Source organism: Chryseobacterium sp. (assembly GCF_022869225.1).
Taxonomy (GTDB): domain Bacteria; phylum Bacteroidota; class Bacteroidia; order Flavobacteriales; family Weeksellaceae; genus Chryseobacterium.
This window is the reverse complement of sequence record NZ_JALIHL010000001.1, coordinates 57,672-173,014: the sequence shown is the minus strand read 5'-3', so window position 1 is coordinate 173,014 and position 115,343 is coordinate 57,672. Positions and strand designations below refer to the sequence as shown.

At 37.4% G+C, this 115,343-nt stretch carries 108 protein-coding genes, 5 pseudogenes and 1 riboswitch (2 of these 114 cut by a window edge); of the genes and pseudogenes, 64 read left to right on the top strand and 49 right to left on the bottom strand.

The genetic code is table 11. The annotated features are described in order from the left end of the window. Window positions 1-407, bottom strand: partial view of a hypothetical protein gene (locus tag MUW56_RS00830; RefSeq protein WP_292011399.1) — the 5' portion only. The gene continues 154 nt to the left of window position 1, outside the view; the window shows 407 of its 561 coding nt (coding positions 1-407); the start codon lies at window positions 405-407; its stop codon lies beyond the left edge, outside the window. A gap of 189 nt (window positions 408-596) precedes the next feature. Here MUW56_RS00830 and pepE point away from each other — a divergent pair, with 189 nt between their 5' ends. The 3 genes from pepE to MUW56_RS00815 all read left to right on the top strand — a co-directional run bounded on the left by pepE (window position 597) and on the right by MUW56_RS00815 (window position 4,238). Then, entirely contained in the window at window positions 597-1,289 is a 693-nt protein-coding gene (gene pepE / locus MUW56_RS00825; RefSeq protein WP_292011398.1) for a dipeptidase PepE, read from the top strand. Between the two features lie 401 nt (window positions 1,290-1,690). Then, window positions 1,691-3,064, top strand: a complete 1,374-nt coding sequence (gene dacB, locus MUW56_RS00820; protein ID WP_292011397.1) for a D-alanyl-D-alanine carboxypeptidase/D-alanyl-D-alanine-endopeptidase — start codon at window positions 1,691-1,693, stop codon at window positions 3,062-3,064. A 7-nt stretch (window positions 3,065-3,071) separates the two neighbouring features. Then, complete coding sequence (locus tag MUW56_RS00815; RefSeq protein WP_292011396.1) at window positions 3,072-4,238, top strand: HAMP domain-containing sensor histidine kinase; 1,167 nt, start codon at window positions 3,072-3,074, stop codon at window positions 4,236-4,238. Window positions 4,239-4,290: 52 nt separating this feature from the next. On the opposite strand, the gene MUW56_RS00810 is transcribed toward MUW56_RS00815, so the two are convergent. The 5 genes and pseudogenes from MUW56_RS00810 to MUW56_RS00795 form a co-directional block, all read right to left on the bottom strand. Continuing rightward, a complete protein-coding gene (locus MUW56_RS00810) occupies window positions 4,291-6,147 on the bottom strand; it encodes a PDZ domain-containing protein (protein ID WP_292011395.1) in 1,857 nt (618 codons plus the stop codon). 164 nt (window positions 6,148-6,311) lie between these two features. Then, window positions 6,312-7,682 (bottom strand): M1 family metallopeptidase, encoded by a 1,371-nt coding sequence (locus MUW56_RS00805; RefSeq protein ID WP_367118474.1) that lies wholly within the window; start codon window positions 7,680-7,682, stop codon window positions 6,312-6,314. After that, entirely contained in the window at window positions 7,679-7,945 is a 267-nt protein-coding gene (locus tag MUW56_RS22760) for a hypothetical protein (protein ID WP_367118473.1), read from the bottom strand. Before MUW56_RS22760 ends, MUW56_RS00805 begins: the two co-directional genes overlap by 4 nt. 155 nt (window positions 7,946-8,100) lie before the next feature. Further along, a pseudogene (locus tag MUW56_RS00800) lies at window positions 8,101-8,909 on the bottom strand (twin-arginine translocase subunit TatC). Window positions 8,910-9,163: 254 nt separating this feature from the next. Continuing rightward, on the bottom strand, window positions 9,164-10,123 hold the full coding sequence (locus MUW56_RS00795; RefSeq protein ID WP_292011394.1) for a KpsF/GutQ family sugar-phosphate isomerase: 960 nt from the start codon (window positions 10,121-10,123) through the stop codon (window positions 9,164-9,166). A 158-nt stretch (window positions 10,124-10,281) separates the two neighbouring features. On the opposite strand from MUW56_RS00795, the gene recQ reads away from it, so the two are divergent. The 6 genes from recQ (at window position 10,282) to MUW56_RS00765 (ending at window position 17,295) form a co-directional block, all read left to right on the top strand. After that, a complete protein-coding gene (gene recQ / locus MUW56_RS00790; RefSeq protein WP_292011393.1) occupies window positions 10,282-12,486 on the top strand; it encodes a DNA helicase RecQ in 2,205 nt (734 codons plus the stop codon). 335 nt (window positions 12,487-12,821) lie between these two features. Beyond that, window positions 12,822-13,904, top strand: coding sequence for a glycosyltransferase (locus MUW56_RS00785; protein ID WP_292011392.1), 1,083 nt, complete (start codon window positions 12,822-12,824; stop codon window positions 13,902-13,904). Between the two features lie 77 nt (window positions 13,905-13,981). Next, window positions 13,982-14,326 (top strand): hypothetical protein, encoded by a 345-nt coding sequence (locus MUW56_RS00780; RefSeq protein WP_292011391.1) that lies wholly within the window; start codon window positions 13,982-13,984, stop codon window positions 14,324-14,326. Window positions 14,327-14,363: 37 nt separating this feature from the next. After that, window positions 14,364-14,750 (top strand): cupin domain-containing protein, encoded by a 387-nt coding sequence (locus MUW56_RS00775; protein ID WP_292011390.1) that lies wholly within the window; start codon window positions 14,364-14,366, stop codon window positions 14,748-14,750. A 130-nt stretch (window positions 14,751-14,880) separates the two neighbouring features. Continuing rightward, on the top strand, window positions 14,881-16,284 hold the full coding sequence (gene lpdA / locus MUW56_RS00770; RefSeq protein WP_292011389.1) for a dihydrolipoyl dehydrogenase: 1,404 nt from the start codon (window positions 14,881-14,883) through the stop codon (window positions 16,282-16,284). Between the two features lie 165 nt (window positions 16,285-16,449). Next, a complete protein-coding gene (locus MUW56_RS00765) occupies window positions 16,450-17,295 on the top strand; it encodes a DUF4476 domain-containing protein (RefSeq protein WP_292011388.1) in 846 nt (281 codons plus the stop codon). A 79-nt stretch (window positions 17,296-17,374) separates the two neighbouring features. Here the strand turns inward: MUW56_RS00765 and MUW56_RS00760 are convergent, their stop codons facing one another. After that, window positions 17,375-17,821 carry a hypothetical protein gene (locus MUW56_RS00760; RefSeq protein WP_292011387.1) on the bottom strand — a complete coding sequence of 149 codons (447 nt, stop codon included), beginning with the start codon at window positions 17,819-17,821 and terminating at the stop codon, window positions 17,375-17,377. Window positions 17,822-17,950: 129 nt separating this feature from the next. On the opposite strand from MUW56_RS00760, the gene MUW56_RS00755 reads away from it, so the two are divergent. After that, window positions 17,951-18,775, top strand: a complete 825-nt coding sequence (locus MUW56_RS00755; protein ID WP_292011386.1) for a S1-like domain-containing RNA-binding protein — start codon at window positions 17,951-17,953, stop codon at window positions 18,773-18,775. A 36-nt stretch (window positions 18,776-18,811) separates the two neighbouring features. Here MUW56_RS00755 and MUW56_RS00750 read toward each other — a convergent pair whose 3' ends face one another. After that, a complete protein-coding gene (locus MUW56_RS00750; RefSeq protein ID WP_292011385.1) occupies window positions 18,812-22,135 on the bottom strand; it encodes a T9SS type B sorting domain-containing protein in 3,324 nt (1,107 codons plus the stop codon). A gap of 183 nt (window positions 22,136-22,318) precedes the next feature. Between MUW56_RS00750 and MUW56_RS00745 the strand changes: the two genes are divergently transcribed. From MUW56_RS00745 to MUW56_RS00720, 6 genes are all read left to right on the top strand, one after another. Continuing rightward, window positions 22,319-22,912, top strand: a complete 594-nt coding sequence (locus MUW56_RS00745; protein WP_292011384.1) for a TetR/AcrR family transcriptional regulator — start codon at window positions 22,319-22,321, stop codon at window positions 22,910-22,912. 89 nt (window positions 22,913-23,001) lie between these two features. Further along, complete coding sequence (locus MUW56_RS00740; RefSeq protein WP_292011383.1) at window positions 23,002-24,354, top strand: TolC family protein; 1,353 nt, start codon at window positions 23,002-23,004, stop codon at window positions 24,352-24,354. A gap of 9 nt (window positions 24,355-24,363) precedes the next feature. Continuing rightward, the gene (locus MUW56_RS00735; RefSeq protein WP_292011382.1) at window positions 24,364-25,425 is read left to right on the top strand and encodes an efflux RND transporter periplasmic adaptor subunit; all 1,062 of its coding nucleotides are present in this window, start codon (window positions 24,364-24,366) and stop codon (window positions 25,423-25,425) included. A gap of 7 nt (window positions 25,426-25,432) precedes the next feature. Next, window positions 25,433-28,618, top strand: a complete 3,186-nt coding sequence (locus MUW56_RS00730) for an efflux RND transporter permease subunit (protein ID WP_292011381.1) — start codon at window positions 25,433-25,435, stop codon at window positions 28,616-28,618. A 272-nt stretch (window positions 28,619-28,890) separates the two neighbouring features. Then, window positions 28,891-29,100 (top strand): hypothetical protein, encoded by a 210-nt coding sequence (locus MUW56_RS00725; protein WP_292011380.1) that lies wholly within the window; start codon window positions 28,891-28,893, stop codon window positions 29,098-29,100. Window positions 29,101-29,168: 68 nt separating this feature from the next. Next, window positions 29,169-29,954 (top strand): GLPGLI family protein, encoded by a 786-nt coding sequence (locus MUW56_RS00720; protein ID WP_292011379.1) that lies wholly within the window; start codon window positions 29,169-29,171, stop codon window positions 29,952-29,954. Between the two features lie 23 nt (window positions 29,955-29,977). On the opposite strand, the pseudogene MUW56_RS00715 reads toward MUW56_RS00720, so the two are convergent. Further along, window positions 29,978-30,127 (bottom strand): annotated as a pseudogene (locus MUW56_RS00715) (KTSC domain-containing protein); the annotation flags it as partial. 257 nt (window positions 30,128-30,384) lie between these two features. On the opposite strand from MUW56_RS00715, the gene MUW56_RS00710 reads away from it, so the two are divergent. Further along, complete coding sequence (locus tag MUW56_RS00710) at window positions 30,385-30,597, top strand: hypothetical protein (protein WP_292011378.1); 213 nt, start codon at window positions 30,385-30,387, stop codon at window positions 30,595-30,597. Window positions 30,598-30,658: 61 nt separating this feature from the next. Beyond that, on the top strand, window positions 30,659-31,438 hold the full coding sequence (locus MUW56_RS00705) for a GLPGLI family protein (RefSeq protein WP_292011377.1): 780 nt from the start codon (window positions 30,659-30,661) through the stop codon (window positions 31,436-31,438). A 42-nt stretch (window positions 31,439-31,480) separates the two neighbouring features. Here the strand turns inward: MUW56_RS00705 and MUW56_RS00700 are convergent. Then, a pseudogene (locus MUW56_RS00700) lies at window positions 31,481-31,630 on the bottom strand (KTSC domain-containing protein); the annotation flags it as partial. Between the two features lie 510 nt (window positions 31,631-32,140). Between MUW56_RS00700 and MUW56_RS00695 the strand changes: the two are divergent. Further along, window positions 32,141-32,929: a GLPGLI family protein gene (locus MUW56_RS00695; RefSeq protein ID WP_367118472.1), complete on the top strand. Its 789-nt coding sequence runs from the start codon at window positions 32,141-32,143 to the stop codon at window positions 32,927-32,929. A 42-nt stretch (window positions 32,930-32,971) separates the two neighbouring features. Here the strand turns inward: MUW56_RS00695 and MUW56_RS00690 are convergent, their stop codons facing one another. Both MUW56_RS00690 and metE read right to left on the bottom strand, forming a co-directional pair. Continuing rightward, on the bottom strand, window positions 32,972-33,418 hold the full coding sequence (locus MUW56_RS00690; protein WP_292011375.1) for a KTSC domain-containing protein: 447 nt from the start codon (window positions 33,416-33,418) through the stop codon (window positions 32,972-32,974). Between the two features lie 328 nt (window positions 33,419-33,746). Then, complete coding sequence (gene metE, locus MUW56_RS00685; RefSeq protein WP_292011374.1) at window positions 33,747-36,083, bottom strand: 5-methyltetrahydropteroyltriglutamate--homocysteine S-methyltransferase; 2,337 nt, start codon at window positions 36,081-36,083, stop codon at window positions 33,747-33,749. Window positions 36,084-36,260: 177 nt separating this feature from the next. After that, a riboswitch (cobalamin riboswitch) is annotated at window positions 36,261-36,448 on the bottom strand. 154 nt (window positions 36,449-36,602) lie between these two features. Between metE and MUW56_RS00680 the strand changes: the two genes are divergently transcribed. After that, complete coding sequence (locus MUW56_RS00680) at window positions 36,603-37,064, top strand: Lrp/AsnC family transcriptional regulator (protein ID WP_292011373.1); 462 nt, start codon at window positions 36,603-36,605, stop codon at window positions 37,062-37,064. 116 nt (window positions 37,065-37,180) lie between these two features. Here the strand turns inward: MUW56_RS00680 and MUW56_RS00675 are convergent, their stop codons facing one another. Next, window positions 37,181-37,945 carry a hypothetical protein gene (locus MUW56_RS00675; RefSeq protein ID WP_292011372.1) on the bottom strand — a complete coding sequence of 255 codons (765 nt, stop codon included), beginning with the start codon at window positions 37,943-37,945 and terminating at the stop codon, window positions 37,181-37,183. A gap of 463 nt (window positions 37,946-38,408) precedes the next feature. Between MUW56_RS00675 and MUW56_RS00670 the strand changes: the two genes are divergently transcribed. After that, on the top strand, window positions 38,409-40,712 hold the full coding sequence (locus MUW56_RS00670) for a hypothetical protein (protein WP_292011371.1): 2,304 nt from the start codon (window positions 38,409-38,411) through the stop codon (window positions 40,710-40,712). 337 nt (window positions 40,713-41,049) lie between these two features. Here MUW56_RS00670 and MUW56_RS00665 read toward each other — a convergent pair whose 3' ends face one another. From MUW56_RS00665 to MUW56_RS00635, 7 genes are all read right to left on the bottom strand, one after another. Next, complete coding sequence (locus tag MUW56_RS00665; protein WP_292011370.1) at window positions 41,050-41,430, bottom strand: VOC family protein; 381 nt, start codon at window positions 41,428-41,430, stop codon at window positions 41,050-41,052. 67 nt (window positions 41,431-41,497) lie between these two features. Further along, window positions 41,498-42,079 carry a GDP-mannose pyrophosphatase NudK gene (nudK, locus tag MUW56_RS00660; RefSeq protein ID WP_292011369.1) on the bottom strand — a complete coding sequence of 194 codons (582 nt, stop codon included), beginning with the start codon at window positions 42,077-42,079 and terminating at the stop codon, window positions 41,498-41,500. Between the two features lie 94 nt (window positions 42,080-42,173). Beyond that, window positions 42,174-42,800, bottom strand: a complete 627-nt coding sequence (locus MUW56_RS00655; RefSeq protein ID WP_292011368.1) for a TIGR01777 family oxidoreductase — start codon at window positions 42,798-42,800, stop codon at window positions 42,174-42,176. A gap of 36 nt (window positions 42,801-42,836) precedes the next feature. After that, window positions 42,837-43,082 carry an NAD-dependent epimerase/dehydratase family protein gene (locus MUW56_RS00650; RefSeq protein WP_292011367.1) on the bottom strand — a complete coding sequence of 82 codons (246 nt, stop codon included), beginning with the start codon at window positions 43,080-43,082 and terminating at the stop codon, window positions 42,837-42,839. A gap of 29 nt (window positions 43,083-43,111) precedes the next feature. Further along, window positions 43,112-43,456 (bottom strand): hypothetical protein, encoded by a 345-nt coding sequence (locus MUW56_RS00645; RefSeq protein WP_292011366.1) that lies wholly within the window; start codon window positions 43,454-43,456, stop codon window positions 43,112-43,114. Between the two features lie 6 nt (window positions 43,457-43,462). Next, a complete protein-coding gene (locus MUW56_RS00640) occupies window positions 43,463-44,056 on the bottom strand; it encodes an HPP family protein (protein WP_292011365.1) in 594 nt (197 codons plus the stop codon). Further along, window positions 44,057-44,962 (bottom strand): arginase family protein, encoded by a 906-nt coding sequence (locus MUW56_RS00635; RefSeq protein ID WP_292011364.1) that lies wholly within the window; start codon window positions 44,960-44,962, stop codon window positions 44,057-44,059. A gap of 437 nt (window positions 44,963-45,399) precedes the next feature. On the opposite strand from MUW56_RS00635, the gene MUW56_RS00630 reads away from it, so the two are divergent. From MUW56_RS00630 to MUW56_RS00590, 9 genes are all read left to right on the top strand, one after another. After that, on the top strand, window positions 45,400-45,732 hold the full coding sequence (locus MUW56_RS00630) for a single-stranded DNA-binding protein (RefSeq protein WP_292011363.1): 333 nt from the start codon (window positions 45,400-45,402) through the stop codon (window positions 45,730-45,732). A gap of 14 nt (window positions 45,733-45,746) precedes the next feature. Continuing rightward, window positions 45,747-46,202: an HRDC domain-containing protein gene (locus tag MUW56_RS00625; protein WP_292011362.1), complete on the top strand. Its 456-nt coding sequence runs from the start codon at window positions 45,747-45,749 to the stop codon at window positions 46,200-46,202. Window positions 46,203-46,328: 126 nt separating this feature from the next. Continuing rightward, entirely contained in the window at window positions 46,329-47,678 is a 1,350-nt protein-coding gene (gene hisS / locus MUW56_RS00620; RefSeq protein ID WP_292011361.1) for a histidine--tRNA ligase, read from the top strand. 475 nt (window positions 47,679-48,153) lie between these two features. Next, window positions 48,154-48,777 (top strand): PH domain-containing protein, encoded by a 624-nt coding sequence (locus MUW56_RS00615; protein WP_292011360.1) that lies wholly within the window; start codon window positions 48,154-48,156, stop codon window positions 48,775-48,777. Then, window positions 48,758-49,000 carry an SHOCT domain-containing protein gene (locus MUW56_RS00610; protein ID WP_292011359.1) on the top strand — a complete coding sequence of 81 codons (243 nt, stop codon included), beginning with the start codon at window positions 48,758-48,760 and terminating at the stop codon, window positions 48,998-49,000. The genes MUW56_RS00615 and MUW56_RS00610 overlap by 20 nt, the downstream gene beginning before the upstream one ends. After that, on the top strand, window positions 48,993-49,832 hold the full coding sequence (locus MUW56_RS00605; RefSeq protein WP_292011358.1) for a PH domain-containing protein: 840 nt from the start codon (window positions 48,993-48,995) through the stop codon (window positions 49,830-49,832). Before MUW56_RS00610 ends, MUW56_RS00605 begins: the two co-directional genes overlap by 8 nt. 11 nt (window positions 49,833-49,843) lie before the next feature. After that, entirely contained in the window at window positions 49,844-50,491 is a 648-nt protein-coding gene (locus MUW56_RS00600; RefSeq protein ID WP_292011357.1) for a GNAT family N-acetyltransferase, read from the top strand. A 45-nt stretch (window positions 50,492-50,536) separates the two neighbouring features. Continuing rightward, window positions 50,537-50,698, top strand: a complete 162-nt coding sequence (locus tag MUW56_RS00595) for a hypothetical protein (RefSeq protein WP_292011356.1) — start codon at window positions 50,537-50,539, stop codon at window positions 50,696-50,698. Between the two features lie 25 nt (window positions 50,699-50,723). Next, complete coding sequence (locus MUW56_RS00590) at window positions 50,724-51,515, top strand: class I SAM-dependent methyltransferase (RefSeq protein WP_292011355.1); 792 nt, start codon at window positions 50,724-50,726, stop codon at window positions 51,513-51,515. Window positions 51,516-51,609: 94 nt separating this feature from the next. On the opposite strand, the gene MUW56_RS00585 is transcribed toward MUW56_RS00590, so the two are convergent. From MUW56_RS00585 to MUW56_RS00575, 3 genes are all read right to left on the bottom strand, one after another. Further along, window positions 51,610-51,846, bottom strand: a complete 237-nt coding sequence (locus MUW56_RS00585; protein ID WP_110010931.1) for a YtxH domain-containing protein — start codon at window positions 51,844-51,846, stop codon at window positions 51,610-51,612. A gap of 100 nt (window positions 51,847-51,946) precedes the next feature. Then, entirely contained in the window at window positions 51,947-52,789 is an 843-nt protein-coding gene (locus MUW56_RS00580; RefSeq protein ID WP_292011354.1) for an isoaspartyl peptidase/L-asparaginase, read from the bottom strand. 189 nt (window positions 52,790-52,978) lie between these two features. Continuing rightward, a complete protein-coding gene (locus MUW56_RS00575) occupies window positions 52,979-53,869 on the bottom strand; it encodes a cyanophycinase (RefSeq protein WP_292011353.1) in 891 nt (296 codons plus the stop codon). Window positions 53,870-54,069: 200 nt separating this feature from the next. Here MUW56_RS00575 and cphA point away from each other — a divergent pair, with 200 nt between their 5' ends. Further along, entirely contained in the window at window positions 54,070-56,697 is a 2,628-nt protein-coding gene (cphA, locus tag MUW56_RS00570) for a cyanophycin synthetase (RefSeq protein ID WP_292011352.1), read from the top strand. A gap of 137 nt (window positions 56,698-56,834) precedes the next feature. Here the strand turns inward: cphA and MUW56_RS00565 are convergent, their stop codons facing one another. The 8 genes from MUW56_RS00565 to MUW56_RS00530 all read right to left on the bottom strand — a co-directional run bounded on the left by MUW56_RS00565 (window position 56,835) and on the right by MUW56_RS00530 (window position 65,971). Then, window positions 56,835-58,019 (bottom strand): hypothetical protein, encoded by a 1,185-nt coding sequence (locus MUW56_RS00565; protein ID WP_292011351.1) that lies wholly within the window; start codon window positions 58,017-58,019, stop codon window positions 56,835-56,837. Between the two features lie 178 nt (window positions 58,020-58,197). Next, window positions 58,198-59,031, bottom strand: coding sequence for a GMP synthase (locus MUW56_RS00560; RefSeq protein WP_292011350.1), 834 nt, complete (start codon window positions 59,029-59,031; stop codon window positions 58,198-58,200). A gap of 33 nt (window positions 59,032-59,064) precedes the next feature. After that, window positions 59,065-60,183 (bottom strand): carboxylate-amine ligase, encoded by a 1,119-nt coding sequence (locus MUW56_RS00555; RefSeq protein WP_292011349.1) that lies wholly within the window; start codon window positions 60,181-60,183, stop codon window positions 59,065-59,067. Between the two features lie 31 nt (window positions 60,184-60,214). Next, window positions 60,215-61,168: a hypothetical protein gene (locus MUW56_RS00550; protein WP_292011348.1), complete on the bottom strand. Its 954-nt coding sequence runs from the start codon at window positions 61,166-61,168 to the stop codon at window positions 60,215-60,217. Between the two features lie 161 nt (window positions 61,169-61,329). Then, the gene (locus tag MUW56_RS00545) at window positions 61,330-62,043 is read right to left on the bottom strand and encodes an alpha/beta hydrolase-fold protein (RefSeq protein ID WP_292011347.1); all 714 of its coding nucleotides are present in this window, start codon (window positions 62,041-62,043) and stop codon (window positions 61,330-61,332) included. 27 nt (window positions 62,044-62,070) lie between these two features. Beyond that, window positions 62,071-63,285, bottom strand: coding sequence for an ATP-grasp domain-containing protein (locus MUW56_RS00540; protein ID WP_292011346.1), 1,215 nt, complete (start codon window positions 63,283-63,285; stop codon window positions 62,071-62,073). 141 nt (window positions 63,286-63,426) lie between these two features. Beyond that, on the bottom strand, window positions 63,427-64,842 hold the full coding sequence (locus MUW56_RS00535) for a M17 family metallopeptidase (protein ID WP_292011345.1): 1,416 nt from the start codon (window positions 64,840-64,842) through the stop codon (window positions 63,427-63,429). A gap of 4 nt (window positions 64,843-64,846) precedes the next feature. After that, the gene (locus MUW56_RS00530; protein ID WP_292011344.1) at window positions 64,847-65,971 is read right to left on the bottom strand and encodes an alpha/beta hydrolase-fold protein; all 1,125 of its coding nucleotides are present in this window, start codon (window positions 65,969-65,971) and stop codon (window positions 64,847-64,849) included. Window positions 65,972-66,169: 198 nt separating this feature from the next. Here MUW56_RS00530 and glgB point away from each other — a divergent pair, with 198 nt between their 5' ends. The 4 genes from glgB (at window position 66,170) to MUW56_RS00510 (ending at window position 70,950) form a co-directional block, all read left to right on the top strand. Then, window positions 66,170-68,116, top strand: a complete 1,947-nt coding sequence (glgB, locus tag MUW56_RS00525; RefSeq protein WP_292011343.1) for a 1,4-alpha-glucan branching protein GlgB — start codon at window positions 66,170-66,172, stop codon at window positions 68,114-68,116. Window position 68,117: 1 nt separating this feature from the next. After that, the gene (locus MUW56_RS00520) at window positions 68,118-68,972 is read left to right on the top strand and encodes a glycogen synthase (RefSeq protein WP_292011342.1); all 855 of its coding nucleotides are present in this window, start codon (window positions 68,118-68,120) and stop codon (window positions 68,970-68,972) included. A 14-nt stretch (window positions 68,973-68,986) separates the two neighbouring features. After that, window positions 68,987-69,523 carry a glycogen synthase gene (locus MUW56_RS00515; protein ID WP_367118551.1) on the top strand — a complete coding sequence of 179 codons (537 nt, stop codon included), beginning with the start codon at window positions 68,987-68,989 and terminating at the stop codon, window positions 69,521-69,523. Window positions 69,524-69,681: 158 nt separating this feature from the next. After that, entirely contained in the window at window positions 69,682-70,950 is a 1,269-nt protein-coding gene (locus MUW56_RS00510) for a glucose-1-phosphate adenylyltransferase (protein WP_292011341.1), read from the top strand. 135 nt (window positions 70,951-71,085) lie between these two features. Here MUW56_RS00510 and MUW56_RS00505 read toward each other — a convergent pair whose 3' ends face one another. Continuing rightward, a complete protein-coding gene (locus MUW56_RS00505; RefSeq protein ID WP_292011340.1) occupies window positions 71,086-72,546 on the bottom strand; it encodes a S41 family peptidase in 1,461 nt (486 codons plus the stop codon). Between the two features lie 164 nt (window positions 72,547-72,710). On the opposite strand from MUW56_RS00505, the gene MUW56_RS00500 reads away from it, so the two are divergent. From MUW56_RS00500 to apaG, 4 genes are all read left to right on the top strand, one after another. Beyond that, window positions 72,711-73,751, top strand: coding sequence for an SRPBCC domain-containing protein (locus MUW56_RS00500; protein ID WP_292011339.1), 1,041 nt, complete (start codon window positions 72,711-72,713; stop codon window positions 73,749-73,751). A 114-nt stretch (window positions 73,752-73,865) separates the two neighbouring features. Next, entirely contained in the window at window positions 73,866-76,679 is a 2,814-nt protein-coding gene (locus MUW56_RS00495; RefSeq protein ID WP_292011338.1) for a 2-oxoglutarate dehydrogenase E1 component, read from the top strand. A gap of 38 nt (window positions 76,680-76,717) precedes the next feature. Then, window positions 76,718-77,971 carry a 2-oxoglutarate dehydrogenase complex dihydrolipoyllysine-residue succinyltransferase gene (gene odhB / locus MUW56_RS00490; RefSeq protein ID WP_292011337.1) on the top strand — a complete coding sequence of 418 codons (1,254 nt, stop codon included), beginning with the start codon at window positions 76,718-76,720 and terminating at the stop codon, window positions 77,969-77,971. A gap of 81 nt (window positions 77,972-78,052) precedes the next feature. Then, window positions 78,053-78,442 carry a Co2+/Mg2+ efflux protein ApaG gene (gene apaG, locus MUW56_RS00485; RefSeq protein ID WP_292011336.1) on the top strand — a complete coding sequence of 130 codons (390 nt, stop codon included), beginning with the start codon at window positions 78,053-78,055 and terminating at the stop codon, window positions 78,440-78,442. 119 nt (window positions 78,443-78,561) lie between these two features. Here apaG and MUW56_RS00480 read toward each other — a convergent pair whose 3' ends face one another. From MUW56_RS00480 to MUW56_RS00470, 3 genes are all read right to left on the bottom strand, one after another. Further along, window positions 78,562-79,116 carry a 3'-5' exonuclease gene (locus MUW56_RS00480; protein WP_292011335.1) on the bottom strand — a complete coding sequence of 185 codons (555 nt, stop codon included), beginning with the start codon at window positions 79,114-79,116 and terminating at the stop codon, window positions 78,562-78,564. Window positions 79,117-79,281: 165 nt separating this feature from the next. Further along, entirely contained in the window at window positions 79,282-80,268 is a 987-nt protein-coding gene (locus MUW56_RS00475) for a glycosyltransferase family 2 protein (protein WP_292011334.1), read from the bottom strand. Between the two features lie 12 nt (window positions 80,269-80,280). Further along, window positions 80,281-81,159 carry a lysophospholipid acyltransferase family protein gene (locus MUW56_RS00470; RefSeq protein WP_292011333.1) on the bottom strand — a complete coding sequence of 293 codons (879 nt, stop codon included), beginning with the start codon at window positions 81,157-81,159 and terminating at the stop codon, window positions 80,281-80,283. A gap of 80 nt (window positions 81,160-81,239) precedes the next feature. Between MUW56_RS00470 and MUW56_RS00465 the strand changes: the two genes are divergently transcribed. After that, the gene (locus MUW56_RS00465) at window positions 81,240-81,809 is read left to right on the top strand and encodes a thioredoxin family protein (RefSeq protein WP_292011332.1); all 570 of its coding nucleotides are present in this window, start codon (window positions 81,240-81,242) and stop codon (window positions 81,807-81,809) included. 44 nt (window positions 81,810-81,853) lie between these two features. Here the strand turns inward: MUW56_RS00465 and MUW56_RS00460 are convergent, their stop codons facing one another. Further along, window positions 81,854-82,051: a hypothetical protein gene (locus tag MUW56_RS00460; RefSeq protein WP_292011331.1), complete on the bottom strand. Its 198-nt coding sequence runs from the start codon at window positions 82,049-82,051 to the stop codon at window positions 81,854-81,856. A gap of 72 nt (window positions 82,052-82,123) precedes the next feature. Continuing rightward, complete coding sequence (locus tag MUW56_RS00455; protein ID WP_292011330.1) at window positions 82,124-83,485, bottom strand: aldehyde dehydrogenase; 1,362 nt, start codon at window positions 83,483-83,485, stop codon at window positions 82,124-82,126. Window positions 83,486-83,496: 11 nt separating this feature from the next. Here MUW56_RS00455 and MUW56_RS00450 point away from each other — a divergent pair, with 11 nt between their 5' ends. After that, window positions 83,497-83,661 (top strand): hypothetical protein, encoded by a 165-nt coding sequence (locus tag MUW56_RS00450; RefSeq protein WP_292011329.1) that lies wholly within the window; start codon window positions 83,497-83,499, stop codon window positions 83,659-83,661. Window positions 83,662-83,802: 141 nt separating this feature from the next. On the opposite strand, the gene MUW56_RS00445 is transcribed toward MUW56_RS00450, so the two are convergent. From MUW56_RS00445 to MUW56_RS00435, 3 genes are all read right to left on the bottom strand, one after another. Beyond that, window positions 83,803-85,365, bottom strand: coding sequence for an MFS transporter (locus MUW56_RS00445; RefSeq protein ID WP_292011328.1), 1,563 nt, complete (start codon window positions 85,363-85,365; stop codon window positions 83,803-83,805). A gap of 316 nt (window positions 85,366-85,681) precedes the next feature. Further along, the gene (locus MUW56_RS00440) at window positions 85,682-86,728 is read right to left on the bottom strand and encodes an HlyD family secretion protein (protein ID WP_292011327.1); all 1,047 of its coding nucleotides are present in this window, start codon (window positions 86,726-86,728) and stop codon (window positions 85,682-85,684) included. Window positions 86,729-86,733: 5 nt separating this feature from the next. Then, on the bottom strand, window positions 86,734-88,071 hold the full coding sequence (locus tag MUW56_RS00435) for a TolC family protein (protein ID WP_292011326.1): 1,338 nt from the start codon (window positions 88,069-88,071) through the stop codon (window positions 86,734-86,736). A gap of 136 nt (window positions 88,072-88,207) precedes the next feature. Here MUW56_RS00435 and MUW56_RS00430 point away from each other — a divergent pair, with 136 nt between their 5' ends. After that, the gene (locus MUW56_RS00430; RefSeq protein ID WP_292011325.1) at window positions 88,208-89,011 is read left to right on the top strand and encodes an AraC family transcriptional regulator; all 804 of its coding nucleotides are present in this window, start codon (window positions 88,208-88,210) and stop codon (window positions 89,009-89,011) included. A gap of 205 nt (window positions 89,012-89,216) precedes the next feature. Here the strand turns inward: MUW56_RS00430 and rplI are convergent, their stop codons facing one another. The 8 genes and pseudogenes from rplI to MUW56_RS00390 form a co-directional block, all read right to left on the bottom strand. Beyond that, window positions 89,217-89,717, bottom strand: coding sequence for a 50S ribosomal protein L9 (gene rplI, locus MUW56_RS00425; RefSeq protein WP_292011324.1), 501 nt, complete (start codon window positions 89,715-89,717; stop codon window positions 89,217-89,219). 110 nt (window positions 89,718-89,827) lie between these two features. Next, window positions 89,828-90,130, bottom strand: coding sequence for a 30S ribosomal protein S18 (rpsR, locus tag MUW56_RS00420; protein ID WP_002979091.1), 303 nt, complete (start codon window positions 90,128-90,130; stop codon window positions 89,828-89,830). 32 nt (window positions 90,131-90,162) lie between these two features. Continuing rightward, window positions 90,163-90,504, bottom strand: a complete 342-nt coding sequence (gene rpsF, locus MUW56_RS00415; RefSeq protein WP_047429790.1) for a 30S ribosomal protein S6 — start codon at window positions 90,502-90,504, stop codon at window positions 90,163-90,165. 232 nt (window positions 90,505-90,736) lie between these two features. After that, a pseudogene (locus MUW56_RS00410) lies at window positions 90,737-92,088 on the bottom strand (chloride channel protein). A 42-nt stretch (window positions 92,089-92,130) separates the two neighbouring features. Further along, on the bottom strand, window positions 92,131-92,319 hold the full coding sequence (locus tag MUW56_RS00405; RefSeq protein ID WP_292011323.1) for a hypothetical protein: 189 nt from the start codon (window positions 92,317-92,319) through the stop codon (window positions 92,131-92,133). Window positions 92,320-92,516: 197 nt separating this feature from the next. After that, on the bottom strand, window positions 92,517-93,950 hold the full coding sequence (locus MUW56_RS00400; RefSeq protein WP_292011322.1) for a serine hydrolase: 1,434 nt from the start codon (window positions 93,948-93,950) through the stop codon (window positions 92,517-92,519). 202 nt (window positions 93,951-94,152) lie between these two features. Then, window positions 94,153-95,463, bottom strand: a complete 1,311-nt coding sequence (locus MUW56_RS00395) for a dihydrolipoamide acetyltransferase family protein (protein WP_292011321.1) — start codon at window positions 95,461-95,463, stop codon at window positions 94,153-94,155. Window positions 95,464-95,526: 63 nt separating this feature from the next. Then, a complete protein-coding gene (locus tag MUW56_RS00390) occupies window positions 95,527-96,354 on the bottom strand; it encodes an SAM-dependent chlorinase/fluorinase (RefSeq protein WP_292011320.1) in 828 nt (275 codons plus the stop codon). A gap of 132 nt (window positions 96,355-96,486) precedes the next feature. On the opposite strand from MUW56_RS00390, the gene MUW56_RS00385 reads away from it, so the two are divergent. From MUW56_RS00385 to MUW56_RS00360, 6 genes are all read left to right on the top strand, one after another. Beyond that, window positions 96,487-97,446: a PhoH family protein gene (locus MUW56_RS00385; RefSeq protein WP_292011319.1), complete on the top strand. Its 960-nt coding sequence runs from the start codon at window positions 96,487-96,489 to the stop codon at window positions 97,444-97,446. 104 nt (window positions 97,447-97,550) lie between these two features. Beyond that, complete coding sequence (locus MUW56_RS00380) at window positions 97,551-98,222, top strand: porin family protein (RefSeq protein WP_292011318.1); 672 nt, start codon at window positions 97,551-97,553, stop codon at window positions 98,220-98,222. A 143-nt stretch (window positions 98,223-98,365) separates the two neighbouring features. Further along, window positions 98,366-98,863 (top strand): hypothetical protein, encoded by a 498-nt coding sequence (locus MUW56_RS00375; RefSeq protein WP_292011317.1) that lies wholly within the window; start codon window positions 98,366-98,368, stop codon window positions 98,861-98,863. A gap of 538 nt (window positions 98,864-99,401) precedes the next feature. Continuing rightward, window positions 99,402-100,064, top strand: a complete 663-nt coding sequence (locus MUW56_RS00370) for an outer membrane beta-barrel protein (protein ID WP_292011316.1) — start codon at window positions 99,402-99,404, stop codon at window positions 100,062-100,064. A gap of 78 nt (window positions 100,065-100,142) precedes the next feature. Continuing rightward, window positions 100,143-100,805, top strand: coding sequence for a porin family protein (locus tag MUW56_RS00365; protein ID WP_292011315.1), 663 nt, complete (start codon window positions 100,143-100,145; stop codon window positions 100,803-100,805). Window positions 100,806-100,882: 77 nt separating this feature from the next. After that, window positions 100,883-101,533, top strand: coding sequence for a porin family protein (locus tag MUW56_RS00360; RefSeq protein WP_292011314.1), 651 nt, complete (start codon window positions 100,883-100,885; stop codon window positions 101,531-101,533). 73 nt (window positions 101,534-101,606) lie between these two features. Here MUW56_RS00360 and ffh read toward each other — a convergent pair whose 3' ends face one another. Beyond that, window positions 101,607-102,968 (bottom strand): signal recognition particle protein, encoded by a 1,362-nt coding sequence (ffh, locus tag MUW56_RS00355; protein WP_292011313.1) that lies wholly within the window; start codon window positions 102,966-102,968, stop codon window positions 101,607-101,609. A gap of 193 nt (window positions 102,969-103,161) precedes the next feature. On the opposite strand from ffh, the gene MUW56_RS00350 reads away from it, so the two are divergent. From MUW56_RS00350 to MUW56_RS00275, 16 genes and pseudogenes are all read left to right on the top strand, one after another. Continuing rightward, window positions 103,162-103,533: a hypothetical protein gene (locus MUW56_RS00350; protein WP_292011312.1), complete on the top strand. Its 372-nt coding sequence runs from the start codon at window positions 103,162-103,164 to the stop codon at window positions 103,531-103,533. Between the two features lie 59 nt (window positions 103,534-103,592). Continuing rightward, window positions 103,593-104,690: a F0F1 ATP synthase subunit A gene (gene atpB, locus MUW56_RS00345; RefSeq protein ID WP_292011311.1), complete on the top strand. Its 1,098-nt coding sequence runs from the start codon at window positions 103,593-103,595 to the stop codon at window positions 104,688-104,690. Between the two features lie 47 nt (window positions 104,691-104,737). Continuing rightward, window positions 104,738-104,932: an ATP synthase F0 subunit C gene (gene atpE, locus MUW56_RS00340; protein ID WP_002979108.1), complete on the top strand. Its 195-nt coding sequence runs from the start codon at window positions 104,738-104,740 to the stop codon at window positions 104,930-104,932. 83 nt (window positions 104,933-105,015) lie between these two features. Then, entirely contained in the window at window positions 105,016-105,513 is a 498-nt protein-coding gene (locus MUW56_RS00335; protein WP_292011310.1) for a F0F1 ATP synthase subunit B, read from the top strand. A 2-nt stretch (window positions 105,514-105,515) separates the two neighbouring features. Further along, a complete protein-coding gene (gene atpH / locus MUW56_RS00330) occupies window positions 105,516-106,055 on the top strand; it encodes an ATP synthase F1 subunit delta (RefSeq protein WP_292011309.1) in 540 nt (179 codons plus the stop codon). A gap of 16 nt (window positions 106,056-106,071) precedes the next feature. Further along, window positions 106,072-107,649, top strand: coding sequence for a F0F1 ATP synthase subunit alpha (atpA, locus tag MUW56_RS00325; protein WP_292011308.1), 1,578 nt, complete (start codon window positions 106,072-106,074; stop codon window positions 107,647-107,649). Window positions 107,650-107,726: 77 nt separating this feature from the next. Further along, on the top strand, window positions 107,727-108,590 hold the full coding sequence (gene atpG / locus MUW56_RS00320; RefSeq protein ID WP_292011307.1) for an ATP synthase F1 subunit gamma: 864 nt from the start codon (window positions 107,727-107,729) through the stop codon (window positions 108,588-108,590). A 105-nt stretch (window positions 108,591-108,695) separates the two neighbouring features. Beyond that, window positions 108,696-110,054 carry a hemolysin family protein gene (locus MUW56_RS00315; RefSeq protein WP_292011306.1) on the top strand — a complete coding sequence of 453 codons (1,359 nt, stop codon included), beginning with the start codon at window positions 108,696-108,698 and terminating at the stop codon, window positions 110,052-110,054. A gap of 10 nt (window positions 110,055-110,064) precedes the next feature. Continuing rightward, window positions 110,065-110,370, top strand: a complete 306-nt coding sequence (locus MUW56_RS00310) for an ATP-dependent Clp protease adaptor ClpS (protein WP_292011305.1) — start codon at window positions 110,065-110,067, stop codon at window positions 110,368-110,370. Window positions 110,371-110,578: 208 nt separating this feature from the next. Then, complete coding sequence (gene udk, locus MUW56_RS00305) at window positions 110,579-111,193, top strand: uridine kinase (RefSeq protein ID WP_292011304.1); 615 nt, start codon at window positions 110,579-110,581, stop codon at window positions 111,191-111,193. A 2-nt stretch (window positions 111,194-111,195) separates the two neighbouring features. Further along, complete coding sequence (locus tag MUW56_RS00300) at window positions 111,196-111,552, top strand: septum formation initiator family protein (protein WP_292011303.1); 357 nt, start codon at window positions 111,196-111,198, stop codon at window positions 111,550-111,552. A gap of 124 nt (window positions 111,553-111,676) precedes the next feature. Continuing rightward, window positions 111,677-112,753: a methylmalonyl-CoA mutase family protein gene (locus MUW56_RS00295; protein WP_292011302.1), complete on the top strand. Its 1,077-nt coding sequence runs from the start codon at window positions 111,677-111,679 to the stop codon at window positions 112,751-112,753. Between the two features lie 213 nt (window positions 112,754-112,966). After that, the gene (locus tag MUW56_RS00290) at window positions 112,967-113,293 is read left to right on the top strand and encodes a GxxExxY protein (protein ID WP_367118469.1); all 327 of its coding nucleotides are present in this window, start codon (window positions 112,967-112,969) and stop codon (window positions 113,291-113,293) included. 33 nt (window positions 113,294-113,326) lie between these two features. Further along, the gene (locus MUW56_RS00285) at window positions 113,327-114,475 is read left to right on the top strand and encodes a class I SAM-dependent methyltransferase (protein WP_292011301.1); all 1,149 of its coding nucleotides are present in this window, start codon (window positions 113,327-113,329) and stop codon (window positions 114,473-114,475) included. Between the two features lie 55 nt (window positions 114,476-114,530). Then, window positions 114,531-114,818, top strand: a complete 288-nt coding sequence (locus MUW56_RS00280; RefSeq protein WP_292011300.1) for a hypothetical protein — start codon at window positions 114,531-114,533, stop codon at window positions 114,816-114,818. 167 nt (window positions 114,819-114,985) lie between these two features. Further along, window positions 114,986-115,343, top strand: a pseudogene (locus MUW56_RS00275) (dipeptidase) (it continues 1,021 nt past the right edge of the window).

Genomic DNA, 115,343 nt, shown 5'->3' with positions numbered 1-115,343 from the left:
TGCTCCACTTCTTCAGGTTTTACAGTGGCAATATACTTTTCATAAGCAATTTTTGCATTGGCATCATCCTTAGCAGACTGATAGGCATATGCCTGGCTGTAATAAGATGGCGCCCAATCCGGTAGCAACACCGATATTTTTTTCCAGGTATCAATTGCATTGGTCCAATCTGAAGCCTCCTGATAGGCTGCAGCCAGTTTTGCCAATGATTCGGTATCCTTTGGATTAGCCTCGATTTGTTTTTTAAGACCTTCAATAGTTGAATTACCTGATTGATTTACAGCTGCTGTGTTAGCCGTATTAGTGGTGCTATCCGTCTGAGTTGTTTGCGCATTTACAAAACTTGCACTTCCTATAAGCATCAGACCTACGAATAGATTTTTAATATTAACTTTAGCCATTTTCATAATTCTTATATTTAAAATTCTAGGTTTTAAAATTCAATAATAATTCCAGAAAAGCTTAAATTTTAGAAGCTTTAAGTTTTTTTAGAAAATATTAACGGGTTAAATGTTTTTTTTAATTTAATTTTTGATTCGTTGGTGTTTGAGTTTATCTTTGTAATTCAAGTATTTTTTAATCAATATAATTTCTATATGAATATCATATTAGCTTCAACATCCACCATTTTCGGTGGAGAATATCTGGAATATTTAAGAGAAGAATTAATCCAATTATATAAAGGAATTGATGAAATTGTCTTTATCCCATTTGCCAGACCCGGCGGTATTTCTCATGATGAATACACAGCGAAAGCAAGATCCTTCTTTGAAACCATGACTATTAAGGTAAAAGGCCTTCATGAATTTGAAAATAAAGCTGAGGCACTGAACCAGGCTAAAGGATATTTTACAGGAGGCGGAAATACATTTTTATTGGTGAAAACACTCCATGAAGAGGGGCTGATGTCTGTTTTAAAAGAGAATGTAACCGCCGGCAAATCTTATCTGGGTTGCAGCGCCGGAAGTAATATCGGAGGCCAGAATATGAAAACCACGAACGATATGCCGATTGTTTACCCGCCAAGCTTCGACTGTATGGGGCTGGTTCCGTTCAATATCAATCCGCATTATCTTGATCCGAATCCTGACTTGAAACACAATGGAGAAACCAGAGAAACCAGGATCAAAGAATTTCTTACCCAGAATGATATCAAAGTAGTAGGGCTCAGAGAAGGAAACTGGATCAGAAGAATTGGAGATACCATAACCGTTGAGGGAAGCGAACTGACAAGGATTTTTGAAAAGGATAAAGAACCTTATGAGATAGAATCCGGAAGCAGACTTTAATCCTTTCATAAGTGTATGATGAGGCCTGTTAATTATTTTATTTTTTTCTTCATCCTTTTTATTCATAAGCTGGCATACTCAAGAATAATCCATCAAGATGAATTGCTACGGTATTAAGCTGAAAAATGGGAGATCCATTCTATTTGGATTGAATTCACAAAAGATCCGGAAAAGCGGTTTTTAATGTTTGTAGGTAAACCAATATTACTATTGATAAAAACTGGAGCTATTGTGAATTATGGATGTTCTTGTGAATCACCTTGTGGGAAAGGTGCAATATTATTTTAAAAAGTAAATGATCATTGGGCTTTAGAACAGGTTTTATCCGCTTTTATAATATCATACACGTGAATTTGAATGAAGGCAAAATCTTTTTTTATATTTGAATAAACAACAATGCAATGAAAAAAACACTTGCAGTTCTCACCTTTTCTGTACAGATTATTTCTGCTCAGAATATGGCTCAGAAACTAGATAAGGCAACCACAGACCTGATGGATTCTTCAGGGGCAGCAGCTTCTAGTTTATCATTTTATGTCTCCGATGAAAATGGCAATTTTATATACGAATATCAGGGAAATAAAGGACTTTCCACTGCTTCTACCCAAAAAATTTTCACTGCCGGAGCAGCCCTGGAAACGTTAGGCAAAAACTATACTTATACAACAATATCAAGCTATTCCGGAAGTATATCCGGCGGTATGCTGAACGGAAACCTTTTCATCAGTTCAAACGGAGATCCTACCTTGGGAAGCTGGCGGTATGATGCGTATAAACCGGAAAATTTTAAAAAGAAATTGATAGAGGCCGTTAAAAGTTCCGGGATCACCAAAATATCAGGAGACCTGGTGATTGATGACACCTATTTTGATCATCAGACCATTCCGGGAGGATGGCCCTGGGATGACCTGGGAAACTATTATGGAGCAGGAGTATGGGGGATCAACTGGAGAGAAAACCAATTCGATATTACGATTAATGGAACCGATCTTAAAAGTTTTTCCTATCCGTTACAGGACGTAAAATGGCTCAATGACCTTAAACCAGGAGGAAGTTCAGACCAAAGTCTGATCTTTACAGCCCCTCATTCCAATGTCGCTTTAATCAACGGCATGCTTCCGGCAGGAAAAACGGTTACAGTTTCCGGTTCCACCCCTAATCCTCCTTTGCAACTGGGTGCAGAAGTAAAACAATGGCTGAAAGAATCCGGAATTGAGTTTTCCGGTAATCTAGTGACTAATTCACAACTGGAAATAGAAGGAAAACAGATATTGAAAGCGCCTAAAAATAATATTATCCTGACGTACCAGTCTCCGACCCTCGATAAAATTGTTTACTGGTTTTTAAGAAAGAGCATCAATCTTTATGGGGAAACTTTAATTAAAACTCTGGGAAAAGAGAAAAAAGGCAATCCCAGTTTTAAAAGCGGTGTCGCTTATCTGAAAGATTTCTGGACGTCAAAAGGAATCAGCCCGAATATGATCAACTTTGCAGACGGTAGCGGGCTTTCTCCCCAGAATTATGTCGCGGCGAAAGCTGAGGTACAGGCATTGTTATATGCCAAAAAACAGTCATGGTTTGAAGCTTATTATGATGGATTCCCGGTTCAGGAGAATGGCATGAAAATGAAAAGCGGGACCATGAGAGATACTAAATCTTTTGCAGGATATCATACCGCAAAAGATGGTAAGAAATATGTGTTTTCAATTATTATCAACAATTATCAGGGAAGTGGAAATACAGAGCTGCAGAAAATTCTGAACGTTTTAAAATAAAAATACTTTGAGAAAATCCATAGTAACCAGACTGAATAACTGGATCATTTTTGTTATGATGACTGCTTTAGTGGTAGGCATTGTAGTCGCTTCCACCACACTGATCAATTTTCTCAGAAAAGAAGAGATCAAAAGGATCAATCTTCTTTCTAAAGCGATAAGGATTCAGCAAGAGGTAAAGTCTCCCGATACGGATGTCCTGGATCTTTTGCCGGAAATTCTTAATATTAATAATACCATTCCGTTCATTGTAACAGATAAAGACAGAAAGCCTATCCTTGATCTTGGATATTACAGAAATATTCCGGAAAGCAGCATAAAGGACCCAGAAAAATTGCATGATCTGATGATAAGCATGGAAAAGAACTATGATCCTATTGAGATTAAGGTGCCTGACGGAAATAATCAGTTTGTTTATTATGACAATTCACGTTTATTAAATAACCTGCGGTATTCACCTTATATTTTAGGATTGTTTATTCTGCTTTATTTTGGATTTTCTTTCTGGTTTTTCAGGACAATCAAAAAGACTGATGAAGGATATCTTTGGGCAGGTCTGGCCAAGGAGACCGCTCACCAGATCGGGACTCCATTATCTTCAATGATCGGCTGGATGGAAATCATGAAGCTTGATACTCCGGATTCGGAAGGGGTGCATGAAATTGAAAAAGATATCGAGAGACTGCGAACAATCTCTGAAAGATTTTCAAAAATAGGTTCTGTTCCTGAGTTGAATGATATGGATCTTAATGAGACCATTCGGGAGAATTATGATTATTTAAAAACCAGAATTTCCAGGAAAGTTAATTTTACTTTACAGCTTCCTGCCTACACCCTGCTGGTCCCCCACAATAAAATTCTGATGAGCTGGGTCATTGAAAACCTGGTAAAAAATGCTGTTGACGCCATGAAGGGAGAAGGAGACATTACGATGTCGGTTTTTGAGAGAAATAAAAATATTCTGGTTGAAGTTAAAGATACGGGAAGCGGAATGACCAAACAGCAGGCCCGAAATGCTTTTAAACCGGGATATTCCACAAAAAAAAGAGGCTGGGGATTAGGTCTTTCACTGGCGAAAAGAGTGGTGCATGAATATCATAATGGAGATATTAAAATATCACAGACTGAGGTAGGAAAGGGAAGCACCTTTAGAATTACAATTAAGAAAAGTTAAAATTTTATGATATGATAAAACAAAAGCGGGGAAAATATCCCCGCTTTTATATTTATTTCTTCCCAGTCAGCCACTGATTCTGCAGTTTCAGTTCTGCCGGGCTTGGATTGGCTTTATAGGTAAGCATTTCCATCGTCAGCTTATCCAGGATCGCTTTTCCTGTGAGATTGATTTTCTCTTTCTTATCTCCGTTATTCCTTAGCACCGTTACTGTAACATTCTGTCCTTCCTTAATGGTTTTGGTATAACTGATAAAAGACTGTACCTCTTTAATATTGACGGTCTTACCGTCCAGAGCAAGAACTTTATCGGTGATTTTGAATCCAATGCTCTTAGCAAAAGGAGATAATGCTGAATTTTCATCAAAAACAAAAGCGTTATCCTTATCGTCAAAACCGGTTTGGTTCGGGTCCTTGATAAACCAGAAAATAGGAGGAGTTTCCTGTTTCCGTACTTCTACACCCGCCATATTCAGATATTCCGCATAAGGGGTAGGCTGATTTCCTGCAATATATTTGTTGTAAAAATCTTTTACCTGGGGGTATCCGGTTACCGTTACCAGTTCATCAATTAATTTATCATCTTTGAAAGGCTTGTTTTCACCAAATCTCTGAGATAATTTTCTGATCATATCACGATAGCCCATTTCGCCGTTCGAAAGCTTTCTCAGTTCAATATCCAGGCACATGGCCAGAAGAGCTCCTTTTTCATAAACATTTCTGTACTGATCTTTATAAGGCTCTTTCAGGACATTTTTACTCATCACCGTGAACGGCATGGTATCATTATAATTTTTTGAGTTGGTGATCTTCTCGTTGATTCTCTGTAAAAACTCGTCTTTATTGATCAGTCCTTCCTGAATTTGGAACAAATTGGCAAAATATTCTGTTCCCCCTTCATACATCCATAAATGCTGTGACATTTTAGGATCCGCATAATTGAAATAATGGATCTCTTCAGAATGGGTTTTCAGAGGATTTACTGTGTGGAAGAACTCGTGGGAAACGACATCCGTAATGGTTTTGTCAATGGCGTCTTTAGGCATCATTTCAGGAAGTACTACACTTGTTGATTCATGATGCTCCAACGCTCCAAAACCTTTGATCTGCGGGCTGTCACCACCTGAAAGATATAGCATGATCGCATACTTTTTATTGGTGTTCATATCTCCTAAGAATTTCTTTTGAGCGACCACCATCTTTTCAAGATTATCTTTGAAATCTGCAGCTTTGTATTTTCCGGTTGGAGAGTAAACACCTAATACAAGCTCCATTCCACCTGCATTAAAGGTAATATAGTCCGGTTTGGTATACATTAATGGTGAATCGGTCACCTTGGCATAATTGGCTAACGTAAAAGTATCTGTTGCTTCGGATTGATCCTGGTCTACCAGAGCAGTTGTTCCATAAAAATCGGTTGGTTTTTGAATAACCAGCTGATAAGGTACATCCTGCATATTTTCGATATACCCAATAAATCCGTGGGTATTCACCATATACACTTTTCCCTGTTCGATATCTGTTCCTGACGGGGAGAATACAGCTTTATGCTTCGAGGTATCCATTTCTTCATCAAAGCTGTCATTCACCAGATAGGTAATTTTATTCAGGTTTTGTGCATTCTTTAATGAGTAAGTATTGTCATTCACCTTTGTATAGGTCAGTTCTTTACCTTTATTATCATAAAATTTGATTCCTTCTATAAATCTTCCGTAATCATCTTCAGAATAAGTACCGGGAACCGTCTTTGGAAAGTGAAACTTGACATCACCGGACTTCATTTTCGGAAACTCCATCGTAACGGCTACTTTATCATCTTTTACATTGACAAGGTCAATGGTGGTTTTAATGGATTGGGCATTCGCTAAAAAAGCGGCAAAAAAGCCTAAGCTAAGTGCTGTTTTTCTCATTAGGTTTATTTTTTATAGTTAAATAGTTGCTTTTTTTTTCACTTTGTTACGAAACAGAATATTAAACTTTTCTTAAAATTTTAAGATCAATTCATCAGTGAAAAAGCAAAAAGCAAAAACCAAAAAGACAAATTTGCTGACTCGCGAATTTGCCTTTTATAGTATTACTGAACGTTTTTATAATTGATATAATAGTTCTTATTCAATGCAACGGGGCCGCTTTTATTAAGCTTTACGGTCTGCCAGTTTTCCGTAGGGTTTATGGTTTGATCACCATTGATCCTGACAGGCAGTTTCAGGTTTTTAACGATATCTGTATAACGGAATTTCAAGGTTTCTCCACTTTGAGAATACTCTAGCGTTGGAATTTTTGTCGTTCTTAAATATTGATCAAAGACGCTTGAAAAATCAATTCCGGATTTTGACGAAAGATAATTTTCAATCTGCTGGGTAGTAACCGTCTGATGATAGAATTCTTTATTTAATCCTCTTAGGATCTGTCTGAACTTTTCATCGTCATTGATGACCTGTCTCATGGTATGAATCATGCTGGCTCCTTTAGGGTACATGTCACCGCTGCCTTCATTTCTTACCCCGTATTGTCCGATAATAGGAACATCATTCTGAATTTTATCTCTTAATCCTATAGCATAGATATCCGCAGACTTTTTATCCATATATTTTTCTGTGAAAAGAATTTCGGAATACATGGTAAAACTTTCATGAATCCACATATCCGCCTGGTCTTTTGCAGTGATATTGTTGGCAAACCATTCGTGTCCGCTTTCATGAATAATGATATAGTCCCAGTTAAGACCAATTCCTGTTCCTGAAAGATCATTTCCAAGATAGCCGTTCTGATACTTGTTCCCATAAGCCACATTGCTTTGGTGTTCCATTCCCAGGTAAGGAGAATCAACCAATTTGTAAGAGTCTTCATAAAATGGGTAAGGGCCAAACCAGTATTCAAAGGCAGAAAGCATTGGCTTTACCTGCTGGAACTGTTTTTTTGCTTTATCTAAATTGTAGTCAAGCACCCAATAGTCCAGATCCAGCTTCCCTTTTTCCCCATTAAAAGTATCTTTAAAATTCACATATTTACCGATATTGGGGATGATAGAGTAGGCATTGATAGGATTTTTCACTTCCCAGGTATAAGCCGTTTTACTTCCGGTTGTTTTTTTATCGATCAATCTTCCGTTACCCACTCCTACAAGGTCTTTAGGGGTAATGATTTTCATGATAATCCCGTTATCAGGCTCATCGCTCCAGATATCTTTGGTAGGAAGCCATATGGAAGCCCCGATGCCCTCATCAGCCACACTCATCCAGGGATGCCCTTTTTCATCTTTGGTAAATACCCAGCCTCCGTCCCAGGGAGCCCTTTTGGCAATGACCGGATTTCCGGAATAGATAATATTAAGGGTATATTTTTCTCCTTTTTTAAATTTTTTATTGGCTGTAACAAAAATGAAGTCCCCATCCTGCTTATAATTGGCGATCGGGAAGTTTCCTTCGATTTTATCAGCTTTCATAGGCTGCTGTAGATCGATCTGAAACACCGGATTGGTAACATCCTTAATGATCTCAAAGCTGATCTTATTATTCCCTTTGATGCTTTTCTGTTCAAAATCAGGCTCTCTACAGAAAGATCATATTTTTTGACATCCCAGAAATTACGGAACGGTGTATTTGAACCTTTTAAAGTATCCTGTTTGGTGTATACCTTGTCTTTTTCAAAGAACTGTCCGAAAACAAGTCCTGATGCAAATAAAAGCGTATATGATAACTTTCTCATTTTGAAACTTAATTAATAATATTTTCAAAAATAAAAAATTTAATTCACAGCAGGATTGCGAAAAGGTAAAAATGTAAATATATAGAATAGGAATACTTCTTTTCCGTCTATAAAAAAAGCCCGGGACAGCCGGGCTTTATATTTTAATATATTTTCTAGTTCTGGACAGCCGGTAAGTTCCCGTTGTTTTTCTGTACCTTCTTATAAGTGAAATTACACATCATGATACTGAATTCATATAGGATTACCAGCGGGAAAGCAGCCATAAGCATACTTAAAACATCTGCCGGAGTAATGATTGCAGCAACCACCATAATTAAAACAATCGCATGACGACGATAGGTTTTCATAAATATCGGAGTCAGGATTCCAATGCTTGTCAGGAAATAGATCAGAATCGGGAAAAGAAAAATCACACCCATTCCTAAAATAACCTGTAAAAATAAGGTTGTATAATCACTCAGGTCATACAGCGGGACAATAATATCCGAAATTTTAAAAATGACTCCAAAATTGACTGCGAAAGGAAGAATTAAAAAATAACCACATAAAACCCCTGTCATAAAAAGAATCCATACCGCATTAATAATATAAATGGAATTTTTCTCTCTCTGGGATGTAAAGCAGGCCCGATAAAACGCCATAATTCCCAAACAATATAAGGAAATGCCGCCACCATTCCTCCAAAAATAGAAACGGCCATCATCACGTTAAACTGCTGATAAAGCCTTTGTACACGTACAGGGAAGTCTTTTGGAAGGTGAATGCTGTCTTCTCCTAAAAGCATTCTTGAAAAGTGATTAACGACTCTAAAAGTAGGAAAGTCATTCCTCGTTGGTCCAAAAAAGATATGGTCCATAATCCAGTTGATATTGAACCCTACTACAAAGGCAGCAATTACAATAGCAATAATCGAGCGGATGAGATGACCTCTTAATTCTCCTATATGCCCAAGGAAGGACATTTCTTTACCATCACTCACAGAATAAAATTTTTAAAGGGACAAATTTATGAAATATTTGATTAAATGTCCGATGTTTGAAATTTAAAATTACTGAGGTCTGCACAAACTAAAGTCATATTCTCTTTCTTTGATGATCATTTCTGTCAGCAATTCATCTGCGGCCATGTTTATTGGGCTCCGCCATTCGTCATAAGCCTCATCTCCCGATTCAGAAAGTCATTTCTTTTCTAATTTTATCGGGACATTTTAAAATGCTAGTTAATTCCTTCGTCCAGCAGCTTATGCAGATCGATAATCCCGAAATACTTTCCGTTTTCAGTTACGATAAGCTGGCCGATATTATTTTCTTTTAAGACTTTCATGGCTTGCTTTGCAAGAGCTTCTTTTTCAATGGTTTTCGGGTGGGCGGACATGATGTCTTTAGCTAAAACTTTACTGATGTCTTCACCTTTCATCAGCATTCTTCTTAAATCCCCGTCTGTAATGACCCCGATGATTTGATCTTCATTCGTTACAACAGTGATCCCATGACTGGATGCACTGATAGAGATGATGACATCCCTTATGGTGGCCTCTTCTGCAACCTGAGGTTTCTGAGAAGAAAGAAACTGCCCGACTCTGGAAGTCAGGTTTTTTCCTAAGCTTCCTCCCGGGTGGAATTTGGCGAAATCATTGGCCTTAAAATCATTGAGTTCCATTAAAGCTACTGCCAGGGCGTCTCCCAGCGCCATCTGAATAGTGGTAGAACTTGTAGGAGCCAGTTTATTAGGGCAGGCTTCCACATCCACATGGGTGTCCAGGATAATTTCAGAGAATTCAGCAAGTTTACTGTTTTTATTCCCTGTCATTCCGATCAGTGCAGAAGAATAATCCTTTAAATAAGGAACGAGGTTTGTAATCTCAGGCGAATTGCCGGAATTGGAGATACATAAAACCACATCCTGTTTCTGAATAACCCCGAGATCTCCATGGATGGCTTCTGAGGCATGAAGAAATTGTGACGGTGTACCTGTAGAATTTAAGGTGGCCACAATTTTATTCCCCACATGGGCTGATTTCCCTATTCCTACCACGATAAGCTTGCCTTTTGCCGAGTGAATAATTTCCACGGCTTCTGCAAATTGGTCGTCAATTCTGTTTTTTAATTTTTCGAGTTCAGAAATCTCTATTTCTAAAGTGCTTTTAGCAATTGATATAATGTTGGTTCTGTCCATTTTAATACAATAAGGTATACAAAAAAGTTATTAAAAAACGTTATATTTTAAAAAGAATATTTAATATAAGTTTTATTTTTTATAAATTCGTTCGCTTTTATTTTAAGCAGAATTTTTGTAACTTTGGGTTAGATGCAAATTTAGCAATAGAAAATTAGATGAGCGCAAAAAAAGCCAATTTATCAGGCGAATTGAAAAAGTATTTTGGGTTTTCTACATTTAAAGGTCAGCAGGAACAAATCATAGAAAACCTTTTAAATGGGAAGGATATATTTGTTTTGATGCCTACAGGTGGTGGAAAATCATTATGTTACCAGCTTCCGGCACTTATTTCCGAAGGTACGGCAATAGTCGTTTCGCCCTTAATAGCGTTAATGAAGAATCAGGTAGATGCAGTGAATGGCCTTTCCTCTGATGATGGGGTAGCACATGTATTAAATTCATCATTAAACAAGACACAGACAAAGCAGGTTTTTGACGATATCAAAAGCGGAAAGACCAAACTTTTGTATGTAGCTCCTGAATCATTGATCAAAGATGATTATCTGGACTTTTTGAAAGAAGTTAAAATTTCTTTCTTTGCTATCGACGAAGCACACTGTATTTCAGAGTGGGGCCATGATTTCAGGCCGGAATACAGAAACCTGAAACAAATCATTGATAAGATTGCCAACGTACCGGTAATCGCTTTGACAGCTACGGCCACTCCAAAAGTTCAGGATGATATCCAGAAAACATTGGGAATGACCAATGCACTGGTTTTTAAGGAAAGTTTCAACCGTCCTAATCTGTATTATGAGGTATGTCCGAAAATCAATGTCGATAAGGAGATCGTTAAATTTATCAATCAGCATAAAGGAAAATCAGGAATTGTATATTGCCTGAGCAGAAGAAAAGTTGAAGAATTTGCCCAGCTTTTGCAGGTCAATGGTATCAATGCTCTTCCTTATCATGCCGGTCTTGACCAAAAAGTAAGGGTAGCCAATCAGGACAAGTTTCTGATGGAAGAAGTGGATGTCATTGTGGCAACAATTGCTTTCGGGATGGGAATTGATAAGCCTGATGTACGTTTTGTGATCCATTATGATTTCCCGAAATCACTGGAAAGTTATTATCAGGAAACCGGAAGAGCGGGCAGAGATGGCGGCGAAGGCCACTGTATTGCGTTCTACGATCCTAAAGATATTGAGAAGCTAGAGAAATTTCTGGCACAAAAGCCTGTATCCGAAAGAGAGATTGGATTGCAGCTTTTGAATGAAGTGGTAGGTTATGCCGAAACTTCAATGAGCAGAAGACAGTATATCTTATATTATTTTGGGGAAAGTTTTGATCCGGTAAAAGGAGATGGGGCCCATATGTGTGACAACTCTTCCAATCCTCCAAAACTGAAAGATGCAACTGCTGATTTGGACAAAGTTTTGGAACTGATCAATGACACCGGAGAAAAATTCAAAGCTAAAGATCTGATCTCTGTAATCGTAGGAAAAGAAACGGCAGTTACAAAGTCCTATAAATTAGAGCAGAGTTCCCACTTTGGTTTTGGAAAAGAAGAAAAAGACAACTACTGGAAAACGATTTTAAGACAGGCTACTGTTCAGAATTTTTTACAGAAAGATATTGAAACCTATGGGGTTTTAAAAATTGCTGAAAAGGGCAGAAATGTTCTGAATGGTAAAGCTAAAGATGTGTTTTTAATCGCAGAAGACAGAGAATTCGATCTTACTCAGGCAAAAGCAGAGAGCGATCAGGTTCAGCAGCAGGCCAGCGGAGGTCTGGATCAGAATCTGTTTAATCAATTAAAAGAGCTGAGGAAAAAAGTGGCTAAAAAGCACGGAATTCCACCCTATACTGTATTTATGGATCCAAGTTTGGAAGATATGACGGTACAGTATCCGATCACAGTAGAAGAAATTGCCAAAATCTATGGCGTAGGCGAAGGGAAAGCTAAAAAATACGGTAAAGAATTTGCCGATTTTATAAAAACTTATGTAGAGGATCATCATATTGAACGTACCCAGGATATGGTATTGAAACAGGTCGCTAATAAATCCAGCCATAAAGTTTTCATTATCCAGAGTACAGACAAAAAAATAGACCTTGAAGATATTGCAAGAGCGAAAAACCTTTCCATGAATGAACTTCTGAAAGAAATGGAAAGTATCGTTTATCAGGGAACAAAACTGAATATCGATTATTATATTGAAGATAATTTTGACGAAGATATCGTGGATGGCTTTATGGAATTTATGAACGAATCCGAAAGCGACAGCATGAAAGTATTGCTTGATGAATTTGGAGATGAACTTTCTGACGAAGAAGTAAGAATGTTGAGGATTAAATTCATCAGTGATGTAGCGAACTAAGGAATGAAATTTGAAAAAATTAAAAAAGGACCTTTTCATAAAAGGTTCTTTTTTTTCTTTTGATTTTTAGTACAATATGCTGTTTTTGTAAGGGTTAGGGATAGCGGAATAGGTACATTTATATTCTTTCCTTGTAAAAAACGGACATTTTGTGTTACCCGTACAGCATCTATCAAGAGCAAACAGACAAAAACCTTTGCGTTCTTACATGATTTCAGCTCATCAGGGATTCATTTCCAATAGTCTTATCCGAATGGCAAAAAAGAAGCTGAATCACAAAAATCTTCATCATCCCAATATTGACACGTAATGAAACTTTTTAGTAACTTTAACTGATGAAAAAAATATCTGTCATATTTATTCTGCCGGACTTAGAAACCGGAGGCGCAGAAAGGATTGTCACCACTATAGCAAATCATCTTTCCAGGGATCGGTTTGAGCCCAAGATTTTGCTATTGCGTAAACAGGGCGGATATCTTAATTTTCTGAAAGATGATGTAGAAATTATCGATATCAATACCGAGAGGATCAGGCATTCTTTAAAACCTATTTTAGGCGAAATATACAGAAGGAAACCCGATATTGTATTTTCAGGATTCGGGGAAGTGAATGCATACCTTGCCTTATTTATCAAACTTTTCCCGAGGACAAAATTCATTGCCAGAGAAACGAATGTGGTTACACAGCACGTGACCCGGAAAGAAATAAAATTCTTCTACAACTTTTATAATAATTACCAGAAAATCATTGCGCAAAGTGACGATATGATGAATGATCTTGTTGATAATTTTAATATTAAAAAGAAAAAAATTGTCAAGATCAATAATCCTGTTGACTTTGATTTTATTGATGATAAAATGGCTGTTTCCATTAAACCTGAATGTTTTAAATACAATTTTAAAAATGTTGTAGCAATAGGCAACTTGTCTGCGAGAAAGGGCTTTGATAACCTGCTGAAGGTTTTTTCAAGGCTGAAAAATGAAAACATCATGCTTCATATTTTAGGAGACGGAAAAGATAAAGACCTGCTGCTTCAGGCCAAGGAACTCTTAGGATTAAAAAAAGTAATTTTCCATGGCAGACAGGAAAATCCCTACCAGTATCTGAAATATGCGGACTTATTTGTCCTTTCTTCCCGATACGAAGGTTTTCCCAATGTTCTCCTGGAAGCTGGTGCCTGCGGAACTTATTCTTTAGCCAACAACTGTCCCGGAGGAATTAACGAGATTATTCAGCATAATGTAAACGGAGAAATTGCAGATATTGAGAACCATGACAGATTTGCCCAGGAGATTGTAAGAATACTTCATAGCAATTATAATCGGGATGCTATAAAAAACTCTATTAAATCAAGGTTCTCGAAAAATATTATTCTCGATAAATATGAAAAGGTCTTATTGGATTTGATCAAACCTTGATGACTCCATTTGCTTTATAGGTTGTTAATTTCTTACTTTTGGGCTTATAAATTTTATCTGAAAACCAATTTTCATTTATGAATAAAATCCAAAAATTGGGATGTGCTTGTGAGAAACCTGACTTCCATTATACAGAATTCAGAAGTTCAGAATTAGGCATAGATCATACGAACGGAAGATATGGAGAAGTAACAATTCAACAGTGCAAGTTGTGTCAAAGAATATGGATTCATTATCTTGTGGAATATGAAAGCTTTTCCAAATCAGGAAGATGGTATAAAGGAATTGTTTCGAAAAAAGATCGTCCTCAAATCACTCCGGAAAATGCAGTGGAATATCTGGAAAGCCTCGAATGGTATGTGTATGGAGGCTCATTTTTTGAAAGTACGGGAACTATTGGACAAGGAAAGTTAAATGTGTAATCTTCTATGCTGATTTCTTAAAATTAAATACCAAATCATGAAGCCATTTATAATTGCTGTTTTAATGCTGAATTCTGTTGTTATGATTGCCCAGCAGAAAACAATTTCCAGAAAAGAGTTATTAAAAACGGCTCTTGATCAGAAAGTAACATCCACAGAGATTCAGGAAATAACAATGGCTGCAGGACAAGGTGCTCCCAAGCATCTGCATCCCTGTCCGGTTTTAGGAATAATCAATTCCGGCGAAGCTTTTTTTCAGATAGAAGGACAGGAGAAAGTGGTACTTCATACAGGAGAGGCTTTTTACGAACCTAAAAATGTGAAAATCCTTCATTTTGATAATGCATCAACTGAAAAACCTCTTGTATTTACCGCAATTTATCTGAAGGAAGGCAATGAAGAAAATATAAAATTCATAAAATAATACTTTTCATAAAACTAGAGCATATAATTATCATTTTTAAAATTGATAAAACTCACTTTGGTGCTTGGTAATTTATATGTAAATTTGTGAGAATTAAGATAGATAATAATAAACAAATTCACACAATAACATGAGTCAATTCGATGTTACCGTAATAGGTTCTGGTCCTGGAGGTTATGTAGCTGCGATCCGTGCAGCACAGTTAGGTTTCAAAACAGCAATTATTGAAAAATATTCAACTTTAGGCGGAACTTGTCTTAACGTTGGATGTATTCCGTCAAAAGCGCTTCTTGACAGCTCTGAGCATTTCGAAAATGCAAAACACAATTTTGCAGGCCACGGAATCATCATCAATGAGCCTCAGGCGGATATCGCAAGAATGATCGAGCGTAAAAATGAAGTGGTAAAACAGAATACAGATGGAATCAACTACCTGATGAACAAAAATAAAATTACTGTTTTTGAAGGATTAGGAAGCTTTGAATCTGCTACTCAGATCAAAATCACAAAAAACGACGGTTCTTCTGAAACGATCGAATCAAAATATACCATCATTGCAACAGGTTCTAAGCCGTCTACTTTACCTTTCATCTCTTTGGATAAGGAAAGGGTAATTACTTCTACAGAAGCTTTAAACCTTAAAGAGATTCCTAAACATTTAGTAGTAATCGGAGGTGGAGTAATCGGTCTTGAATTAGGATCTGTATACTTAAGATTAGGAGCTCAGGTTACTGTGGTTGAGTTTATGGATAAAATTATTCCTGGAATGGATGGAGCTTTAAGCAAAGAATTGACTAAAGTTCTTAAGAAACAAGGAATGAAGTTTATGCTTTCTACAGCGGTTTCTGCCGTGGAAAGAAACGGAGATACTGTTAAGATCACTGCCAAAGATAAAAAAGGAGAAGAAGTAGTGGTAGAAGGAGATTACTGTTTGGTTTCTGTAGGAAGAAGACCTTATACAGAGGGGCTTGCTCTTGAAAAAGCGGGAGTAGAACTTGATGAAAGAGGAAGAGTAAAAGTAAACGACCACTTACAGACTAACGTAGCCAACATTTACGCGATCGGTGACGTTATCAAAGGGGCAATGCTTGCCCACAAAGCTGAAGAAGAAGGCGTTTTAGTTGCTGAAATATTAGCAGGACAGAAACCTCACATCAATTACAACTTGATTCCTGGTGTGGTTTATACTTGGCCGGAAGTAGCTGGAGTAGGTAAAACTGAAGAGCAGTTAAAAGAAGAAGGAGTAGCTTACAAAGTAGGATCTTTCCCAATGAGAGCCTTAGGTAGAAGCCGTGCAAGTGGTGATATTGATGGCCTTGTGAAGATTATTGCTGACGAAAAAACGGATGAGGTTTTAGGAATGCATATCATAGGAGCAAGAGCTGCTGACCTTATTGCGGAAGGAGTTATTGCTATGGAATTCCGTGCAAGTGCTGAAGATATCGCAAGAAGTTCTCACGCTCACCCGACGTATGCTGAAGCTATTAAAGAAGCAGCATTGGATGCTACAGCAAAAAGACCGATCCATATGTAATAACTGATTACAAGATTTAATCATTTAAATAATAACATTGAAGGCTGTTTCATTTTGAAACAGCTTTTTTGTGTTTTTTATCAAGGACCCAATAAAAAGGATTCGTACTTTCGTAGCTGTGCCATTTTTGGCATAAAAATGGAGTTTGATTTTGAAAATTGATGTATGAAAAAAAATTTTATCAGTGTACTGATTTTGGCAGGAATCAGTTCCTTTGCCCAGGAAGCCGGAAAGACAGGAGAATTATTGAAAAATGAAGCTTCTGATAGGGAAATGCAGATACAAGCTCCCAACAATTTCAATAAAGGCAATAAGGCTTTTGAGCGGAATACAGATAGCCGGAATAATACTATAAGAAAACCAACTTATCAGTGGAATAAAAATTACGGGTATGGAGAAGTGTTTCTACGGATTCCTCAACCAGGCTTTTTTACTGTTGAGATCGGAGATCAGATGATGGCCAACGGTTCCGGGAAATACCGATTTTTCGATCTGCAGTCCGGCAGAATGCCCATCTCGATCTACGAAAATGGGTTTTTAATTTACAGAACCACGGTAATGCTTCGGAATAATAACCGGATGGTGCTGGACTTTTTTACTGATGAAGGCCTGTATCTGCTGGATTCATATCCGGTTCAGGGGCAGTATGGTTTTAATGATTGGAATGAGGTGTGGAATAATCCTTACGGAAACTCACCCGGGAATTGGAATAATCCCGGAAATGTGATGGATAATGCCGCTTTCCGTCAGTTTTTTGAAATGCTGCAGAGGAATGAGAAATTTGATGACGGGAAAATTGCGATGATCAACCAGCAGACGCGCAGTTCAATGTTTACTGCTGTACAGATCAGGGATTTGGTAAAATCAATGAGTTTTGATAAAAATAAATTGGCACTGGCTAAGTCTATGTACCCTAATTGTGCTGATAAAAATAGATATTTTCTGGTATATGATGCCTTCGATTTTGAAAGCAGCAAGCGGGACTTAATGGAATATATTTCTAATTTATAAATATTATTTCAATAGAAACAGGTTTTGCCCGGTTTAACTTTTATACTGATTTTATTGGTTTTAGCTAAAACTTAGTTATTTACATCATTTTCATTTGATCATAGAACTTTGAGTTCTTTGGTGACATATTAAATTGTATCCCGAAAGTGACTCCTTTAAAATATTTTTCTTTATTGATTGGAAAAGAATATCCGGTGTTGAGAAAGAAAATGTTAAATAATGAAATGCCAATTCTGGGCTCTATTGAATATTGATTAGCCGATATTCCAAATAACTGCCCGTTATTGGAGACATAAATATTGGCTTCCGGAAGAAATTTGTCCGTATTATTGATGCGCGTATAAAGTAGAGAAGGTCCAATGATCAGAGATTTATAATGGGTATCACCCAATCTAAACTCCAAACCTGCCTGTAATACATTTCTTCCGGTATAACGATAGGCAACATTAAAAGCTGCTTTTTCCAGTACCTGTGCACTGGAAAGTATTGCGAGAAGAAGAAACGACAGGGTCAAATATTTTTTCATATTTTAATATTTGTTTGGATCAAATGTACAGGTTTTAAAGGCTCTCTGAAAGATAAAATGATTCTTAAAAGTATTCAATAGGTGAAAATCTTCAAATTTCCGTACCTTTGTCAGCTAATTTTATCATCAATGCAACTCGGAAAAACTCAGACTTTAAAAATTTCAGATAAAAATAATTCAGGATGGATCTTATCAGATGAATTCGGTGAAAAGGCTTTTCTGCCTAAAATATTCATTCGTGAAGATCAGGAAATAGACGAAGAAGTGGAGGTTTTTGTTTATCAGGATGATGATAAATTAAAAGCAACCACTGAGATCCCATTAGCTGAAGTAGGGGAGTTTGCGGTAATGAGCTGCGTTCAGAGTCTTCCAAGTGGAGCATTTATGGATTGGGGAATCATCAAAGACCTGTTTATTCCTTATAAACAGCAGAAAACCAAAATTATCGAAGGAAAAAGATATCTGGTATACATTTATGTGGAAGAAGATATGGAGCTGATCACAGGGACCACTAAGTTTAAAAGAAATCCTCAATATCAGGACTTACCATTCAAAAAAGGAGATAAGGTAGATCTGATCATGATGAATGAAAGTGAACTGGGATGGAATGTGGTGATCAACAAAAAATATATCGGCTTGATCTATGCTTCGGATGTTTTCAAAAAATTATATCCTTTATCGGAAGAAACAGGCTATATCAAAGCCATTCGAGAAGACGGTAAAATTGATGTTTCCCTGCAGCCGGAAGGTTTTGAAAATATTGACGAATTCAAGCAGAAAATTCTGAATAAGCTGGAAGAAAATTATGGACTTCTCTATGTTTCTGATCAATCTTCTCCTGAAGAGATCAAAGATGAACTTCAGATGAGCAAAAAGAATTTCAAGAAAGCAATCGGAGGACTTTATAAAGATAAAATTATTGATATCCTGGACGATAAAATAAAATTATTATAACAAAAAAGAGCAGAAATTTCTGCTCTTTTTTTGTGATTATCTGTTCTTGATCAACAGCCATCCGCTATAGGTTCTTCCGTCTGAAACTTTTATAGTATACCAATAGTTTCCTGTGGAAATGGGTTGTGAACCATATCTTCCGTCCCACTGAAATGGCTTTTTACCGATCGTTTCCCTAAAGACCATAAATCCTTTTCTGTCATATAAATAGATTTCTGTTCCCGGATAGTTTTCCAACCCTGCGATTCTCCAGGTGTCATTGGTTCCGTCACCATTAGGCGTAATAGCATTCGGGATATTGAAAATAGAGAAGTTTTTCTGCCCGATAATACATCCGGATTTTGTTCTTACATATACGGTGTATTCTCCCATACTTAAATTGGTGAATACATTAGAATCCTGCCATGTAAAATTATTTAAAGAGTATTCATAGTTCCCGGTTTGGGAAAGAATAACGGTCGCAGTAGTATTGACAATGTCTACGGATACAATCTGAGCTAACACGGAATAAGTCACCTGCACTGAATCTGTATTCTCACATCCAAAACTGTTCGTTATTTTTACAGAGTAGGTTCCGGGAGTGGATACGGTAATCGTTTGTGTCGTAGCACCGGTATTCCATATATATTTGAAGCCGGGTCCGGCATCCAGTACAGCAGATTTTCCTTCACAGAAATCCAGTTTTTCAGGAAGGTTAATGGATGGCTTGGGATTTACTGCCAGATTTAATCTCACCACTGTAAAGCATCCGTCAGCTGTGGCTACTTTTACATGGATCAGTGTAGATCCTAAATTTAATACATAGGCTGAAGGATTGGTTATCACATTTCCTGCCATATCTGTATAAGTGAAAATGTAGCCGTTAGGAGTGTTGATAATATTTCCTTCAAAAGAATGCAGATTGACGGTCATTGTATTTCCGGTCGTATCATTACACATGGCTTGCGAATAGTCTTTAGCAGGTATGTTATTGATAGAGAGGGTAACCGAAATGGCCAGTTTTTCAGATTCACAGCTGTTTACTGTTTGAGAGACATAATAAGTCTGGCCATGTACAAGGGGTGTTGTGAGTGGCAGTACATTGCCTGAAGCATTATAAAATAGCAGTGATGTTCCCGTTACAGCCAGGTTAGCAAGAGTCGGATGGGCCGAAGCGCAGAAGTCCTGATCGATATTGGCTGCCGGTTTAGGAGTTGTGTTTACAGTGACCTGAACAGCCGTTTTATTACTCTCACAACCGTTAATGGTTTGTGATGCGTAATAAGTTTGTCCGTTGATAAGAGGAGTTGTAGCCGGTAAAATTGTTCCTGCTGCATCATACCATTGTATATGCTGCCCTGTGATCTGGAGGTCTGATATTTTAGGATTATGGATTGCGCAGAAAGTTTGCTGGATATTGGCTACAGGAGTAATGCCCTGTATTGAAAATACTTTAAAAGGTGCCTTTTCACTCTCGCATTCAATATTATATTGAGTAACATAATACTGAGCTCCTTCAATAATGTAGGCCGTATTATTGATCAGGTTGCCTACAGCGTCATAAAACCGGATATTTTGGTTATTATTAATGTTTAACTGGGCAAAAGTCATTTGATTAACATTCGTGCAGAGGTAAAAGTCACTTACCGTTAATTTTTGGGGAGCATTTTTGATAATCACTTTTACAGCTAACCTTTTAGTGTTGAGTGGACAAGACTCATCTTGAACAGAAGCATAATAGGTAACATTGTTCTGTAATGGAGTAGTACCAGCCAAAGGAGCTGTAGAAGTTAAAGAATCATACCAAGTTGTGTAAGATGTATTAGGATATAGATCATGCACTGTTGGATTGATAGACGAACAAAACGTTTGTATTTTATCTCCATCGGGAGTTCCATTATAACATTTTCCAAATTTTTGGATAAAAGAACTTATATTGTTATTAGTGTATTTTATTTCTTTAATATCCTGATCTGGATTAAAGTCCTGGTATTCATCATAATATCCAGCTAGGATAATATTTCCTTCATAGTCTATGTTTTGGCTAAAAGCATAAGATGAAAAATCACTTTTGTTGAAAATTAATTTACCATCATTTCTGAATTTTAAGTAGTACGTTTTGGAACTATTAGATAAGTAGTTGTAATTGAGCCCCAGGTCTATTCTTTTTACAATTTCTTCTGTATTATTGTTTCCGTTGACAACCTTAATCATATTATCGGTATAGCGCACAAAGAAATTTATAGTATTGTCAGAATTACGTTTAATGGAGAGGAAATCATAGCTCCCATCTCCTTTGATCAGAGAATTCCAAACCAGATGACCATTGCTGTTTATCTTATAGATTATGGTTCTTCCATCACCGGGAGCATGTATTGTAGTGTTTGGAAAGGTAATATTCTGTGCTTCATAGTAAGTGCTGGCAGTATAAATATTATTGGTATTATCAAGTTCGATCTTAGCGTTTGAAGTTCCTGCATAAGCACTGTAATACGTTAAGGGCTGATACCAGATGAAATTTCCATTCGTATTGAATTTTGCTAAAAAGCTCCGGTTATAATTATAATTATTGGAAGAAAAAGTAGTATTGTCTATTTTCAAATAGGCTTCGAATTTTCCAAGAATAATGATATCATTATTGTGGTCGGTTTTTACCGTATGTATTAATGGAATATTATGGGCATGGAGCGGACGGGCCCATGAAAACGCTCCATTAGGTGTATTTTTCATAACAAATAAACCGTTAGGAGGCGGCAGGGTAAATACTGAGCTGGGATCCGGGTCCAGATCCGTAAGAAATGATGGCGGATAATTAACGTAATTTCCTGTAGAGATTATAGTGTTATTTGAATCAACAGTACAGGTCATATTGGATACATAATTATAAATATTTCCGAAGACAAAATTTCCGTTGGAGTCTAATTTTACCATAAATGAACTGCCCTCGTTGATTCCTGTATCATAAATAGTTTCAGAGTTAGGATCAAGCTTCAGATCTACACCATCCGAATAACCGGTAATGATAAGGTTGTCCTGCTTATCGACAATTAAAGAATTTAATGATGAGGTATATTGAGACCTGATTTCTTTTACCCAGATCACATTTTTATGCTTGTCAAACTTTGCAACAACAGCCCTTGACAATTCATCAGCATTTGTTGTTTTTGTAATGTTGTCGAATGTTATACTATTAATACTGGGAAAAGCTGTCCGTCCATATGCTCCCCCAACATAGATGTTTCCCTGTGAATCTGTATCACTGAAAGTAATGAAATGCTGAGACTCTATGATAGGACTTTTAGTCTGGAAATGCCAAAGTAGGTTTTGTGAAAATAGAAGTATCCCGCTCAAAATTGAGAACAGCAATAAAATTTTTCGCATCAGTTATTAATTTTTGCGGCAAAGATATAAAAATGCTCTTTTCATCAAAGGCTAAATACCATTTCACCGGGAATAATATAAAAAATATGATGTAAATCATAACAATTATGTTTAATTTTTTTGTTTAACAATTTTGTCAAAAATAATTTTTACTATAAATTTGCACAAATTTGTTTAACAAAAATGTCAAATCAAGCAAAAAAAGACCAAACACAGGAATTGATTAAGGAGACAGCGAAGAATTTATTCTTTGTGAAAGGAAAATTTGATGCTACTACGCAGGAAATTGCTGATGCAGCCGGCGTCAATAGAACGCTTATTAATTATTATTTCCGATCAAGAGATAAACTGATTCAGATCATTTTCGATGAAGCCCAGAAAGTGGAGCAGGAAAAATCAAAAATTATTCAGACGGCAGACCTTCCTTTTAAAGAGAAGATCAGCAAATTTATAGAAAGCAGTCTTGCCACAAGCCTCCAATATCCGTATCTGGAAACTTATATCGTTTCACAGATCAATAAAGGAACCTGTCATCAGAGAGAAATTGAAGAAGATATTCTGGAAACTCTGTATAAGGATATTGAAAAAGAAATGGAGCTGGGGAATATTGAAAAAATGGCTCCCGTTCAGTTTATACTGAATATGGTTTCATTGTTGGTTTTTCCAAGTGCCATCAGACCTCTGTTTATGGAAAATCTGATGATCAGTGATGAAGAATATGATCAGATTATTTCAGAGCGAAGAGAGATCATTATCAATATGTTGTTTAAAAATTAAACAGAACTAAAGTATTTCTGAAAGTGATTCGTCATTGAGAAAGAAAATAAGGAAAACAACTTAAAAAAAATAAACGAAGTATAAGAATTATGAAAAGAAAACGTATAACTGCTCAAAAGCTAAAAATCGGGATAGCTGCAGCATTTATGATTTTCGGCTTTTCATCAGTGTCTGCCCAGCAGCAGGTTTCTCTGCAGGAGGCAATCAAACAGGCACTCCAAAATAAGGCAGAAGCAAAAAAAGCGGCCTTACAGGTTAAAAAAGCTGAATACAAGATTGACGAAGCTAAAGCCGGAGCTCTTCCACAGATCAGTGTAGCTGGAAACTTAGCTTATAATCCGATCATTCAGGAAACGGTAGTGGAGATTATGGGCCAGAGAAACATTTTCAAAATGGGCCAGCCCTGGAACTCAAGTATTTCTGCATCATTGAGCCAGGCATTATTTGATCAGAGGGTCTTTATCGGGTTGAAAGCGGCTAAATCTACCAGAGAGTTTTATGTCCTGAATTCTCAGCTAACCAATGAACAGATCATTGTAAATGTAGCAACTGCTTATTACAATGTATTTGTACAGGAAGAAAATTTGAAAACCCTGGAAACAAGCTATGCCAATACTGAAAAAGTAAGAAATGTTATCAAAAGCTTGGTAGATAACGGGCTGGCAAAACCAATTGATCTTGACAGAACGAATGTTCAGCTGACCAATATCGCTTCCAATAAACAAAAGCTGATTAATGGAGTGGAACTGGCTAAAAATTCACTGAAATTCTATATGGGAGTTCCGATAGATTCACCTATTGAACTTGAGGAAAAAAGTATAGAACCGAAGCCTGAACTTATCGCCGGGCAGATCAACCTGGACAACAGATCTGAAGTTAAGGTTCTTAGAAAGCAGATGGAACTTTTACAGTTCAATAAAAAGGCCACTGAGGCATATCTTTATCCTACGGTAAGTCTTCAGGCCAACTATGGATGGTACGGAATGGGAACAAGATTTCCCTGGTTTAACGGGATTAGTAATGGTGTAAACTGGAGTGATGCTGCCTCAGTAGGATTAAATGTAAACATTCCGATTTTCACCGGCGGTGCTACAAAATCTAAAATTCAGCAGGCTGAAATTGATATCCAGGATTTAAATCAGGATATCGAAAATACACAGTTGACCTTGAATTTAGACTATAAAAATGCGGTGACCAATATTGAAAACGCCCTGATCAACATCCAAAGCATGAAAGATAATGTGGCGCTGGCAGAAAAGGTACAGGCCAATACACAATCTAATTATCAATATGGTCTGGCAACCCTTACAGATCTGCTTGACACAGACAATTCTTTAACTGAAGCAAAACAAAATTATGCCAATGCTTTATTGGATTACAAACAGGCTGAAATTCAGTTGATGAAAGCAAAAGGAGAGTTGAACACATTACAAAACCCATAATAAACTAAAATGAAAAAAACTTTAATATATATCATCGTAGCGGCCGTACTGGTAGGGTTGGCAGCTTACAAGATTGCAGGTAACAAAGAAAAGCAGACTCAGGAAGTAAAAGAGGTTGCCAAGCAGGTAGATAAAATCAATGTGAATGTAGTTACTGTAGCCAGAGAGAATATCGATACAGATTATGCCGCTAATGGTACTTTTCTTCCAAAGCAGGAAATGAACCAGTCTTCGGAAATTTCAGGACGTATTGTAAGCGTTTTGGTTAAAGAAGGTTCAAGAGTATCTGCCGGACAGGTTTTAGCAACCATCAAGAGAGACGCAATCGAAGTGGATGTGACACAGGCTCAGAATAATTTACAGAACGCTATTATTGATAACCAGCGTTATGAAAATGCTTATAAAACAGGAGGGGTTACCAAACAACAGCTTGATAACTCAAGACTGCAGCTGAAAAATATGCAGGCCGCTGTAAGAGCTCAGGGAGTTAAAGTAAATGATACAAGCATCCGTGCCGGAATCAGCGGGATGATCAACAAGAAAATGGTAGAGCCGGGAACCGTAGTTTCTCCGGGAACCTCTATGTTTGAGATCGTTAATATCAACAGCTTAAAGCTTTCCGTTTTAGTGGATGAAAGCCAGATCGGGAAAATCCAGTTAGGACAGGAAGTTCCGATCAAAGTTAATGTTTTACCGGAAGATTCTTTCGTAGGCAGAATTACATTTATCGCTCCTAAAAGTGATGCTTCATTGAATTTCCCTGTTGAAATCGAGGTTCAGAATAAAGGAAACTTAAAAGCAGGGATGTATGCAACAGCTACCTTTAAAACAAATTATGGAGCAGAAACTCAGAATATGATGACAGTTCCTGCGGAAGCGTTTGTGAATGGGGTAAGTTCAGGCCAGTTATTCGTTGTTCAGAATGGTGTTGCCAAACTCATTAAAGTAACTGTTGGAAAAGTCTATGGAGATAAAGTACAGGTGTTAAGCGGATTGAATGGCGGAGAGCAGGTGGTAACAAGTGGACAGATCAACCTTGACAACGGGTCTAAAGTGAATATTGTAAAGTAGAAGGTTTATGAAGTTAGCAGAAATATCGATTAAAAGACCATCGTTGGTTATTGTATTATTTACAATTCTGACGCTGGGGGGTATCCTGAGTTATACGCTCATGGGATACGAATTGATTCCGAAGTTTGAAACCAATATGGTAACCATTTCCACGGTTTATCCGGGAGCTTCGCCGGCTGAGGTGGAAACTTCCGTGACCCGAAAGATTGAGGATGCCGTGGGTTCTTTGGAAAATGTGAAAAAAGTAGAATCTTCTTCTTACGAAAGTTTATCCGTGATCATGGTTCAGCTGAATAACGGAGCGGATGTTGATTATGCTTTGAATGATGCTCAAAGAAAGGTAAATGCAATCCTGGCAGACCTTCCGGATGATGTGGATGCACCGTCTCTGAATAAATTCTCCTTAGATGATTTACCGATTATCACAATGAGTGTTTCATCTGATAAACTGAACAGTAAAGATCTTTATGACTTATTAGATAAAAAGATTGAACCTATTTTCTCCCGTGTAAACGGGGTAGCGCAGGTGGATCTTGTAGGTGGGCAGGAAAGAGAAATCCAGGTGAATCTGGATGAGAAAAAGCTGCAGGGATATGGACTTTCAATAGGAGATGTTCAGCAGGCGATTCTTTCATCCAACCTAGATTTCCCGACAGGGAGTCTGAAGACCAGAACCACAAAATCTACGATCAGGCTATCAGGAAAATATAAGTCGATTGCGGAAATGAACAGCCTTGTTGTTTCCAATAAAAACGGAGCGCAGGTTCGTTTGTCTGATATTGCAACTGTGTTCGACTCTCAGAAAGATGTTGAAAAAGTAGCACGATTCAATCAGTTCCCGACGATCTTAATGCAGGTTAAAAAACAATCTGATGCGAACGCCGTGGCAGTATCTGAAAGTGTTCAGAAAACAATTGCAACAGTAGAAGCAGCATATAAAGTTCAGGGAGTAAAAGTAAAAGTGGTAAATGATACGACAGACTTTACCCTTGAATCAGCAAACCACGTTATTTTCGACTTATTCTTAGCGATTATTCTCGTGGCGATTGTAATGTTATTATTCCTGCACAGTATCAGAAACGCATTTATTGTAATGATTTCTATCCCGGCTTCATTGGTGGCCACATTCATTGGAATGAACTTAATGGGATATACACTGAACTTAATGAGTTTACTGGGACTATCACTCGTGGTAGGTATCCTTGTGGATGATGCGATTGTAGTACTTGAAAACATTTACCGCCACATGGAGATGGGGAAAAGTAAGATCAGGGCAGCCTATGACGGAGCTTCCGAAATCGGATTTACAGTAGCTGCGATTACATTGGTAATTGTGGTGGTATTCTTACCGATTGCGATGAGTTCAGGTCTTGTGGCCAATATCCTGGCCCAGTTCTGCGTCACGGTGGTTATTGCAACTTTATTATCCTTGCTGGCTTCATTTACCATTATTCCTTGGTTATCATCAAGATTCGGTAAACTAGAGCATTTAACAGGCAAAAACTGGTTTGAAAAATTCATCCTTTGGTTTGAAGGGTTAATTGACAAATTCACACACTGGATTACCGGGATTCTTGAATGGTGCTTAAAAACAACATTGAGAAGAGTGTCAACCGTGATCATTACCTTTATTGTTTTGATTAGCTCATTCATGTTGGTGGCATTCGGGTTCATTGGAGGTGAATTCTTCCCGCCGATAGACCGTGGCCAGTTCCTGGTTCAAATGGAATTGTCAAAAGATGCTACCGTTGAAAAAACAAACCAGCTGACATTGGATGTTGAGAAGTTTTTAAGAAATGATAAAGATGTTGTGGACTTGATCACAACGGTAGGACAGCAGTCAACAGGTTTTGGCGGAGCTCAGGCAACTACTTACCAGTCTGAAGTTCAGGTCAACCTAACGGATAAATCTGAACGTTCTGAAAGTACCAACATCAAAGCAGCGAAGATCAAAAGAGCACTGGAAGAGAAATTCACAGGAGTTGAATTTAAAACAGCTCCAATCGGTATCATGGGGGCTGAAAATGCTCCGATCGAAATGGTTGTCACAGCTCCGGATAACGCAACAGCAGTAAAAGAAGCGACAAGAATTTTAGAATTACTGAAAAAAGTTCCGGGAGCAGTAGATGCTGAATTGTCAACCGATACAGGTAATCCTGAAGTTCAGGTGAATATCGACAGGGATAAAATGGCTTCTTTAGGCTTAAACCTTTCAAGTGTAGGTCAAACGATGCAGACTGCATTTAACGGAAATACAGATGGGAAATTCAGAGCCGGCGAATATGAATATGATATCAATATCCGTTTTGGAGATGCCAACAGACAATCCATTGATGATGTTAAAAACCTGATGTTTACAAACCCGCAGGGGCAGCAGGTTCGTCTGAGCCAGTTCGCTGATGTAAAAATGGGTTCAGGACCAAGTTTGCTTGAACGTAGAGATAAATCTCCTTCCGTAAAAGTAAGAGCTAAGGCAGTAGGTAGACCGGTAGGTGACGTAGCGAATGAGTGGGCCAACCAATTCATGAACAGCGATAAAAAGCCTATTGGGGTAGATTACATCTGGAGCGGTGATATGGAAAACCAGCAGGAAGGTTTCGGTACTTTAGGAATTGCTTTATTGGCTGCTATTGTATTGGTATATCTTGTAATGGTTTCATTATATGACAGTTTTGTATATCCGTTCGTGGTATTGTTCTCCATTCCATTGGCGATGATCGGGGTAATGGTGATCCTTGCCTTAACGGCGAACTCATTGAATATCTTTACGATGCTGGGGATGATCATGCTGATTGGTCTTGTAGCAAAGAATGCAATCCTTATTGTTGACTTTACCAATGCGAGAAAAGCAACAGGAGCGACCACTCACGATGCTTTGATCCAGGCGAATCATGCCCGTCTTCGTCCGATCCTGATGACCACTATTGCGATGATCTTCGGTATGTTGCCGATCGCATTGGCAACCGGAGCAGGAGCAGAGATGAATAAAGGTCTTGCATGGGTAGTTATCGGGGGTTTGACATCGTCCCTATTCCTTACCTTGATCATTGTACCGGTAGTATACTCATTGTTTGACTCTATATTGAGAAGAATGGGTAAGCATGAAAAACCAGACTATGAAGCTGAAATGAAAGCGGATTATGTACACAGGGAACTAAGTGAAGACGGATATACTCCTAAGCACTTAGATTAATATAACAACCTTTTAATTAACCGAAAACCGTATCATTTTTGATGCGGTTTTTTGTTTTTTACAGCTTAATTACCCCGCTTGTACATTATAATTTATTCCCTTATTTACTTCTTTTGTAAATTGTATTTCATAAGTAATAAATGTAATGTTTGTTTTTTTAACAAATGCTTTGTTTGTATTTAAATTGCTGTTTTATAGTTATTTAACATAATAAAATAATTCCCCGTTAGGTTGATTTATTTTATATTTTTGAGAACCAACCATAAAAAACAATGATGAAAAAAACAATTTTGTTAGGTGCTCTATTAGCAGCAGGGGTAGTATGCGCATTTCCTTTCAGAACTTCTTGCGGGATAGTATTGCAAATTAATGAAGAAGGAATTAAAGAGATGTCTTATGGACAAGTAGTAAATACCTTAAAATTAATGAATGGTGTTACTTGCGGTACAACAAATGTTGGTATTGTTGTTTACAATCACTAATTAAAAAAATTAACAAAAGTTTTTGGCAAAATGCAGAGTATCCATTTTGTTTTTTAAAGATGCATACAATGAAGTTATATTATATATTGGTTTTATTTTTTTTTGTAACACTCCTAAAAGCACAAATCGGATTTGACGTCGCTTATGAAGCTGATTACAAACTAACCTATAAAGATCAAACTATTAATGCAGTCATACAAGAAGACGCTTTTGCACTTCTTATGAATGAAAAAGAATCTTATTATAAAAACATGAAAAAATATATTGAAGATTCTTTAAAGCTTGAAAAAAAGCTAACTGATAAATCTGATTTTAGACTTGGAATGAAGTATGCAACAGATTTTTCTGAATATATTGGTACAACAAGCGGAAAACTGTACATAACCGTTCCGGTATCAAATAAAGCCTTTAAATATGAAGAAGTAAACAATATTAATTGGAAGCTTTCAAACGAATGTAAAACTATTGGAAAATATAAATGTCAAAAAGCGATCTGCCAAAAATATGGCAGAACTTGGATTGCTTGGTTTACAGAAGAAATTCCTCTACCATTTGGTCCCTATAAATTCAATAAATTGCCCGGACTTATTTTGGAAGTCTATGACGAAAAAAAAGAGTATATTTTTTCAATGTATAGTTTCAGAAAAAGAAAATATGTTGCTAAGTCCGCAAATATGGAAGCTAAAGCCACTTCAGTTACTAAATCAAAAATTTTTGACTACCAAAGGAGAGAAATAGCAGACCCAAATACTTATAATGCATTAATCACTGATCCTGAAACACTTCGTTTTTTAATAAAGAAAGCCCAAGAAAGGGCGAAAAATTATAATCCTATCGAATTAAGTATATACTAAAAAGCATCTTGTAATCTGAAAAATTAATCTGCCATCACCTCACCGGACTTTCTGCAGATGAAATTTCCATAAATATGTCTTCTTGCAAAACGGCTTGGCAAATCTGCATTTACCATTTTGATATAGGTATTTCCTGGTACTCCAATATATTGATACCCATTGCTGCCCTGTAACAAGCTTATTTACCCGAAAACCGTATCATTTTTGATACGGTTTTTTGTTTTTGACCCCCACTTGTACATTATAATTTATTCTCTTATTTACTTCTTTTGTAAATTGTATTTCATAAGTAATAAATGTAATGTTTGCTTTTTTAACAAATGCTTTTGTTTGTGTTTAAATTGCTGTTTTATAGTTATTTAACATAATAAAATAATTCCCTGTTATGTTGATTTATTTTATATTTTTGAGAACTAACCATAAAAAAACAATGATGAAAAAAACAATTTTATTAGGTGCTTTATTAACAGCAGGGGTAGTATGCGCATTTCCTTTCAGAACTTCTTGCGGGATAGTTCTCCAAATCAGCCAAACAATAGCTGATAATATGTCATTGGATCAGCTGGGAAACTATCTGGGAGCGGTGAATACTCAAACATGTCCGGGCTCCGGTGCTGTTGCTATTCACATCTACTATCACTAACATAAAAAGGTATGGCCGCCATAAAACGTGGCGGTTTATAGTGTATGAAGAAAAGATTAAAATGAAAAAAGTAATATTTCTCTTTTGCGTATTAATTGCAGTCACCATTTTTTCTCAAAAAAAATTTGATGTAATGTATGAAGCGGATTATATATTAAACTATAAAATGTCCAATGCTTCCCATTATAAAAAAGAAACAACTTTTGCTTTGCTTATCAATGAAAAATCTTCTTTCTTTAAAGATTTACACCGATATATTTCAGACTCTCTAATGGTAGAAAAAAAACTGAATTCGCTTGAGGAAGCGATGAAATATAATACAGATTTTAGAGGATATATTGGTACAACAGCTGCCAAATTTTATGTTACTGATGAAATTAATTACTCCTATTTTGAATATGAAGAGCGTAATGACATTAATTGGAAGATAAAAAATGAATTTAAAACAGTGGCTGGCTATACATGTCAAAAAGCAGAAACAACAAAGTACGGCAGAACTTGGATTGCATGGTTTGCTCCTGAGATTCCATTTCAATTTGGCCCCTATAAATTTAATGGTTTGCCTGGCTTAATTGCTGAAGTATATGATACTAAAGATGATTATCATTATATTCTTTATAGCTTTAGAAAACGAAAATATATTTGTAAATCAGCTAATATTGTGACTAATGTAAAAAAGCTTACAAAAGAAAAAGTGTCTGAGGTTTTAAAAAACAGATTAGCTGGAATGATGCAATTACATGAAAAATATATTGAAAATAAAGAAGATTTGGAAATGATTAGAAGAAATGCTGTTGAAGCTGAAAAAAATTATAATCCTATCGAATTAAGTATATACTAAAAAAGCATCTTTTAAAAGATGCTTTGTATGGAATCTGAAAAATTAATCTGCCATTGCCTCACCGGACTTTCTGCAGATGAAATTTCCATAAATATGTCTTCTTGCAAAACGGTTTGGCGAATCTGCATTTACCATTTTGATATACGTATTTCCTGGTACTCCAATATATTGATACCCATTGCTGCCCTGTAACAACCTTATTTACCCGAAAACCGTATCATTTTTGATGCGGTTTTTTGTTTTTTACAGCTTAATTACCCCGCTTGTACATTATAATTTATTCCCTTATTTACTTCTTTTGTAAATTGGATTTCATAAGTAATAAATGTAATGTTTGCTTTTTTAACAAATGCTTTTGTTTGTATTTAAATTGCTGTTTTATGGTTGTTTAACATAATAAAATAATTCCCTGTTAGGTTGATTTATTTTATATTTTTGAGAACCAACCATAAAAAACAATGATGAAAAAAACAATTTTGTTAGGTGCTTTATTAGCAGCAGGGGTAGTATGCGCATTTCCTTTCAGAACTTCTTGCGGGAAGGTTCTTCAAGTCAGCTAGGCTATGGCTGATAATATGACACAGAATTATCTTACAGACTTGAATGGTGAAACATGTCCTGAGCACGCAAATTCGACAGTAGTAACAGTGATCTATAGCCACTGATAATAAAGCCGTCATAAGTTTGGCGGTTTTTTTAATAATGAAAAAGATGAAAAAAATTATAGGGTTGCTCCATGTATTAATGGTAACATTTGTTTTCTGTCAGAAAAAATTTGATGTGGTTTTTGAAGCTGACTATAAACTCAACTACAAACTGAGTAAAGCCAGTAATTATAAAAAGACGACAACTTTTGCACTGCTAATAAATCAGGAAGCTTCTTTTTTTAAAAACATGAATAAATATATAGGAGATTCTTTAGAGGTGGAAAAAGTGGATATTCCTTTGAACGAATCAATGAAGTATGTTACAGATTTTAGGGAAACAATTGGGACTACATCTGCAAAACTATATGTCACAACAGAAATTAATTATGCTGATTATTCTTATGAAGAAATAAACAGTATTAGCTGGAAGATGAAAAATGAATTCAAGACCATTTTAGGATTTAAATGCCAAAAAGCAGAAACAACAAAATACGGAAGAACTTGGACTGCATGGTTTACTCCTGAGATTCCATTTCAGTATGGTCCTTATAAATTTAATGGGCTTCCAGGCTTGATTACAGAATTGTATGACAGTAGAGATGATTATCGTTATACCTTATATTCTTTCAGAAAAAGAAAATACACTTGTAAATCTGCCAATACCGCTATGAGGGCAAAGGCAACAACGAAAGAACAGATCTGGGAACTTTTAAAAAATAAAATTGCTGGCAGAATGAAGGTTCACGAACAGTTTATTGAAAATAAAGAAGATTTGGAAATGATTAGAAGAAATGCTGTTGAAGCTGAAAAAAATTATAATCCTATCGAATTAAGTATATACTAAAAAAGCATCTTTTAAAAGATGCTTTGTATGGAATCTGAAAAATTAATCTGCCATTGCCTCACCGGACTTTCTGTAGATGAAATTTCCATAAATATGTCTTCTTGCAAAACGGCTTGGTGAATCTGCATTTACCATTTTGATATACGTATTTTTTGGCACTCCAATATATTCATACATTTTTCCGTTCAAATGCTGAACCGTCAGAATTGACTTCTCAAGATAAAAATCCTGAATATTGGATTTTGTAATTGTTTCCGTATATTCTTCTTTATATTTTTCCTGCGTTTCCGGGTTGATGCTCACCAAAAAGTGGTAAGCTTCAATCACAGATTTGCTTTTTTCTTCTGCTTCCAGTTTCCCTGCTTCATCATTCACAAATTTATCAGGATGCGCATCTTTCATCGTATTTCTATAAATTGTTTTCAATTCTTTTAAAGTGACGTTCTGATCCACTCCAAGAAGCTTTCTGTGCTCACCAATTTTTTTCATATATAAACATTATTGATTGTTAAGGCCATATGCAACCGCTGTCTTCATCAGCATTTGTTTGTATAATACTTTAGCAGCGATTATATAATTTTAATCCTTATTTTCGGGGTGCAAAATTAAGCATTTTAATTTGAAAAATCGTAAGTTATTCATTATTAATTTATTTGATTTCCGTTTTTGCCGTAATATTATAAAATTGATGGTGATTACGATATTAAAATATGAGTATAAGTGGGATCAAACGCTGTTGAATGCCAGATAATGTGAAATCTCTTGAACCGGGTCTTTCTTTATAAAAAAAACAGAAGCCTAAGCTCCTGCTTTTAATTTATAACCAATGATTTTTCAGCTTCTCCTGAGTGATATACGCAGCACTGGCCTCCTTAGATGCTTCCACCATTGCTTTTAATGCCTTCTCGGTTTCATCCCAATGACGGGTTTTTAAACCACAGTCAGGATTCACCCAAAGCTGGTGTGCCGGAATTACAGCCTGTGCTTTTTTGAGCAGTTCTACCATTTCCTCTTTGGAAGGAACCCTTGGTGAATGGATGTCATAGACTCCGGGACCAATCTCATTCGGATATTTGAAATCGGCAAAAGCATTTAGCAGTTCCATCTGGCTTCTGGAGCATTCTATGGTAATAACATCAGCATCCATATCTGCAATGTTCTGGATAATATCGTTAAATTCGGAATAGCACATATGGGTATGGATCTGGGTAGCATCTTCCACACCGCTTGCTGAAATTCTGAAGGCTTCCACAGCCCATTTCAGGTAGTTTTGCCATTCGGATTTTCTTAACGGAAGTCCTTCTCTGATAGCAGGCTCATCAATCTGGATAATCCTGATTCCTGCTTTTTCCAGATCAGTTACCTCATCACGGATCGCTAATGCAATCTGTTTGCAGGTCAGGGAACGGGGTTGATCGTCACGTACAAAAGACCATTGCAGAATAGTAACAGGCCCTGTAAGCATTCCTTTTACCCATTTTTTTGTTAATGACTGGGCATATTCTGACCAATACACGGTCATTGGGTGAGGACGGTATACATCTCCGTAAATAATAGGAGGTTTCACACAGCGGCTTCCATAGCTCTGCACCCATCCGTTCTGGGTAAAGGTAAATCCTGAAAGCTGTTCCCCGAAATATTCAACCATATCATTACGTTCAAATTCACCGTGCACCAGTACATCAATTCCTATTTCTTCCTGCCAATGGATGGTTCTTGCCGTTTCTTTTTTCAACAGATCATTGTAGTGGCTGGCTGTAAGTTCTCCCTTTTTGAATTGGGCTCTCCAGTTCCTCACTTCTTTGGTCTGCGGGAATGAACCGATGGTGGTTGTAGGAAATAAAGGCAGCTGTAATACTTTTTGCTGAGTTTCTTTTCTTACATTAAATGGGCTCTTTCTCCGGGCATCATCATCCGTCGTTACGACAACACGGTTTTTGACTTCCTGATTATGGATTAATGCTGAAATATTCCTGTTTTCAATAGCTTTTTTATTTTCTGCCAGCTCCTGTAAAGTAGGATAATCCGGATTTCCGGCAAGTTTCTGTAACGTTACAATCTCATTCACCTTTTGTTTGGCAAAAGCCAGCCACTGTTTGATTTCGGGAGTCAAAACTTCTTCGTTCTTTTCTAAATCAAGGTCGAAAGGAGAGTGGAGTAAGGAACAGGATGGCGCAATAAAGATTCTGTCCGGTCCAATCTCATTAACAGCCTTTTTTATAAATCGTAAAGACTTCTCAAAATCATTTTTCCAGATATTTCTTCCATCCACCACTCCCAGAGAAAGACTCAGGGTTTCAGGAAGCACAGGTAAGATCTCATCCAGCTGTTCAGGCAAGCGTACCAGATCGATATGCAAAACATCTACAGGAAGAGAAACGGCCAGGGAAAGATTGTCTTTTAATCCTTCAAAATAAGTAGCTACAATAAACTTCAGGCCGGGGAACTGTTCTCTGATCGCATTGTAAATGGACTGGTAGGTTTCTTTTGCCTTTTCATTTAAATCCAAAGCTAAAAAAGGTTCATCAAACTGAATATATTCTGCTCCTTGATTTTCCAGTTCTTTTAGGATCTCGGTATAGACCGGTAATAGATTTTGAGCCAGATCCAGCTTGTCAAAACCGCTTTCTTTTTCTTTCCCTAATAGAAGATAGGTTAACAATCCGATAATGACAGGTTTTGCATTAATTCCTGCTTGTTTTGCACTGATAAATTCACTGATGATTTTATCGGAAAGCAACCTGAATTGCTGGTCTTTTTGAAACTCAGGAACGATATAGTGATAATTGGTATCAAACCATTTGGTCATTTCCATGGCTGTGATATCCAATCCGTTTTTCTGATAGCCTCTTGCCATAGCAAAGTAAAGATCAAGATCAGAATTGGATTCCCGGGAAGCAATGGCCTCATAGCGCTCCGGAATAGCACCTACGGTAAGGGTCATATCCAATACCTGGTCATAATAGGAAAAATCATTGGCCGGAATAAGGTCAATGCCTGCCTCCTGCTGTAATTTCCAGTTTTGCTGCCTGATTATTTTTCCAGCCTCCAATAGCTCGTTGAGAGCGATTTTACCTGACCAGTACTGTTCGCAGGCTTTTTTAAGTTCTCTGTTGCTACCAATACGCGGATAGCCAAGAATGTGTGTTTGCATTTTCTTTTAAACTTTTAATTAAACTTTTTTTAAAAGCTCTTTTGAATGCTTCGTAATACTGACGGAGAAAGAATAGAAAGGAAATATAGGGATACCATAAGAACGTAATTTCCCTCTTAACGGTGGTATACGTTCAAAAGTATCATCTGTATGACCCGAAGCTTCAAACCGCGAAAGCATTGTCAATTCAGAACAGGCAGGTCTCCTGGCTTGCAGCGGTGTCTGTCATCCTTCCCGCTTTTTGGCAGTGGATATACAAGGACAGAAACCTTTGGTGTGCTGCTTACAGTTGCGCGACAGCTCGTGATTTTCACACGATTCCCTATTAATCTACGTTAAGTAGAACCTCTTCCGTTTGATGAAGTATTTTAAAGAACAAAATAGGGTGTAAAGATATAGAATTAAGAGAATTGATTGGTGGTAGTTTAAAAATTCAGCATAAAATTTGGTTTTGATCTTATTTTAAGGCTAAATATTCTTTAAATTTGAAAAATATATCGGTAAAAAGAATATTATCCTGTGGAAAGACTTGACGAAAAGGATCTTCAGTTATTAAGAATCCTGCAAAAGAATGCTAAATTGACGGTGAAAGAGCTGGCTAAAGAAATTAACCTGTCTCCTTCACCGGTGTTTGAACGGGTTAAAAGATTGGAGCAGGAAGGCTATATCAAACATTATGCTGCGGTGTTGGAAGCGGAAAAGCTGAATAGAGGTTTTACTGTTTTCTGCCAGGTTAAGTTAAAAATTCATGACCGTTCTGTAGGAAACCAATTCGTTACAGATATTCTGCAAATTGAAGAAGTGGCAGAATGTTATAATATTTCCGGTGATTTTGATTTCCTTCTTAAGGTCCAGGTAAGGGATATGAAACACTACCAGGATTTTGTATTTAATAAGCTGGGCTCTGTAGATTCCATAGGAAGTACCCACAGTACTTTTGTAATGGCTGAAGTGAAGAATACCCATGGCGTTTCGATATAAAAAATACCCATCAGGTAAATAATTTTTTCAGTAAACAGAACTGATTTGTCACAGAGGATAAAAAAAACAGTACTCCATGGAGCACTGTCATTATCATCTTGTATTTCTAACAATCATTAAAGGTCTTCACAATTCTTCTTCAGGTTGGTAAACAGTTTATCAAAATCTTTGTAAACTTTTCCTTCATCATCCCGTTTCTGTCTGAAGCTGCTGTTGGCACAGTTGTGAAAATTAAGACCGATCAGATCAATCAGGGCATAATCTTCCTTTTGAGGATCATTCATTTTGGCATCGAATCTGGCCATTACAGCTTTGGGATCAGCATTGTTTTTGCTTTTAAGTTCGGTATAGTTTTTCCAAGCTGCAAACATTTTTTCTCGGTCAGGAGAAGAGATGGCATCAATGGGTTCTTTGCAGGTTGTATAGAACTTACTGTTTTTGAGTGTTGAGGGATCAGAAAAAGCAATGATTTCTTCCTTGTTCAGCTGATACTCATTTTCAAAGGTATGAATGGTCTCCTCATAAAGCTTATTCCACACCGGAAGATCAATCACTTTAAGGCTGTACAATTCTTTTTTCTTTTCTTCATATTGTTTATCCAGATCCTCCAGGTGGGCCTCTTTATTCTTACGGACTTCTTCCAGGCTCGACAGTTTAAAGATGGGGTTGGTGTCAAAATGAACCCCGTTGAATTTATATAACAGTTTATTAACTCCGTCTATTTGTTCTTTTTCATATTTTGTGGCATCAAAATATCCTTTGTTATCACAAGAGAATGTCTGATAGCTGTAAGGGATAAGATGAGTTGTTTTTGAAGGTTTTTTTTGCCCCCAAACAATAACAGATAGAGCTGAACAAAGCCCGATCATCATTTTTTTCATGCGCATAGTTGTTGAAGAATCTGAATTTTCTGAATTTCGCTGCAAAATTAAGGCTTTAAATTTGAAAATTAAAGAATTAGAGCAACTTTATGCTATCAATTTCTTTATTTTGTAGGAATTTAATTTATCCTTTGTTTTTTTTGATAAAAACCGGTTTGCTTTATTACAGTTTTAGTCTTGCCCACCATCATCATTCTCTTCACTTCTATAAAAACCACCGGATTTTTTCGATGTAAAGTCTTATGATTCTCTTTTTTGAGATACCCTTTTTTTGATACCGGATTGGTATAAAGCGCTGAGGTGGTTCATTATACGGATTTCAGTAACATATTTTCCTTTATTTAATAGGGGTTTGGGTATGTTTTTAAGTTTTTTATATTTGCAGACCAAATACCAAATCCTGGGGCGGCATATGCATGCAGCAGGAAAATGCACGATAGAATTACAGAACAAAATATTAATAATGTACGACAATTTAGAACAACTGTTTTACAGCGGTGAACTGGAACAGTGTATTGAAGAGGGTGAAAACTATTTATTATCTCACCCGGACGATGAAGAAGTTTTATTTTTAATGGCAGTAGCCAGTCATGATCAGGTATATGAAGACGGGCATGAAGCGGTTTACGATGCTATCCGGGAGAAAGTAATTCCTTATTTGCGCCGGATTTTAAAACTGAATCCTGATCACCAGAAAGCTCTTTACAATATCCTGAGCTATCCTTTAGAGAATGAATCCACCTTAATACAGATCGCCAGACCAAAAAAACATATCACAGAACAGAATAAGCAGGAATTTATCACCTATGCGGAAAGATTGCTGGAAGACTCAGAAAATGCAGTATATGGTTACGATTTCCTGGTTAAAATTTATGAATCGATAGGAGATTCCAGAGCTCTTTTGAACAGTCTGGAAGCCGGAATATATTATTTTGAGAAACACTTTGCAGATCACCGGGAGCTGAGAGATAAGAACATTTCTATGTTCTGGATTAAAAAAGTTTATCTGCTGGATCGTGAAAAGAAAGTTTCCGGAGCAGCGCTTGTCAGTCTTATAGAAAAGAATTGTACCACTTTTGTAAGCAGGAATGAATATGATTTTATTAATCTTGCAGATATTGCTTATGAAAATGAGGCCCCAGATCTTTCGCTGAAGATCATGCTTAAAGTGGTGAAAGGAGTAAATTCCGCTTTACATATCCAGGAAAAACTGGCGGAATGGCATCAGCGTTTTGATGCTTTGATACAAAACGGATACCAGCATCCCGGGGTGTTCTATTATCAGCTGATTATTGAAAGAAATTATTCCGGTATACTGAATATTGCTGAAGATTTCTACTACCATCATGCTCTTGAAATTATACACACTTATCCGGAACTCTTTTCAGGGTATCATTTTGCCGGAACCTATCTGTATGAAGAAGGGCGTTATTCCGAAGCCGTCCCTTTATTGGAAAAAGCGGAAATATTATCTTCCAATGCAACAGCCTGGAGACGAAAAACAGTATCTGAATATCATTTATATAAGACCATACCATCTCAGGTTCCTGTGTTCAATGATTATCCTGCAGACCTCTATAATGAGGGCGTTCATCTGGATGAATTTATTGAAGAGATCAACGATGAAAATGATAAAATCAGATTTCAGGAAGTCAGCCAAATGATTTATCAGCAGGCTCATGCAGCATTCCGCAGATATTACGAGGATGGAGCGTTTGAAAGTGATTATTACAATGATCTGCATACCAGGGCAATGTGCTGTAATAATCTTGCGATAAAATATTCTTTATCAGGAGATCATTATTCCGCCATAGAAGTGGCTTCTGAAGGGTTGGGCTATTCGGAATTCAGAGAACTTCATCTTGTATTGATCGATGCTTTATTGCATGATGAAAATTATGAAAAGGCAGAGAAAGCTCTGGGGAATTATTTCGCGCTTTATGACGAGAGAGACCCGGATTATTTTTATAAGAATTTATATTACATAGCCCGCCAGATAGAGGTCCATAGTATACTGGGCTTTTTAGAAGCCGATACGGAGGTCAGGGAAACCCTTATCTATTTTTATCAGCATACGAAGGAACATACTGGAATCAGTGATGATGATTATGCAGACCTGGAAGCTGCGAAAAATGTTCTGGAAGGGATGATTTATCAGCATTTGAGCCATGAAGAAAATCATACGATACGCTCTTATTATGAAAATATAGCGAAGCGTTTCCCGCAGGAGCCCAATCCACAGTATGTACTGATGCAGATCTATAATGAACAGGAGAATTATGAAAAAGTAGCCCTAACTGCCAAAAGCTATCTGAGAAATAAAAAAGATTTTCTACTGAATGATTTTGATAAGGCCAAAACACTTTACATGATTGTTAAAAGCAGCTATCTTCAGGGGGAATATGCAGATGCCGCCTCTGTCTTCAGCCAATTTGATGCTTCCAATGAGGACATAATGGATGCTGAAGATTATGTGCTTTGGCTAAGCTATGGGATCAGGGCTTACGGAAAACTAAATAATAAAGATCAGACCTTACTGCTTTCTGACAGATTCTCTACGCTCTTTAATCATGAAAACTGGGAATATGATACTTTGATGGAAGGTGTTGAACTAGCAAGAGCATTGGTTCTGTATCATTCAGGTAATTTGAAAGAAGCCCATGCGATATTGGATCATGTACGTTCATTTTCAGACTATGATGCCATTGCGGATGAATATAAAGGATCATGGAAAAAACCGGGACTGCTTTCTAAGTTTGGACTGTAACCCATAAAATTAAAGAGAATAGGGGGCACCGTTTATGTATATAATATTGACTAAGACAAACGGCCAATATCCTCATTGCTTAGGGGAATAGAACGATGTGATTCCCTAATTATTCTTCCCTTTATTTGCCGGTATATAAGTATTGGAAAAGGTTTGGTGAAGAAAATGATATGGGAATATAAGACAGGATGATTTAAACCATTAAGATTTTTAAGAATAAGGATCGTGAAGAAAAAATATTAAGATTTTTATAAGCTGACCTTCGTAAAGTGAAGCTATTCTTAACATCCCTAAAACCTTATTGAATCTTAATGGTTTAATTGATCATCTATTTATCTCAATGATAATTACTTACTTCGATAAGATTTTGATCCGGATCCCTGAAATAAACGGATCTTATTTTTCCCAATGCTCCCGTCCTGTCTACAATGCCTTCAATAATTTCAATGTTCTTCTGTTTCAGCTCCTCAAGAACATCATGAATATCTGTCTGGGCAATAAAACAAAGATCAGCTGAGCCGCAGGTAGGCTGTTTTGCTTTAGGTTCAAATTCATGTCCTTTTTGATGGAGATTGATTTTTTGATTTCCAAAGATCAGAGCTTTTCTGTTATCGTCGAAAGTAACCGCTTTAAACCCCATGATCTGAGTGTAAAACTCAATCGTCTTATTAAGATCAGCCACCGTGAGGACAATATGATCTATACTTTTGATTTTCATAATTCCTTTTTTATATCAATTGAATGAATCTGATATTCAAATAACTGTTCATGAATGGTTGCTTCCATCATAAAATATTTTTCAATCTCAAATGCTGAAGCAGCATTATCGTTTTGGCATCATTGATTTCTCCGGAATCAACCATTTGAAGCGCATTGCCAAAAGGAAGCTCCAGGACTTCAATATGTTCTCCCTCTTCTTCAAGACCGCCGCCATCAGCAATTTTCATTTCAATGGAATATTCAGCAATGAAAAAATGGAGGATTTCCGTCACAGAACCGGGAGACATATAAGCCTGAAATACTTTTTCAACTTTGGAAATTTTATATCCCGTTTCTTCCTCCGTTTCTCTTTTGATACATTCTTCAGGATTATCATTATCCAACAGCCCTGCACATGCTTCAATTAGCATTCCCGTAGCATTCCCGTTGATATAGGTAGGTAAGCGGAATTGTCTTGTTAGAATCACAGTATTGGAAGTCGTATTATAAAGAAGGATAACAGCTCCGTTTCCGCGGTCATAAGCTTCCCTGCTTTGAGTTTCCGTGGTTCCGTCTTTCTTTACAATAGTATAGGTGACTTTATTTAATGTATACCAGTTGTCTGATAGAGTTTCTGTTTTTAAAATGGTAATATTAGGATTTTGCATAGGGTATATTTTCTATGTTATAATAAATGGTAAGTTCGCTTTACTTTAGAGCTTTACTTTGTTAATGTAAATTGCTGATGGTTCAGAATGGGTATTATATTTCCTTTTTTAGCAGGTTATCCAGCGCTTTGTTAAGATCTGCAAATTCAAACTGAAAACCGGTCTTCCGGATTTTCTCTGAAGAGGCTCTGGAACCCTCCAGTATGGCATTTGCCAGCTCACCAAAGATAAGCTTTAGCATAAAAGCGGGCACATTTGGCATAAATAAAGGCTTTTTCAATACCTTGGCGATCTGTCTGGTTAATTCCCTGTTTGTCACATGCTGAGGTGAAACAGCATTATAAGAACCGTGAATGGAAGAGTTTTTCAAAGCCAATTCATAAATGGAGCAAATGTCGTTGATGTGGATCCAGGGCATGTACTGTTTTCCGCTTCCCAATGGAGATCCGATATAATACTGAATAGGGGGAATCATTTTCTTGAGGGCCCCTTCTTTTTCGGAAAGAACTACAGCAGTTCTTATTTTAACCACTCTTTCAGTAAGGTTCTGCTCCAGAAAAGAATCAGCGGCTTTTTCCCATAGAATGACCACTTCACTTAAGAAATCATTTCCGGGAAGATCGTTTTCCGTATAAATCTTTTCTGTGGTTTGGGTTCCGTAAAAATTAATCCCTGAAGCCGAAACGAAAGATTTGAGCTTACTATTTTTTCTGTAAAGCATTTTGTAATAAAGCTGCTGAATCGACTCTGCTGGAGATTAATTCTTTTTTCTTTCCTCTGTCCAGCGTTTTTCCGAGATATTGGCACCTGCCAGGTGGATAATATGGGAGACATTTTCTACAGCAGCCTCATCCATACTCCCTTTTCTGAGGTCCCATTCATATTCATTAGCATGCCTTTTTTTTCGGGTCAGAAACCTTATGACATATTCATTTTCTATCTTTTTTGCCAGCTCACGGGCAATCATACCGCCGGCTCCGGTGATGAGAACAATTTCTTTCATAGTAGGGTAATTAAGGTGTATATAATAAATTAAACCTGATTCTTTACAATCAGGACAAAATCGTCTTCGAGAAGTTTATATCCATAGTCATAAATAAACTTATATTCAGATCCGTTTTTATAGATTTTTACATTGGTAAAATAATCAAAGTCAAATCCTAAGCTGTCGAGTTTGGATTTTGAGATTTTGGTCTTGCCCTCAATGTTGACTTCTCCGAGGATGCGGTAATTCTTACGGAGTTTGTTGTTCACATTCCGCATCAGGTTATTAGAATCTTTGTTCTGCTTATTATTATAGGCATTTCGGCAGGCATCATTACAGAACTTTTTATCAGACCTCCCGATAATTTTTTCGCCACATTCCAGGCAGTTCATATTTTTTTATTTTGTGTGGTGTGTATGTCTTTTCTTTAATAATTTTTTAAATCTGCTGTGCGCAGGATAGCTTCTGTTGGACGTGATATTATTGAAAAACAGGGCTACAAGCAGCAGAATAATACACCCCGATAAAACAGGGGAGATAACGTACCAATACCCCAGTTCAGGGATTTTTCCGGTAGAGCTCACTGCAATAAGCGCTGTTGCACCACCCGGAGGATGAAGTGTCTTTGTGTATTGCATCAGGACAATGGAAAAGGCCACTGCCAATGGGGCAGAAAGCCAGATAATATCCGGAATAAATTTATACACCGTAACTCCTACAAGGGCTGATAGTACATGTCCACCCACCAGATTTCTAGGTTGAGCCAAAGGACTCTGAATCGCCCCGTAAATTAGAACACTTGACGCACCAAAGGAACCGATCAGAAATATATTTTCAGTCTCTGTTAAAGAATGGGATTGGATGAACGCAATGATTCCAATTCCGAAAAATGCACCCAGAAATGACCAGAAATGCTCTTTGTAATCAACCAGCGTTTCTTTATAGATCACATACTTTGAGACCCGGAATGTTCTTTTTATGGTCTTCTTCATTTAGTCTTCTTTATTTTTTATAATTTGAATTAAATTGTTTACAAAAGGCCGGGTATAAGTCCCGTTTTTATCACTATCCGGATCTAAGATCGTGATCTCAATCCCAAAACATTGAGGATGATGGATCAGCGGCCTCAGTATTTCTTTAAGATCTTCATAGCTTATTCCGTCTTCCATTCTGCTGTCCACAGCCGGCATCAGCTCATCTTTCAACACATCGACATCAAAATGGATGAAAAATCCGTCCAGCTTTTTTTCATGCACCATTTTGATAAAATCTTCAGCAGTTTTCCTGAAACCATTCTTCCTAAGGCTTTCGAGATCAAAATAATGAATATTCGAGTGGAGGATCTCACGTACATATTCCTCGTCATCTGTTTCTGCATTTCCACAGCAAAAAATATTTTCTTCATGAAAATAGGGGCTAAGTTCTCCAATATTGGTTAACTTTTCATGTCCGATTCCGGAAACAATAGCAAGATCCATTCCTGCAGCACCTCCGCTTTGTGATAAATGTGGCGGAATAAAATCGGTATGGCCGTCCAGATAGAAAAGTCCGAATTTTCCCAGTTTTTTCAAAGCAACCGCATTTCCGATCAGAATACTGCAGTCACCACCGAGAAAGATGTTGAATGTATTTTTATGATAATTATTCAGAACAAGTGCAGCCTGCTTCTTAGCATATTCAATGATGTGGTCTGCATTCCTTACTCCGGATTCCTTGTCAAAAGCCATCATATATTCAGGAGCTTCCAGCCTGAAGATGTCTTTAGGTTCCAATTTTTTATGAAAATCAAAATTTTTAAGCCAGTCCGGAAGCTTTTTAACTCCGGGCTCTGTCTCATGCTCTTTTTTTGTGAGTCCCAGGCTGAGAGGAAACTCAAAAATATTGATCTCCTTTTTCATAAATGAATTTTGACAAAGATACACATTATCCGTTTGTAAATGGGTGGCTTGTATCCCGGGAACGGAGAGAACCGCGGATGTATTTAAAGAACTGATAGAAAGTGCCGGCCTGCAATTCAATGGGGTTATTGATATTGGACAGAAGCTAAAAAACATTGTGGAATGTGAAAAAGTATAAATAATCTGTAAAAATAGATGCAGAATCCGAATTATTGAATTTCCTGAAAGATAATATTTAAGCTGCCCATGAATAGGAGATTCGTTGGAAATTCAGGATGATTTTTCCGGCTTTATTAGCCGACCACAAACGACTACAAATGAATTTAAATAGTTTGTAACCGACTGGCTTGTGGGGCTATCGCAATCTTTGCAACAGAGATTTGAGAAAACAGTGAACGTCTCATATCTGAATTATTAATCTTTAAAATCTAAAAGTTATGTCACTAAGAAACAAAGTAACATTAATTGGTTACACCGGTAAAGAAGTTGAAATGGTAAATTTTGACAATGGAAATGTAAAAGCGAGTGTATCTTTAGCTACCAGTGATCACTACACGAATGCTAAAGGAGAAAAAGTAGAAGAAACACAATGGCACAATCTGATTGCCTTTGGAAAAGTAGCTGAAATTCTGGAGAAATATGTTCCCAAAGGAAAGGAAATTGCGGTGGAAGGAAAGCTTACGTACAGATCATACGATGATAAGGATGGTGTAAAGCGCTACATCACAGAAATCCGGATAGATGAGATCCTGTTGCTGGGAGGCAAATAATTCTAAAAACACAAATGATGAAAGTAAAAGTTTTTAAAATAAGACTTCCCGAAGAATTTCTCTACAAAGATCAGAAAATGCTTGATGATTTCCTGGAAGTCAACGAGATTATAAAAGTGGAAACCGCTTTTGTAAATGATGAATGTTATTGGTCTGTTATATTGTATTTTGAGGAACTGAAATCAGCGAAAAATACAGTAAAAGAACCAAAGATGGTAAAATACTCTGCAGAAAACGATTCTTTGAATCTCGATGAAGAGAAGATTCTCGAAGCTTTAAAGCTCTGGAGATCAGAGAAAGCCAGAGAACAGAATCTGCCCACTTACTTTATTGCGAGTAATAAAGAACTGCTATCTGTAGCCAAGTATAAACCCGCTAAAAAAGAAGAACTGCTTGAGATCAAAGGATTTGGAAAACATAAAATTGAAAATTATGGTGAAGAAATACTGGAGATCCTTGAAAGTGTCTGATTTTTTCAGAATTAGTGATTCCGTAATTACACAAAAGCCGGAGAAGATTACTTCTTCGGTTTTTTTGAATGTGTAAAAGTCCTTGCAATTCCGTACTTTTGCGTCTATCAAAATGACATACTAAAAATGAAGCCAAGTTTAGCAAAAGGAACAAGAGATTTTACAGCGCAGGAAGTTTCCAGAAGAAAATATATCATCAATATTTTACAGAATAATTTCGAATTATTCGGATTTCAGCCATTGGAAACCCCCAGCTTTGAAAATCTTTCTACTTTAACGGGAAAATACGGAGAAGAAGGTGACAGACTGATTTTTAAGATTTTAAATTCGGGAGATTATACTTCAAAAGTAAATCAGGAAGACTGGGATCATAAAAATCATCAAAAGCTGACTTCCCAAATTTCCGACAAAGCCCTTCGCTATGATCTTACCGTACCTTTTGCAAGATTTGTAGCAATGAACCAGGGAAAACTGACATTCCCATTCAAACGCTACCAGATTCAACCGGTATGGAGAGCCGACAGACCTCAAAAAGGAAGATTCAGAGAATTTTACCAGTGTGATGCAGATGTTGTAGGAAGTGAGAGTTTATTACAGGAAGTGGAATTGGTTCAGTTGTACTTAAAGTCCTTCTCAGATCTTAAAGTGCCTGTAACCATTCATATGAACAACAGAAAAATTCTTTCCGGATTAGCTGAATATGCTGGTATTACAGATAAACTGATTGATTTCACAGTAGCATTAGACAAACTGGATAAAATCGGAAAAGAAGGAGTGGTAAAAGAATTACTGGAGAGAGAAATCTCTCAGGAATCTATTGATAAACTGGATTTCTTATTTAGCCAATCTGATGATGCTTTGGAAAACCTTCTTCAGCTAAAGGAAAAATTTGTGGGTAATGAGATCGGATTGAAAGGAGTAGAGGAACTTGAGTTTGTGCTTACCCAATCTTTAAACCTTGGCGTTGATATTCAAAATCTGGTGTTCAATATTACACTGGCCAGAGGGTTGGACTATTATACCGGAGCTATTTTCGAAGTAAAAGCAGATGAGGTGGCCATGGGATCTATCGGTGGAGGTGGCCGTTATGATAACCTTACCGAGGTTTTCGGCGTTAAAAATATTCCGGGAATTGGAATTTCATTCGGTCTGGATAGAATCTATCTGGTGATGGAAGAACTTAATCTTTTCCCAGAAGAAGCATCTTCCAAGATGGAATATCTATTTGCCAACTTCGGGGGCGAAGAAACGACAGAAGCATTAAAATTGATTATGCAGCTGAGAGGAAAAGGAATTTCTGCAGAACTGTACCCTGAAAATGCAAAAATCAATAAGCAATTTACCTATGCTGAAAAGAAAGGCATTAAAAATCTTGTCTTTCTTGGCGAAGAAGAAATTAAAAATAAGACTGTAACCTTTAAAAATCTGGAAGCCGGCGAGCAGAAAACTGTTTCTGTGGAAGAGTTTTTAGGATAGGATATAGTTAGGATGTGATAAAAGACAGCTCAAGGTTTTCATCAACTTTGAGCTGTTTCTTTTTTATTTGTGTATCGTTGTTACGGTCTTAAAGGTGCCTGTGTACTGCATCGGAAAGTACCTTCAAAGCTCCGGCTTATTGAAAAGTCTATATATTCTACCTTAATCTCTTCCCGTTCTACCTTTTCCCCTATACTTTTAAAGGCAGGATCTGTAATATAGACCTTGGAGATACAGGAAGACCATTAGTTGGGAGATTCATAACCTCATTTTTTGTTACATGGATCTTTTTCCAATCCTTCGGAGCGGAAGGAATTTCATCTAAAATGCTTCTTCTGACTGCACTGTTAAAATGATCAGATTTAATGCCTTGGGATTGAAAAATCAAATCAGAATTTGTAATTTGGGGTCAATATAAAATCAGAGCAGAAATAATACGCTGCAGCCATTAAAAAACTTTTAAACATAAAACCAAATGAATATGATTTGTGCATTATGCGGTACACCGCTAACATCTGCAGACATGCTTGTGGGAAAAAATAAACTGGCAGACGGAGGCTGCCTGTGTGCGCCATGTTTTGATAAAGCGATTACGATCAACAGAGACCTTATCAATACTCTTGATCAGTACTATTTTGCAGAAATAACAGGAATGATCCTCAAGAGCAAAATTGATGCTGGCCAACATCTTACAAGTTCATCCCATATCGGAGCGAATCGTTATGAGTATGATGCCCCTACAAGACTTGACGAAATCAAGGACCAGATTGTAGCTCTTAATGCAAGGTTAAGCATTTTAGCGAATGAAGAAGTCAATGAACTGGACAATGTACTGGATAATGATGAAAAACTGGTTGCCATTGCAGAAGGAATAAACCTTCAAAATAACAGGGAAGGAATTATCTTTTCAACACAGAAAAGAGTTGTTTTTATTGATAAAAAATTCCTTGGAGGAGTCGTGAAGAATGAATTTATCCATCAAAATATCATTTCGGTAGATCTTACTGACAATCTTTTATACTCAATACTGAAAATCAATACTACAGGTGAGACAACCGAATTTAAGCTGCATAACAAGAATGATGGAAAAGTCCTTTAGTAATGGAGTCAACCTGTACATTAATGGAAATAAAATGTATGATAACCAGCGACCATTTTCACCACAAGTTCCACCTAATGCCAATGCAGAATCCTCTGCAACTATTTTTGAACAGTTGGAAAAATTGGGAAAACTGAGAGAAGCAGGAGTTTTAACAGAAGAAGAATTTGCAGAACAAAAAGAAAACTGCTTGATAAATTGTAAAAATAAAGAAGATGAGTAGCAAATGTTCATTATGTAATGCAGAGCTCACCTCCATGGACACCCTTTTGGGAGCAAATAATCTTGCAGACGGAGGTGTATTATGCAATAGATGTTTAGAAAAAGTGAGTGAGAGCAACGAGGAATTGTTGTATGCTCTCAGTAAGTTCAACATTCATGACATACAAAATTTGATAGAAAGAGAAAGAGTAGAACAAAGGCAGCCTGCAGTAAAAATGGAAGAAAACCTTCCCGTATTGATCGATCAGGAGGCGGAAAGCATTTCAAGTGATGTCTATAAAAGAAGGCTCAGAAAAATCAAATACGAACTGGAAAGGCTGAAAGCCAATCTTTCTATGTTTACGAAAGGTGAGATCAAAGAACTTCCCCATTTGATTTCTGAGGAAGAAAAGATCATTGCTATCACGGATGCACAGTTTATTAATACGCTGGATGCAGGAATATTGGTCGTTACTCCAAGAAGAATCATTTCTGTGTCGAAAGCCATGTTTGCAGTTGTAAAAATCCATGAGTATCCTAATGAAAGCATCCAGGCAGTGAGTTTTGTGACGGATCCTACATCTCCCATTATTAAACTGCACCTCAGCGAAAAAGTAGTGGAATTTGAATGCTATTTTGATAAAGACGATGCAGAGAGATTTTATGACAAAATAAAAATGATTTATAACAATACTCCGGAACAGCCCCAAAAGCAAATGGGAACAGTGAAAAAAGCGTCTAGTGAAGAGATTTTTGAACAGCTGGAAAAATTAGGGAAACTGAGAGAAAGAGGAATTCTTACTGATACAGAATTTACAGAACAGAAAAAGAAACTGCTGGACCAGTTAGGATAAATCATAGGATCATGAATAAGCAGGTATCTCCCGGAATTCTTGAAAATTGGCTTAAAGCCTGGGCTATATCAAGAGAACTGCCTTTACCCGTTCCTTATCAATCAGGTTTCAGGATAGCTGTAGGAAACAGATATCAAAAAGAACGTTATGTGTTTACGGAGCCTAATGATGACTTCTATCAACTCTGTCATCTGATCAGTGATCCCTGGATTTATCTGAAAGTCTGTGCTGCTTCCGATCAGTTTATTAAAAATATTCCCGGCAGATGGATACTTCAGCCACAAGGATATATGATGAGCTGTTTTCGGCCTATGAATATTCCTGCGATTAAACTTACTGAAGGATATATGGTGGAATTTGCTCATTATAATTCAACATTTGTCGTTAACATTCTTACTGAAAGTAAAGAACAGGCAGCAGCAGGCCGCGTTGTTTTGGCAGGTGACCTGGCTGTTTATGACAGAATTGTAACGGAAGAGCAACACAGAAGAAAAGGACTGGCCTCTTTTTTAATTGGAGAACTGGAGAAAATTGCTTTATCAAAGGGTGTTTTCAATAATTTCCTGGTAGCAACAGAAGCAGGTAAATCATTGTATGAAACGTTAGGCTGGGAAGTATATAGCTTATATACTTCTATTGTAATTCCATCGAAGCATTAATCATTTTGTTGAAGTGAAATTGAAATAGAAAACAAAACAGATGAATTGAAAAGATTTGAATTAAAAGATAGCTTTGCAGTCTATGAAGGCGATTGGGGAGAATTTTATGGAAGCAGGATCGAAGTATGGTTTATACCCGATGATGTAAATAAGCCGGAAAGAAAAATAATTACAAAGAATGCTATCATTCAGGAATGGATCAGGTAGATTCATCATGTAAACAATTAAAATAATGGAAAATTACTTAGAAATAAATAAAAACTCATGGAATGCTAAAGTCGGACCCCATTTAAAATCGGATTTCTATTTCGTAGATGAGTTTTTAAAAGGAAGAACTTCCCTCAATTCAATTGAGCTGGAGCTTTTGGGAGATATAAAAGGTAAAAGTATTCTGCACCTGCAGTGTCATTTTGGACAGGATTCTATTTCACTTTCCAGAATGGGTGCTAAAGTGACAGGGATCGACTTGTCAGACAAAGCTATTGAAGCTGGGAAAGATCTGGCCCGGCAGTGTGGCACAGATACAGAATTTATCTGTTCGGATGTTTACCGTCTTCCCGATGTGCTGGATCAGAAATTTGATATCGTTTATACAAGCTATGGTACGATAGGCTGGCTTCCTGACCTGGAAAAATGGGCCGGAGTGATCAGCCATTTTCTAAAACCCGGCGGACAGTTTATCATGGCAGAGTTTCATCCTGTAGTCTGGATGTTTGATGATGATTTTACCAAAGTAGCCTACCATTATTTCAATGAAAAGCCAATTGTAGAGACCTATGAAGGAACCTATGCAGATCAGTCGGCACCTATCGTACAGGAATATGTCATGTGGAATCATTCTCTGGCAGAGGTTCTCGATAATCTGATTAAAAAAGATGTAGAATTAAAATCTTTCCGGGAATTTGACTGGTCCCCATATCCATGTTTCAGGCATGTGGAGGAATTTGAAAAAGGAAAATGGAGAATACCTCAGTTTGGCAACAGAATACCACTGGTATATGCATTCACAGCAAAGAAAAAATAAATGGTGCTTTACCCGATAAAAGCAAAAAAGTCATCGTAATAATTGCGATGACTTTTTCTAATATATGAATGTTAAAAAAACTACTTTCTGTTTTTTAGCTTAAAGAGTCCTCAGCCTTTGTTTTGGCTTCATCTACTTTATTCTGAACCTGGGAAGCGACATCATTTGCTTTGCTCTTGAGATCATTTCCCCATTTGTTAAGATTATCTTTGGCTGTATTGATTTTATCTTTCACAGCCTGTTGGTCTTCAGGACTTGAATTTTTATATTTCCAATACGCTAAAGCACCTAATCCAAGTAAAGCTAATAAGCCTTTTGTTTTGTTTCCCATGATTTCTATTTTTTTAAGATATTAATATTAAAATTTGTTATTAGTAAACATGTAAAATACGTGCCAAAAAAATAAATAGAGTTATAAAAAAATGTTAAATTTAAGAAAAGGTTTCAAAATTTTTCCCGTCAAAGCTGGCAAAAACCATCGTAGGATAGGAATCCTGGTGGAAGAGATTTCCATCTTTATCAATTGCAATGGCACCGGCAAATCCGTCAATCGCTTTAAGTTCATCAAAAGTTTTATGAAATGCATGGGCTAGGCTCATTCCATCTGTAACTCTAGTGACGATCTTGGCTGCAGTAGCATTGCTTACAATATCTTCTCCGACACCCGTACAGCTTACTGCACAGAATGAGTTGGCATAATTTCCGGCTACCGTGGCGGAATCTGAAATTCTCCCCGGAATTTCGAACCCTTTTCCTCCTGTAGAAGTGGCGACTGCCAGTTTGCCTTCCTTATCAATGGCGACACAGCCTACCGTTCCTTTTCCGCCATTGCTGAGTTTGGCTTCATATTCTCTTCTTCGCTGCGGGATCTCTGTAGAAAAATTTTCAAAACCATGCTCCGAGGCATATATATTAGCTCCTTTTCCTCCCAAAACCCTGTCGTCTTCCGTGATCAGCTCCTTCGCTACAAAAATTGGATTTTTTACATCCTGAATATTAATTACGCCGCTTAATTTCTGAGTTTCTCCATTCATAATGGCTGCACTCATACGGATAACACCGTCACTTTGAATCTGTGAGCCGGTTCCGGCATTGTATAAAGGATCGTCTTCCAAAAGAGAAACTGTATACGCGACAGTATCAAAAGCTGAATGGGTCTGTAAATAATCGAATGCTTTTTGTGCTATTTTTTTTAAAGAATCCTGTTTTGCGGTCTTTATTTCGTGGCTTTGGTCACTTTCTGAGAAGAAACCGCCGTGGATGATGATTTTCATAAAGTATAAATGATAATTGATATTCTTTTACGAAGTTAATTTATAAATAAAAGAGTAAAGAACAAAGAGTAAAGAAATGTAACCGGATATTATACTGAATTTTGAGATTAAAATAAAAAGAATGAAACTGAGGTCCCATTCTTTATCTCTATAGCACATTATTTTTAGCAATCAACGATCCATCAAAAACTATTTGTCCTGAGGAATTGGGTTAAACTGAGAGTTTTCAATGGTTAATGTCTTGGTAGTAAGATCATAATGATCATTCATAGACATGACATGCACCGTTAGATTATCAATAGAAATAGGCTCTCCTAAATTGATATTGGTAAGATTGGTATCTTTGATGAACCTCCCGTCAACCAGGATGACAAGACCGGAACCTACAGCGGTCATCACATCATTATGGATGAAAAGCCCTGTATCTTCCCCCAGCCCGATGCCCAGTGTTCTTGGATTATTTACGACAGCCTGGAAAAGACGTCCGATTCTGCCACGCTGTACAAAATGGGTGTCAATGATAACATTATCAATTAAACCCAGTCCCTGGGTGGTTTTGATTTCTCCTTTTAGCAAAGCTTCGGAACTGCTTCCCTGATAGATCATATTCTCAGAAGCAGCAGCAGCTCCCGCAGAAGTTCCTGAGTAGATGAAATCCTGTTCCTGATATTTTAATAGAATAGTATCATGGAACCTCGTACCGCCTAGGATAGAAGTGAGCCTCAATTGGTCGCCTCCGGTAAGCATCATTACATCAGCTGCATTGGCTCTTGCTACCATGGCATCGGAATTAGCCTCTTCACGGTTATGAATATCAAGAATATTGACATTTTTTGCTCCCAGAAATTCGAATGCTTTTTTATATTCAGTACCTACGATTTGCGGAATCTGAGAAGCCGTTGTTACGATCTCAATGACAGAATCCTCCTTATGTTTTGACTCATTGATAATCTTCCTTAAAATTCCACGTTCAAAAAAATTGAGGTTCTTTTCGATATTCTGATCATAATCGGTTTCTGCAAAACTCCCTTTGTTTACAGCTCCTCCGATAACTATTAATTTTCCAACAGGTTTTGTCATGGTACAAAATTAAAAAATAAATAACATTATTTGACGAAATTCATGCCATCTTTCCCCTGATTTTTAATGTTTTAAAAATGTTAACGAAAATTAATATTTTTTTAATAAATCTTTAAATGTGGTATGGTTTCATTTCGGGTTTTGCATTATCTTTGGCTATAAATGAAGTTATTGTTAACTGTTAAAAATGCCAATAGACTATGAAAATCGAAAAGATTCAGGCACTACGTGGTCCTAATATCTGGAGTATCAGAAGAAAGAAACTGATACAGATGAGATTAGACCTTGAAGAAATGGAGAATTATCCTACTAATAAAATCGACGGATTCCGCGAAAGAATTGAAAAATTGATTCCGTCATTGATTACCCATAGATGTTCGGAAGGAGTAGAAGGCGGGTTTTTCCATAGAGTGGAAACGGGAACCTGGATGGGACATGTCATAGAGCATATTGCTTTGGAGATCCAGACACTGGCCGGTATGGATGTAGGTTTCGGAAGAACCCGGGAAACAAAAACTCCGGGAGTATATAATGTAGTCTTTAATTATATTGAAGAAAATGTAGGAATTTATGCTGCTGAAGAAGCTGTAAAAATTGCAGAAGCTTTAATTGAAGACAAAGACTACGATCTGAATGCGTGCATCCATACATTAAAAGAGATCAGAGAACGTGTCCGTCTGGGACCTTCTACGGGAAGTATTGTGCAAGAAGCGGTTTCCCGGAAAATTCCCTGGATCAGGTTAGGAACAAATTCTTTGGTACAGCTGGGATATGGGGTAAATCAGCAACGGTTCCAGGCTACCATTACAGGGAAAACAAGTTCGATAGCTGTAGATATTGCATGCAATAAAGAACTCACCAAGAAAATGCTTCATGATGCTGCCATTCCGGTCCCGATCGGAGATCTTGTGGTTGATGAGGAAGGGTTAAACAGTGTAATTAAGAAAATAGGCTATCCTATTGTTCTGAAACCTTTAGACGGAAACCATGGGAAAGGATCTTCTATTAATGTAAACGATTGGGAAGCTGCTAAAATCGGGTTGCTGCATGCTCAGAACTATTCCAGAAAAGTAATTGTAGAAAAGTATATTACGGGATATGATTTCAGAGTATTGGTCATCAACAATAAAATGGTAGCGGCAGCAAGAAGGGTTCCTGCTCATGTTGTGGGTGACGGCGAACTGAATCTTCAGCAGCTCATCGATAAAGAAAATAAAGACCCAAGAAGAGGATATGGCCATGAAAATGTCCTTACCGAAATTGAAGTGGAAAAAGATACTTTAGAACTGCTTGAAAAGCTTCAGTACACCCTTGAAACCGTTCCCCATAAAGGAGAAGTAGTATATCTGAAGTCTACTGCAAATCTTTCAACAGGGGGAACTTCAATAGATGTTACCGATATGGTACATCCTGAAAATATCACCATGGCTGAGAGGGTTTCCAAAATTATAGGCTTAGATGTCTGTGGTATTGATATAATGGCGGAAAATCTGACCCAGCCCTTAAAAGAAAGCGGAGGAGCTATCATAGAAGTCAATGCTGCTCCCGGATTCAGAATGCACCTCGCCCCAAGTGAAGGACTTCCAAGAAATGTTGCTGCACCTGTAGTGGATATGCTGTATCCGCAAGGGAAACCTTTTACCATTCCAATCATTGCAGTCACAGGAACCAATGGAAAAACAACGACGACAAGGCTAATCTCTCATATCGTTAAAAGCAACGGATATAGAGTAGGATTTACTACTTCAGACGGAATATATATACAGAATACAATGCTGTCAAAAGGAGATACTACCGGGCCGCTTTCCGCAGAATTTATTCTGAAGGATCCCACGGTAGAATTTGCAGTTCTGGAAACTGCCAGGGGAGGTATTCTACGTTCCGGCTTAGGGTTTTCACAGTGTGATATTGGAGTTTTGACCAATATTGAGGAAGACCATTTGGGAATGAATGATATCCATAGCCTAAAAGACTTAACCAAGGTAAAAAGAGTGGTCCTGGACAGTGTAAAGAAAAACGGCTGGAGCGTTCTGAATGCGGACAATGAATATTCTATGAAGATTATGAATGATCTGGATAGTAATGTTGCTATTTTCAGTATGGATGAAAACAATCCTCATATTGTAAAATTTGCGAAAGAAGGCAAAATTACCTGTGTTTATGAAGAAGGCTTTGTCACTATTAAGAAAAGTGACTGGAAGATCAGAATAGGAAAGGCTAAAGATTTTCCTATTACCATGGAAGGGAAAGCCCGGTTTATGATTGAAAATGTACTGGCAGCGAGTTTGGCGAGCTATCTTTACGGATTCGGGATTGAAGATATATCCAATTCTTTAAGAACATTCATCCCAAGTGCCCAGCTGACTCCGGGAAGGCTGAATGTCTTTAAATTTAAAAACTTTAAAGTCCTGATCGACTTTGCCCATAATCCTTCAGGATATGAAGCGATTGAAGACTACTTGAAAAATATTGAGTCAAGTAAAAAAATAGGAATTATTTCCGGGGTAGGCGACCGTCGTGACAGCGATATCAGAGAATGCGGAAAGATTGCCGGAAGAATGTTTGACTACATCATTATCCGGAATGAAAAGCATCTTCGCGGAAGAACGGAAGATGAGATCAATGGGCTTATTATCGAAGGAATACAGGCCTCCGGAAGAGATATAAGCTATGAAATCATCCCCAAAGAAATTGAAGCTTTAAAACATGCGATCAGTATGGCTGAAGAAGGGACTTTCATTACCGCTTTAAGCGATGTGATTTCTAATGCTATTGACCTGGTTCAGGAATATCAGACACGAGAACTGCTGGAAGATGATAAGATTTAAAATATGATGAATTAGCGACTGAAGATCCTGAAGTCACTATTCATTATTTAAAATAAAAAACCTTCGAAATTTTCGAAGGTTTTTGTTTTTATAAACTCGGCCAGGCTGTCTTGATCTGCTGCCTCTTCGTGAAGCGTTTATTCTTCCCCAAAAAATGCATTGGAACTTCCGATCCAGATGGCATCTTTTTTATTGAAGTCCACATTCACCATATCGGCTTTCGTCATTCTTCCAAGGTTTTCCAGCAGGATAGGGCGTTCGTCACTTTCTCTCCAAATATATAGTAACCTGATTTCTGCTTTTGAAAACTCTCCGTTAATGTCTTCAAAAACCGGTTCGTAGCTGACTTTTCTCTGCAGAATATAGTTTTCTTTATCTTCAATAGCATCGGTAATCTCCTGGGTTGGGCTCAAATTAACACCACTTCCTGCAAATGAAAATAAAGGTTTTAATACAAAGTTGCCAAGGTTTTCATCCGAAGGAAATTCATGCAGAAAATAACTTTTGGGCACAAACTGATGTTGTAAAAGGGGAAGAAGGAATTTTGATATTTTAAAGAACCAGTTCGGATGGGTGACCCAGTGTACATCCACTTCATCGCGAAAATCAAATTCGGTGACGAGATCCGGAATTCTGTCCAGTTCATCAAAGATCACGCGGTTATAAATCCTCTTGATCTCAATGGGCTTTCCGTCCTTTTCATAATACAGTTTTCTGCCTTTCTTGCTTACTTTTGTCAAGCAGACGGTTTGAATGCCGAGTAACTTTTCTGTCAAAGCAAAATCTATCGCTGTTTTCTGCCTTTCCGGAAAAATTTCAAGCAGGATTACATTTTCGGGATTTTCGTCACCTACAATCAGTTCCTTTAAATAATTTTTAAAGGTTTCATAGGGCATCGTATTCCTGATGTCTGAAAGAAAAGGATATACTTCACAGAATGTATCTTCAAAAGCCTTCTGAAAGGCATATAATGAGGGAAATGCCTGGAGCTCGATCAGCTGAGGTTCGATCTCTCCTTTTTCATTTTTACATATTCCAAAGTCTATGGTAAAAAAATGAGGTTGATCAGTATCATTAGGAACCCTGCAGCTTTCAGGAATGGCTTTTTGAAGGACTTCGGCCGGAATCGTCCTGATCTGGCTGATGATACTTTCACTGGCATCAAGAAGTTTGCTTTCAAATTCTTTCGTAAGGATAATCGGGCTTTCTGAAATTTTGAAAGCAGGCTCCATACCGCTTTTTTGTTTTAAAATATCTTTGACCTGCCGGTATTTTTCCTCTGAAAACTCATTGTTAAACTGTTTTCTGTATTTTGGAATCATATTTTTTCTTTTGTGATGTTAAAAAAATCAGGTAAAAATGCTCGATTGTTTTTAGAGTAAGGAAGTTAGAAGCTGGAAGCGGGTGGCTCTTGAGATCTGAAAGAATGATTGAAATCCAACTGTACCTATTTAATAACCATAATAATTTCAAGTCTCCTTCTTCCGGCTTCCTGAGCTGTTAAGCCAAAGATTCAGTTTTTTTCAACATATTTTTTTCTGCAAACTGAAGGAATCTTGGCAGGATTTCGTTTCTTGTCCGGATAATTTTGTCTTCATCATCTATTCTGTCTATCACTTCAAGATATTTCTCCATTCCGAAGTTTTCAATCATCGCTTCTTTGTTTTTTTCATCTTTAAGATTTTCGATCAAAGCTTCGGGATTGGCTTCAGGGTGAAATTGGGTTCCGAATATTTCATCTGAAAAACGAACCGCCATTACTGCTCTTTCTAAATTGATGTGCGGACGGAATTTTTCGATGGCTGTGATCTGCATTCCCAATTCTTCAAAACGGTCATGATCAGGCTCAATAAACTGGTAAGCTCTGGAATCTACGGCATAAAAAGGATCCTGAAGGTTTTTAAATAAAAATTCTTCTCTGCCTTCCCTGGTTTTATGAATCGGCATTACTCCAAAAGAATAGGATTTTCTTTTGCAGATATTCCCCAGTTTCCAATGGATACTTGCCAGCTGGAATGAGTGGCAGATCAAAAACAAATATTTTTTGTCCTCACTGTATTGATTATGTTCAAAAATAGAATCCAGGAAACGGGCAAATCGGTCTTCCCACTCAAAACCTTCTCTGTGTGGAGTACCGGGGCCGCCGGAAGAAATAAAAATATCAAAATCTGTGATTTCCGGCATTTCATTTTTAAACCTTACATCGAATGTTTTGATGACCACATTTTCTTCAGAGTTCTGCCGGAATGCTTCAGAAATTTCTTTAATATTTCTAAATCCTTGATTGACATGGTTGTTATTCATGTCCAGCAGAGCAATTCGAATATCTTTCATTACCTCATATTTTTTGTAAAGTTACCAAAAATATTATGAAGCAGGTTCTCCGTGTGTGATACCATACTCGGTTTCTGAAATCATATAATCCACGACTTTGGTAAGGTCGCCGGTTTCCCTGAATATCTGAAGCTGCCTGTCCGCACCCGTTCCGTTTTCCAGAATTTTCCATGCATATTCAACTTCTTTTCTGCATCCTAAATCATCTACAACATCATCAATAAATTCTAAAAGTTCTTTCAGAAGATGCGGATAAGGAACCGATTCTTCTTTGCCAAAATCAATCAGATGAGCTTCAATACCGCTTTTGGAAGCCCTCCATTTATTTTCATTCAGCAGGAGCCTCCTGTAGCTTCTGAAGCTAAGGTTTTGCTGGTGCAGTTTATAAATCTTTGCAACCAAGCTCTGCATGATGGCAGCAAGACAGACTGTTTCATCAATTCTTAACGGCATGTCGCATATTCTGAATTCAATGGTAGGGTAGAACGGGTGCACCCGTAAGTCCCACCATATCTTCTTCGCATTATCAATTGTTCCTGTTTTTATCAGAAGATCAACATAGCTGTCAAATTCAGCTAAAGAATTAAAATAGCTCGGAATCCCTGTTCTGGGGAATTTTACGAAAATTTCCTGCCGGTAAGATTTAAAACCTGTATACCGTCCTATCCAGAAAGGAGAATTGGTGGATAAGGCATAGACGTGGGGTAGAAAGTAGCGCATCACATTCTGAATTCTTACTCCTTCTTCACGGTTAGGAATTCCTATATGAACATGCAGTCCGAAAATAAGGTTTTCCCGGGCTACATCTCCCATATCATCAACGATTTTAATATACCTTTCTCCCTGTGTGATGGTATTGTCAGACCAATGGGAAAAGGGATGCGTTCCGCCGCCAGAGACCCGAAGTCCCTGTTCATGAGCAGTATTGATAAGATGTCGTCTTAAATTGGTTAATTCAGCTCTTGCTGCCTGAATATTCTGACAGATCCCTGTTTCCATTTCGATCATGGATTCGTGCATTTCATGTTTCAGGTTTTCACTTAAAACGGCTTTGCCTCCTTCGATGATTTTCGAAACGTGAGAAATAAGATCTCTGCTTTCAACATCAATGATCTGATACTCTTCTTCGATTCCAATAGTAAATTGATGCATTTTTTTGTGTTTTTTTATATCTTTTTCAATGTTATTTGATTGAATCCTTTACAAAGGTTCCCCAGGTGATATTAGGCTTCCCGGGAACATATTCTTTAGCTTTTTCAACAGCCAGCTTGGCGGCGTGTTCTATGATCCATGCAAAGTTTTCTTCTCCCACAGAATTTCTGTCAGCATCCGGAGCGGGATTGCAGAAGTCTATGGCATAAGGGATGCCGTCTCTTACTGCGAATTCCACGGTATTAAAATCATACCCTAAAGCTTCATTCATAGTAATGGTATAATCATGAATGGTCTTTAATAGTTTTTCCAGTTCCTCGCCCTGCGTCTGGTGCGTCGTGGCATATCTCAGGTGGGGAGCATTTCTGGGTTCATACGGCATGATATGAACATACTTTCTACCCAGGCAGTACACCCTGTAATAGTCGTCAAAAATAATCTCTTCCTGAACCATCATGACCAGTTGTTCGGTTTCTCCCAGTTTATTCCAGAGGTCATCAGGGTTTTCTATCCGGTATACATTTTTCCAGCCGCCTCCATCATGAGGTTTCATGTACGCAGGAAAACCTACATAATTAAAGATATATTCCCAGTCATGAGGGAATTTCAGGTTTCTGAATGACGTTTCCGAAGTATTGGAAGGTCTTTCATGCGAGGGCAGCAGTACTGTTTTAGGAAGCGGAATTCCAAGCTTGGTCATCAGGGCATTGTTAAAAAACTTTTCATCAGCACTCCACCAGAACGGGTTATTGATCACATAGGTGCCGTTAAGTGCCGCATTTTTCAGATACGCTCTGTAAAAAGGAACATCCTGTGAAATTCTGTCGATGATCACCGCGTAGCCATAATCTGCCCCCTGTTCCAGTTTATCAATGGTCACAGGTTCTGCTATGATCTCTCCGCCACCCAGTTCATTTACCTTGTCTATCAATGCCCAAGGAAATGTGTCTTCCATACCGAATAGAATTCCTACTTTTTTTGCCATAATTTTTGTTTTTAATTGATGTTTTTTTATCTAATTTTTTTCAATATGCCATCCTGCGGAGGAGGTAGGTTTTCAAAAACTTAAACTTGTCAGCACTTTGATTGTGCTTATAAAACTTAAGTGCTTAACCTGTTTGTGTACTTTACGGTTAAAAATACTGTCTAAGAGAAATAGGTTCCTATAAAAGTAGGGAACACCATTCTCCATAAAGGCCAGTCATGGCCGATCCATCTTCTTTCATCATACCAGAATTCTATGCCTTTAATTCTTAAAATTTCTGCCATCTCAATGTTCTTGTCTTTACAGATATCCTGGTCAGAAGTACTGAGTACAATATGCATATGTTTGTATTTCCAGGCCTCGTCGTTTCTTACAAATTCTCTCGGACAGTTGTAGTATACCAAATCATCGGAATATCCATTCATAAAATTTCTGATGCTGAAAGCTCCCGAAAGACAGAACAAGTGGGATACGACGTCCGGAAACCTGAAGGCAAAATTGGCCGCATGATAGCCGCCGAAGCTTGCACCGGCAACTGCCACACGATGGGTTTTATGAAGCTTCTGAATATAAGGGATGAATTCTTTGATTAAAAACTGTACATACCGTTCATAATTTCTTATTCTTTGCTGGGGAGATATTTTTTCATCATAAAAGCTCCAGCTGTCGATGGTCTGGATATTATATAGCTTTACTTTTCCCTGTTCTATAAACCAGTTGATGCTCCCGTTGAGATGGAAGTCATGGTTTTGAGTATACAGGCCCTGTGAAGTGGGAAACATAATGATAGGATAGCCGTAATATCCGGTTACTTCTACATTAAGACTTATTCCCAGTATATTGGAATAATACTCTGTATGTTCTATATGAGGCATTGGTTAATTTTCTTTAATGATTATGTCTTAGCTGCTTAGTTTACTGCTCTTCGGGGGTAAAATATTCAGCATCTCTGAATGGATTTTTTCAGCGGCAGTATCCAGTCTGTCCTGTATAATACCGGCATCATTAGACCTGTAAACGATTCCAATGTGATAATCTATCGGAATAAATTTTACAACCTCTTCACATTCAAAATGACTGTAATCAGGCTCTTTTTCCTTAATCAAGGCCACGATCAGTCCTGAATAATATCCTGTAGGAGGAGAGATATGATAATTTTTACCTCTTAAAAGGGCATTTTCGATCCTGGCCCACTCTCTCCAGATATTGATGGTGCTTGAAGCTTCCACCAAATCAGGAATATGGGCGCCGCCCACTCTGGAGGAGGTTTCAAGGAAATACCATTTTCCGTCCTCTTTTCCCCGGATAAACTCTGTATGGGTAGCCCCATTGATCAGGCCGAAATTGGAAAGTACTTTGGCATTAATTTCTTCAAGATCCTTGAATTCCTCAGAGTATCTTCCCAGCGTTTTAGACCTGAACACACCTCCTTCGTGAGAAACCTGCATGGGAGGAGCCAGATATTTGGACGCCGAGGTAAATACCACTTTTTTATTAAATGTCAGGCTGTCTACATGATAAACATCTCCCGGTTTAAAACTTTCGAGTAAAAAAAGATGACGTTCTTCACCAAGGGTGTCCAACGCTTCATGAAGCTGCTCTTTAGAGGTGATTTTCTTAATTCCCGAGGCCGAAGCTTCTGACCGGGGCTTCAGTACCCAGGGAGCCGGAATTTTGCCGGCAAAGCTGTTGACCTCATCATCATTGAATATAGCCGTAAATTCAGGCACATTGATCCCCGAATCTTTTGCTTTCTGCCGCATAGCGAGCTTATCCCTGAAATAACGGTGGGTCGTCTGTCCCATTCCGGGGATTCGGAAAGTTTCCCTTATTAAGGCCGCCTTTTCCACATCATAATCATCCAGAGCTACTACAGCATGCAACTTCCTGGTTTTCATCAAATGGGAAAATCCCTGAATGAGATGTTCAAGATTCCAGACTGAAGGCTTGAGTTCAGGCATGTAAAAAACTTCATCAATAGCATGCCAGGGCCAGTTTTTTTCTTTAAGATTTTCTGATGTTATTAAGATTATTTTATTACCGAGCTTCTTCATTTCGTCCATGAAATCGTAGCCCTTGTAATAGCACGAAATACATACAATAGTTTTCTCCTCCATATAATGTTTTTTTAAGTTTAGTGAATTTTCAAAAATAAATGCATTTCTTTATTGTTTGATTAATATCAAAAATCAATATATGGTGCGGTTTTGAAAAATCTCTAATCAAGTATACAGAGATTTTTTGTAAAAAACTAATTTTTAATGATAATTTTCGATTAAATCCACCAGGAGCTGAACCCCAAAACCGGTTGCTGCTTTTTCCTTGGCATACCCTACATTTCCGAAAGCTACACCGGCAATGTCCAGATGGACCCATTTGGTGTGGTTTTCAATGAATTGCTCTAAAAATTTAGCCGCAATAATACAGTCTCCGACCGGTTTCATGGAGAGGTTTTTCAGGTCAGCTACATCAGACCGGATATCATCTTTCCAGATGTCCCAGAGCGGAAGATTCCAAAGTCTCTGATTCGTCCGATCTCCGGTTTTTATCAACAGGTTTTTCAGGTCTTCATTATTGGAGAACATCGCGCCGCAGGTATCCCCGAACATCCTTACTGAACTTCCTGTCAGTGTGGCCAGGTCGATTAAGAAATCGGTCTTGTAGTTTTTGGCAAGATAGGAAAGTCCGTCTGCAAGGATCAGCCTGCCTTCGGCGTCGGTGTCCAGAACTTCAATTGTTTTTCCGTTGTATGCTGTAATCACGTCACTTGGCAGCAGAGCCTTTTCGGAGATGGCATTGTCGGTAACGGGAAGTACGGCAATGATATTGACAGGAAGCTGCATTTCTGCAGCATAGATCAATGTGCCCAGAACAGCAGTAGCTCCTCCCATATCAGACTTCATATAATGCAAATTGGCAGAGTTTTTTAAAGAAATACCGCCTGTGTCAAACAATATACATTTGCCAACCAATCCGAAAGTTTTGGCATTTTTAACAGAAGTTTTGTACTCTAAGATTGTGAAAGCCGCATCATAGGCACTTCCCTGATTCACGGAAAGATAAGCACCCAATCCAAGCTCCTCACATTTCTTTCTATTAAAAACAGTGTATTTTAACTCATGTTTTTTGGCCAGATTTTTAAGATACAGATTGAATGTATCGGGTTTTTTAAGATTGGCAGGCTTGTTCAGCCACTCCTGGCAGGCGATTTGCCCGTTGCCTAAGGCTTCCGATTTCAGACTGATATGGTCTAGCTTTTTCTGGCTTAAATTTTCAAAATGAAGCTCAAATTTCGGGTTCCAGAAAGCATGCTTTTTCTCAAAAGGGTAATTGTAGGTTCCTATCAGAAGGCCTTTTACAAACTCTTCAAATTGTTTTTCATTCATGAAATCTGCCAAAGCCAAAGTAGGAACCGCTTGTAACTTTTCCTTTAGGGTTTGTGAAAATTTTACGGCAACCTGCTGTATTTCGAAATTTTGTACAGTGGATTCTCCCAGGCCAATAAAATAAGTAATGCCTTCTTCATGGGCGTTGATAAAAACCTCATGCTTCTTTCCCGTGAAAAAAGTTGAAATGTTTTTACTGAAATTTTTATTGGATTTTGTCCATTCTTCTTCCGTAAACAGTTGAAAAACCTGGGTATAATTTTTATTTTTTTTATTGATTAATTTCATACGTTTAATTTTTAATGCTTTGTTGTTGAGGCTTTACTTCCACAGGATTTTCCGTATTGTCGTAGAACAGCCATTCGATCGCTCTGGGAAATTCCTGCGACCAGTAAAACTCGTTGTGGGTACCCTCAGGATTGATGCTGGTTCTGAATTCAAAATCAAAAAAGTTTTTCTTTTCCCACCTCTTTAAATATTCTTCAAAGATCCGGATTCTTTTTACCATTTTAGAACCTTCCTGGCCGCCGCCATAGAGGTAGATTTTCGTTGTAAAAGGAACCTGGAAATTCATCATGGGAAAGTTGTTATTCGGCTCCACCCAGAGAGAAGGGGAGAATATTAATAATTTAGAATATACCTCAGGATAAAGAAAACCGCTGTAGATACTGATAAGGGCTCCCAGTGAGCTGCCTCCGATACCCGTATTCTCCCGGTCTTTTTTGGTGCGGTAATTTTCATCTACAAAAGGCTTCAGGGTATCCGTGATAAAACGGATATACTTTTTCCCTTCAGAACCATTGGCTATATGATCATTATCAAAAATATATTCCCTGATCCTGTCTTCGCTTCCATGCTCTATGGCGATGATGATGATGTCTCCACGTCCGTATTCTGCAAGGATAGACAGCTTTTTATCAATCTCCCAGTTTCCGAAATCGCTTCCTTCATTGAACAGATTCTGAGCGTCCTGAAGGTAGAGTACAGGATAACTTTTATCAGATTGATGGTAGTTGTAAGGTAATAACGCCCAAACTTTGCGGTAACGGTCGAGCTGGGGAATATAAAATTGTTCAGAAATCACTTCGGCAATGGGAGAAAATTCATCTTTGAACGGTCCCCAGTTCAGCCTCCATTTGGCTACGGTGTCAGAGGTTTTTTTTGCCGATTTTTTCGCTTTTCGGTTGGGGGTGATGCTTCCATATTGATCCAGTTCAACATTTTCCCAGCCTCCTTTGGTAAATTTATACTCAACTTCATCCGGAAGAACAGAGGTTTCTATTTCTATAAAGTAGTGGGAGGAATCCTCCTGCATAAGCTGGAACTGATAGTCTTTAGGGTTCCAGTTATTGAAGTTTCCGGTAATAAACACCGGTCTTTCGTCTTTTTCTTCTGTATAAAGCTCAAACCTCATCATACCTGTTTAATGTAAATCGATGGCTAAATTTATAAAAAAGATTGTTTTAAAATCATAAAAAAATGAGTGGAAAATGATATATTTGATAGGTGTGGGAACAAAAGAAATTGCCTTGACAATTATTTGATTAATAATTAACCGCTGTTGTCGGGATTTTTCGTAGTTTCAGAGAAAATATTAAAATACAATCAGACCTTGATGAATTCTGTTAAAACCTATACCCTTTTCACGGATCATGATGTGTATCTTTTCAAAGAAGGTAGGCATTATAAGCTGTATGATAAGTTTGGAGCGCATTCTGTGGAAAAAGAGGGAGCAAAAGGAGTTTATTTTTCGGTCTGGGCCCCCAATGCTAAAAAAGTTTCCGTCATAGGGAATTTTAACAACTGGAATCATAAAGACCATATTTTATATCCGAGATGGGATGAATCGGGAATCTGGGAAGGATTTATAGAGGGATTGACCTGGGGTACCCTGTATAAATATGCGATTGAAACAGCAAGAGGTGAAATTCTGGAAAAAAGTGATCCTTATGCATTAAGCTGGGAACAGAACAGGCAGGCTGCTTCTCTTGTATCTACTACCTGGTATGAATGGAGCGATCAGGAATGGATGGAAAGCCGCTGGAGGCAGAATAGCCTGAAAGCACCTTTGTCTGTTTACGAAATACATCTGGGCTCATGGCGGAGAGATGAAAATGATCCTGCTCGGTTTTTAAATTATAGGGAGATCTCAAAAAAACTGGTTCCTTATGTAAAGGAGATGGGCTTTACCCACGTTGAACTGATGCCTGTTATGGAATATCCTTATGATCCGAGTTGGGGATATCAGATTACCGGGTTCTATGCGGCAACTTCCCGTTTTGGATCACCGCAGGATCTGATGTCTCTGATTGATGAACTGCACAAAAATGGAATTGGGGTTATTCTGGATTGGGTTCCGTCCCACTTTCCGGGAGATGCCAATGGTCTTCACCGCTTTGACGGCTCGTACTTGTATGAACATGAAGATCCAAGAAAAGGCTTTCATCCTGATTGGAAGTCCCATATTTTTAATTACGGGAGAAATGAGGTTAAATCTTTTCTTATTTCCAACGCGATGTTCTGGCTGGACCGATATCATGCAGACGGACTGCGTGTAGATGCGGTAACTTCAATGCTTCATCTGGATTATTCAAGGAATGAAGGGGAGTGGGAACCTAATATATACGGTGGAAATGTCAATCTTGAAGCCAAAGCTTTTCTCCAGGAATTCAATACAGCAGTTTATAAGGAATTTGGAGACCATATTATAACCATAGCTGAAGAGAGTTCCGATTTTCCGATGCTTACAAAGCCTGTCCATGATGGAGGGGTCGGTTTTGGAATGAAGTGGATGATGGGCTGGATGCATGATACTTTGGATTATTTTAAAGAAGATTTTGCCAACAGGAAATATCATCATCATAAGCTCACATTTGCTTCCATGTATATGTATAATGAAAATTATATGATGCCGCTGTCACATGATGAGGTGGTGCATGGCAAAGCCAGTTTAATTTATAAAATGAAGGGCGATGAGTGGCAGAAGTTTGCGAATCTTCGTACCTTGTATGTCTATATGTTTACCCATCCGGGAGCAAAGCTGCTTTTTATGGGTGATGAATTCGGGCAGACCGGTGAATGGAATTTTACCCAGAGCCTGGATTGGCATTTACTGAACTATCCTGTTCATAAAGGATTACAGGAACTTGTGAAAGAGCTGAATCATCTTTACAGAACTGAATCTGCCTTTTATGAGAATCAGTTTGATCAATCCGGTTTTGAATGGATAGAAGCTGATGACCTGGAAAATTCAGTCTATGTATACCTAAGGAAAGGGGAAAAGCGGGATGATGCATTGATGGTGGTTCTTAACCTGGCTCCAAGGGTTTTGGATTATAAAATTGGTATTCCTGCAGGAACGCATTGGGAGGCTGTCTTCAACTCTGATGATGAAAAATACAGTGGCAGTGGAGTGGATCCTGTAATATTGGAGGAGCATTATGAAGAGTGGATGGGCCATCAAAAATCAATGACTCTAAAACTTCCGCCATTGGCGGGGATTATTTTGAGACAGAAAAAAGATAAAAAGTATAAATTACACAGAATTAAACATAAAAGATAAAATGGTTATTTATCATTTAAGCACAGAATGTTATCCTATAGCAAAAGTCGGAGGTCTTGCAGACGTGGTCGGGGCTTTGCCGAAATATCAGAATAAAATAAAAGGAGTAGATGCCAAAGTAGTAATGCCTTGGTATAACAAAGCTTTTATTTACAACCACGAATTTGATGTTGTTTTTGATGGGTTGATCCATCAGGGTCCCAATATGTTGCAGGTTCAGGTAATGAAAGAGAAAACCGATGCGTTGGGATTTGAATTGTATATGGTTAAAATCCCGGGCCTTTTAGACAGGGAAAATCCATATGGTTACCAGGACGAAAGTTTTCAGTTTCTTGCTTTTCAGCAGGGGCTGCTGCATTGGCTGTGCGCTATGGAGATCAAGCCGGATGTGCTGCATTGTCATGACTATCATACAGGATTGGTTCCTTTTATGGTGGAAAACTGCCCTGATTTTAAATTTTTAAAAGGGGTGAAAACAATAGGAACCATTCATAATGGGGAATATCAGGGAATGATGAGTTGGAATATGGCACAATATATGCCTTCTTTTGATCATTATCAATGGGGACTGATGGACTGGAACGGGTTGATTAATCCGCTGGCGAGTATGATTAAATGTTCCCACGCTTTTACAACGGTTTCCGAAGGATATCTCGAAGAGCTCTTTATCAGTTTCAGAGGGCTGGAAAGTCTGGTAAGGCAGGAATTCAGTAAGGCCTACGGAATTATCAACGGTATTGATACCGAAGTCTGGAATCCGGAAACGGACCCGATGCTGGATTTTAATTTTACAATTCAAAATGCAGTCGCTCAAAAGAAAAAAATAAAGAAAAACTCTGTAAAGAATATGGTTTAAAACCTGAACTTCCACTGTTTGCCTTTATCGGAAGATTTGCAACGGAAAAAGGAGCTGATCTGATGCCAGATGTCGTATGGCGAAGCGTTAAGCAGAGTTATGGGGCATTAAACATTATGATTCTTGGCTCAGGAAATACATATATAGAGAATAAACTGAAAGAATATGAATATACCTATTCTAATTTTGCGTTAGATTTGGGATATAAAGAACATCTTTCCCATAAGATCTATGCCTCGGCAGATTTTTTGCTGATGCCGTCAAGAGTAGAGCCATGCGGGCTGAACCAAATGTATTCCATGAGATATGGCACTGTTCCTGTGGTTAGGTATACCGGAGGGCTGAGAGATACTGTAGAAGATATTTCAACAGGCGGAGCAGGACTGAATTTTACCTATCCGGGAGTAGATGATATTGTTCATGCGATGAATAGGGCTTTGGAGATTTATAATCAAAAAGGGGTTATGGAAGATTTGATCCATGCCAATATGAATTTTGACTTCGCATGGGAGAAATCTGCGGAGAAATATATAGCTTTATATAACAGTTGATCCCGAGAATTTTTTTGTTTCGGACACGGTTGCTGCTGTTTCGTGTAGAATGAAAGGCAGTAATGAAAGAATTTGATATACAGGATCATTAATTGTTGTACATGGCATGTAGACACCAAAAAAAACAGTAAATTAATACAATAAAACGCAAGATATTTATGAATCGAAATGTAATCTCCATTGTTTTAGGAGGCGGCAGAGGGACTAGATTATTCCCGTTAACGTATTCAAGGTCAAAACCGGCTGTACCTATCGCAGGAAAATACAGGCTGGTGGATATTCCTATTTCAAACTGTTTGAATTCAGGATTGAACAAAATCCTGGTATTGACACAGTTTAATTCAGCCTCTCTAAATTCACATATTAAAAACTCTTACCACTTTGATATTTTCAGCAAAGGCTTTGTCGATATTTTGGCAGCCGAGCAGAATGTGGAAAATGATAGCTGGTATCAGGGAACGGCAGACGCTGTACGTCAGTCGATGAAGCATCTTGAGAAATATGATTATGACTATATTCTAATACTTTCCGGCGACCAGCTTTATCAGATGGATTTCCGGGAAATGCTGAATTTTCATATTGAAAATGGAGGCGATCTTACCATTGCAACCATTCCCGTAAATGCTAAAGATGCAACCGGTTTTGGAATCTTAAAATCCGATGATGAAGGAAATATCACTTCCTTTTATGAAAAACCGGATTATGATATGCTGGAAGGCCTGAAATCTGAAGTTTCGGAGGAAAATAAGCATAAAGGAAAAGATTTCCTGGCTTCGATGGGAATTTATATTTTCACTAAAAATATTCTTAAAAAGATGTTTGAAGAAGGAGCTGGAGATGATTTTGGGAAAGATATCATTCCAAGTTCCATTGGGAAATATAAAACCCTGAGTTATCAATATGAGGGCTACTGGACAGATATCGGAACCATTGAATCTTTCTACGAGGCCAATCTTGATCTTTGTCAGGATTTCCCGCAGTTTAATCTTTTTTCGTCTTCTCCCATCTATACAAGAGCGAGAATGCTTCCGCCGTCAAAAATCAACGGATCTTATGTCAGTAAGGCTGTATTTGGGGACGGATGTATCATCATGGCCGATAAAATTGAAAACTCCGTTATTGGAAACAGGACGAGGATCGACAAAGGAAGTACTATTGTCAATTCTTATGTAATGGGAGCCGATTTTTACCAAAATACGACAGAGATTGTCATGAATGATAGGAAAGGACGCCCGAATATGGGAATCGGAAAATACTGTTATATTGAGATGGCAATTCTGGATAAAAACTGTTATATCGGTGACAATGTAAAAATAATTGGAGGAAAGCATCTTCCGGACGGAGATTATGGAACTCATTCCGTTCAGGATGGAATCGTGGTCGTGAAAAAAGGCGCAGTACTGCCGCCGGGAACGCATATCGGTTAACTTTTTGTCATGGTATTTTTACTGTAACATTAATGACCCCTTTGGGAAAATAGACTCAGATATTACCTGCCAATAGATGGCTAAAAAAATAAGAAACCTAAGCAGGCTTCTTATTTTTTTTGGCTTTACTGTTTATTATTTGGAAAATAAGGTCAGTGAATATTCCAATTCAGGGTCTTTTTGTTCTTTTAATGATCTTAAAAAATAAGTATTGTCAACAGTATGATCAGGAATTACCCCTTTACAGTTGGCTACATTTTCTTTATCATTATGATTGAAGAAAATTTCCGTTCTGGGAATAGAAATGACAGCTTTGGTATTAGGAAGCCTGTACGTAAGAAACCATGCTGCTGTAGTGAAGTTGCTGCAGGAGCCGGTCTCTTTTCCTACAATTTCACCTCTTTTTTCAGTTTTGAATAGGGAAGCAAAGTAGGTGGCAGCAGAGAAAGTACGGTTGTTGGTCAATAGTATGGTCTTTCCGTCAAAAAACAATCCGTCTCTCGGATAGCTTTTTATATAGGTGTTGTCAAGCCTTGAATTACCGAAATAATAATCCCCTTTTTCTGCCTTGTCAAACCGCTGTCTCATAAAATTATTTTGGTCTGAAATATCCTTGTCAGAATAATAACGGCTGGTCTGGGGATCTACTAAATAATCGGTATAATTGATGTCAACCACCTGAGTTCCATATTTATATTCATTATTGAAGTTTTTGTCTTGAGCGATGAAAGAATACAATAAAGGTACATTGCTGATAGCGCCGCCTGAATTATTACGGATATCAATAATCAGTTTTTTAGACTTCAGATCCTTTATTTCCTGAAAATATTTTTTTAATCTTTCATAAAAGAAACTTTCATCATAAGAAAAGGATTTTACAGACAAATAATACGTTTCCGGATCTATTTGATATCCATAAATTCCATAACTTTCTGAAATCAGGTCAATCGGTAATACAGCATGTTTGCTTTCATAATAAAACCGAGAATATTTTATCCCGTTTACCTTGATGGTTTTCTCGTCTCCCTGTAGCGTTTTATATTGTATTGTAAAATCGCTGGGACGGTTTTTCAAAACAAAAGGAATATAGAACGACATATCTACATCTTCCACTTTAATATTTCCATCTGCTGCTTTGGGAACTGCATTTAACAGGTTTGATGTACTTACGTCGTTAACTTTAAGAATCTGGCTGCCCGCCTCAATATGGTGGCGGTTAGCTCCGTTTACATATAATTGGCCGTTGTGTACATAGGTTTGAAGAGGAAAAAAATGGATGGAATTTAAAATATCCTCAAAATAATTGGAATCGGCACTAAAAGCACTATGTCCATCACCAATTATTCTGGTAGGATTATACATAAGCAGACTGGTATAGCTCGGATCTTTTTTAATGGCATGGCGCAGAGAATCTATTTTTTTTGCGACCGTTTCTTTGCTGTGGAACCTGTAAGGGTTAGGATGTTGTTTTTGAATGATATCAACGGCAATATCGAAGTCTTTGAGATATCCGTCTTCAGGAATTTCTGAAATTGAATATTGACAAAAACCCATGGAAGAGAATAAAATCAAAGGAAATGCGAATAACTTCTTCATAGAATAAAAATTAAAAATTAAGGTTTCCTTTGCATCAAAATACATACCATGCCTTCCTTTGAAGTATTTGATTTTAATCAGTAATTCAATACTTTTAAAAAAAAATAATTTTTCAAATCCATTCATATATTGGTCACTTTTTTTATTTGTATTACTTTTGCGTGATGCGTATTTTTAAGATCTTAGCTTTTATTATAATTCTTGTGGGAGGAGTGTATGCTGCTTCCATGTATTATTTTGTGGATGAAAGTAAAAACTTCACCATTGAAAAAGAGATTGATTATCCTGTGGATAAAGTCTTTTCACAGTTTAATAATCTTCAGCACTTTACGAGATGGAATAACTTCTTTACCAGTTCGCAATCTATTGATATTGATTATTATACGCCCTACGAAGGAGTAGGAAGTGCCATCAGCTATGTAGATCCTAAAAATGATACCGATGGAGAGATGTTCATCCGGTATGAAAATCCCAATAAGACTTTAAAATATCAGCTTTTTGAAGATAGAAACGAAAACCCCACGCTTGTCGATGTTAAATTCAAACCCGTTTCAGCTGAAAAAACAAAAATTATATGGTACGTGCATACTCCAAAACTTTCTGTTTGGAGAAGGGTGGAGAACTTTTGGACAGAAGACCGGTTTGCTGAGAATATCAACAAAAGTATGATCAATCTGAAGAATGTTTTAGGAAACAAGGTGGAGAAAGATAACCAGATGGCAGCGATCAAATATGACAGTCTGATGGTGGAAAATGAAGAAGATAAACTGCTTCTTGGGATCAATGTAAGCACTTCAAATAAGAAAGATGCCCTTTACAAAAATATTGTCATGAATTATAACAAGATATATAATTTCGTAACGATGGATCTTGGGAAAAAAGATGATGAATTCGGATATCCGGTTTTAATGACGGATGCCGATAATTATAAAGACAAAGAAGTTTCCTATTTTCTGGGAATTCCGCTTTCCAAGAAAATTGGGGTCACAGACAATAATTTCAACTTCAGAACGGTCAATCCGTCTCAGAATTATGTGATGTACTACAAAGGCAGTTATGAGGGAAGAATCAAGGCCATTCAGCAGCTTATTCAGAAAGCAAAGAAAGATGAGATGCGTTTTGGGGATATTCGACAGACTTTCATTGAACGTCCTATGGAAGGACAAGAGGTGAACATGAAACTCTCATTATCAGTGTTTAAGTAAATTTTTTTTTCTTAATTTTTTTTAACGGTTTGAGACTGTTCTAAGTCGGTTTTTTTTATTAAATTTGAAGATTAATTCTACAAATAAATTTTAATAAATAGATAAACTGTAATAATGGACAGATTTTCATTCCTAAACGCAGCTCATTCTCAGTTAATTGAGGATTTATACCAACAGTACTTAAAATTCCCGGATTCTTTAGAACCATCATGGAAAGCTTTCTTTCAAGGCTTCGATTTTGCTTTAGAGAACTACGGTGATGACGATAACATTCAATTTATTCAGGCTTCGGCCAACGCTGCCCCGGCAGTACAACAGATTTCTCAGGCAGTATCAAACGGAGAGGTTCCTGAGCACATCAAAAAGGAATTTAAGGTGGTAAACCTTATCGAGGCGTACAGAACGAGAGGACATTTGTTTACAAAAACAAATCCGGTAAGAGAAAGAAGACATTATACACCTACTTTAGATATCGAGAATTTCGGTCTTTCCAAAGAGGATTTAAATACAAAATTCAACTGTGCGGTTGAAACAGGAATGAAAGAACCTGCTACTTTAGCAGATTTGATCAAACACTTGGAAAATATCTACTGTGATTCTATCGGGGTAGAATATACTTATATCAACAATGTTGAAGAAAAAGATTTTATCAAGAAATGGCTTCAGGTAAACGAAAACCATCCAAGTCTTTCTGCGAATGAAAAAACAGAAATCTTATTAAAATTAAACCAGGCGGTTGCCTTTGAAAATTATCTTCACACAAAATTTGTAGGACAAAAAAGATTCTCATTAGAAGGAGGTGAAACATTAATCCCTGCATTGGACCAGTTGATCTCCAGATCTTCTCAGTTAGGAGTAGATGAAGTAGTGTTAGGAATGGCACACAGAGGAAGATTAAATGTATTGTCTAATATTTTCGGAAAATCATACAAGCAGATTTTCTCAGAATTTGAAGGAAAAGAATTCGAAGAAGATGTATTCTCAGGTGACGTGAAATATCACTTAGGATCCTCTAAAAAAATCAAAACAGCTTCAGGAGAAGAGGTAAGCATTAACCTGACTCCAAACCCTTCTCACCTTGAAACCGTGGCTGCTCTTGTAGAAGGAATCTGCCGTGCAAAAATAGACGATAAATACAAAGATTATTCTAAAATATTACCGATTATCATTCATGGTGACGGGGCTATCGCCGGACAGGGGATTGCTTATGAAGTAGCACAAATGATGACATTGGAAGGGTACAGAACGGGAGGTACTGTTCACATCGTTGTTAACAACCAGGTATCTTTCACCACGAACTTCCTTGATGCAAGATCTTCAACCTACTGTACAGACATTGCAAAAGTTACGGAATCTCCTGTAATGCACGTGAATGCGGATGATGCTGAAGCGGTAGTACATGCGATTCATTTTGCAGCAGACTATAGAGCGAAATTCGGAAAAGATGTTTATATCGACCTTTTAGGATACAGAAAATATGGGCATAACGAAGGGGATGAGCCAAGATTTACTCAGCCTAACCTGTACAAAGCCATTTCTAAGCACCCGAATCCAAGAGAAATTTATAAAGACAAATTGATCAACGACAGCGTGATCTCTAATGATATCATTAAAAAAATGGAGGTGGATTTCAAAGCTCTTTTAGATAAGGATTTTGATGCTTCCAAGGAAATTGAGAAAAACGTGATGGACGTATTCATGTCTGAAGATTGGGTAAATTATCCTATCGGGAAGAGAGGAGCCGTTCAGGTACCGGTTGATACAAAATATGACTTAGCTAAGCTGAAAGAACTGGCCGTTAAAATGTCAACGCTTCCTGCTGATAAAAAATTCATCAATAAAATTACCAGACTTTTCGAAAACCGTATCAAAGCGATTGAAGGAGATTCATTAGACTGGGCATTAGGAGAGTGGTTAGCGTATGCGACACTTCTTGTGGAAGGACACAATGTAAGAATTTCCGGGGAAGATGTTGAGAGAGGTACATTCTCCCACAGACATGCTGTAGTAAAAACAGAAGATACGGAAGAAGAATATATTCCGTTAAGACACGTATCAGAGAACAGATTTGATGTATTCAACTCCCACCTTTCAGAATACGGTGTTCTAGGGTTCGATTACGGATATGCAATGGCATCGCCTAATACATTGACCATCTGGGAAGCTCAGTTCGGAGATTTCGTAAACGGAGCCCAGATTATTGTTGACCAGTATTTGGCCGCTGCAGAAGAAAAATGGAAAATCCAGGACGGGTTAGTAATGCTATTGCCTCACGGTTCAGAAGGCCAGGGTGCAGAACACTCTTCAGCAAGATTGGAAAGATTCTTAACACTGTGTGCGAATGAAAATATGGTAGTTGCTAATATTACTTCACCTGCCAACTATTTCCACTTGCTGAGAAGACAGCTGAAGTGGGCATTCAGAAAGCCATTGATCGTAATGAGCCCTAAATCTTTATTGAGACACCCTAAAGTGGTATCTCCCCTTGAAGATTTCGCAAACGGTTCGTTCCAACCGATCTTGGATGACCCTGCAGCAGATCCTAAAAAAGTAGAAAAATTAGTTCTTTGTTCAGGTAAACTGTACTTCGAGTTATTAGCGAAGAAAGAAGAATTAAACTGTGAGAATATTGCATTGGTAAGATTTGAACAGTTATATCCGCTTCAGGCAGATGCTATTGAAGCGATCTTCAGTAAATATGAAAACAGAACCCAATTGGTGTGGGCTCAGGAAGAACCTGAAAACATGGGAGCTTGGTCTTATATCTTAAGAAATTTCAGAGATACGGGAATCCAGGTGGTTGCTCCTGTACCAAGCGGTGCTCCGGCTCCAGGTAGCCACAAAATGTTTGAGAAAAACCAAAATGCAGTGATCAACAGAGTTTTTGATAGAGACGATGCCCCTGCAAAAAGACCCGTTACAGCGTAATTAAATAATAATCAATTAAAAAATAAAAAATACTCGATATGTCAGTTTTAGAAATGAAAGTTCCTTCACCGGGCGAATCAATTACAGAAGTTGAAATTGCAACTTGGCTTGTAAAAGATGGTGATTATGTAGAAAAAGATCAACCTATCGCTGAAGTAGACTCAGACAAAGCAACTCTTGAATTGCCGGCAGAACAAAGTGGTGTTATTACTTTGAAAGCAGAAGAAGGTGAGGTGGTACAAGTAGGTCAGGTAGTTTGTTTAATTGATATGGATGCGGCTAAACCAGAAGGTAGTGCACCTGCTGCTGAAGCTCCAAAGCAAGAAGAAGCTCCAAAAGCTGCTGAACCAGCAAAACAGGAAGCTCCAAAGCCGGCAACTCCGGCATCAGCTACACAAACTTACGCAACCGGAGCTCCGTCTCCTGCCGCTAAAAAAATTCTTGATGAGAAGGGTATTGATGCAGGACAGGTTTCAGGAAGCGGAAGAGATGGAAGAATCACTAAAACTGATGCTGAACTAGCTGCTGTTCCTGCATTGGGAGGAAACCCTTTCACTACTACAGGAGCAAGAACGACGACAACGACAAAACTTTCTGTTCTTAGAAGAAAAATCGCTTCAAGATTGGTTTCTGTAAAGAATGAAACAGCTATGTTAACTACCTTCAATGAAGTAGACATGTCTGAAATCTTCAGATTAAGAAAACAATATAAAGAAGAATTTGCTCAAAAACACGGAGTTGGACTTGGTTTCATGTCTTTCTTTACAAAAGCTGTGACAAGAGCATTACAGATGTATCCGGATGTAAATGCATCTATTGACGGAGACTTCAAAGTAAACTATGATTTCTGTGATATCTCTATTGCTGTTTCAGGTCCTAAAGGATTAATGGTTCCTGTATTGAGAAATGCAGAAAACATGTCTTTCAGCGGAGTAGAGGCTAACATTAAAGATCTTGCCACAAAAGTAAGAGACGGTAAAATCACTGTTGACGAAATGACTGGTGGTACTTTCACGATTACAAATGGTGGTACATTCGGATCTATGATGTCTACACCTATCATCAACCCTCCACAATCTGCAATTTTAGGAATGCACAATATCATTCAAAGACCGGTTGCTGTGGACGGACAAGTAGTTATCAGACCAATGATGTACGTAGCGATGTCTTATGACCACAGAATTATTGACGGAAAAGAATCTGTAGGATTCCTTGTAGCCGTAAAAGAAGGTATCGACAATCCTGTTGAAATATTGATGGGAGGTGACGAAAGAAAAGGCCTTGGATTATAAATTTTAATAAAATTATAATATAAATATAGAATCTCGCCTTAAAAAGGGCGAGATTTTTGTATTTATTAAGAAAATACTACGATGATGTTTTCAAAAATGACTTCCAATATCAAAGTTTCAGTCATTCCTGAATATGATATTAAGAATAGTTTTCCATCCGAAAACCGTTATGTTTTTAAGTATAATATAACCATAGAAAATGACGGAAGCTTTCCTATCAAAGTACTTAAAAGAAAATGGTTAATTTTTGATGTCGGATTTGGATATACTGAGATTATAGGCGACGGAGTAATCGGTTTGACTCCGGAAATAGGAACAGGCGATAATTTTGCTTATTTTTCAAATGTAATGCTTCGGTCCGGAGTAGGGAATATGAGCGGAAAATACCTGGTTAAAAACTTGGAGACACAGGAAACGTTTGATATTGATATCCCAAAATTTAATCTGCTGTCGGAAGTGTTAAGCAATTAATCATTATATTAAAGAAAGTAAGAAGTGCAAAATCTACTGGTCATCGCAAAAGCTTTAGGGAAAATACAGTCGCTCTCGGATCGATTATAAGGGAGTTTCCCGGTCATTTGTATTTCTTCTTAAAGCTTTTTAATTTTTGCTTTCATGTGCTCGTGGATTTCATCATTGCTGGTAAGAAATAATTTTTCAAAAGCCAATAAAGAGATCTTGGCACAGGCTTCGGCATCATCCCCGGCCCGGTGGTGATTTAGACTGATCTGATGATATTCTGAGAGAGGTTTCAATCCATATTTTGGAAGGTAGTTCCATGATTTTTTAGCCAGCTGTATACTGCACAGATAATTTAGTTTTGGAGTAAACATTCCATAATGTTCAAGGCATCCTCTTAACACACCTGCATCGAAACTGGCGTTATGGGCAATCATCAATGTTCCGTACATTAATTCTTCTGCTTCATACCAGATTTCATCAAATGTGGGTGCATCTTTTACATCTTCCGGCTGTATTCCGTGTACTGCAACATTGAATTTATTAAAATATGGAAAGCTGGGCGGTTTGATCAGCCAGGTTTTGGTTTCTACAATTGTAGAATTCTGTACCACACAGATCCCCATCTCACAAGCTGAACTTTTTTCGTGAGTTGCTGTTTCAAAATCTATTGCGCAGAAATCCATTGTTAAATTGTATGTTAATTGTTATATTGTGGCTAGTTGCTGGTTGTTAGTTGCTGATTCAAGATTTAGAGTTCAAGGGCCAAAGTTGTTTAAAATTATAAATTTTTCAGATCAATGAGCCATTGGCATCACAAAAATTTGTATTTATTTCCTTAATTCCTACTGCTACAACTGGTTCTTACCTCCTAAAAAATGTTTAAAAATTAACCATTTAGACTGGTAAAATCGGTCTTTCTGATATGGTTGACGGAGTTTCCATGTCCCCGGAAGCTGTGCATAGAATCCGAAATGGGCCCTTACCACTGCCCAGAGATGAGGAAAACCCTGTTTTAATCCAAAATAAATTCCCGCCACTCCATCTAAACAAAGCCTGAAGAATATAAGTCCTATTAACCTTGGAAAAGGAAGGTTTTTAAGCATCATGGACAGGTTGTTCCTGATATTCAGATAGGTTTTTTGGGCACTTTGCTTGTTTAATGTTCCGCCGCCTACATGATATACTTTTGATTTTCCTGTGTAAAAAATCTTTTTTCCTGAATTGATCAGTCTCCAGCAAAGATCAATTTCTTCCTGGTGCGCAAAGAATCTTGCATCAAAACCATTTTGGTCCCAAAAATCTTTTGAACGGATAAAAAAGCAACATCCGGAGGCCCAGAAAATCTCTGTCTCATCGTCATATTGTCCTTTATCCTCTTCCAGATCGTCAAAAACTCTTCCTCTGCAGTAAGGATAGCCCAGATTGTCAATCAGCCCGCCGCCGGCACCTGCAAATTCGAATTGATTTTTATGCTGATAAGATAAAATTTTAGGCTGTACTGCTGAAATATCCGTATTCTTTTCCAGAATTTCTAAAACCGGCTCTATCCAGTTTTCAGTCACTTCTACATCAGAATTGAGAAGACAGTAATATTCATTGTTAATTTCTTTTAGACCTTCATTGTAACCTCCGGCAAACCCATAATTTTTATGATTTTCAATTACTTTTACCGTTGGAAAATGAGCGTTTAAAAACTCTATAGAATCATCAGTTGAAAGGTTATCAATGATGTAAATCTCTGCATTTTGAGAAAATTGAACCACACTTGGAAGAAATTTCTCAAGCCAGTTTTTACCGTTCCAGTTTAAGATCGCAACTGCCAGTTTTTTCTGCATGTAAGTCTATTTTTATTCAGAATCAAAAGTTTTGATAGAATCCTGGTATTTCCATTTTCTGTGTGACCACAGATAATTATCCGGATGTTTGTGTAACGTGTTTTCCAACAACATATGGAACTTTTTTACCACTTCATATTCTACAAACTTTTCGTTGTCCGGATATATTCTGTAATAATTGACCTGGTAATATCCGCGCTTTACTTTCTTCATTTCACAGTAGATGAAAGCAAGATCCATTCTTGTTGCCAGCTTATCATAGCCTATGAAAACAGGAGTTCTCTGATTGAGAAATTCTAATCCGTAATTGACATGAGAAAAATGCGGGGTCTGATCTGCAACAAACATATAAATAGAATCACCGTCATTTTTGTTCCTGAAAATATTAAGAATCACTTCATTGGCTTCCAGTGCCTCATTCCCGAATTTATTACGGACCTTCTTCATCTGGTTTTCCCAGAAATCACTGTTGACTTTTCGATACACCGGATGGCAATGTTTCTGGGGAACAATCCTTGCCAAAGCATTGATCCATTCCCAGTTAAAAACATGTCCGGCAAGCAGAATGATATTCTTACCTTCCTTTTGGACCTCGTGAAACAGATCCTGATTAATGTGCTGCATTCTTACCCGTGATTCCGTTTCGGATATGCTGAAAGACTTTATCGTTTCTACCAGGTAATCCGAGAAATTACGGTAAAACATCTTTCTTATCCTGTTGATCTCCTCTTCGGATTTACCGGGAAAGGAATTTCTTAGATTTTGGGTAATGACTTTCTTTCTATAGCCTACTAAATAATAGTTAAGAAAAAAAATAACGTCCGAAAAAATATACAATACCTTAAGCGGAAGTTTGGAAATGAAGTATAATATTTTGATTAGGAAATTCATAAAACACGCAAATTTAGTGATAATAAAATTATGGTTCTATTTTTGTAGGGGGATAAGTATTATTTTTTTATTTTTATATTATGAAAAAATTGACATTAATAGCTTTTCTGGGGTTAAGTACTCTTGCCTTTGCACAAAAGGATGTAAAAAGCGTACCTGATGGGGGGAAGCAAAAAACGGCACTTATCGTTCCGGCAGATTATAAAGAATTAGAAGCTAAGAAAAAAGCTGGTGAAGAAAAAGCCAAGCTTCCTAAACCGTATGATCCGAAGGCGGATGCTGTAGCAGATATTAATAAATTGGTTGCCCAGGCTAAAAAAGAAGGTAAAAACATTATGATCCAGGCTGGAGGAAACTGGTGTATCTGGTGTCTCCGTTTTAATAATTTTGTACAGACAACTCCTGAACTGAAGGAAATTGTAGATAAGAATTACGTCTACTATCACCTGAACTTTTCTCCTGATAACGAGAATAAGAAAGTTTTTTCTAAATACATTAATATTAATGAAAGACAAGCATACCCGTTTTTTATTATTTTAGATAAAAATGGCAAAAAAATTCAAGTTCAGCAGAGTGAAGTTCTTGAAGATGGAAAAGGCTATAGTTTTGAAAAAGTAAAAGAGTTTTTAGAAAAATGGAAACCCAGTTAAAATATCAACCCCTTTCAAAATTTGAGAGGGGTTTGTTTTTTTTATTAATTGCTTGCACATAATTCTACGTGTATTGCTCCTCTTCCATTAGCATCATAACATGCAGCACCTCCAGAATAACTGATACAAGAACTGCATGAACTAACATATACTATTGATCCATCAGAACAAGAAGAAGCACATGATTTCCCTCCTGAAATTGAACTTAATCTTTCACGAGATAATTTTTTTAAATTTTTCATAATGTTTTATTTGTTGGTTAACAGATCTAAAATTACAATATTATTTTAAAAATTCTCTACTTTGGGATTTAATTACATTAATTTCTTTACCCAGCTTAGTTTTTTCTCAGAATAAGGCGGATATTTTATATTGGGTTCACCCCAGGTGGCTTTTTCAAGAACCGATTTTTGATGCGAGAAGGTTTCAAAACCATATTTACCATGGTAATTTCCAATCCCCGAGTTTCCAACTCCTCCAAACGGCAGGTTGTCATTGCTCAAATGCATTACCGTATCATTGATGCAGCCACCTCCGAAAGACAGTTTTCGGGTAAAGCTCTCTTTTTCTTCTGAATTATTAGTGAAAAGATAAGCCGCCAGCGGTTTTTCAAGTTCTGCAATAGCATTGAGTGCGGCATTGTAACTCTGAAAGCTGATGACAGGCAGGAGCGGACCGAAGATTTCTTCCTGCATGATTTCGTCATTCCAGTCTATATGATTCAAAATTGTAGGTTCTATGTACAGTTTTTCTTCAATGAAATTTCCTCCGGAATAGAGCTTTTCTTGATCAATAAGACGTATAAGGCGCTGAAAATTTCTTTGGTTAATAATTCTTGTGTACTGTTCAGAATCCGGATCGTATCTGAATTCTTTGATGTATTTCCTGAGCATTTCCAGAAACTGTTCCTGAACGGTTTCTTCCACCAGCAGATAATCCGGCGCCACGCAGGTTTGCCCGGCATTTAAAAACTTTCCCCAGACAATTCTTTTAGCCGTTATTTCGAGATTGGCATTTTTGGTCACGATAGCCGGAGACTTTCCACCCAGTTCAAGGGTTACAGGGGTAAGATGCTCGGCTGCTGCTTTGTAAACAATTTTTCCGACTTTTGTACTTCCTGTAAAAAATATCTTGTCAAATTTTAGCTTCAAAAGCGCAGTGGTTTCATCAATACCTCCTTCATACACGTATAGATATTCAGGTGGAAAATTTTCATTAATGATCGATGCCATAGCCTTCATCGTATTTTCTGCGATTTCACTGGGCTTAAGAATACAGCAGTTTCCGGAAGCCATTGCCGCAACAATAGGAGAAAGTGATAGCTGATAAGGATAATTCCAGGCTCCGATTACCAGAACGCAGCCCAACGGCTCTAAGTGAACTTTGCTGTTGCCAAGCTGATTGACCAGATTCGTACGTACTTTTTTGGGCTTGGAAAGCGATTTTAAATTTTTAAGGTAATAATCAATATCATTCAGAATGAAGGATAATTCTGTGGTGAAGGTATCAAATTTAGACTTTCCAAAATCTTTGGTAATGGCTTCATACAGCATATTTTCATTGCTGATGATCAGATTTCGGAGTTTTTCAAGATACATTTTTCTAAAAGCCAGATTTTTGGTCTGCTGTGTCTTAAAAAAATCTCTTTGATCCTGTAAAATTTTTTTAATGTCCATGCGAAAGCTTTTTGATTAAACTTGGATACGGGTTTGATATTGCTGTTGAAAAAGTCAACAATAAGCCGGCCAAAGTTGAAGGATTGATGGAAGCAGGAAGCTGTCTGCCGGGAGTACGATCAGTTGGCTCATCAGTGGCAGCCAGCTTTGAGATTAAAAGGCAGAGAGAAAACTAGGAAGCGGGAAGTACTATTTGTATATTGATAATCAAAAGTTATTGATTTTAAATAGCCTGGATTAAAATAGAATAGCAGTTCAATCCTTCAGAATATCCAAAAACTTCGATCTTCCAGCCTCCAGCTTCATTTCTTATCATACTACATAATATTTCTGACCGCTATTTTTACCGGATGGTAAAGGAGTAATAAAAGTGCTGTAATTAACGCTAGCCAGAACAATCCTGTAAAAATTTCCATATTGGAAAGGAGAATAGACTGCGCCGTGATTTTCGCTTTAAAAGCACCTGCAGTCATAGACAAAGACTCATTCACCGGGAGTTTGGCCATATGAGATCCGAAAAGCTGATTCCACTGGCTGTAAAAAACAGGATTGGTGTCGGTAAAGTTTGCACTGAGTGTATCTGAGTGCTTCAGCGTTAAAAATAATATTAAATTCTGCATTAAAGCATACCCAATCGCTGTAGTCCAGAATCTTGTGGTGGTTCCTAAGGCTGTTGCATTCGCTACATACTCTTCCGGCATTCCTGAGATGAGAAAGAAAACCAGTGGTGTAAATAGTAAGCCTTGTGCCACTCCCTGCAGAAATAAAGGCGGACAGATCGTAGAAAGCGTCGTGTCGGGGTAAAAAGTATAGGTAAACCAGGCACAGTCTGCTGCCAGTAACATAAACCCGGTAAAGAAGACGATTCTGGATGAAACGCCCCGCATCAGGCAGATCCCTGATAGAAATACTCCCATTAAAGTTCCTGCAACATTCCAGTACTGAATATTGACAATATAATCCCATGGCCATTTCCATACGGTTGCCATTATACTGTATACATTATTCAATCCTGAACGGATCAGGTAGAAAATGAAAAACAGAATCATGCCTGCAATGACATTTCTGGAGCTGAAAACCTCAAAGTGAAAAAGAGGTCGCTTAGAATTTCTCTGTTTAAGCATAAATAATCCTCCGGAAAGAAGAAAGATGAAAAGACACAGGATGATCGTATCAGATTCAAACCACATCAGTCTCTTTCCGTAGATAATAGCATAGCTTCCGGATTGAAGACAGACCCAAAGCAGAAACCAGCTTGGGATATCCAGCTGATACAAAGGTTTTTTAGGGAAAAATCTGTTTTTATTAAAAATGGCTATTCCAATGATGAGAACAAAAACATGGAAGTACACCATCATCAAAACCATATGCTGGAAATCATAATTTTCAATACTTGATTTTAACAGGGAAGTGGTTACTGTTCCTCCTGTCAGCATAATGGCATACATAAAGAGGTAAGCCAGCACTTTAGCGTGTTTTGTTTTTAATTCTGCGATGATGAGCGGAAGGAAAATGGCTCCCTCCAGCAGCCCAAAGATTCCTTCCAGAAACCGGATCACTAAAATGACATGATAATCATTGGTAACCGACAGGACATAAAGAATGATCACAGAAATTGAAGACATCAGCAGAACATAGTATTTTACGCTGAAATACGCCATAAACCGCTGTAAAACTAAAAGGGTAACCACGAATGTCCCATACATCAAAATCATTAAGTATTGGATGTCGTCTGAATCTACATCCATAAAAGAAGAGGTGAAGGCGCTGTTGGAATGTAAGAGCGACAACAACATCAAATGGGGAAACAGGGCCAGGATAAGAAGCGGCAGTTTCAGCCATTGTGGTACCCATTTATGATAAACTGTATTGTGTTGCATAATTTTTTGAAAGCATTAAACGAAGAATGCTGAAAAGGCAGATGAGCAAATTCGCAGCTGTGTCTGAATTTAAAAATGCGAAAAGACAAAAGAGCAAGGTGTAAAAGTAAAAGGTAAAATGGCAAATATGCATAAGAAAAAATTAGCAGATTCGCTATTTCGCAGTCTTGTCTTTTCGCTAAAAAAATAATTTAATTGTAAAGTCTGAAAAGTATTGATTTTAAGGTAGTTTTCAAATCAATAATTTTGTACTCTAATACTCTAATACTCTAATACTCTAATACTCTAATACTCTCAAACCCTCCCACACTCAAACTCATATCTTCTTCGCACTCACCAGAACATTCATTCCGGAAAGTAGCTTTTCATTCTCTTTATTGTTGTCAAGAATAATTTTTACAGGAAATCGCTGCTCTATTTTTACAAAATTTCCGGTGGCATTATCTGGTTTAACCAATGAAAACTGTGAACCTGAAGCAGGGGAAACGGAAACGATTTTTCCTTTAAATTCAATATCAGGGAACGCATCAGCCGTAATGATCACTTCCTGCTTCTGATCAATCTGTCCAAGCTGGGTTTCCTTATAATTGGCGATGATCCATTTTTCTTTGCTTACGATCTGCACCAAAGCCTGGCCTTCCTTGATCAGCTGGCCTTCCTGAATTGTTTTTTTTCCCACCCATCCATCATAAGGAGCTGTAATCACTGTGTACGAAAGGAAAAGCTTAGCATTGTTCAGATTGGCAGCACTCTGCTGGATCTGGCTTTTGGCGGGAGCTACCTTTGTCTGCTGTTCATCAGCTCCGGCTCTGACCGCATTTTTCTGCTGATCCAAAGCCATAAGATTGGCTTTAGCCTGTTCGTAAGAAGCTTTTACATTTTCAAATTCCTGTTCTGTAGCAGCATCTTCATCCAGCAGGTTTTTGTATCTTTTATAATCCTGTTCGGTTCTCCAGATATCAATTCTGGCAGAAGCTATTTTGGCATCAATGATCTTGGTGTCACTTTCTTTGGTGTTTACCCCGCTTTGAATGGTCGTGATACTTTCAGTGTTGGCATGAAGATTGGCTTCAGCTACCTTAACCTGGTTGACGAATTCTCTGTTGTCAATCACAATCAATGTATCTCCTTTGTGTACAAATTGATTTTCATTGAATTGTATGGTTTTAATAAATCCTGAAACCTTACTGGATACAGGGGTGATATATTGTTCGATCTGAGCATCGTTGGTCGTTACATTTTTTCTTGAAAAAAGATAAAAACTTACCATTCCCGTAATTCCACTGATGATCAGGATCCAGGCCAGTAAAGTAATTGTCTTGTTGATTCTTTTTTCCTTTTGTGTCAGTTCTTTCTTTGCCATAGTTTTTATAAGTTTCCAATCGTATATTGGAGTTGATAGTATTTTAGTTGTCGGTTGATTTTTACAGAAATAAGATTGGATTCGGCTTCCAGATAAGTATTGTCGGCATCAATAAGCTCAGTAATCAAGCTCAGCTTATTGGCATATTTTGTTCTGACGATGCGGTAGTTTTCTTTGGCCTGGTCAATGGCTTCTTCAGCGATTTTTACCTTCTGATCAGTTTCTTCAAATTTTTTGTACGCTTCATACACATGATGTCTGATTTTCTCTTCATTTTCTTCAATCTGCAGTTTGGCCAGATCAATATTCTCTCTGGCTTCCTGCATTCTGTATTTGTTTTTATACAGATTTTCGATAGGATAGGTCAGATTCATTCCAATCATTCCCAAACGGTACGCATAGGGTTCGGGAGGGAAGAACATCATATTGGGGTACTTTAAAAAATATTCTCCGCCGGCTGTAATTTTGGGTAGGTAATCCGCTTTGGTGATCTTTTGATCCAATTCTTTCAGAGAAAGGTTTTTATGGGCAATTTCAACCGATTCATTTTTGGTTAAAGCTGTTTCTGTCAATTCATCAATGTAGGGGATAGATGCTTTATCTGATATCAGGTCTTCCGTATCCACATGCATTTCCTGGCTTTCCGGAAGGGCGAGAATGGTTTTCAGTTGGTGTTCTGCGATCTGAATGTCATTGTCGAGTTCGGTCCAGCTCATCTTGTGGTTGGAAAGCTGTAAAGAGGTTCTCAATACTTCATTCACAGTGACCACTCCGTTGACTTTAAGGGCTTTTACCTGTTTAATATTGACCGAATCTTCTTTCATTTTATCGTTGATAAGACTTTGCTGTTCCTTTAAATGATGGATCTGCAGAAAGGCGGTAATGATCTCCATGGTAAGCTGTCTTTCATCCAGGTGTGTTTTTAAAGCGGAAATTTCGGTATCAATAGCCGCTTTTTTTTCCGTATTTTTTATTTTTCCTCCCATATAGACAGGAATGGATGCTGACAGGGTAAAATCATACATTCCGTTAATGGCATCATACTTTGTTGCTTTATTAAACACACCGTTCTGATGCTGAAAAAGATTGGTCACCTGATTATAGCTGGTATGAAATTCAATGTCCGGTAATTTTTCCATTTTGAGATCTTTCTCTTTGGTAACGGACATTTCCTGTTTTAGATGGCTGATCTGAATGTTCTTGTTGTTTTTGAGACCAATTCCTACAGCCTGTTGCAGGCTGAGATGCTGGTAGTCGATCATCTGTGCATGTAAAAAACTGCTGATCAATAATAAGCACAACGCGATGCATTGATATCTACATGCGTTAAATATCATATTCATAAATTAATTAAAGGATTTTTGCTAAAATGATTTTGATGCAGCAAAGTTACGACGAGTAGCGACAGACCCGATTTGTGAAAACAGAAAAAGATTTGTTCATTTACGCCAATTTAAAAATTCTTCCTATCTTTATTTCATGAATAACAGCCATTTTAAAGCAGTAGAAGAAGAAGATGCCGAATTTTATGTGTATCATGTGCTCACAGGCAATGTCACTACCGATATCCATTATCATAGCTCTGCCCAGTTAGTCTATGCTGAAGGTGGTATAGTACATGTTTTTACAGATTTGAAGCATTGGTATCTTCCTGCAAGATGCTTTATGTGGATCCCTGCGGGAACTCCGCATTATATTTTTTCAACCAGTCCGAAAGTGGATCTTTATAATTTTTATTTTAAAAAAGATGAAATTGAAAATGGCTTTTTTGATGAAATTAATATTTATTCAGTCAATAACCTACTTCGGGAGATGATTTTATATACCAAAGACTGGGATGGAAAAATCACAAAAAATGATGGTTCTAAATATTATTTCCTTAAAGCTTTAAAAGGCATTCTTCCGGAAAAAAGAGATAAAAAGTTAGCTTTTCCGGTACAGCATCCTTTTCCAAAAGATGAGACCCTGCTGAAAATTGCAAAATACATTCATGCCAACCTTGAAAAACCGCTTACGATAGAATCTACAGCCAAAGAATTTGGAATGAGTACCAGAACCCTTTCCAGAAAGTTTAAAGAGATTTTAGGGATGAATTACGTACGTTTCTTAAGAGCATTGAGAATCACCCGTTCTCTTGAGCTTATGCTGGAAGGAAAATACAATATGTACGAAATTGCGATGATGGTAGGCTATAACAGCTTATCCTCCTTTAGCAATATTTTCAAGAAGGTCATTGGAGTAGCTCCTACGGAATATCAGCAGAAACTGAGAGGAGATAGGTAGCTGGTTGGAGGATTGAGAGTGGGAGAATTCTGTGGCTCTTTGAACCCCGAATTGTAACTGGAGATTAATCCAGGTTCTGAAATTAATTTTTTAGAAATACATCTTGTCTCTTGACTCTTGATTCTCGGCTCTACTCACATTGCACAAAAAACCACTCCAAATAAATTGAAGTGGTCTTATATGGTGAGAAATTCTCAGTCGCTTATTAAGCTTCTTCAGATTTAGCTTCTTCCTTTTTAGCAGGAGCAGCTACAACCGGAGCGTCAGAAACGATGTCAAACTCGTAGTTGTACTCAACATTTCTGTGAAGTCTGATAAGAGCAGAGAATTTACCTGTTCTTTTGATCGTGCTTCCAGGGATTTTGATGTATTTTTTATCTACAGAAACACCAGCCTTTTCTAAAGCAGCAGCTAAGTCAGCATTGTTGATAGATCCGAATAATTTATCACCAGAACCTACTTTTGCAGGAATAGTAACAGCTGTTTTCTTCAATTGATCAACTACAGCGTTAGCAGTAGCGATTAATTTAGCTTCTTCTTCTTTTCTAGCTTCTAATGTAGCTTCTAAAGCAGCTTTGTTTTTAGGGGTAGCTAAAAGAGCAATTCCTTGAGGAATTAAGAAGTTTCTAGCATAACCTGGCTTTACGTTTACTGTATCAAACTCAAGTCCTAAGTTTTCTACGTCTTTTTTTAGGATAATTTCCATTGTTGTTGTCCTTTTTCAGATTTTAGGTTTATATCTAAAATCAAGTTAGAATTAATGATGTATTCAGCAACAAAAGAAGAGGTTGCCCTCTTCCTTTATTTATTTTTGTCTTATTTCAATAAGTCAGCTACGTATGGTAGTAATGCAAGGTGTCTTGCTCTTTTGATAGCAGCAGAAACTTTTCTTTGGTATTTTAAAGAAGTTCCAGTGTATCTTCTTGGTAAAATCTTACCTTGCTCGTTAACGAACTGTAATAAGAAATCAGCATCTTTGTAGTCAACGTGCTTAATTCCGTATTTTTTGAATCTACAATACTTCTTTTCAGATTTTGTATTGATATCAAGCGGAGTAAGGAATTTTACTTCTGATTCTCCTCCAGCTGAGGCTTGTTTAGCCATTTCATCTATTGCCATGTCTTGTCTTTTTTAAAAAATAGGGTTAATAATTAAGCTTTAGCTGCTTTTACTTTAGTTCTTCTAGTTACAGCGTACTCAACAGCATGCTTGTCAAGTTTTGTAGTAAGGTAACGGATTACTCTCTCGTCACGCTTAAATGCTAATTCTAGATCAGCCACTACAGTACCTTCTCCTTTGAATTCGATTAAAGTGTAGAACCCATTCTTTTTCAATTGGATAGGATAAGCTAATTTTTTTAATCCCCAATTTTCTTTAGCAACGATTTCGCAGTTCTTTTCTTTGATAAGATCTACATACTTGTTCACTGCTTCCTCTACCTGTGACTCAGATAGAACGGGAGTTAAAATGAAAACAGTTTCGTAATTGTTCATAATGTTAAATGAATTTGTTAATTATTTCGAGGTGCAAAATTATACATTATATTTGTAATATACAAGAGGAGTGGTGAAATTGTTTGCTAGTTGCTGCAATATGTTGTTTTTTGTATTTTAGTTTAAAATTACTTGACTATGAAGCTGCAGTAGCATTATTACACGCGTTTAAAGATTTTAATCTGATGGTGAAAAAGGATTAAAGCTGCCCGGTTGACCTATTAATCCGCAATTAATCATGCTGCCTGATTTCCGTTAAAAAATTCACTTTCAATACATCATATAAAGAATGTCTGCTTACCAAAATAGACGTAATGGAAGATACCATGCCGGCAAGCATCAGATGAAAAATTAAAGAATGTCTGTCCGTCATTTCCAACACAATAATCGCTGAAGTAAACGGAGCTCTGGTAATTCCTGTCAGAAATGCCACCATTCCGGCAAGAATAACGACATTGGTCTCATTGGGCGTCAGATGAATAGCTCCTGAAATCACAGAACCAATACTGGCTCCCGCAGTAAGGGCAGGTGCGAAGATCCCTCCGGCACCCCCGGAAGTAAAGGACAGGGCAGGGCCGAGCATTCTTAGAATCGGGACATACCAGTCTTCATGTTTGTCTTTGGTAAAAAGAACACGTTCCATGATCTCTTTTCCGGAACCCAGAATTTCCTTGTTGATAAAATAGGCTATGGAAGCAATAATTAAAGCGGAAATAACTAAGAATATGACATTCGCTTTATCTGTTTTCAGTTTTTCTTTTTCCAGCTGCTTATTTTGAGCATGATAACAGAAAGCTGGCTGGCAAGAATACCCGCTGTTCCAGCCACAAGGATAATCGGAAACATAATCATCAAAGAAACATCATGGGTTTTCGGGTAGCCAAGGTATAAATAAGATCCTGCGAGTGTCTGAGCCGTTAATCCCGCGATAATAACCGCTGTAAACAAAGCGGTTTTAAAGTAATTAATATGCGTTTTTGAAAGCTCTTCCACCGCAAATACAATTCCTCCCAACGGCGTATTGAACGCTGCCGCAAGTCCGGCTGCCGCTCCGGTCATAATCATGTTTTTCTTGGAGATCTTCGGCCACCATTCGGGGAGGTACTCATTTACTTTTCTGAAAACAGAACCTGCAATTTGTATGGTAGGGCCCTCACGTCCTACAGCACCTCCTCCAATAACCAGAATGACTGAGGACAGGATTTTGAAAAAAATAATCTTAATGCTTAAAAGACTTCTGATTTTCCGATGCTCTTTCGGGTTGGCCAGTTCTACAGCTGCCATCACCTGTGGAATGCCGCTTCCTTTGGCATTCGGAGCAAATTCTTTCACCAGCCACCAGGAAAGGACGAAACCGATAGGAGCGATAATGAAAATCATCCACGCATGCCAGTCAAAAATGAAATTCATAAGATGTTCGCCCCATGCAAATATCTTAGCATACATCACAGCAAAGAAGCCGGTGATCAATGATCCGATCCAAAAAGGGATGGCCTGAAGGAGATTGTGCTTCAGTTGTTCGTTTCGGATATTGTCGAAGGAATTTTTGAGAGATTTTTTTATAGGGGCAAGAATTTTCAGCATTTGTTAATTGAGAGGTATAAAAGTACGTGAATTTTGAAGATTTTATATTTCTTCTGAAAATTTTGAGATCATTTCAGCGCTTTCAATGGTAAGCGTTTCAGAATCTTGAATGTCAGCAGCTGCAATATCATAGGACTCTGGAAGTTGATCATAAACGTCTGTAATTAATTTCGTGAAATCAAAAAACCTTGTCATATCATATTTTCTGTAATCAGGATCCATCTTATCCAATATTATTTGTTTAAATTTAATACTAATAACTTAAACTTCCAAGAGAGTACTTATCATGTAAAATGAATTTATTTAATTTATTTTAAAATTGAAAGCTGAATATTATTAATTTTTTTTAATAAAACTAAGGTTTGAGCTCAATAAAAAAATCCCAACTTTTGTCGGGACTTTATGGATTGAATTGAGGTGATTTTTAATTAATTTTTCAGAGCCATAAGATTTTCTATTTTAGTAATCATATTGGAAGCATTGGTATTTTGCGGGTCCAATTCAAGAGATTTTTTGTAATTTTTTAATGCCAACGGATAGTTTTTAGCATTAAAATAGCCTTCTCCTAAGCTGTCAAAAGCATTTCCGGATTGCGGATGTTCCTTTACATTTAATTCAAAAATTGTAACAGCCTCATCAGTTCTTGAGCTTCTCATTACAATATAACCGATATTATTCAATGTCTCTTCAAAATCCCATTTGGGGTTTTTAGCCCTGATCGTAAAGTAGTTTTTTTCTGCATTGGGATTGTTTGTTTTGGCAAATCCAGCAATAATGGATTCTTCAGCTATAGAATAAGCATCGGTCAGATTTTTATCGATGATGGAGGCAATATGATTGACAATATGATACTGTGACGGAAAAAAATTATACCCGTTCGACATCATAATAATGGTGATATTATTCTGTGGAAAAATCCTGTAAGCGCTGACGTTTCCACCGGAAAAACCGTAAGACGGAATAGTATTCGATTTGTTGATCTCCCAGCCGTAGGCAAAAACATCTTTTTTGTTCCCATAGTCAAATGGTTTCCACATCATTTCTTTCGTTTGTTGATTCAATAGATCATTTTTGCTGAGATGACCGCTCCATTTTAAAAAGGCAGGAAGCGTAATGGCTAATCCATTTCCGGAATGTGCTCTCACACCGTCATTAAATGTAGATTGTTCGTATTGGTTTGTTGTGTTGTTGTAATTGTATTTCTGAACCCTATTGGGAACTTTCTCAAGAGAATTTGACGAGAAATATACCTGATCTTTTACATCAGAGAATTGATTGTTAATAATGAAATCATTGAAAGACTGCGCGGTGATCTTTTCGATGATCATGGTAAGGAGCATATAATTCGTCTGATTGTATCTGTATTCATTTCCTGTTTTAAAATCCATTTTTTCTTTTGCCAGGCGTTCAATAACTTTTGCGTTAGAATCATTAACCGGAATATCATTAAATTCAACAAAATTCGGAAGTCCGGAAGAGTGCGTCAATAAGTTTTTTACTTTTACGTCCTGCCATTCTTTGGGTAGGTTTTCAACATACTTTGAAACGTTGTCTTCCAAAGCTAATTTTCCCTGTTCAATCAGTTGAAAAATGCCAACGTTGGTTATTAATTTTGAAGTAGAATATATTCTAAACATTGAACCTGGGCCCACTTTTTTTAGATCTTCCAGATTTTCCGTTCCGTAATACCGCTCAAAAATTATTGTGCCATCTTTTATAATCCCAAGAGCCAATCCCGGGATTTTATTGTTTTTCATTGCTTCTTTAACATAGCTGTCAATCAATCTGGACTGATTGGTTTGTTGTGATAAAGCGGTTATGGAAATATGTAATGCAAATGCTGCCGGAAGGATATGTTTCATTTTGAGATAATTCAGGTTGTTGTTTATATAAGACAATTGAGCAGTCTGCTCTGTTACATGGTCTGTTGAATATTTGTATAAAATGTTACAGCTTTTTCCAATAAAAAAACCTCCGATTTAATCGAAGGTTTAGTATTTAAAATCAACAAATTACTTATTGCTGATTGCTGATTGCTGATTGCTGATTGCTGATTATTATTCATTATATTTCTGTGTTCAGATCCCAGTTTTCAAGGTAGTCGTGAACATGCTTCAGCATCATTCCTCCTAAAGAACCGTCTACCACTCTGTGGTCATAAGAGTGAGACATGAACATTAAGTTTCTGATGGCGATTACATCTCCGTCAGCCGTTTCAAGAACTGCCGGTTTTTTAACGATGGCTCCGATTGCTAAAATAGCGACCTGAGGCTGAGGAATGATCGGTGTTCCCATAAGGTTTCCGAAGCTTCCCACGTTAGAAATGGTATAGGTTGCTCCCTGAGTGTCTTCAGGTCTTAATTTTTTGTTTCTTGCTCTGTACGCTAAATCATTGATCGCTTTTGCAAGACCGGAAAGTGATAGCTGATCAGCATTTTTGATTACAGGAACGATAAGGTTTCCGTCCGGAAGGGCAGTAGCCATACCGATGTTGATATTTTTCTTTTTGATGATATTTTCACCACTTACAGAAACATTGATCATCGGGAAATCCTGAATCGCTTTCACTACAGCTTTCACGAAGATTGGCATGAAAGTCAGTTTTTCGCCTTCACGCTTTTCAAAAGCTGCTTTGTTTTTATTTCTCCACTTTACAACGTTGGTAACGTCTGTTTCGATGAAAGAGGTTACGTGTGGAGCAATTTGTTTTGCTTTTACCATGTTTTCAGCAATGATCTTTCTCATTCTGTCCATTGGAATGATTTCATCACCTGCACTTACCGGAACTGTAGCTGCCGGAGCAGATACTGCTGGTTTCGGAGTGGAAGCTGCCTGTACGGGTGCAGCTTGCTGAGCGGGCTGGCTTCCTCTGTTGGAAACATAAGCCAATATATCTTCTTTAGTAATTCTTCCTTCTAAACCGCTTCCTTTGATCGTTTTCAGTTCAGTTTCAGAAATATTTTCCTGTTGGGCAATTGATTTTACCAGTGGAGATAAGTAGAGGTCTCCTGAAAATTCTACGTTTGAAGCTGCAGTCTTTAAAGGCTCTTCAATCGCTTTTAATGTTTCATTGTCCGGAGTAGCTGCCGGAGCTTCCGTTTTTACTTCTTCTGAAGCTGTATTTCCGCCTTCTCCTTCAATTTCTAAAATAGCAATGGCTTCACCAACTTTTGCAACTTCGTCTTTTTGCTTTAAAATTTTTACAATTTTCCCCGAAACTGGCGTCGGTACATCTGAATCTACTTTATCTGTTGCAATTTCTACTACGGAATCATCCTCTTTTACGTTATCACCTTCATTGAATAACCAAGTGATAATTGTCGCTTCCATAACACCTTCTCCCATGGAAGGAAGCAATAATTTGTATTCTGCCATTTTTGATTTTTAGATTTTGACAAATATATAAAAAAAATCGGTTTTTTTATGAAATATATAATCTTAGGAAAATTCAATATAGATATTCTCGCCTACATTCAATCCAAACAGGCTTTTAGCTCCGTTTTTCCTGCTTCCTTTATAGATCGTAAGTTCCAATAGCTGGCTGTCATTGAATATTGCAGCAGATTGTCCATGGAATTCGGTTTCCCTTTCCCAGTCAGAAACCACTTCGGTATGGCTTGAAAATACTTTTGAAAGGCTAAGGTTTCTGAATTTTATGGTAAAATTACTGTATCCTTTACCCATATTTTCAAAGAAATCTTTGCTGATATTTGAGATTATATTTCCGAAATTATCAATATAGGTGACTTCTCCAATAATCATTCCTTCAGATTCATTGAAAACGGGTCTGGGGAACATGAGCTGTTTGGCGGTATCGATCTTTCTTCCGATCACTTCCGGAAGTCCTCCGTTGGCAAGATGTACTGCTGCCGGGACGAAAATATCGGTTGATGTAAAATTAATGATATCATCAAAACGGTTGTTCAGCGTGATTTCATAGATGGCTTCAGGCTTGATGTCAAAAAATACAAGGCTCAGAAGACCGTTATCTGCTGCCAGAAAGTAGGACCCGTCTGCTTTGTAAAGTATATTTTTTCTTGATTTATTGTAAAAACTATCTACAGAAAGGATATGAATGGTTCCTTTAGGGAAATATTTATAAGCGTTTCTTACAATATATGAGGTCTGTATAAGGTTGAATGCCTGGATATCGTGGGTTATATCAATAATATTAACCTCAGGATTTAGAGACAGGATTTTGCCTTTCACAGCCGAAACTCTGTAATCTAAATTTCCGAAATCCGAAGTAAGGGTAATAATTGACATGAGCAATTTTAGAATAGTGTAGTATTGCAAAGTTATTTAAAATAAAAAGAAAGCCCGAAAGATTGTTGAAAAGAATTTGACATAAATTTGAAAAAAAGCTTTAATTTTAAAATCTAAAAATAAAAATACTGCATGTTTGAATTAACATATGATCTGGAAGATATTGATGCAAAAATCTTCTATGGAGTTAATAACCAATATTTCAACTTAATAAAATCAAGCTTTCCAACCCTTAAAATCACCGGAAGAGATCATGTTATCTTTGCGATGGGAAATCAGGAAGCATTAGACATATTGAAACAAAAATTGGACGATATTGTCCGTTTTATTTCCAAAAATAACTCAATAGGCCTGAAAGACGTTGAAAATATACTGAATATTAAAGATGAAAATGAAAAGCAGCTGATCTTTGACCAGGATATTATTGTAAAGGGAGTCAATGGAAAGATCATTAAGGCTAAAACAACGAATCTTAAAAAGCTGGTAAAGGAAACAGAGAAAAAAGATATGGTTTTTGCGATCGGTCCTGCGGGAACGGGAAAAACCTATACGAGTGTTGCCTTGGCTGCAAGAGCGTTAAGAGATAAAGAGGTGAAAAGGATCATTCTTACAAGGCCCGCTGTAGAAGCAGGGGAGAGCCTTGGATTTTTACCCGGAGACCTAAAGGAGAAGCTGGATCCTTATTTGCAGCCCTTGTATGATGCCCTTCGTGATATGATTCCGCATGAAAAACTTGAAGGCTTCATGGAGAAAAAAGTAATTGAGGTTGCACCGCTGGCTTTCATGAGAGGCCGTACCCTGGATGATGCCTTCGTCATTCTTGATGAAGCGCAGAATACCACCCATGCCCAGATGAAAATGTTTCTGACCAGGATGGGGATGAATGCTAAATTTATCATTACAGGAGACCCAAGCCAGATCGACCTTCCGAAAAACCAGCAGTCCGGATTGAAAGAGGCCATGAGAATTCTGAACGGGGTTAATGAGATCGGCTTTGTCCATCTTACCGAAGAAGACGTGGTAAGACACCCGGTGGTAAGAAAAATTATTCTGGCGTATAACGATGAGGAGAAGAGGCTTAGAGATGATTAATATTTAATATAAACGGCATAAATTGTGAAAAAAATCCTTTAAAGTTTGCAATTGGTAAAAAAATAATTAGTTTTGCAGTCCTTAAAAATTTTAAAACTAATACCATGAAAAAACTTTTACTAATTGCAGCGGCAGCTGTTTTGGGAATCAACGTAAGCGCTCAGGAAGCAAGATTCGGTGCTAAAGCAGGATATTCATTATCGACCTTAAAAATGAAGTCGGACGGCCAGTCTGAAAGTTCAGATCCCATGCATACTTTCTATGTAGGCGGATTGGTTGAGTACAAAATCAGTGATAAATTCGGTCTTCAGGGGGAAGTTTTATATTCTCCGCTGGGAGGTAAAGTAGACGAGACCGGTTCATTTGAAGGAGATTTTGAAGGAAATGTTCGCGTAAAAGCAAAAACCACTTTCGGTACTTTATTGATTCCTGTTTCTGCTAAATATTTTATTACTGAAAATTTAGCTGTTTCTGCGGGTGCTAGTTTTGGTATTATCCTTACTGCAAAAGCAAAATATGAAGTAACAGGAGGAGCGGAGATTCCGGGAGAGCTGGCTGCTGAGTTCGGTTTAGGAGATAAAGTGGATATCAAAGACCAGATGAATACTTTGAATATTGCTCCTTTCATTGGTGCTGAATATTCTCTGGAGAACGGATTATTCTTTGACGCAAGATACAATTACGGTGTTTCTAACCTGGCCAAAGATTCAGGAGACGGAAAGTTAACGAATAGCTTCCTACAGGTTGGTATTGGTTTCAAATTCGGAGGAAACTAATCAGAAACTCAGGACAATAGTATAGAACAGGGCAGAGATTTGTCCTGTTTTTTATTTTCCGGGAAAACCCCATCCGCTGAGTTGGCTCTCATCACAAAAATAATTAGTATTTTTGCACGACAATTCATAAAGCTACTAAAAAAATGAAAAAACTATTATTATTAGGTGCTTTTGCACTTTTAGGAGGTGCTGCTCAAGCACAGGAAGGTTTTAAACTGGGTGGGCATATTGGTGTTCCTGTATCTGATGCAAGTGATGTGTCTTCATTTACTCTGGGAATAGATGCTGCTTATATGTGGAATATTACAAAAGGGCTTGACCTTGGGGTAACAACCGGATATTCTCATTTCTTCGGAAAAGATAATTTTGATGATTTTGGGTTTATTCCTGTAGCGGTTTCCGGTAAATATAAATTTTCAGGAGCTCCTATTTTTGTAGGATTAGACTTAGGATATGGTATTTCTACCAAAGACAGTATGGACGGAGGATTCTATGCACAGCCTAAATTTGGATATCAAATGAAGAAAGGGGAGTTGTATTTAGGGTATCAGACTGTCAGTAACAGACGTGACTATGGATGGTATAGAAATAACTGGAATGTAGGAGCTATCAACTTAGGATATAATTTCTTTTTGAAATAAGGAAGGTAAAAGCAATATATTAAACTCCGGCCCAACGCCGGAGTTTTTTGTTTCTTTAAGGAAAGTATCTTTGAAAAAGCACAAACCGGTGTTTAGAGGTCTTATTTTCCCTTCAGGTTTATGGTAATGGCTTTAAAAGTTTGTTAGGGATGCTTATCTATTAACTTACTTTGTCTTTACCCTGTTTTTTACTATATAATATTTACTTTATTTAGAATATTCATAAACGGTTGTTTAAATTTTAAGAGTTAACAGCTTAAATGTTAATGTTTTACATAATACATTTTATGTAAATTATAAAAAAAGAGCTAATTCTGGTGAAAACAACAAATCATAAACAGCAAACATATTGAGCTCTAATTGAAAATTTGTAGTTTTTTTATTCATAAAATTGTGAAAAAATCAAAATCTCTTGTGAGCTAAGATTTATTTTTATAAAAGGTTAGTATTGGTCAATGATATTAATCACGTTAACAAATTTTAATATTAGGGGTGTCCACTGTAAATTTGCCCTCAGAAAGTATTAAAATTTTTTAAAATGAAAAAAATATTATTAGCGGGTGCTGTTGCACTTTTTGGTTTATCAAACGCTCAGATTGCTAAAGGAACTACATATCTTTCAGGACAAGTAGGTTATTCTCAAAACGAAAATAACAATAATGATACTAAAGTAGAGAGCTTCAAAGTTCTTCCAACTGTAGGATATTTCGTAGGGACTAACTTAGCTGTAGGTTTAGGAGTAGGTTACAAAAACGATAAAACGACGACTACTACAACTGGGACTATCGCTAATTCTAGCTTTATTAACGAAAACAAAAACACTACATCTGCATTTGTAGTAGCTCCTTTCGTAAGAAAATACTGGACTTTAGCTGATAAATTATATATCTTCGGTCAATTAGAAGTTCCTATGGAGTTCGGTCAGTACAAAACTGAAAAAGATGCAACTGTTACTACAGGATCTACAACAACTTCTACTTCTACTTCTGATAAAGCTAACTACACTTCAATCGGTGTTAACATTAAGCCAGGTTTAGATTATTTCTTAAACAAGAACTGGTCTATCGAAGCTACTATCGGTGAGTTTGGTTACAACACAAACAAATTAGATGTTGATGGAGCTAAGAGAGTAAACGATTATAAATTCGGATTGAATTTATCTTCTGTAACTTTCGGAGTTAAATATGTATTTGCAAAATAATAAACAAAGCATATAGCAATAAAGCCCTGAGAATTTCTTAGGGCTTTTTTAGTATACCCATTTTTAAATATAATACCCATGAAAAAAATCTTATTGACAGGTGCTGTTGCACTTTTTGGTTTATCAAATGCCCAAATTGCTAAGGGAACAACTTATCTTTCCGGACAGATAGAATATCACCACAATGAAAATAATGAAGTCAACGGCAGTAGAAAGGATGATGTTTTTAAAATTCTTCCTACAGCAGGTTATTTCGTTGCTTCCAATTTGGCTGTAGGATTAGGAGTAGGTTATAAAAGTGCTGTTTCAAAATATGAAGTAGGTGATGCTGCTATCAGCAATGTACTTGAAATTAAAGATACGGATAATGCATTTGTGGTAACTCCATTTGTAAGAAAGTACTGGACTTTGTCTGAAAAGCTGTACATCTTTGGCCAATTACTGGTTCCATTGGAGTTTGGCCAGGAGAAAATAGAATCAAGTTCCGCTAGTGATGGAGGAGATCCTTTCTTTAATTACTATTTTTCTCAAAAAAATAAGTATACTCGTATTGGGGTTAATATCAAACCTGGTTTAGATTATTTCCTAAACAAAAACTGGAGTATTGAAGCTACTCTGGGAGAATTTGGATATAATACGTATAAAGCCGACTATGAAGGAGCGACCAGAAAGAACAAGTATCAATTCGGATTGAACTTATCTTCCGTGACTTTTGGAGTTAAATACGTGTTTGCAAAATAAAAAACAAAACCATATAAGTAAAGCCGGAAGAGTTTCTTTTTAAGCTTTATTTCAAATAGAAATTAAATATAATAATCATGAAAAAAATCTTATTGGCATCAGCTCTTGCTGTTGTTGCTGGTTTGAATGCACAAACTAATTTTGGGGTAAAAGGAGGGTATACCTTATCAAAACTGAATTCTAATGAGGATCCTGAATTTGAAGGTGTAAGCGGAGGATTAAAATCCAAGTCCGGGTTTTATATCGGAGCTTTGGTTGAGCACAAATTCACTAATAAATTTGCAGTTCAGGGAGAGGTTCAATATGCCAACCTCGGAGGAAAAGTAGAAGTAGGGATGTCTGGTATTACCGTGACTGAGAAACTTCGTTTTAACAGGATTGTGATCCCTGTATCCGCAAAATACTATCCGGTTCCTGAATTCGGGGTATATGCGGGACCCTATGTAAGCTTTAAAACAAATACAAGCGTTAAAATTGAAGTGAGCGGAGGAATGCCGGATCCGAGAGCCATCAGAGAAGGAGAACAGTTTTTGGAACAGCAGTTTAATGATCATCTGAAATCAACTGAGTTCGGGTTGTTCTTTGGTGCTGATTTCAAAATTTATAAAGGGCTTTTTCTGGACGCACGCTACAGTTTTGGTCTTACCAATATGATCAAAAACCCTGTGGACGGTGAGAAACTCAAAATGGATTTCTTCCAGCTTGGACTAGGGTATAGGTTTAAATAAATACGGTTAAGATAAAAAAATAAAAAACTCTCAGATTTCTGAGAGTTTTTTTATAGAATAATATTGTTTCCAATTATTTTCCGAACATTCCGCCCATTCCAGGCATATTCGGCATTTTGCTCATCATCTGCATCATTTGCTTTCCTTGAGGCCCCTGCATCATCTTCATCATTTTACCCATCTGGTCAAACTGTTTCATCAGCTGATTCACGTCTTCAATTTTTCTTCCGGAACCTTTGGCAATTCTGCCTTTTCTCTGAGTATTAATGATAGAAGGTCTTCTTCTTTCCTCAGGGGTCATAGAGTAGATGATGGCTTCAATATGCTTAAATGCATCATCACTGATTTCCACATCCTTGATCGCTTTGCCCACTCCCGGAATCATTCCCATCAAATCCTTCATGTTACCCATCTTCTTGATCTGGTTGATCTGCTTAAGGAAATCATCAAAACCGAATTCGTTTTTAGCGATTTTTTTATGAAGTTTTTTAGCCTCTTCTTCGTCAAACTGTTCCTGGGCTCTTTCTACTAAGGAAACAACGTCTCCCATTCCCAGGATCCTGTCTGCCATCCTTTCCGGATAGAAAAGGTCTAAAGCTTCCATTTTTTCTCCTGTAGAGATGAATTTGATCGGCTTTTCAACCACAGAACGGATCGTCAATGCAGCACCCCCTCTTGTATCCCCGTCTAATTTGGTAAGAACAACTCCGTCAAAATTTAAAGCATCATTGAATGCTTTTGCTGTGTTGACAGCATCCTGACCGGTCATGGAGTCTACAACAAACAGGGTTTCCTGCGGCTTGATAAAATAATGTACAGACTTGATCTCGTTCATCATTTGCTCATCAATTGCTAAACGGCCTGCGGTATCCACGATAACCACATCATGGTTGTTGGCTTTTGCAAAATTGATCGCATTTTCAGCAATAGTAGAAGGGTTGGTAGCACCTTCTTCAGTATAGACCGGTACATTGATTTGTCCTCCCAATACTTTAAGCTGGTCTATTGCAGCAGGACGATACACGTCACATGCTGCCAATAAAGGTTTTTTATTTCTTTTTGTTTGTAAATAATGAGCGAGCTTTCCGGAGAAAGTGGTCTTACCGGAACCCTGAAGACCTGCAATAAGGATTACACTAGGCTTACCTGAAAGGTTGATTCCTTCCTGGGAACCTCCCATCAGATCCACTAATTCATCATGAACAATTTTGGTCATCAGCTGTCCAGGAGTAAGAGAAGTAAGAACATTCTCTCCTAATGCTTTATCCTGAACTCTTTTAGTAAGATCTTTTGCAACTTTATAGTTAACGTCGGCATCCACCAATGCTCTGCGGATCTCCTTTACGGTTTCCGCTACATTGATTTCGGTAATTTTTCCTCTTCCGGAAATATTGTGTAATGCCTTGTCTAATTTATCCTGTAAACTATTAAACATATGTATTGTAAATTATAGGTTTGCAAAAATAAGGAATTTTTGGCATATCCAAAGGATCTATACACGTAATATTATATATAGAGAAAAAATGATAAATATCAAATCCTATCATAATACGATAGAAAAAGTCTATTTTTGCGATCAATTAAAATAAACCTTAGATCTGTAACGATCGGTGAAAATAATTTTTAAAATGAAATCTAATCCAAATATTCTTATTGTCATTTTATTTTTCCTGACATTCCTGATTCATTTTTCTCTTTGGAAGTTTGTTTTCCATTTGGATGAAATCATTATTATTAAATTTTACCTTTTCCTAAGTGTAATGTTTATGATGATGATCACCCTTATTGTTTTAATCAATAGAGTAGCTCCTGAATTTTTAGGATTATCTGTGATTGGTTTGATTCTTTTAAAATTCGGTTTGATGTACTTAATCCGGAAAAAACTGAACTTTGAAATGATTCCAGGCTATAAATTTCATTTTATCATCCCTTATTTTGTCCTGACAACACTGCTTACGTACTATGCGATCAAGCTGATTAATCATGATAAAAAACAGTAAAATTATTTATTGAAACTAGAAAAAATATTATATTTTTGCACAACGAAAAAAACCTATCAATGTTTAAGAAATTCGCAGTTTTATTCTACAGTATTTTTGTATTAAACTTAGTGTCTGCACAGCACGGAGAGGCGGCTGCTGGGGCAGCTCCTGCTCAAGAGCTTTCAGAGAAAGACAAAGTAAGCAAAGAAAACAAAGAGTTCATCGATCATCACTTATTGGATGCGCATGATTTTACATTGATGGTTGACAAAGATGGTCACCACATCGGTTTCCCTCTTCCTGTTATTTTTTATGATAACGGTTTCCATGCTTTCATGAGCAGCAAAGAAGGGTTTATGCATGGAGAGCCTACTGAAGTAGATGGTTCTCACTATGTACTGCACCACGAAAAAATCTATAAGACCGATGCGGCAGGAACTTTAACGCTCGGTGAAGATGGCCACCCTACCAATGCAAAACCTTTAGATCTTTCCATTACAAAGAGTGTGCTTATCATTCTGTTGGTATCCATCTTTATGCTGGTATTGTTCGGAGGTATGGCTAAGTCTTATAAAAAGTCAGTTGTTCCTACTGGTGCAGCCAGATTTTTAGAGCCGTTGATTATTTTTGTAAGAGACGAGGTTGCTATTCCGAATATCGGTCATAAGTATAAAAGATTTATGGGATATTTATTAACGGTATTCTTCTTTATTCTTTTCCTGAACGTTTTGGGGCTGATGCCTTTCGGAATCAATGTTACAGGTAATATTACCATGACATTCTTCCTGGCTATCCTTACGTATCTGATTACTACATTCTCTGCCAATAAAGATTACTGGAAACACATTTTCTGGATGCCGGGAGTACCTGTGCCGATGAAACTGATCATGCTTCCGATCGAATTGTTGGGGACAATCACTAAGCCGTTTGCATTGATGATCCGACTTTTTGCCAACATGACGGCAGGTCACATCGTAGTAATGAGCTTGATCGGGCTGATCTATGTATTTAAGAATTTTGCTGCAGGGGTAGCATTCCCGTTCCTGACATTAGTAATTTATTTATTGGAAGTATTGGTAGCATTCCTACAGGCTTATATCTTTACCATGTTGTCAGCTTTATTTATCGGAATGGCTGTTCAGGAACACGAGCACGAACATCATGCTGCTCACTAATTGGAATTGTAAATTAAAGTAAAACAAATTTTTTAAAATTATATATTATGGAAATCCCTAAAATTGTAGGTGCTGGTATCGTAGTACTAGGTGTAGGTATCGGTCTTGGTAAAATCGGAGCTGCTGCTCTTGAAGCTATCGCTAGACAACCTGAACAATCTGGAAAAATCCAAACAGCTATGCTTATTGCGGCTGCACTTGTAGAAGGTGTTGCGTTTGCTGCTCTATTCGCAGTAAACTAATTAAAATCAAACCATTATCTGTAACGGTTGGTTACAGGTAATGGTTCTTTAAAAAAAGTAATAATTATTTATACATTTATATAATGGAATTAATTCATCAGTTTTCATCAGGATTATTTATTATCCAGTCTGTTATTTTTCTAGCATTATTATTTCTGTTAGGTAAATTCGCTTGGAAACCTATTTTAAAGTCTATCAATGACAGAGAAACTTCTATTGTTGACGCTCTTAATCAAGCTAAATTGGCAAGAAAAGAGATGGAAACTCTAAAAGAGGATAACGAAAGAATCATTCGCGAAGCTAAAATCGAAAGAGATGCTATCCTTAAAGAAGCTAGAGAAATTAAAGACAGAATCGTAGGGGAAGCTAAAGACGCTGCTAAAGCTGAAGGAGACAAATTGATCGAAGCTGCTAAGCAGACGATCACTGCTGAGAAAAATGCTGCAATGGCAGACATCAAAACTCAGATTGGTACTTTATCGGTAAACATTGCTGAGTCTATCTTGAAACAAAAATTAGACAACAGCGAAGCTCAAAACGAATTAGTTCAAAATTATTTAAACAAATCTAACCTTAACTAAGAATGCTTACATCTAAAGTAGCTAAAAGATACGCACAAGGTTTGCTTGATTTTACCAATGAATCAGGCCAGACAGCTACTGTATTTTCTGAAATGAAAGATGTAGTGAAGATCATGTCGCAATCAGCAGATTTAAACAAATTCTTCCTTACGCCTTATATTGACGCAAAAAAGAAAATAGAGGTAGCAGACCAGATTTTTAAAGATTTTTCGGTTTCTTCAAAGAATCTGATTAGATTAGTGATTAAACATGGGCGTGAAAACCAATTGAAAAGCATTGCTCATGCTTTTATCAGTAAAGTAGAGGATATCAATGGAGTACAGAGAGTCACTCTTACCACAGCGACCCAGCTTTCAAAAGAGAATCTTGATCAGATTTTAAGATCTACCAATCTTGTAAAAGCAGATTCAAACTTTGATCTGAATGTAAATGTGAAGCCTGAGATTTTAGGAGGATACATTCTAAGAGTAGGTGATCAGCAGATAGATGCGTCTGTGAAGACGAAACTTAACCAAGTTAAAAAAGATTTCCAATTAAATTAAGAAAAACAACCATACAATGGCAGAAATAAATCCGGCAGAAGTATCTGCGATCTTAAAACAGCAATTGGCCAACTTCGATACTCAATCCAACGTTGAGGAAGTAGGTACAGTTTTAACCATCGGTGATGGTATTGCTCGTGTATACGGGTTAGAAAACGTACAATACGGAGAGTTGGTGAAATTTTCTAGTGATGTAGAAGGTATTGTACTTAACCTTGAAGAAGACAACGTAGGTGTTGCTTTACTAGGGGAAAGTAAATTAGTAAAAGAAGGTGATACAGTAAGAAGAACAAACAGAATCTCTTCTATCAAAGTAGGAGAAGGTATGTTAGGAAGAGTAGTGGATACTCTTGGTAACCCTATCGATGGTAAAGGTCCTATTACTGGGGATTTATACGAAATGCCATTGGAAAGAAAAGCTCCCGGAGTTATCTACAGACAGCCGGTAACTGAACCGTTACAGTCTGGTATCGTAGCTATCGACTCTATGATCCCTGTAGGAAGAGGACAAAGAGAGCTTATCATCGGTGACAGACAGACCGGTAAAACGACTGTTGCAATCGATACGATCATCAACCAAAAAGAATTCTTTGATGCTGGTAAACCAGTATATTGTATATATGTTGCTATCGGGCAGAAAGCTTCTACCGTAGCACAAATCGTTAAAACGCTTTCTGATAAAGGAGCTTTAGCGTATACTGTAATCGTTGCGGCTAACGCATCAGATCCAGTTCCAATGCAGGTATACTCTGCGATGGCAGGGGCTGCTATCGGTGAGTTCTTCAGAGATACAGGTAGACCAGCGCTTATCGTTTATGATGATTTATCTAAACAAGCTGTTGCTTACCGTGAGCTTTCTCTACTTTTGAGAAGACCACCGGGCCGTGAAGCTTACCCTGGAGACGTTTTCTATCTTCACTCAAGACTATTGGAAAGAGCAGCAAAAGTAATTGCTGATGACAATATCGCGAGCCAGATGAATGATTTACCGGAGTCTCTCAGACCTATCGTAAAAGGAGGAGGTTCATTAACTGCCCTTCCAATTATCGAAACTCAGGCTGGTGACGTTTCTGCATACATTCCTACCAACGTAATCTCTATTACAGACGGACAGATCTTCCTGGAGTCTGATCTATTCAACTCAGGGGTTCGTCCAGCGATCAACGTGGGGATCTCTGTATCGAGAGTAGGAGGTAACGCTCAGATCAAATCCATGAAAAAAGTTTCTGGTACCCTTAAATTAGACCAGGCTCAATATAAAGAATTGGAAGCGTTCGCTAAGTTCGGTTCTGACCTTGATGCTTCCACTTTAGCAGTAATCTCTAAAGGTGAAAGAAACGTTGAGATCCTTAAGCAGCCGGTTAACTCTCCACTTCCGGTGGATAGCCAGGTGGCTATGATCTATGCCGGAACTGAGAACTTGCTGAGAAATGTTCCTTTGAACAAAGTAAAAGAATTCCAAATCGAATATATCGAGTTCCTAAGATCTAAGCACCCGGATACCATGGCTGCAATTAAGGCTGGAAAAATCGATAACGATATTACAGGTGTTCTTAAGCAGGCAGCTAACGATTTAGCTTCTAAATACAACTAAAAAAATTCAATGTTTAAGGTTTAAAATATAAAGTTTTAAGCCTTAAACTTTAGACCTTAAACTTTGAACCCAAATTAATGGCAAACTTAAAAGAAATACGAGGCAGAATTACGTCAATTTCATCTACAATGCAGATTACACGTGCTATGAAAATGGTTTCGGCAGCGAAACTTAAAAAAGCACAGGATGCAATTGTAATGCTAAGACCTTATTCTGAAAAATTACAGGAGCTTATCCAGAATGTAAATTCTAGCTCTGATCCTGACCAGGTTTCCGTATATGCTCAGAAAAGAGAGGTTAAAAGAGTACTTTTCATCGCTGTTACTTCAAACAGAGGTCTTGCGGGAGCTTTTAACTCTTCTATCGTTAAGGAGCTTAACCTTCAGTTTCAGAACAATTCTCAGTATGAGATTGAAGTTCTTCCTGTAGGTAAAAAAGCATATGATGCGGTGAGAAGAAACCGTTCAGTATATACTAATGCAAGTTCTGTTTATGATAATCTGAACTTTGATGTGGTTGCTAATGTTACCGAAGGAGTCATGAGCAGCTTCAGAGAAGGTAAATTTGACGAAGTGTATGTTATTTACAATAAATTCGTTAATGCAGCTACTCAGGAAGTGACTACAGAAAAAGTTCTTCCTATCTCAATGCCTGAAATTACTGAAGGAGAGGTAGAAACAGACTATATCTTTGAACCTAACAGAGCTGAAATTCTTGATAATTTGATTCCGAAGTCTATTAAAACTCAGATTTTCAAAGCAATCTTAGATTCAGTAGCCTCCGAACACGGAGCGAGAATGACAGCAATGCACAAAGCTACTGATAATGCAGAAGCGTTGAGAAATGATCTTAAGATCTTCTACAACAAAGCAAGACAGGCTGCAATTACCAATGAAATTTTGGAAATTGTTTCCGGAGCAGAAGCTTTGAAAAATTCTTAAAGAATTATTTTAACATAATATTAAAAGCATCGATACCTTCGATGCTTTTTTTATTATTTATATTTTGTATATCTTTGTACTCAATAAAATTTATACAACTTCTAAATGGACTCGGACATAGTCAGGCTTTTGCTGGCCTTATTTCTTGTATTACTAAATGGCTTCTTTGTAGCCGCAGAATTTTCAATTGTTAAAGTTCGTTACTCACAAATTCAACTTAAAGCCGCAGAAGGCAATTCTATGGCAAAGCAGGCAGAACATATCATCAAGCATCTTGATGAATATCTTTCCGCTACCCAATTAGGAATTACATTGGCTTCTCTTGCCTTAGGGTGGGTAGGAGAAAGTGCGATGCATCATATTATTGAAAATATTTTTCACTCACTTAATATCACGATGAGCGAGGCTTCCATTACTTCGGTTGCCTTGGTGGTGAGTTTTGTGATGATCACCATTATGCATATTGTATTCGGTGAGCTTATTCCAAAATCAATTGCCATCAGAAAGTCGGAAGCTACCACCATGGCAACGGCAGTTCCATTAAGGGTTTTTTACACGGTTTTTAAGCCTTTTATCTGGCTGATGAACCTGATGTCAAATACTTTCCTGAGAATCATAAAGATTCACCCTGCCTCGGAACAGGAGATTCACTCTACGGAAGAACTTCAGCTTTTGGTAAAGCAAAGTGCTGACAGTGGCGAAATTGAGGAAGAGAACTATGAGATCATTAAAAATGCATTCGATTTTACAGATCACTCTGCCAAGCAGATCATGGTTCCAAGACAGAATATTACTTCTATTGATTTTGAAGAAGATATCAATGAGATTATCAACAAGATCATGGATAGCGGTTATTCACGGATCCCGGTCTACCTGGACTCCATAGACAATATCATCGGGATCTTCTACACCAAAGAGATCATCCGGGAGTTTGTGAAACGAAAAGGGAACCTGGATCATGAAGACCTTAAAGAGCTGATGCGTGATGCCTTTTTCGTGGTGGGAAGCAAGAAAATATCGGATCTTCTGAAAATATTCCAGCAGAAAAAACAGCATCTTGCCATTGTAATTGATGAATTTGGGGGTACAGAAGGTATTATTACCCTTGAAGATATTCTGGAAGAACTGGTAGGGGAAATTCAGGATGAAGAAGATGATGAAGAAAAAATTGTTGATAAAATAGGAGATAATACCTACTGGGTACAGGCCACACAGCCTTTGGATGAAATCAATGAATTCCTGCCTAAAAGATTACCTCTTTCTGAGGAAAGCGAATACAACTCACTGGCTGGATTCATTCTCTATGAGCTGGAAGAAATTCCGGAGGAAAATCAGGAGTTTGAACTGAATAACTATCATTTCAAAATTTTGAAGATGAATAATAAAAGCGTGGAGCTTGTAGAACTTGTCTATCAGGAGCCTAATCCTATCAATGATATGGCCGACAACATTGGGGAAGCTTAAAAAATTAAAAATGAATTTCTATAATACCATAAAAGACTACGAAGACCCGAAAAGACAGTATGAGGAAGAAGTCCTCGTTCTGGATGATACAGATGATGCCTATAAGCTGGTACTGCATAATGACGATGTTCATACCTTTGATTATGTGATCGACTGCCTGATCGAAATATGTAAACATACCATGGAGCAGGCAGAGCAATGTACAATGCTGGTTCATTACAAAGGCAAATGCACCGTAAAAACAGGTTCAATAGATGTTTTGAAGCCTATGCATGAAAAATTAATTTCAAAGGAATTAACAAGCGAAATCATATAAAATAAAATCCGGCAAATTCTTGCCGGATTTTATTATTAATTCCTAAGATGAAAATCCAGTAATAGCAATACGTCACAAAGAATGATCGCATTCCGGAGGAATCTTTAATCCTTCAATGTTTTAATCTTTCAATTTCTCAATACTCTTACATTGCCACATTTTATCTAAAATAGTATATTTGTACCAACTATAAAGAAACAAAAAAAGAATGCTTGTAATAGGAATTGCCGGTGGTACGGGCTCCGGCAAAACTACAGTTGTTGACAAGATACTTCAGCAGCTTGATATTGAAGGAATGAATATCCTTTCCCAGGATAATTATTATCATGATAATCAAAATCTTACTTTAACTGAAAGAGAGGCTTTAAATTATGATCATCCTAAGTCTATCGATTTTGAATTACTGATAAAACATGTGAAAGCTTTAAAAAACAATCAGCTTATTGAACAGCCGATTTACAGCTTTGTCACTCATTCCAGAACAGGAGATCACGTCACTGTAGAACCTAAGAACGTATTGGTGGTAGAAGGAATTCTGGTTCTTACCAACAAAGAACTATTGAAAGAGTTTGATTTAAAAGTATTTGTTCATGCCGATTCTGATGAAAGATTAATCAGGAGGATCAGAAGAGATACCCAGGAGAGAGGAAGAGACCTGAGTGAAGTATTACACCGTTATCAGACTACCTTGAAACCAATGCATCAGGAATTCATTGAGCCGTCTAAAAATGAGGCCGATCTTATTATCCCCAACATGAGACAGAATTCCGTAGCGATTGATTTTTTAACTACTGTTATTAAAAACTCGTTGAGAAAACATTAAAAATGGAAGAAAATAAACTTATCAAAGACATTCAGCCGAAATCGGAGACATTCAAACTTATCCAGAAGTACATTTTGAATAAATATACCATTACGATCTGTTTGTTTTTGGTATGGATGATTTTCTTCGATAAAACCTCATTTCTTGTGATTAACGAACTGAATGGTGAGATCAGTAAATATGAAGATCAACTGGAGTATTACAAAAAAGAATACGAAAAGAATGATGCTTTCTATAAAAAACTGATGAACAACAAATCAGAGAAGGAAAAATATGCAAGAGAAAATTATTTTATGAAAAAACCGAATGAAGAGATTTTCATTCTGGTAGTTGACAGCACAAAAGTTGCTAAAAAATAAAAGTGCCATAAACAATGTCAATCGTGAATAGCTAATTAGCTTTGCTGTGAGTAATTAACGGACAAAGGTACTATTCATTTGAGGCAAAATTCACCATTGACAGTTCACCCATTAAATAAAACTAATGTCAGATAACATACTTCCAACCTGGGAAAATTTAGTCAAGAAACAGCTTAAAACAGAGGATATTTACCCTCTTTTGGAAAAAGAAAATCTGGAAGGGATAGCGGTAAAACCTTTTTATACAGAGGTTCAGAAGCCTTTGGTAAACCTTCCGAAAGTTGAGGAAAGTACCCATTTGGTAGCCAGATATCATGAAAGTCTGGAAGATGAAGTATTTGCATTTGTATTGGACTACAATGTAGAAAATCTGGAGGAGAAAACACTCTTTGTCAACAACAAAGAGCTTGCGGGGCATATCAGCCCTAAAGAAGAAGACCAGTATTTTTCCCTGATTGACGTTTTTAATGAAAAAAACGGCACTGTTGATGACCAGCTGGCCAAAGAACTGCTTTCAAAAGATTTTAAAAGAAATATTTGTGTTGACATCTCACTGCATCAGAACGCCGGAGCGGCTATTTACCAGCAATTAGGAATTGCATTGGGAAAAGCGAAAGAACTGGTGGAAATATATGGTGTTGAGATCCTGAATAAATTGGTCTTCAGAATGGCTGTCGGAGGAAACTACTTCTTTGAAATGGCAAAACTCAGAGCTTTTAAAATCATATTTAATCAGTTTTCCAAAGAATATGGCTTAGATGCTGTGCCTTATATTTTTGCAGAGACCTCTTTGAGAAATAAAGCAGTTGCAGACAATGAAAATAACCTGATCCGTTCTACATTGGAGCTTGCTTCTGCAATGATTGGAGGGGCGGATGCTGTATTTACCAATAATTATCTGGTAGACAGAAGCACAGACAATTCAGAAGAGATTTCTTTCAAGCAGCAGATTGTTCTGGCTTATGAAAGTATCATTAATGTTTTTGAAGATGCATCCAACGGGAGCTACTATGTGGAAGATGTTACCCGGCAGCTGGCAGAAAAAGGATGGGCACTATTCGTGGAAATGGAAGAAGCGGGAGGTTATCTTGAGCTTTTGAAGCAGGGTGTGGTTCAGAAAAATCTACGAGCATGCTGTAGAAGAACAGCAATGGATCGAAGAGGGGAAAATAAAACTGATTGGAGTGAATTTATACCCTAAATTAGACGTTAAAAAGTCAATTGACGAGTTATACAACGAAAAAGAAATAAAAGCGGTCCGTTGGGCAGAAATGTTTGAGTAAACTTTAATTGTTCCTACAGATTGCTCGGATGACACCGATTTTTACAGATAAGCTGTAGACACTAAACGATACACAAATGAATGAAAATGAGATAAGTTTTTATATCAGGAAATCTATATTTTCTGTTTATAATGAACTTGGACCGGGTTTATTGGAAAAAAGTTTATGAGAAAGTTCTGGCATTTGAGTTAGAAAATAATGGCTTAAGTGTTAAAACACAAGTACCAATTCCAATAAATTTCAAAGGGATTCTTATTGATTCAAGCTTTATTTCAGATATAATTGTAGAAGATAAAGTTATTATCGAAATAAAATCAATTCCAGAAATAACTAACGTTCATCATAAACGACTTTTAACCTATTTAAAATTGACTCACCTGAAATTAGGAATATTGGTTAATTTCAATACTTATTATATTGATAAAAGTATTATCCGAAAAATAAGCGGTAATATTTAGTAAGCATAATAATCCGTGTAATTTTTGAAATCTGTGGGAAATAAATTAATAAACAAAGACATTCAAAACTATATCAATGCAAATCTGAATGCGGATTTACACACATTATTGTTGAAAAAATCCCCATTTCCGGAGGTTTCTATGCAGGAAATTGTACAGCAGATTAAAGGAAAACAGGTTGCGGAGAGAAAATTTCCATTCCTGTTAAAGGAAGGAGTGATCTTTCCTCCGCAACTTAATTTAGAGCAGGCTTCTTCAGCAAAGACAGCCCTTTATAAATCCGGAATTTTAAAAGGAAAGAAATTGATCGATCTCACAAGCGGCTTTGGGATTGATGCTTTTTATCTGTCCCAAAATTTTGAGGAAGTCACCTTAATAGAACAGAATCCGGAACTTTTAGAGGTTGTAGCGCATAACTGGGGAATGCTAGGGAAAAAAGCCAGGTTTATCAACCGGAAATTGGAAGATTTTCTGAATGAAAATCAGGAAAATTTTGATACAGTCTATCTCGATCCGGCCAGAAGGGACCAGCAGAAAAATAAAGTTTTTCTTTTAGAGGATTTATCACCCAACATTCTTGACATTCAGGAAAAGCTATTGTCAATTTCCAGTCAGGTGGTCATTAAGCTTTCTCCGCTGATAGATCTTAAATACCTGGTTTCGGTTTTGCCGGATATTTTCAGACTTGATATTATCGCTCTTAAAAATGATGTAAAAGAAGTTGTTGTTTTTTTATCCAATGAAAATATCGATGAGATTATCTGCAGCTGTGTGAACCTTGAAAGTGGAGAATCTGCCTTTACCTTCAAATTTGGGGAGGAAGAAAGTGCAGAATCGGAATATTCTGAGCCTGAAAAATACATTTACATTCCCAATAACTCTATTTTGAAAGCGGGAGTCTTTAATTTGATTTCACAAAAATTCAGATTGAAAAAGCTTCACCCTAACAGCCATTTTTATACCTCCTTCGAAAAAAAAGAAGGCTTTCCCGGGAGGATTTTTGAAATGGAATCCATTGATTCTAAAAGCATTAAAAAGAAAGAACAGTACAATATCATTTCAAAAAACTACCCTTTAAAACCTGAGGAAATTAAAAAGAAATATGGGCTAAAAGATGGAGGAGAGCAGTTTCTTATTTTTACACAATCCAAAAAAGGGAAAATAATTTTAAAATCAGTATAAAAATGTTGCCGAAAAAAGCAGGATTTCTTAATTTTGGGCAATCAAAAATTTAAGCATGAGAAAATTAGTTATATGTTTAGCGATTGCAACTGTAGCTGTAAGCTGTAAAAAAGTATCAGCAGGAGGGAATAGAGGAACTCTAAAACTAGAAGAAGGAGTTGAAAGATATTCTGATGATGTTCAGGGTGATGGAGAAGCTCACGGACATGGCGGTCATGATGCTGCTGCTGCGGGTCACACGGAAGAAGCTGCCGCAAAACCTGAGGCTGAAGCTCCTAAAACGGATAGCACTGCTGCGGTAAAGCCTGCTGAAGCTGAAAAAGCTCCGAAAGCTGAACACTAATTATAAGTACAAAATATACAAATGCCCTGTTCTAGCAGGGCATTTTTTATTAAAGAAAATGACAAATCGTTTAATGATCAGGAAATAAGTAAATACTTGTGAAAATCTTTGTTTTTGCTTGTCCCTGCGAGGCATTTTTTTTAATTTTAACAAAATAAATTTTTACAATGCAAGAGACATTAAATTACATTAACGAAAACAAACAGCGTTTCGTGGATGAATTATTTGAGTTATTGAGAATTCCTTCTATTTCTGCAGATCCGGCGTATAAGAATGATGTATTGAAATGTGCGGATGTATGTGCGGAGCACCTTAAAAATGCAGGAGCTGACCATGTTGAAATATGTGAAACAAAAGGGTATCCCATCGTTTTTGGTGAAAAGATCATAGATAAAAGTTTACCAACGGTATTAGTATACGGGCATTATGATGTACAGCCTGCAGATCCGCTTGAATTATGGAGAAAACCGCCTTTCGAGCCGTATATTGAAAAAACGGAACTGCATCCTGAGGGAGCGATCTTTG

Bases quoted from the DNA above. Each gene is read 5' to 3' on its own strand.
- hisS (WP_292011361.1), top strand. From the start codon at position 46,329: ATGAAGCCAAGTTTAGCAAAAGGAACAAGAGATTTTACAGCGCAGGAA.
- MUW56_RS00675 (WP_292011372.1), bottom strand. From the start codon at position 37,945: ATGAAAAAAATGATGATCGGGCTTTGTTCAGCTCTATCTGTTATTGTT.
- MUW56_RS00690 (WP_292011375.1), bottom strand. From the start codon at position 33,418: ATGAAAAAAATTGGTGAGCACAGAAAGCTTCTTGGAGTGGATCAGAAC.
- MUW56_RS00670 (WP_292011371.1), top strand. From the start codon at position 38,409: ATGTACGACAATTTAGAACAACTGTTTTACAGCGGTGAACTGGAACAG.
- MUW56_RS00665 (WP_292011370.1), bottom strand. From the start codon at position 41,430: ATGAAAATCAAAAGTATAGATCATATTGTCCTCACGGTGGCTGATCTT.
- MUW56_RS00510 (WP_292011341.1), top strand. From the start codon at position 69,682: ATGAATCGAAATGTAATCTCCATTGTTTTAGGAGGCGGCAGAGGGACT.
- MUW56_RS00455 (WP_292011330.1), bottom strand. From the start codon at position 83,485: ATGGACATTAAAAAAATTTTACAGGATCAAAGAGATTTTTTTAAGACA.
- pepE (WP_292011398.1), top strand. From the start codon at position 597: ATGAATATCATATTAGCTTCAACATCCACCATTTTCGGTGGAGAATAT.
- MUW56_RS00580 (WP_292011354.1), bottom strand. From the start codon at position 52,789: ATGAAAATCATCATCCACGGCGGTTTCTTCTCAGAAAGTGACCAAAGC.
- MUW56_RS00460 (WP_292011331.1), bottom strand. From the start codon at position 82,051: ATGAAAAATTTAAAAAAATTATCTCGTGAAAGATTAAGTTCAATTTCA.
- MUW56_RS00785 (WP_292011392.1), top strand. From the start codon at position 12,822: ATGAAAAAAATATCTGTCATATTTATTCTGCCGGACTTAGAAACCGGA.
- atpH (WP_292011309.1), top strand. From the start codon at position 105,516: ATGCTTACATCTAAAGTAGCTAAAAGATACGCACAAGGTTTGCTTGAT.
- MUW56_RS00380 (WP_292011318.1), top strand. From the start codon at position 97,551: ATGAAAAAACTTTTACTAATTGCAGCGGCAGCTGTTTTGGGAATCAAC.
- nudK (WP_292011369.1), bottom strand. From the start codon at position 42,079: ATGCAAAATCCTAATATTACCATTTTAAAAACAGAAACTCTATCAGAC.
- MUW56_RS00555 (WP_292011349.1), bottom strand. From the start codon at position 60,183: ATGCATCAATTTACTATTGGAATCGAAGAAGAGTATCAGATCATTGAT.
- ffh (WP_292011313.1), bottom strand. From the start codon at position 102,968: ATGTTTAATAGTTTACAGGATAAATTAGACAAGGCATTACACAATATT.
- MUW56_RS00810 (WP_292011395.1), bottom strand. From the start codon at position 6,147: ATGAGAAAAACAGCACTTAGCTTAGGCTTTTTTGCCGCTTTTTTAGCG.
- MUW56_RS00295 (WP_292011302.1), top strand. From the start codon at position 111,677: ATGTCAGATAACATACTTCCAACCTGGGAAAATTTAGTCAAGAAACAG.
- MUW56_RS00645 (WP_292011366.1), bottom strand. From the start codon at position 43,456: ATGAACTGCCTGGAATGTGGCGAAAAAATTATCGGGAGGTCTGATAAA.
- apaG (WP_292011336.1), top strand. From the start codon at position 78,053: ATGATGTTTTCAAAAATGACTTCCAATATCAAAGTTTCAGTCATTCCT.
- MUW56_RS00640 (WP_292011365.1), bottom strand. From the start codon at position 44,056: ATGAAGAAGACCATAAAAAGAACATTCCGGGTCTCAAAGTATGTGATC.
- MUW56_RS00505 (WP_292011340.1), bottom strand. From the start codon at position 72,546: ATGAAGAAGTTATTCGCATTTCCTTTGATTTTATTCTCTTCCATGGGT.
- MUW56_RS00755 (WP_292011386.1), top strand. From the start codon at position 17,951: ATGCAACTCGGAAAAACTCAGACTTTAAAAATTTCAGATAAAAATAAT.
- glgB (WP_292011343.1), top strand. From the start codon at position 66,170: ATGAATTCTGTTAAAACCTATACCCTTTTCACGGATCATGATGTGTAT.
- MUW56_RS00530 (WP_292011344.1), bottom strand. From the start codon at position 65,971: ATGATGAGGTTTGAGCTTTATACAGAAGAAAAAGACGAAAGACCGGTG.
- recQ (WP_292011393.1), top strand. From the start codon at position 10,282: ATGAGCGCAAAAAAAGCCAATTTATCAGGCGAATTGAAAAAGTATTTT.
- MUW56_RS00560 (WP_292011350.1), bottom strand. From the start codon at position 59,031: ATGAAAGATATTCGAATTGCTCTGCTGGACATGAATAACAACCATGTC.
- MUW56_RS00775 (WP_292011390.1), top strand. From the start codon at position 14,364: ATGAAGCCATTTATAATTGCTGTTTTAATGCTGAATTCTGTTGTTATG.
- MUW56_RS00710 (WP_292011378.1), top strand. From the start codon at position 30,385: ATGATGAAAAAAACAATTTTATTAGGTGCTTTATTAACAGCAGGGGTA.
- rpsF (WP_047429790.1), bottom strand. From the start codon at position 90,504: ATGAACAATTACGAAACTGTTTTCATTTTAACTCCCGTTCTATCTGAG.
- MUW56_RS00590 (WP_292011355.1), top strand. From the start codon at position 50,724: ATGGAAAATTACTTAGAAATAAATAAAAACTCATGGAATGCTAAAGTC.
- MUW56_RS00795 (WP_292011394.1), bottom strand. From the start codon at position 10,123: ATGGACAGAACCAACATTATATCAATTGCTAAAAGCACTTTAGAAATA.
- MUW56_RS00750 (WP_292011385.1), bottom strand. From the start codon at position 22,135: ATGCGAAAAATTTTATTGCTGTTCTCAATTTTGAGCGGGATACTTCTA.
- MUW56_RS00550 (WP_292011348.1), bottom strand. From the start codon at position 61,168: ATGGCAAAAAAAGTAGGAATTCTATTCGGTATGGAAGACACATTTCCT.
- MUW56_RS00805 (WP_367118474.1), bottom strand. From the start codon at position 7,682: ATGAAAGCTGATAAAATCGAAGGAAACTTCCCGATCGCCAATTATAAG.
- lpdA (WP_292011389.1), top strand. From the start codon at position 14,881: ATGAGTCAATTCGATGTTACCGTAATAGGTTCTGGTCCTGGAGGTTAT.
- MUW56_RS00745 (WP_292011384.1), top strand. From the start codon at position 22,319: ATGTCAAATCAAGCAAAAAAAGACCAAACACAGGAATTGATTAAGGAG.
- MUW56_RS00280 (WP_292011300.1), top strand. From the start codon at position 114,531: ATGAGAAAATTAGTTATATGTTTAGCGATTGCAACTGTAGCTGTAAGC.
- MUW56_RS00635 (WP_292011364.1), bottom strand. From the start codon at position 44,962: ATGAAAAAGGAGATCAATATTTTTGAGTTTCCTCTCAGCCTGGGACTC.
- MUW56_RS00360 (WP_292011314.1), top strand. From the start codon at position 100,883: ATGAAAAAAATCTTATTGGCATCAGCTCTTGCTGTTGTTGCTGGTTTG.
- MUW56_RS00735 (WP_292011382.1), top strand. From the start codon at position 24,364: ATGAAAAAAACTTTAATATATATCATCGTAGCGGCCGTACTGGTAGGG.
- MUW56_RS00655 (WP_292011368.1), bottom strand. From the start codon at position 42,800: ATGCTTTACAGAAAAAATAGTAAGCTCAAATCTTTCGTTTCGGCTTCA.
- MUW56_RS00625 (WP_292011362.1), top strand. From the start codon at position 45,747: ATGATGAAAGTAAAAGTTTTTAAAATAAGACTTCCCGAAGAATTTCTC.
- MUW56_RS00500 (WP_292011339.1), top strand. From the start codon at position 72,711: ATGCGTATTTTTAAGATCTTAGCTTTTATTATAATTCTTGTGGGAGGA.
- MUW56_RS00760 (WP_292011387.1), bottom strand. From the start codon at position 17,821: ATGAAAAAATATTTGACCCTGTCGTTTCTTCTTCTCGCAATACTTTCC.
- MUW56_RS00370 (WP_292011316.1), top strand. From the start codon at position 99,402: ATGAAAAAAATATTATTAGCGGGTGCTGTTGCACTTTTTGGTTTATCA.
- MUW56_RS00365 (WP_292011315.1), top strand. From the start codon at position 100,143: ATGAAAAAAATCTTATTGACAGGTGCTGTTGCACTTTTTGGTTTATCA.
- MUW56_RS00395 (WP_292011321.1), bottom strand. From the start codon at position 95,463: ATGGCAGAATACAAATTATTGCTTCCTTCCATGGGAGAAGGTGTTATG.
- atpG (WP_292011307.1), top strand. From the start codon at position 107,727: ATGGCAAACTTAAAAGAAATACGAGGCAGAATTACGTCAATTTCATCT.
- metE (WP_292011374.1), bottom strand. From the start codon at position 36,083: ATGCAAACACACATTCTTGGCTATCCGCGTATTGGTAGCAACAGAGAA.
- MUW56_RS00440 (WP_292011327.1), bottom strand. From the start codon at position 86,728: ATGGCAAAGAAAGAACTGACACAAAAGGAAAAAAGAATCAACAAGACA.
- MUW56_RS00695 (WP_367118472.1), top strand. From the start codon at position 32,141: ATGAAAAAGATGAAAAAAATTATAGGGTTGCTCCATGTATTAATGGTA.
- MUW56_RS00470 (WP_292011333.1), bottom strand. From the start codon at position 81,159: ATGAATTTCCTAATCAAAATATTATACTTCATTTCCAAACTTCCGCTT.
- MUW56_RS00310 (WP_292011305.1), top strand. From the start codon at position 110,065: ATGAATTTCTATAATACCATAAAAGACTACGAAGACCCGAAAAGACAG.
- MUW56_RS00520 (WP_292011342.1), top strand. From the start codon at position 68,118: ATGGTTATTTATCATTTAAGCACAGAATGTTATCCTATAGCAAAAGTC.
- MUW56_RS00605 (WP_292011358.1), top strand. From the start codon at position 48,993: ATGAGTAGCAAATGTTCATTATGTAATGCAGAGCTCACCTCCATGGAC.
- udk (WP_292011304.1), top strand. From the start codon at position 110,579: ATGCTTGTAATAGGAATTGCCGGTGGTACGGGCTCCGGCAAAACTACA.
- MUW56_RS00545 (WP_292011347.1), bottom strand. From the start codon at position 62,043: ATGCCTCATATAGAACATACAGAGTATTATTCCAATATACTGGGAATA.
- MUW56_RS00585 (WP_110010931.1), bottom strand. From the start codon at position 51,846: ATGGGAAACAAAACAAAAGGCTTATTAGCTTTACTTGGATTAGGTGCT.
- MUW56_RS00600 (WP_292011357.1), top strand. From the start codon at position 49,844: ATGAATAAGCAGGTATCTCCCGGAATTCTTGAAAATTGGCTTAAAGCC.
- MUW56_RS00610 (WP_292011359.1), top strand. From the start codon at position 48,758: ATGATGGAAAAGTCCTTTAGTAATGGAGTCAACCTGTACATTAATGGA.
- atpB (WP_292011311.1), top strand. From the start codon at position 103,593: ATGTTTAAGAAATTCGCAGTTTTATTCTACAGTATTTTTGTATTAAAC.
- odhB (WP_292011337.1), top strand. From the start codon at position 76,718: ATGTCAGTTTTAGAAATGAAAGTTCCTTCACCGGGCGAATCAATTACA.
- rplI (WP_292011324.1), bottom strand. From the start codon at position 89,717: ATGGAAATTATCCTAAAAAAAGACGTAGAAAACTTAGGACTTGAGTTT.
- MUW56_RS00780 (WP_292011391.1), top strand. From the start codon at position 13,982: ATGAATAAAATCCAAAAATTGGGATGTGCTTGTGAGAAACCTGACTTC.
- MUW56_RS00575 (WP_292011353.1), bottom strand. From the start codon at position 53,869: ATGACAAAACCTGTTGGAAAATTAATAGTTATCGGAGGAGCTGTAAAC.
- MUW56_RS00650 (WP_292011367.1), bottom strand. From the start codon at position 43,082: ATGAAAGAAATTGTTCTCATCACCGGAGCCGGCGGTATGATTGCCCGT.
- MUW56_RS00300 (WP_292011303.1), top strand. From the start codon at position 111,196: ATGGAAGAAAATAAACTTATCAAAGACATTCAGCCGAAATCGGAGACA.
- MUW56_RS00445 (WP_292011328.1), bottom strand. From the start codon at position 85,365: ATGCAACACAATACAGTTTATCATAAATGGGTACCACAATGGCTGAAA.
- MUW56_RS00615 (WP_292011360.1), top strand. From the start codon at position 48,154: ATGAATATGATTTGTGCATTATGCGGTACACCGCTAACATCTGCAGAC.
- MUW56_RS00435 (WP_292011326.1), bottom strand. From the start codon at position 88,071: ATGAATATGATATTTAACGCATGTAGATATCAATGCATCGCGTTGTGC.
- MUW56_RS00315 (WP_292011306.1), top strand. From the start codon at position 108,696: ATGGACTCGGACATAGTCAGGCTTTTGCTGGCCTTATTTCTTGTATTA.
- cphA (WP_292011352.1), top strand. From the start codon at position 54,070: ATGAAAATCGAAAAGATTCAGGCACTACGTGGTCCTAATATCTGGAGT.
- MUW56_RS00740 (WP_292011383.1), top strand. From the start codon at position 23,002: ATGAAAAGAAAACGTATAACTGCTCAAAAGCTAAAAATCGGGATAGCT.
- atpE (WP_002979108.1), top strand. From the start codon at position 104,738: ATGGAAATCCCTAAAATTGTAGGTGCTGGTATCGTAGTACTAGGTGTA.
- atpA (WP_292011308.1), top strand. From the start codon at position 106,072: ATGGCAGAAATAAATCCGGCAGAAGTATCTGCGATCTTAAAACAGCAA.
- MUW56_RS00630 (WP_292011363.1), top strand. From the start codon at position 45,400: ATGTCACTAAGAAACAAAGTAACATTAATTGGTTACACCGGTAAAGAA.
- MUW56_RS00375 (WP_292011317.1), top strand. From the start codon at position 98,366: ATGAAAAAACTATTATTATTAGGTGCTTTTGCACTTTTAGGAGGTGCT.
- dacB (WP_292011397.1), top strand. From the start codon at position 1,691: ATGAAAAAAACACTTGCAGTTCTCACCTTTTCTGTACAGATTATTTCT.
- MUW56_RS22760 (WP_367118473.1), bottom strand. From the start codon at position 7,945: ATGAGAAAGTTATCATATACGCTTTTATTTGCATCAGGACTTGTTTTC.
- MUW56_RS00765 (WP_292011388.1), top strand. From the start codon at position 16,450: ATGAAAAAAAATTTTATCAGTGTACTGATTTTGGCAGGAATCAGTTCC.
- MUW56_RS00730 (WP_292011381.1), top strand. From the start codon at position 25,433: ATGAAGTTAGCAGAAATATCGATTAAAAGACCATCGTTGGTTATTGTA.
- MUW56_RS00335 (WP_292011310.1), top strand. From the start codon at position 105,016: ATGGAATTAATTCATCAGTTTTCATCAGGATTATTTATTATCCAGTCT.
- rpsR (WP_002979091.1), bottom strand. From the start codon at position 90,130: ATGGCAATAGATGAAATGGCTAAACAAGCCTCAGCTGGAGGAGAATCA.
- MUW56_RS00390 (WP_292011320.1), bottom strand. From the start codon at position 96,354: ATGTCAATTATTACCCTTACTTCGGATTTCGGAAATTTAGATTACAGA.
- MUW56_RS00565 (WP_292011351.1), bottom strand. From the start codon at position 58,019: ATGATTCCAAAATACAGAAAACAGTTTAACAATGAGTTTTCAGAGGAA.
- MUW56_RS00705 (WP_292011377.1), top strand. From the start codon at position 30,659: ATGAAAAAAGTAATATTTCTCTTTTGCGTATTAATTGCAGTCACCATT.
- MUW56_RS00475 (WP_292011334.1), bottom strand. From the start codon at position 80,268: ATGCAGAAAAAACTGGCAGTTGCGATCTTAAACTGGAACGGTAAAAAC.
- MUW56_RS00725 (WP_292011380.1), top strand. From the start codon at position 28,891: ATGATGAAAAAAACAATTTTGTTAGGTGCTCTATTAGCAGCAGGGGTA.
- MUW56_RS00495 (WP_292011338.1), top strand. From the start codon at position 73,866: ATGGACAGATTTTCATTCCTAAACGCAGCTCATTCTCAGTTAATTGAG.
- MUW56_RS00430 (WP_292011325.1), top strand. From the start codon at position 88,208: ATGAATAACAGCCATTTTAAAGCAGTAGAAGAAGAAGATGCCGAATTT.
- MUW56_RS00465 (WP_292011332.1), top strand. From the start codon at position 81,240: ATGAAAAAATTGACATTAATAGCTTTTCTGGGGTTAAGTACTCTTGCC.
- MUW56_RS00720 (WP_292011379.1), top strand. From the start codon at position 29,169: ATGAAGTTATATTATATATTGGTTTTATTTTTTTTTGTAACACTCCTA.
- MUW56_RS00400 (WP_292011322.1), bottom strand. From the start codon at position 93,950: ATGAAACATATCCTTCCGGCAGCATTTGCATTACATATTTCCATAACC.
- MUW56_RS00535 (WP_292011345.1), bottom strand. From the start codon at position 64,842: ATGAAATTAATCAATAAAAAAAATAAAAATTATACCCAGGTTTTTCAA.
- MUW56_RS00350 (WP_292011312.1), top strand. From the start codon at position 103,162: ATGAAATCTAATCCAAATATTCTTATTGTCATTTTATTTTTCCTGACA.
- MUW56_RS00540 (WP_292011346.1), bottom strand. From the start codon at position 63,285: ATGGAGGAGAAAACTATTGTATGTATTTCGTGCTATTACAAGGGCTAC.
- MUW56_RS00480 (WP_292011335.1), bottom strand. From the start codon at position 79,116: ATGGATTTCTGCGCAATAGATTTTGAAACAGCAACTCACGAAAAAAGT.
- MUW56_RS00290 (WP_367118469.1), top strand. From the start codon at position 112,967: ATGAACTTGGACCGGGTTTATTGGAAAAAAGTTTATGAGAAAGTTCTG.
- MUW56_RS00385 (WP_292011319.1), top strand. From the start codon at position 96,487: ATGTTTGAATTAACATATGATCTGGAAGATATTGATGCAAAAATCTTC.